Source organism: Rhodanobacter sp. B04, assembly GCF_002001125.1.
Lineage (GTDB): Bacteria > Pseudomonadota > Gammaproteobacteria > Xanthomonadales > Rhodanobacteraceae > Rhodanobacter.
Genome location: NZ_MUNV01000007.1, coordinates 1 through 114,360, shown reverse-complemented (window position 1 = coordinate 114,360; position 114,360 = coordinate 1). Strand labels below are relative to the sequence as shown.

Here is a 114,360-nt window from a genome sequence, read left to right as displayed (position 1 = left end):
CGGCAGCAATGCCGCGCTCACCGACGGCCATGGCCTGGGCCTGGCCATCGTGCAGCGCGTGGTGCACGTGCATGGCGGCGAGATCCATGCGCATAACCGCGAGGGCGGTGGTCTGGAAGTACGACTGCAATTGCCTTTGGCTCCATCAGCCGAGGGAACGTGACTCACCGGCTCGGCACGGGTCGCATGCTTCGCATTCGATGGCTGATTTGCAACACTGCGGGCCTGCCGTGACCGCCACCGGATTTTTCATGCGCTCGTCTTCGCTTGCCGCCGTGGGCCTGGCGCTGTGTGCAGCACTGTTCTTCACGCTGACCTATGTGCTCAATCGCAGCCTGGTGGCCGGCGGCGGCCATTGGGCGTGGGCGGTGATCCTGCGCTACCTGATCACGCTGCCGCTGCTGGCCATGGTGCTGCCAGTGCAGGGCGGGCTTGGCGGGTTGCCGCGCGAACTGCGCCGGCACCCGCGTGTGTGGCTGCTGTGGAGCAGCGTCGGTTTCGTGCTGTTCGGCATTCCGCTGACCTGGGCGGCGAGCAGCGGGCCGTCGTGGCTGATCGCCGGCAGCTTCCAGACCACCGTCTTGGCTGGTCCGCTGCTGGCGCCGCTGATCTATCGCGACGAGCGGCGTCGACTGGCGTGGCGCACGCTGGCGATCGGTGCGCTGATCGTTGCCGGAGTGTTCGCGCTGCAGTGGGGGCATGCGCACGGCCAGCTGCGCGCGAGTGACTGGCTGGCGATCGGCGCGGTGGTGCTGTCGGCGTTTGCCTATCCGCTGGGCAACCGCAAGCTGCTGCTGCACCTGGAGCATGCTCATGGAGAGCAGGGCCAGAGCCACATCAACGCCGTGCAGCGCGTGTTCGGCATGACCTTGTGCAGCTGGCCGCTGTGGCTGCTGTTCGCGGTCATCGCGTGGTGCACGATCGGGCCGCCGACTTTGCGCGAAGCGTTGCTGGCCGGTGGCGTGGCGCTGTCCTCGGGCACCATCGCCACGGTGCTGTTCTTCCGCGCCACCGACATGGTGCGGCGCGAGCCGACCGCGCTGGCCGCGGTCGAGGCGATGCAGGCGGCCGAACTGCTGTTCGCCACCTTGCTCGGCGTGCTGTTTCTCGGCGAGACGCGGCCACATGGCTATGCGCTGTTCGGCGCGCTGGCGATCATCGTCGGCATCGCGCTGTTCGGCTGGGTCAGTGGGCGCGGTGCGGCGGGGAACGATGAGGCGGTGCGCGCGTTGCGCAGCGACCGCAGCGCCTGAAAATCTTCAATTCATTTCAATTGCATTCGTTTCCTTGCGAATTTGGATCAACCAAGCTACATATCGGTTTCGATCACGACTGCAAGAGTTTCCGCCAGCCATGAACAAACGACGATTCCCACGCCTGTCAGCACCTGGCTTGCTGGCGTGCGCGCTGCTGGGCGCAAGCACCGCGCCGTGGGCGCAGCCGCAGACCTTCAGCGCCAACGCGAGCCTGCGCTGGGACGCGGATCGCCATGGCAATCATCGCTACCTCGTGCAGGTCGACAAGCCGGCCGAGGCGGTGCACGTCGTCATCCCCTGGCGTCGCCGCGATGCCCATCCGGAACAGGTGGCAGTCATCGTCACCGCACCCGACGGCAGTGCGGTTGCCAACGTGCTGCGCGGCACGATCGACCAGGCCTCCGGCGAACTGGTGTTCGCGGCGAAGCAGGCCGGCACCTACGCGGTCTACTACCAGCCCTATCTCAGCAACGGCCGCAGCAATTACCCGACCGTGACCTATCTGGCGCCGAAGGACAGCGCCGATCCGGCCTGGGCGCACAAGTTCGCTGCGGCCGCATGGCCGCGCCTGCCGCAGGCGCAGGTGCTGCGCTACGAGGCGGTCGATGCGTTCGACGCCTATACCGAGATGGAGCGCACCGCCACGCCGCAGGAGCGGCAGCAGTTGCTGGCGGCGAATCCGCAGGCATCGTTGCTGCTGTTTCCGGAGACGCGCGCGTATCCGGTGCGCATGTTCGACCGGATTCCCGAGCGCTGGGCCGTGCGTGGCGCCGGCGGCGGGTTCAGCGACAGCGCGTTGCGTGGCGAATACCTGAGCATTCAGGTGGGGCTGTGGGCACCGCACATGGCCGTGAGCGACGTGCATGTGGCGACGGCCGACCTGCACGGTCCGGATGGTGCAGTCATTCCCGCGAGTGCCTTGACCTGCTTCAACCGCGGTGGCGTCGACTACGCCGGCCAGGCGTTCACCACCCGTGTGGATGTGGCGCAGGGGCGCGTGCAGCCGCTGTGGCTGGGGCTGGATATTCCGGTCGATGCGAAGCCGGGCGTGTATCGCGGCGAGCTGACGATCAGTGCCGATGGCGTGCCGGCGCAAAAGCTGCCGCTGGTGATTACGGTGGGCACGGGCCACGCGGTCGCGCATGGCGACGACGATCCGACCAAGCTCACCCGCCTGCGCTGGCTCGACTCGCGACTGGCGCAGGACAATACCTTGGTCAAGCCGTTTACCGCGGTGACGGTACGCGGTGCGCAACTTGGCATCCTGGGTCGCCAGGTGCAGCTGGCCGCCAGCGGCTTGCCGCTGCAGATCGAGAGCCGCTTCGACGAACGCATGACCGGTTTTGCCAAGCAGCCACGCAACCTGCTCGCCGCGCCGATGCAGCTGCTGGTGCAGGACGCCAGCGGCACGCATGCCATGACCGCCCACGGCGTGCCGAACGTGCAGCGCGACGGCCCGGCCAAGGTGCATTGGCAGGTGACCGGCGATGCGGGCCCGTTGCAGAGCGAGATCACCGCCAGCCTCGAAGCGGACGGCACGCTGACCTATGCGATCGCGCTGACCGCGCGCCAGCCGGTGACGTTGGGCGATATCCGCCTGCAGATGCCGCTGCGCAACGACGTGGCCGACTACGAGCTGGGCCTGGGCCGCACCGGCGACCATGCACCGGCGGACTTCAGCTGGAAATGGAACGTCGAGAACAACCAGGACGGCGCATGGATCGGCGCGGTGAATGCCGGGCTGGAATTCCATCTGCGCGATGAAAACTACCTGCGTCCGCTCAATACCAACTTCTATCACCAGCAACCGCTGCGCATGCCCGCCTCGTGGGACAACGGCGGCCAGGGCGGCATCTCCTTCAAGCGCGATGGCGCGCGCTATCTGGTCAGCGCGTTCAGCGGCCCGCGCACGATGGCGGCAGGACAGACCCTGCGCTACGACGTGGTCATGCGCGTCACCCCGTTCAAGACGATCAAGCCGGCCGAGCATTTCGCCGAACGCTACTTCCACAAATACGACGACCTGGACACGATCAAGGCCGACGGCGCGAACGTGGTCAACATCCATCACGCCACGCCGATCAATCCGTGGATCAACTACCCGTTCCTCGAAGCGGATGCGATGCGCGCGTATGTCGCCGCGGCGCATCGGCGTGGCATGGAAGTGAAGATCTACGACACCATCCGCGAACTGTCCGACCGCGCACCGGAACTGCCGGTGCTCGAATCGCTGGGGCACGAGGTGATCAGCGGCGGCAAGGGCGGCGGCTTCTCCTGGCTGCAGGAGCATCTGGACGGCGACTACATCGCCGCCTGGCACGTGCCGGAAAACCGCGACGCGGCGGTGATCGACGCCGGCCAGAGCCGCTGGCACAACTACTATATCGAAGGGCTGGACTGGCTCGCGCGCAACGTCGGCATCGACGGCCTGTACCTCGACGACGTCGCCTACGACCGCACCACCATGAAACGCGTGCGCAAGGTGCTCGAGGCGCATCGGCCGCATCCGCTGATCGACCTGCACTCGGCCAACCAGTTCAACCCGCGCGACGGCCACATCAACAGCGCGCTGCTGTACATGGAGCTGTTCCCGTACATCGATCGGCTGTGGTTCGGCGAGGAGTTCGACTACGAGAAGACCTCGCCTGGCTACTGGCTCACCGAACTCTCCGGCATCCCCTACGGCCTGATGGGCGAGATGCTGCAGAACGACGGCAACCCCTGGCGCGGCATGCTGTTCGGCATGACCAGCCGGCTCGGTTGGTCCAACGGCAGCGACCCGCGCCCGCTGTGGCAGCTGTGGGACAGCTTCGGCATCGAGCAGGCGCAGATGATCGGCTGGTGGGTGCACGACGCGCCGGTGAAAACCGGTCGCGACGACGTGCTGGCGACCAGCTATGTGCGCCACGGCAAGACGCTGATCGCGCTGGCTTCATGGGCGCCGCAGACGACCGCGGTGAAACTGCAGATCGACTGGAAGGCGCTCGGACTCAAGCCCGGCAAGGCAACCTTGCGGGCTCCGGCGGTGGACGGCTTCCAGCCAGCCGCCGAATTCAAGCCGGGCGATGCGATTCCGGTAGAGCCGGGCAAGGGGTGGTTGCTGCTACTGGATTAACCGGTGCTGCAGACAGCGGATGCCCCGGTGGCCTGATGGCATTTCATCCTGACCATGCCGCAGTCGCCAGGGAGCATGCGGCAACAAGTGTGTCGCTCCAGCCAGGCGGCATGGCTAGATCGCCTGCTTGCCGTAGCGGTATTCCGCCAGCAGCCACAGCTTGCGCTGGTTCACGCTGAAGCTGCCGGCGCGGTAGTCGCCGTACTGCAGCTCCAGGCTCAGGCGGGCGTTGATGTTGGCGCGCAGTCCGGCATCGATCTCGTCGCCGTAGCGCGAGCCGCTGCCGGTCACCGGCTGGAAGTCGTGGTAGGTAACCTGCCAGGTCAGCTTGTGCCAGGGCAGGTCGCCGTAGACACCGCCGTAGCGGTCCAGCAGGCCATGCGGGGGGATGCTGAAGACGCCGACCCAGCCATCGAAGCTGTGGCCCGAACCATAGGCGATGTTGAAGGCGGTGTGGCCGTTGCCGCCGAGCGATTCCTCGCCCAGTCGTGCCGATAGCGCGGGCAGGCCATAGCCGAGTTCGAACAGGTGGTAGGGCAGGCTGAAGCGGTTCGGATTGTTGTCGTAGTTGTTCTGGTGCGCCGCCTCCAGCGTCCAGCTCAACCGGGTGGCGCCGTCCTGCAACGGCACGTTGCCGGTCCAGCGCGCGCCTTCGGTGCGCACGGAGTTGCTGGCCAGGGTCAGGTTCTTGATGAAGTAGCCGTACGCGGTCAGGGTGCCCAGCGGCAGCGCCTGGTCCAGGTGCAGCAGCTTGCCGTCGAGCTTCCAGCGGCGCTGGTGGATGTCGGGGAAGTCCGCGCCCACCGTGCGGTTGACCTGGTCGATCCAGTCGACGCCGAGCGTGGTCGTGTTGCCCAGTTTCAGGTAGCCGGTGACGCCGTCGAAGGACTGCGGATTCTGTCGCCAGGCGTTCGCGCTGAAGAAGCGCTTGTCGTCCAGGTTCAGGTATTGCCGCCCCGCGCGGATGCCGAACACATCGTCCGCATAGCCGATCCAGGCGCTGCTCAGTTCGCTCGAGCGCGGGTCGGGTTCGGCCGGATACGGCGTGCGCCGCCCGGTCGTGTCGTTGTATTGCCGGCCGAACAGGGACCACACCTTCGTGCCTTCCGCATACGCGGCAAGGTGCGGCGTCAGTGCCCAGAGATAACCCAGTTGCAGGCGCAGCGTGTGGGCATGGCCGGTATCGGACAGGTTGTCCTGGTGCAGCGTGCTGTCGCGATAGCGCAGTCCGATGTACGGCGTGCTGACATAGGTGTTTGGGCTGTCGTCGGCGTGAACGGCCTGGGACAGCAGCAGGCTTGCAAGGAGGACGTATTTGAGGCCCGTCATGTAAGTCTCGGCGATGGCTTGGTGGGTGCATCCAGTCTGTGCACAGGCCGGTCGCGAGGAAAAATGAGGCGTTTACATATGGATATGCCAGTGAACGGATTTTTTATGGCGGTTATGGAATTAATTCAGACGCCAAGATGTAAAGACGTCCATATGTAAAATCTTTGTACGTGTCTGTTTCGGTCATCGCCCATCGCCAGGGCGGTATCGATGCGGTGCGAACCAGCGCATTCCTGTCGGCGGTCGCAGTTCGCCAGGCCGGACGCGCACGGCGAGCGCTTGGCGTGCCGCGTGACATAAGCAAATCGCTTTTGGCCATTTCGAGGCCGATTCCGCAATGGCTAGGCTGGCCTTCCCGCTAAGTGGCTGGAGATGGCAATGAAGAGATCACGGGTGATGCTGGCCTTGCTTGGCGCGGTGTTCGCGGCGTCGGTCGCCGCCAGGGACGTCACGCTGCTCAACGTGTCCTACGATCCCACGCGCGAGCTGTATCGGGACATCAACACAGCATTTGCCGCGCAGTGGAAAGCGCAGCACGGCGACACCGTGACGATCCAGATGTCGCATGGCGGATCAGGCAAGCAGGCGCGCTCGGTGGTCGACGGGCTGCCTGCCGATATCGTCACGCTTGCCCTGGCCTATGACATCGACGCGGTGGCCGATCACGGGCTGCTTGCCAGGGATTGGCAGCAGCGCCTGCCGGACCATGCATCGCCGTACACCTCCACCATTGTCTTCCTGGTGCGCAAGGGCAATCCGAAAGGCATCAAGGACTGGCCCGACCTGATCAGGCCGGGTGTGCAGGTGATCACGCCCAATCCGAAGACTTCCGGTGGCGCGCGCTGGAATTTCCTCGCCGCCTGGGGCTATGCGCTGAAGCAGCCCGGCGGCAACGAGGCGAAGGCGAGGGCCTACGTGCAGGCGCTCTACCAGCATGTGCCGGTGCTCGATACCGGCGCGCGCGGCGCCACCAACACCTTCGCGCAGCGAGGCGTCGGCGACGTGCTGGTGGCGTGGGAGAGCGAGGCGTTGCTGGCGCAGCAGGAACTCGGCAAGGACACGTTCGACATCGTCGTGCCCTCGGTCAGCATCCTCGCCGAACCGCCGGTCGCGGTGGTGGACAGCAATGTCGACAAGCACGGCAGCCGCGCCGTGGCCGAGGCGTACGTGAAGTTCCTCTACTCGCCGCAGGCGCAAGCCATCGAGGCGAAGAACTTCTACCGGCCACGCCTGCCGGAGGTGTCGGCCAAATATGCCGCGCAGTTCCCGAAGGTCAACACGTTCACCATCCACGATGTGTTCGGCGGCTGGCGCCAGGCCCAGGCGAAATTCTTTGCCGATGGCGCCATCTTCGACCAGATCGGTCCGGGGCACTGAGGCCGTCATGCGCCGGCGCATCCTGCCTGGCTTCGGGCTCAGCCTCGGATATGCGCTGACGTATCTGGGCCTGATCGTGCTGCTGCCGCTGGCGGCACTGGCGTGGAAGGCGTCGGGCATCGGCATCGGCGGCATGCTGCACCTGCTGGGTTCCCCGCGCACCCTGGCCGCACTCAGGCTCAGCTTCGCCGGCGCCCTGCTTGCCGCCGTGATCAATGCCGGTGTCGGCCTGCTGGTGGCATGGGTACTGGTGCGCTACCGCTTTCCCGGGCGTCGCCTGTTCGATGCCCTGGTCGACCTGCCGTTCGCGCTGCCCACGGCGGTTGCCGGCATCGCGCTGACCGCCTTGTACGCACCCAATGGCTGGCTTGGCCGTTGGCTCACGTCGTGCGGCATCCAGATCGCCTATGCACCCCCCGGCGTGATCCTGGCGATGGTTTTCGTGGGCTTTCCGTTCGTGGTGCGCACGCTGCAACCGGTGCTGGCGTCGCTGGATCGCGATGTCGAGGAGGCCGCCGAAAGCCTGGGCGCCAGCCATCTGCAAACCTTCTTCCGGGTGATCCTGCCGGTGCTGGTGCCGACCCTGCTGACCGGATTCGCGCTGGCGCTGGCCAGGGCGGTCGGTGAATACGGTTCGGTGATCTTCATTGCCGGCAACATTCCCATGCGCTCGGAAATCGCGCCGCTGCTGATCGTGGAGAAGCTTGAGGAATTCGACTATGCCGGTGCCGCCGCGCTGGGCATGGCGATGCTGCTGGCCTCGTTCGCCTTGCTGATCCTGATCTCGCGACTGCAGCGCTGGAGCGGGCGCTGGGCGGAGCGTCCGCAATGAGCCGGCTTAACCGTCAACCGCCGTGGCCGCGCCGGATCGGGCGCGGCCTGCTGGGCCTGCTGGCGATCGGCTTCCTGTCGGTCTTCCTGCTGCTGCCGCTGGCGGTGGTGTTCGTCGAGGCGCTGCGGCAGGGCGCGCATGCCTACCTGTCGAGCATCGGCCAGCACGAAGCGCTGGCGGCGATCCGGCTGACCGTGCTGGTGGCGGCGATTTCCGTGCCGTTGAATGTGCTGTTCGGCGTCGCGGCGGCGTGGCTCATGGCGCGCTTCGAGTTTCGCGGCAAGGCGTTGCTGGGCGCCTTCATCGACTTGCCGTTCTCGGTTTCGCCGGTGATCTCCGGCCTGGTCTATGTGCTGCTGTTCGGCGCGCAGGGCTGGTTCGGGCCGTGGCTGGGCGCACACGACATCAAGATCATTTTCGCCGTGCCAGGCCTGGTGCTGGCGACCATCTTCATCACGCTGCCGTTCGTCGCGCGCGAGCTGATCCCGTTGATGCAGTCGCAGGGCAGCGACGAGGAGGAGGCGGCACGGGTGCTGGGTGCCGGCGGCTGGCAGATGTTCTTCCGGGTGACCCTGCCGAACATCCGCTGGGCACTGTTGTATGGCGTGCTGCTGTGCAATGCCCGTGCGATGGGCGAATTCGGTGCGGTGTCGGTCGTCTCCGGGCATATCCGCGGCCTGACCACGACGATGCCGCTGGAAGTGGAAATGCGCTACAACGAATACGACTACGTCGGCGCCTTCGCCGTGGCGACCCTGCTCGCCTTGCTTGCGCTGCTGACCCTGGCGATCAAGACGCTGCTGGAGTGGCGCTACGGCGACGAGATTGCCGCGCATGCCCCAGGGGGGCATTGAGACTGCCCATGAGCTTGCAACTTTCGCATCTGAGTCGCCGCTTCAGCGGCATCCCCGCACTGGACGATGTCAGTCTCGCCATCGCGCCCGGCGAATTTCTCGCGCTGCTCGGATCATCCGGTTCGGGCAAGACCACCTTGCTGCGCATCCTGGCGGGACTGGATTATCCCGATGCCGGGACGGTGCAACTGGACGGCCGCGATTTTCTGGCGGCTGCTGCGCGCGAGCGCAAGGTCGGTCTGGTATTCCAGCACTACGCGCTGTTCCGCCACCTCACCGTGGCGGAGAACGTGGCCTTCGGGCTGCGCGTCCGGTCGCGCAAGTCGCGCCCTTCGAACGCGGCCATCAACGAGCGCGTCGCGCAACTGCTCAAACGGGTGCAACTGGAGGGCTACGGCCGCCGTTATCCGGCGCAGCTGTCCGGCGGCCAGCGCCAGCGGGTGGCGCTGGCGCGCGCGCTGGCGGTGGAGCCGAGCCTGCTGCTGCTGGACGAGCCCTTCGGCGCGCTGGATGCGCAAGTGCGCGTCACCTTGCGCCGCTGGCTGCGCGAGCTGCATGAGGACCTGAAACTGACCACGGTCTTCGTCACGCACGACCAGGAAGAAGCGCTGGAGCTCGCCGACCGCATCGCGGTCATGAACCACGGCCGCATCGAACAGGTCGGCACGCCCGAGGCCATCTACCAGCAGCCGGCGACACCCTTCGTCTGCGAATTCATCGGCAAGATGAACAAGCTTGCCGTGACTAGTGCGGACGGCCGCCTGAGTGTGGGCGACTGGGTGCTGGATGGGCTTCCCGGGAGCGATCGTCACGCCCAGGTGGTGGCCTATGTCCGCCCGGAACATCTGTCGTTGGGCGTGGCCGAAACCCGGCCTGGATGGACGGCCCGGTTGCGGCATGTCTACCTGGCCGGCAGCGTGGCGCACCTGGAGCTGCATGTTCCCTTGCTCGGCCAGACACTGGAGGCCGACGTGGGCGGCGAAGACGTGGCCCGGCTGGGCCTGCAGGTCGGTGCCGAGCTTCGCGTGGCTCCGCGCAGTGCCGTGGTGTTTGCCTTGGGCGAGTCCGAAGGCAGTCGGCCGTTTGAAGCGCGCTGGTTCTGGCAGGCAGCGGATGCTGTGCCGCCGGCACCCAGGGCAACCGGCGTCTCCTCCATCGGCGAGGGTCGTGCACGTGTGGGGCGTTGCTCCTGATCGGCGTCGACCGGGCGCCATGACTGCTGGCACATGTGAGTGCCTCCGGGCTGGCGTATCTCGATCAGGCTGATCGCTTGGCGGTCAGTCCGTTGGCATCGCCATACGGACATGGCGCGGATCGCGATGTGCGGTCCGTGCCGAAGCCGCCGCACAACTCCCGCACGATGAGGACTCCCCATGGCAAACGCGCGCTCGACGACGTGGATGGCGATTCTCTACGGCGGTTTCATCGCCGGCACGATCGACATCGGTGTCGCATCCCTGATCAACGGCATCAGCCCATGGGTGATCCTGCGTGCGATTGCCAGCGGCCTGCTGGGCAAGGCCGCGTTTCAGGGTGGCTTGCCGGTCTCGCTGCTGGGACTGGGTTTGCAATGGGCGATGTCGCTGCTCATCGCCGCGATCTTCGTGTTCGCCGCGCGGCAATGGACCTGGTTGAACCGGCGCTGGGCGACGGCCGGCGTGCTGTACGGCGTGGCGGTGTTCGTGGTGATGGAGTACGTGGTCGTGCCGCTTTCCGCCGCATGGCCGAAAGCGCATTTCACCACGACAGCGTTCGTCGAGAATCTTCTGGCGATGATGTTGTTCGGGCTGATCGTGGCGTTCTTTGCGCGTGGGTACGCCGAATAGCGTAATCATCCGCGTGGTGCGGCGATTACACTGTCCCGATGAACGATATCGAGACGGCCTCGACGATCCACCACGGCACGCCGGCGTTCCGGCGCACCAACCTCGCGCTGTTCGCCGCCGGCTTCGCCACGTTCGGCCTGCTGTACTGCGTGCAGCCGCTGATGCCGCAGTTCAGCCACGACTACGGCGTGACTGCGGCGGTCAGCGCCTTGTCGCTGTCGCTGACCACCGGCGTGCTGGCCTTCGCGATGCTGTTCGCCGGTGCGCTGTCGGATGCGTGGGGGCGCAAGCCGGTGATGGTGGCGTCGCTGCTGTCCTCCGCGCTGCTGGTGCTGGTGACCGCGCTGATGCCGAACTGGCCGGCGCTGCTGCTGGTGCGCACCTTGCTCGGCCTGACCCTGAGCGGCCTGCCGGCGGTGGCGATGACCTACCTGGGCGAGGAGATGCACGCCGACTCGATCGGCCTGGGCATGGGCCTGTACATCAGCGGCAGTGCGGTCGGCGGCATGGGCGGACGATTGATCAGCGGCGTGCTGGCCGATTTTTTCGGATGGCGGATCGGCGTGGGCGTGGTCGGCGCGATCGGCGTGCTGGCCGGGCTGATCTTCTGGCGCGTGCTGCCGCCGTCACGGCATTTCGTGGCACAGCCATTGCGCTGGCGCATCCTGCTGGGGCGCTTCACCGGCATGTTCCGCGACCGTGGCCTGCCGTGGCTGTTCGCCGAAGGCTTCCTGCTGCTCGGCGCGTTCGTCACGGTCTACAACTACCTCGGCTACCGGCTGCTGGCACCGCCGTACAACCTCAGCCAGGCGGCGGTCGGGCTGATCTTCGGCATCTATCTGGTCGGCACCTTCAGCTCGGCATGGATGGGCCATCTGGCCGGCCGGCTCGGGCGGCGCAAGGTGTTGTGGACTGCGTTCGCGCTGATGCTGGTCGGCGTGGCGCTGACGATGATGCAGCCGCTGCTGCTGATCATGCTCGGCATCGTCGCGGTCACCTTCGGTTTCTTCGGTGGCCATTCCATCGTCAGCAGCTGGGTCGGCCGCCGTGCCGGCGCGGCGAAGGCGCAGGCTTCCTCGATGTACCTGTTTTCGTACTACATGGGATCGAGCGTGGCCGGTGCCAGCGGTGGCCTGTTCTATGCCGCGCATGGCTGGAATGGCGTGGCGCTGTTCGTCGGCGCGCTGGTGTCGGCCGGCCTGCTGATTGCATTGCGCCTGTTCACGCTGCCGCCACTGGCAAACGTGGCGACGCCGCCCACGCCGATGAGCAAGGGCGCGATGCCGTGAAGATCGACGCGCTGGATCATCTGGTACTTACCGTTGCCGATGTCGCCGCCACCTGTGCGTTCTACACGCGCGTGCTCGGCATGCAGGAGACCAGTTTCGGCGCCGGCCGCAAGGCGCTGGTGTTCGGCACGCAGAAGATCAACCTGCACGCGTACCGGCACGAGCTGGAGCCGAAGGCCGAACGGCCCACGCCCGGTTCGGGCGACCTGTGCCTGATCACCTCGGTGCCGTTGCACGAAGTGATCGAGCACCTGCGCGCCTGCGACGTGCCGGTGCTCGAAGGACCGGTGCCGCGCACCGGTGCGCGCGGGCCGATCATGTCGGTGTATTTCCGCGACCCCGACCGCAACCTGATCGAGGTCAGCAACTATCCCGACGGGGCGTGACTCAGCGGTCCGCCGGTTTCAGCATGTCCTTCACCGCGTCGTAGTCGCCGTCGTTCGCGGCGGGCGGCAGGCCGAGCAGGTGCGCCATCAGCGGATAGACGTCCACGTTCGGGAATGCCGGAACCTTCGCGTCCACGCGGAACGCCGGGCCGTGCGCCACGAACAGCGCCTGCATCAGTGGGTCGGCATTGTCGTAGCCGTGTTCGCCGATGCTCACGTCGCCCTTGTGACTTGCAAGGTAGTCGGTGGTGGTGATGCGCCAGCCGACATTGGCCAGGCACAGCAGCTGCGGCACGCGCGGATTGCTGCCGTAGTGCAGGCGCGCCGGCACCCGCGTCTTGTCCCAGCACTGCATGTGCGGCTGCGGTTGTTCGAGCTGGTGTTCGATCGCGGCGAAATCGCCGGTGGCCTTCGCGCTGCCGTCCTTCGGGTTGAAGCCGGCCAGGATGCCCATCGCCACGGTCTGTACCTGGTCGAGCGGAATCAGCTTGTCGAGCAGCACGCTGTTCTGCAGCGGGGTGCTGGCCATGCCGTGATCGGCCAGCACGATCAGGTTGATCCTGTCGAACAGGCCGCGTTGCTTGAGGCCCTGGACCAGCCGCGTCATCGCTTCGTCGGTCTCGCGCAGCGCATCGTCCACCTGCGGCGTATCCGGCCCGTATTTGTGGCCGGCATGATCGACCGCGTCGAAATACAGGGTGAGGAAGGTCGGTCGCTGCCCGGCCGGCTGGTCCAGCCACGCCAGCACCTGATCGACCCGCTGATCCGGGGTCACCTTGCCGTCGTAGGGCATCCACTCGTCCGGGTGGCGGCCGTGGATGTCCGCCTCGGCGCCGGGCCAGAACATCGTCGCGGTGCGCAGGCCGTGCGCATCGGCGGTCTCCCAGATCGGCGTGCCTTCGGCCCACCAGCGGCCATCGCTGACGGCCTTGCGGTTGCCCAGCGAAAACTTGCCCAGTTGCGCATCGAACATCGTGTTGTTGACGATGCCGTGGTGATCCGGGTACAGGCCGGTGACGATGGTGTAGTGGTTCGGGAACGTCAGCGACGGGAACGACGGCTGCATCGCAGCGGCCTGCACGCCGGTCTTCGCCAGCATCGCCAGCGTGGGGCTCAGGCCTCGCTCGATGTAGTCGTGGCGGTAGGCGTCGATCGAGATCAGCAGCAGCGGCGCGGGTTGGCCGGCCGTCGACACGGTGGGCGCCGGCGCAACCGGCGGCTGCGTGGCGCAGCCGGCGCCGAATGCCGCCAGCAGGCACAACAGCAGGCGAAACGGGAATTTCATGCGGGGAATCCTACGATGTGAAAACCATCCGCACATGATCGCGCACTGTCATGACCATTACACGTATTGCCACGCATTTTTCCGTTATGCATGCATTGTTGTTCGTCGGCATCGCTGCGCTGCTGCCCCTCGCTGCGGCCTGTGCGCAATCCACCCAGGCACGCGCTGCGCAGTTTCAGCAGACCGTGCAACAGCAGCAGACGCGCGACCAGTTGCAGAAGAGCCAGCAGCAACAGCAGCTGCGCCAGGACGTGTCGGACAATGCCAAGCTGCCGCTGGCCAACAACGCACAGGCGCAGCAGCAGATCCGGCAGGCCGACCGTGCGCAGCAGGATCGCGATCGCGCCACCCAACAGGATCTGCTGAGCCGCCAGCAGAGCGCCGCCGGCCTGCCGCGCGTCGTGCCGCAGCCCCAGCCCCAGCCGGCACCGACCAGCGGCGGTTGACCTGCTGCTTCTGTGGCGCCTGCTTCAATGCTGGGTGGGGCGCAGGGCCAGCCCCAGCAGCACGATCAGGGCCGCGAGATCCAGCCAGGCAAACCAGTCGCCCCAGCGCGAATACAGCGTGTGCGTGTCGCGTAGCGGCAAATCGCCCACCAGCTCGGCATCGTGCTTCTCGCTGGAAGCCTCCGCCAGCACGCGGCCACGGTCGTCGCTCAGCGTGAGGCGACCGGAACGCGCGGCACGCGCGATCGCGAAGCCGCTTTCCACGCCGCGCATGATCGCCATGCGGCTGTGCAGCCAGCCGTCGATGCTGAAATCCCACGCCGGCACCAGCAGCAGTTGCGCATGGCGCGCGGCGTAGGCCTGGCCGATGTCGTGGAAGTCCATGTCCTTGCAGATCGCCAGCCCGGTCCGTGGCGTGCCGTCGAGCAGGGTGTAGCTGTCGCCCGGCATGTACTGCCGCTCGAAGCCGGGGATCAGGTGATGCTTGCTGTAGGTGGCAGGCGAAGCGGCACCGGGCTGGAACGCCATCGCCAGGTTGCGTTCGGCGCGCGGATCGCCCTTGAAGTCGATGCCCGCATCCACGATCAGGTCGCGTTGCCGCGCCAGCCGTGCGAATGCGGGCACGCTGCCGTCGCCGGTGGCGAACGAGGTTTCCGGAATCAGCACGACCTTTGCGCCGCGGTCGGCGAGGCGACCGATCGCATCCACGTAACGCGCTTCCAGCGCCTGCCCATCGGCATCGTGCAGGGCGGGGCGTATCGGTTTCTCCAGCGACACCAGGCCGATGCGCAGCGTCGTCGCGGCCGGCGCCTGCAGCCGCCAGCTGCCGTAGCCGATCGCGGCGGCGACCAGCAACACGGTCATCGCCGCCGCCGACATGCGGCTGCGCGGCGGCGCCGTGGCCACGGTTTGCACGGCGATCGCGGCCGGCAACAGCAGCACCAGGAAACCGATGCCCCAGATGCCGGCGATGGCGGCAACCTGGATCACCGGCAGCGCATCCATCTGCGTGTAGCCGAGGCTGCCGAACGTGCCGTGCGGCGAGGTCAGGCTGTTGATGTATTCGACGGCCACCCACACCGCCGGCAGCGCCAGCGTCGCCGCCAGCGCGTGGCCGCGCAGCGACAGTCGCCGGAACAGCAGCACGCACAAGGCGAACACGAACGCTGGCATGCCGATCGCATACACGATCGTTGCCATGGGCAAACCGATGTACCCATGCAGATAAGTCCACTGATTCAGCCCGCCGAGCGCATACGCGGCAAAGGCTGCCAGCGCCGCCCAGCGGGCACGCACTCGCGGCGCCAGCCACAACACCGGCAACGGCGCCAGCCAGGTCAAGCACCATAGCGGGTGCACGCCGCTGCCGAACCACCAGCCCAGCGCGGCCAGGGCGGTCGCCGCCAGCCACGCCGGCAGCGCAGAACGATCAAGCCTTGATGCCATCGATCAGTCTCCCCAGCGATTCGAAATAGAACGTGCGAAACCGCGTTTCGTCGTCACTGAAGCGGCCGGCGCGGTACAGCGCGACCAGGCCGTGCGCGTGCGCCCACAGCGACATCGCCACGTCCCACGGATCGTCCTGTTTCAGCACACCCAGGCGCATGCCCTCGGCGATCGCATCGGCAACGACGTTGAGGGTGGGCGACTGGCGCGCGCGGAAATCCTCGGGAAAGCGCCGCGCATCGTCACGGCGCACCGAGAATGCGTGGTCGAACAGGTGCGGATGCTCCAGCGCGTAATCCAGATACGGTTCCAGCAGCGCGAGCAGCCGCTTGAGCGTGTCCGGTTGCGTCGCATGCGCTTCCCATGCATGCGCGACGGTGTCGAAGCTGTCGTCGGACAGCCGCTTCAGCAACGCCTCGCGATTCGGAAAGTGCCGGTAGATCGCCATCGGGGTAATGCCGACCGCTTCCGCCACGCGGCGCATGCTTACCGCATCCGCGCCTTCGCGATCGAACAGCTTGTGCGCGGCGCGCAGGATCTTCTCCGGCGTGGTGAGCTTCTTCATGTATACAGTGTATACATTAAATTTTGGGTGCGTCAAATCTTGGGGTCGCTCGCGCCAACCCAACCCGTCATTCCGCTGAAAAGGGGCACTAGAGAGAGTGCAGCGACCTACCGCAGGCCAGCAAACAGATCCCCGCGTGCGACGCGCTCTTCCATCGCCAGCAGGAAACGTTTCGTCGGCAAGCCACCACCGAAGCCGGTGAGGCTGCCGTTGCTGCCGATCACGCGATGGCAGGGCACGATGATCGGCAGCGGATTGCGCCCGTTCGCGGCGCCGACGGCGCGCACGGCGGCGGGTTGGTCGATGCGCCGGGCCAGTTCGCCGTAGCTGATCGTGACGCCATACGGAATCCGTTCGAGTTCTTCCCACACGGCAAGCTGGAACGGCGTGCCGAGTGGATGCAGCGGCAAGTCGAATGCCTGGCGCTCGCCGGCGAAATATTCCTCCAGCTGCACCCGTGCGAAATTCAGCGCCCTGGACGAATGCACCCAGCTTGGCGACGGCACTTTCTGATGACGCCCGGTTTCAAACCACACTTCGCGCAGTCCCTGCACGTCGGCAACCAGGCGCAGCGTGCCGATCGGCGAACGCATCTCGTCATGGTGGATCGTTTCGGTGTTCATGGTTTGCTCCGTGCCGCCGACGCCGCATCGCTTGCGCTGCGCCACAGGTGCATTACCGCGTAGGCGCGCCATGGGCGCCATGCCTCGGCCAGTGCGGTGAGCGCCTTGGTGCTCAGCTCGGGCGCGTCGCCGGCGGCGACGCGGCGCAGGATCAGGTCGGCGGCGGGAAATGCGTCCGGATGGCTCATCGCGCGCATCGCCATGTAATGCGCCGTCCATGCGCCGATGCCGGGCAGCGCGACCCAACGCGCCACGAATTCGTCCAGCGGCTGCTCCGCGCGGAAATCGATGCGGCCGTCCAGCAAGGCCTGGGCGATGCCACGGATCGTGGCGGCACGCGCGGTGGTCACGCCGATTTCGCGCAGGTCCGCTGCGGCCAGTCGTTCGGGCGTGGGGAACAGGCATTCGAGTCCAGGTCGCAGCGGTGTCACCAACGGTTCGCCGTATCGATGCACGATCCGCGTCGCCAGCGTGCGCGCCGCGGCAACGCTGACCTGCTGGCCGAGCACGGCGCGCACCGCGATCTCGAAACCGTCCCATCCGCCGGGCAGGCGCAGGCCGGGGCGCTTGCGCAGCAGCGGCTTCAGCACACCGCCGGCACCGAGTGTGGCGGCGATCGCCTGCGGCTCCGCATCCAGGTCGAATATGCGCCGCAAGCGCGTCACCACCGGCAACAGCTGCGCCGGTTGTGGACAGTGCAGTTCCAGCTTCAGGGCATGCTCCCCGTTCGGCCACGCGCTCAATCGCAGCCAGCCCGGTGCAGCGGCAGCGCCAAACACACGCATGTAACTGTGGTCGTCGACCAGTTCCACGCCCGGCAGCGAACGCGTGCGCAGGAAACCCAGCAACGCCTCGAAATCGTACGGCGGCCGATAGCCGAGCCGTAGTACCAGCGCTTCGCCAACCACGGCACGGGGATGCCGGCGCAGCTCGCGCGGCGGGATGCGGTTCGCCTGCAGGAACGCGGCATTGAACCGGCGCAGGCTGCCGAAACCCGAAGCGAGCGCCACCTCGGTCACCGGCAGCGCGGTCTCGGTCAGCAGCTGCTTCGCGAACAGCAACCGGCGCGTCGTGTGCACGTCGATCGGTGGCGCGCCGAGATGTTCGACGAACAGCCGCCGCAGCTGCCGCGCACCGATGTCGACGCGCGCCGCCAGCTGTTCCAGCGAATGCTCCGCCAGCATGCCGGCATCGATCAGCTTCAACGCCCGCGCCACCACATGCTCGCCGCGCTGCCACACCGCATTGCCGGGTGCGAGTTCCGGCCGGCAGCGCAGGCATGGCCGGAAGCCGGCCGCTTCCGCGGCAGCAGCGCTCGCGTAATAACGGATGTTCGCCGGTTTCGGCGCCGGTGCCGGGCACACCGGGCGGCAATAGATGCGCGTGCTGGTGACCGCCGTGAAGAACAGCCCGTCGAAACGCGCATCGCGGCTCAGGCGGGCCTTTTCGCAGACATGGGTGTCGGGCAGGGTGGCGATGGAAGATTCGGTCATGCGCGCAGGCTAGCACCGGCTGCAGCAGCCGACTCGCCGTTTTCGGACATCAATGCCGCGGCGCAATTCAGCCGGTGCCAGCGCCCGCCGGGCAACGTGCCTGCAGGCCGGCATGAAACGCCGCCACCTCGTTGTCGTTGGCGGGCCTGCCGTCGTCTCCGCCATCGAACGCGACGCGCCACACGCGATCCTCGTCGCGCCGCCATACCGTGGAAAACCGGCCGATCGTGTAACGCGGCTTCGCGTTCGGCGACGGATCCTCGAACAGATACGCGCCGCTGGAATTCGCAACGCGACCGTCGTCCGCGACCGCCACGTGCTGCGGATACCAGCTCAGGCGCACGGTCTTGCCGGCGACGATCGCCGCCCAGTGCTGTCGGATCGCGTCGCGCCCGCGTACCGGCGCGGCCGTATTCGCATCGAAGATCGCGTCGGCCCGCAGGTGGTCTGCAAAGGCCGCCGCATCGTGCCGCTGGACGCTTTGCGCAAACGACAGTTCGCGCTGCCAGACCTCGCATGCGGCCCTGTCCGAAGCCGACGACGGTGCGGCGGCAGAGGCGGCGGACGAGCACGCCAGCCATATCGCGAACCAGGACATGCGTGCCATGCGCCGCTCCTCTCGTCTTCGGAAAAGCCAGCATCCGCTGCACGGCGGTCCGCTGCCAGTGCTGGAAGCCATCACTGCGCCAGTTGCAGTGCCGCCTCCAGCACTTCGTCGCGGCCGGCGCGGATGCCGGCGATCGTCGGCTGCACGGCCACATCCGGCGCGGTGCCGAGCGCGTGATAGCGGCTGACGCCATCGTGATGGGTCACCTTCATGCCGGTAAAGATCACCCGGAAGCCCAGCGGGACTTCGAACGACGTGATGTTTCCATCCACCCCGCGCGTGGTCGCCCCGACGATCGTGCCCAGCCTTTCGTCCTGCACATAGCCCATGACCGCCTCGGCCTGGCTGATCGTGCGGCCGTCGGCGAGGAAGATCGCCCGCGACGAAAAATGCGGCGCGGCCGGCCGGATGTCCCAGCCGAGATCCGTATAGCCGGCGAGCTCGCCAAACGGGCCGATGTAACGCGGAATGTGCATCCACTTCGCGTGCTCGGCATGATCGAGCAGGTGCGCGGGAAGGGTGGTGCTGACCTTGAAATCCTTCGGGTAGCCGCGCACATCGTAGATCACCGTGCGTGCGCTGGCCAGCTGTGCAAGGTTCGCCGTGAACAGCGCGATGTCGGTGCGCGCCAGATCCACGTACCAGACGCCCGGCTTCAGTTCGGCGATCGGTGCCGGTCGCGCCGCCGCCGGTGGCGTCGGCTCGGCATACGCAAGCGTAACCGTGCCGACCGATCCGTCGACGTGCTTGAGGCCGAAGGTATGTGAGTCGGACGGCGGCCCCCACTCGATGCCTTGCAGCGCCTTCCAGGCAAGCGAGGACGGCTGGCCGGAGGCGAGCGCTTCGGCCTGCTCTCTTGCCTGCGGCATGGCCACCCCATCGATCGCGGTGATCACGTCGCCGACCCTGGCCTGACCGGGCACATGCGTGGCCACCACCACCCATTGGTGTTCGACCGGCTCCAGGGCGATCGGCAGGCTGGCCGGCTTTTTCCCCAGCGTGTCGAACACGGTGCCGTGCGCATCCCCGAGCGGCGCGAGCAGGCGCTGCAGCGCACGTTGCTGGGCTGCCCTGGAATCCGCCTTGTCCGCATCGGCCAGCGCCTGCGGCAGCTCGCGATCCCAGTCGAGGCGAATCACGTCCCAGTACGGATAGAAATGGCGGAACACGTTCCAGGCGACCACCATGTCGGCCTCCCGTGCCGCGCCGGATGCGACGGCGGTTTTGGGGTCGGGCATGCCGGCGAGGCGTGCGTTGAGTGCTTGCAGCGCCACGGCGCGGTCCGCCGACGGGAGCGCCTGCGCGTCCGTCAGCGTCAACGCGACGCGCGCCTTCAAACCGGCGCCGAGCGCGAATTCTGCGCTCTTGCCGGCCACGGGCGGTGCGTCGAACAGCATGCGCTCGACCGCGTGGCCATGCTGCTGCACGACCAGGTAACCGGGGTCGGTGCCTGCCTGTTGCCATGAAAGGTTCGTGTCGTCCGTGACGGCGCTGCCGACCAGGGACCAGGCCTGCGATGGCTGCTGCGCCGGACGGAGGTCGGGTATCGCGACCGGCTGCCAGCCGCCGTGTCCGTCGCTCACGTCCAGCCTCAGGTCGCGAAAGGCCGCCGCGGGTTCGGTGGCATCGCCGGCCAGGCTCACGGTGAATCCGAATGCAAGGATCGTTGCGTCGACGCCCACCGGTGCGGTGATGGCATAGTCATGCCACGCCAGGTCATGCACCTGGCTGTCGTCGGTATTCTTGAAAAAGCCTGGCGGCTTGCCGTTCCGGTCGGTACGCAGCCAGAGCCCCAGTCCCGAGGTGGTGGACTGCTTCAACGCCTTGATGCTGCCGCGCAGGCGCACGGTCTTGCCCTGCAGCGGGCGCGCATCCAGCTCGCTGGCGATACCGACGAACCGCCCGGCGGCGCCGCGCGAGGTTCTCTCGCCGGCATACGGAGTGTCCTTCGCCGGAAAGCCGAGGTAGCGCCACGCCACCAGCGGCTGCCTCGCGGCGTCGACCGGCAACGCGGGGAATGTCGCCGTCTCCGGAACGATCTCGATGCCCGGTCCCAGCGGTTCGAACAGCGCGCTCAGTTTGCCCTGCAGGTCGGTGCTGCCATGCGCCTGTTGCGCGTCGGTGACGCCGGCCACGGCGAAACGGTTCCAGTCGATGCCCCTGGCGGCATCGCCCGGGTAGAAATAGCGGACCACGCCGTAAAGCTTCGCGAACGCAGTGACCTGCGCGTGATTTTGGCGGGCGAAGTCGGTCGCCGCGGCAGGACCCGACGATGCGAGCCATGCCAGAAGAGCAGCAACAGCGGTGCGTCCGATTGCGCGCATGGGTTTCACTCCTGTTGAACCGAGGCGGCAAGATAACCCGCGGTGTATCCGCAGCTCCACTGGTTCAGGCGATCGCCTTGTCGGAGCCTTGCTCGACGACGACGCCTTCACCCGCGTCGACGATTCCAGGCACACCGGAAATCCGCTGCCGGGCGATCCTGCAGGCAGGTGGCTCGACGGACATAGGCGCCGGGGCGGTGATACTGTCGCGACACAACGGCCAGGGGAGGCAAACATGGGTTCAGGTCCGCGTTGGTTGCTGATGGTGGCGATCATCTTGCTCGGCATCGGCGAGTGGGCATGGGGTATCTGGTCAGGGATGACGCGCTTGCACCAGGTCAGTGTCGAGCTGGCGAAGCAGCCGGCGCCGGATCCTCTGAAGGAGGTCGGCAAGCACCTGTTTACCCGTGCGGAGACGTACGCGTTTCTCGCCAGGGCGAAGCAGGCCGAGGCGATCAGGGATCCGCTGCAGCGCTGCCTGGCCTATCCCGACCCGCCCGGCAGCCACTGGTCGCATGATGCGGTGGACGCGTATTGCCGCTATCGCTATCAGCCGGTGCTCCCGTTTGCCGACATTGAGCGTCTGATCCGGAGCGGCCATGCCGCGGAAGTCGATCGCCGTCTCGCGGAAGCCTTGCAGGCGCAGATGACCCAGCCCGACGCGCACGGTCGACTCGATCGCACCTTCTATGAGGATTTCGAAAACGGCTCGTTCGATATCCGCCCCACCCTGGATGCGTGGAAGCGCGACTCGCCGAACAGCGCCTTCGCCTATGCCGCCAGCGGCTATGCATACGTGCAGATGGCCGCGGATGCGCGTGGCGGCCAGTACATCGCAGATACGCCGCAGAGCAACATCGACGCGATGGACAAGCTGCTGGCCCAGGCCGATAGCGACCTGCGCCGTGCCATTGAGCTCGATCCACGCATCACGCCGGCATACCGGGCCATGGTCCATGCCGGTGGCCTCAGCCTCGGTCGTGCCTACGGGCTCGATGCCGCCAGGCGCGGGCTCGCCGTGGCGCCTGACAACTTCGGGATCTACAGCATGCGGATGTGGCTGGAGCAGCCCAAGTGGGGCGGTTCGCTGGAAGCCATGCAGCGGCTTGCCGGTCAGTCGAGGATCCACGCCAGGCACAACCCGTTGCTGGTGATGCTGCAATCGAAAGAACCGTTCTACAAGGTCGACAATTGTGCGTGCGACAAGCAGACCGAGCTGGCTGCGTATCCGGCCGCATTCGATCAGCTCGCCAGCAGCAACGATCTGCTCAGTGCCGGCAATGCCGCCGTCGACACCAAGTACCCGCAAGTGTCGGCAATCTATCTGTCGGAAGCGCTGCGCTTCGACCAGGCGCTGGATCGGGCGCGGGTCCAGCGGGTTTACGACCTGCTTGAGTTCGACGAGGCCGCGTGGGCCGTGGACGAGGCCAGCCGGCTGCTTGCCGCGTCGCCGCACGACCAGGAGGCCCTCAATGCCCGCGCCCAGGCTTACGAGGCCGTGGAAGATTACCCGCATGCCGAACAGGATTTTCGCACGCTGATCTCGCTCGACCCGGGCGACATGCAATCCTTGGCACGGCTAGGCAGCCTGTACGTGAATTCGTCGCACGACTGGGACAAGGGCTGGAAGGTTGCCGACCAGCTGATCAAGGCCCAGCCGGAAAATCCGTACGGCTGGATGCTGCGCGCCACTATCCAGCAGAAGCAGCCCCGCGCCGGGATGAACGACACCGTGGACTATCTGGAGGCGCACTTCGGCAACAACCCGGAACTGGCGAAGATGATCACGCGGATGCGTGCGGCAGCGGTCATGCAGACGCACTCGGGCAACCAGGTGCTTGCCGCCAAGGGTCAGCCGCAAGGCTGACGCGGATCAATGGCTCCACGCAGCGGCCGCCGGTATCCGGCGGTTCGCGTGAATGCTCGCGTCCATCTCGACAGCGTCTGCATGGCCCGTGCGCGATGCGCCACCGAAGCGTTTCCGCAAAACCAGCTCGGCGTCACATGAGCGCGCCGTGCAGCAGCCCGCCCACTGCGCCGAGCAGGGCACGGCGGTCGTAGGGCTTGGACAGAAACGTCACGTTTTCGGGGAAGTAGGCGAAGCTGCCGCGCGGGTCGGCCGAGATCAGCATGATCCGGATCTGCCGGTTCATCTGCACGCGCTGGGCCAGCTCGATGCCATCGATGCCGCCGGGCATGTGGATGTCGCTCACCAGCAGGCCGATGGTGGCGTCCTGCAGCAGGATGTTCAGCGCGCGGGTGCCGTTGCTGGTGGTGATGACGTGGTAGCCCTCGGCCTCCAGCACCAGGGCGGTGACCTCGCGGGCGCTGCGGTCGTCCTCGGCCAGCAGGATCGTGTGGTTCTGCGCGTGGGTCATCGGTTTCGGCATGCTCGGCAGAGGGTATCTGGCTCTGACCATGGCCGGTCCGGTGTTAACACGCAGTGAGGTCCGATTGTGTCTATGCTGCGTCTCCTGGCAGGCGGCGACACATGAACGATCTCGAACGCTATCGGCAGCTGATCGGATTCTCCCCGGACGGCGTGCACGAACTCGACGTGCAGGGCCGCATCATCCACATGAACGACAGTGGCTGCGTCGCGCTGTGCATCGCCGACCCGGCCGCGGCCACCGGCCGGCCGCTGGCCGCGTTCTGGCCCGAGCCGGCACGGGCCGCGATCGAGGCGGCGTTGCTCACCGCGCGCTCGGGGCAGTCCGCGCAGTTCACCCAGACGCTGCCGGCGACCGGCGGCGAGGTGTGCTGGTGGCTGGTCAGCGTGCATCCGTATCTGGGGGCCGCCGACCAGGTCGAGGGCATCGCCGTCATCAGCCACGACATCACCGAACGCGTGCGGGCCAAGCAGGCGCTGGATACCGTGATCCTCGGGCTGCACAACCAGCTCAGCCTCAGCGAGTCCGCCGGCGAAACCGGCGTCGCCCGCAACGAGGCGCTGGGCCGGCAACTGGCCCGCGCGCGGCTGGTGCGCAAGCAGGTCAGCGACCGCGAGCACTCGCTGAAGCTGCAACTGGGCCTGGCCAGCGCCGCGCAGGCGGTGGCCGAGCACGCCGCGCAACAGGCGCAGAAGAACGAGGCGATCGGCCAGCTGGTGGCCGGCCTCTCGCATGACTTCTCCAACATGCTGCAGATCGCCATCGTGGCGTTGAGCAGCATCCAGGACGATTCGGCCAACCTCAACGAGACCCAGCGCCGCCTGCTCGGCTACAGCATGGACGGCGTGCACCACGCCGCGCTGCTGTCCAAGCGCCTGCTGGCGTTTGCGCGCGTGCATCGCTATACCGCCGAGCCGGTCGAGCTGGGCGCGATCATCCGCGACATCGAGGGCTTCGCGCGCCACAGCCTGGGCGCCAGCATCGATTTCCGGGTCGAGCCGGCCGCGACCGAACTGCCGACGATGGGCGACAGCCATTCCATCGAACAGGCCTTCATCAACCTGTGCATCAACGCGCGCGACGCCTGCAGCCGGCAGGGCGCGATCCGCGTCCGTCTCGGCGAGCTGGTGGTCGGCGAGGCGCAGGCCAGCACCCTGCGCCCCGCGGGCGACTACGTCACGCTGGCCGTCACCGACAACGGTTGCGGCATGGCCGAGGAAGTGCGCGAGCGCCTGTTCGAGCCGTACTTCACCACCAAGCCCGAAGGCGCCGGCACCGGCCTGGGCCTGGCCCAGGTATACGGCGTGATGCGCCAGGCCGGCGGGTTCGTCGACGTGGAATCCGCGCCGGGCCAGGGCACCACGATGACCCTGGCGTTTCCGCGCCTGCAGCTGCCTGCGGCCTAGCGCGCCGCCGGCCGGTTCGGTCAGTGCGGGTGCTGACCTATACTCGGTGGTCTGACTCACCGGAGCCCTTCGTGATGAACGCCCCCACCCGCATCGACACCGCCCGCACCATCCGCGCGCCGCGCGGCACCGCGCTTTCCTGCAAGAGCTGGCTCAGCGAGGCGCCGTTCCGCATGTTGCAGAACAACCTCGATCCCGAGGTGGCGGAGAACCCGGCCGAGCTGGTGGTGTACGGCGGCATCGGCCGCGCCGCGCGCAACTGGGAATGCTTCGACGCGATCCTGCGCAGCCTGCGCGAGCTGAACGACGACGAGACCCTGCTGGTGCAGTCCGGCAAGCCGGTCGGCGTGTTCCGCACGCATGCCGACGCGCCGCGCGTGCTGATCGCCAACTCCAACCTGGTGCCGCACTGGGCCACCTGGGAGCACTTCAACGAGCTCGACAAGAAAGGCCTGATGATGTACGGCCAGATGACCGCCGGCTCGTGGATCTACATCGGCTCGCAGGGCATCGTGCAGGGCACCTACGAGACCTTCGTCGAGATGGGCCGCCAGCATTACCACGGGAACTTGAAAGGGCGCTGGATCCTCACCGCCGGCCTCGGCGGCATGGGCGGCGCGCAGCCGCTGGCCGCCACGCTGGCCGGCGCGTGCTCGCTCAATATCGAATGCCAGCAGAGGAGCATCGACTTCCGCCTGAAGACCCGCTACGTCGACGAGCAGGCCGCCGACCTCGACGACGCGCTCGCGCGCATCGAGAAATACACGAAAGCCGGCGAAGCGAAATCCATCGCCTTGCTCGGCAATGCGGCCGACATCCTGCCGGAACTGGTCAAGCGCGGCGTGCGTCCCGATGCCGTCACCGACCAGACCAGCGCGCACGATCCGGTCAACGGCTACCTGCCGCAGGGCTGGACGCTGGAGCAGTGGTTCGAGCGCCGCAAGAGCGATCCCGAAGGCACGCGCGATGCCGCCAAGCGCTCCATGCGCACCCACGTCGAGGCGATGCTCGCGTTCCACGCGCAGGGCATTCCCACCTTCGACTACGGCAACAACATCCGCCAGATGGCGAAGGACGAAGGCCTCGCCAACGCGTTCGCGTTCCCCGGCTTCGTGCCGGCCTACGTGCGCCCGCTGTTCTGCCGCGGCATCGGTCCGTTCCGCTGGGTCGCGCTGTCCGGCGATCCGGAAGACATCTACAAGACCGACGCCAAGGTCAAGGAGCTCATCCCGGACGACCCGCACCTGCACAACTGGCTGGACATGGCGAAGGAGCGGATCAGCTTCCAGGGGCTGCCGGCGCGCATTTGCTGGGTCGGGTTGGGGCTGCGCCACAAGCTGGGGCTGGCGTTCAACGAGATGGTGCGCAACGGCGAGTTGAAGGCGCCGGTGGTGATTGGGCGCGATCATCTGGATTCCGGCTCCGTCGCCTCACCGAACCGCGAAACCGAGGCGATGAAGGATGGTAGCGATGCGGTGTCCGACTGGCCGTTGCTCAACGCCATGCTCAACACCGCCGGCGGCGCGACCTGGGTGTCGCTGCATCACGGCGGCGGGGTAGGCATGGGTTACTCGCAGCACTCAGGTGTAGTGATCGTCTGCGACGGTACGCCGGAAGCGGACAAGCGGATTGCACGGGTGCTGTGGAACGATCCGGGTACGGGCGTGATGCGGCATGCGGATGCGGGGTATGAGATTGCGGTGGAGTGTGCGAAGGAGCAGGGGTTGAAGTTGCCGATGGTGTAAGAGGAAAGGGCCACGCTAGATGCGTGGCCTTTTTGTTTGCGTCCAGAACGCTGCCCTGGAAGTTGGTTGGCTGCGCCAGCAGTCAGGTTCGTTCTAATGCGCTGAGCCTGTTGTGTTGCTGTCGCAATCCACGAGACTGACTTGTCGCAAGTTATTGCAGTCTCGTCAATGATGGCGGGGCCTGACGACAGGAGCCGGGTGTATGAGCATCGAGGTCAAGTGCATTAACAAAAGCGACCGTTACGATCCCCATGAGCGGATTCTTCGCATTGGTGGTGTCAACGCGGATGGTCAGCGATGGGGCCTCAGTCAGGCCGAGGCCATCGCAGGAATCGAAAGTGGCAAATGGTCATTTCATGTATCCCGTGGTGGTCGCACGGTGAGCGTTATCGTGGCGATCAGTCGCTTTGGGCACAAATATTTGAAGACGGAGGCGGATGGGGAGCAGCCCGACAATTTGCTCAGCTTGCCAGAGTGCCCTCGCTGATAAATTGGGGCTAAGAGGATCCGAACAGAGCGCCTTCAAGGCGCTTTGTTCGCTGTGTGGCTGCATGGCAGGCCGGCAAGCGTTGGGAGATACCGCGCAGCATGTCAAGTGCGGGACAATGCGCTGATGGCACGCAGGGGGAGGCAGCAAGGCGCGAAGGAGCTAGTCTGCCTCGTGACGATGAGCACCCTGGGCTCGGGTTTTGCCTGAAGCCAATGGCGCAACGATGACGAGGTTCTCAATGCAAGTCAGGGAAAGCACCATCGAGCAGGAGCTGATCGAAAAGCTCAGCGAGCTCAAGTACACCCTGCGTCCGGACATCCGCGACCGCGCGGCGATGGAGCGCAACTTCCGCGAAAAGTTCCAGGCGTTGAACCGGGTCAAGCTGACCGATGCCGAGTTCCAGCGCCTGCTGGAGGAGGTCGTTACCCCAGACGTGTTCAAGGCCGCACACACCTTGCGCCACCGCAACGCCTTCACCCGCGACGACGGCACACCGCTCAACTACACGTTGGTGAACATCAACGACTGGTGCAAGAACGACTTCGAGGTCGCCAGCCAGTTCCGCATCAACACCGACTACAGCTACCACCGCTACGACGTGCTGCTGCTCATCAACGGTGTGCCGGCGGTGCAGATCGAACTGAAGACGCTCGGTATCAATCCACGTCGGGCCATCGAGCAAATCGTCGAATACAAGAACGACCCCGGCAACAGCTATACACGCACACTGCTGTGCTTCATCCAGTTGTTCATCGTCAGCAACCGCGATTTCACGTACTACTTCGCCAACAACAACGCGCGCCACTTCGCGTTCAACGCTGACGAGCGCTTCCTGCCGATCTACCAGTACGCCGCGTCGGACAACACCAAGATCAACGGCATCGACGCCTTTGCCGAGGCGTTCCTGGCCAAGTGCACGCTGGGCCAGATGATCAGCCGCTACATGGTGCTGGTGGCCAGCGAGCAGAAGCTATTGATGATGCGGCCGTACCAGATCTACGCGGTGAAGAACATCGTCGAGTGCATCGAGAAGAACCTCGGCAACGGCTATATCTGGCACACCACCGGCAGCGGCAAGACGCTCACCAGCTTCAAGGCATCCACCCTGCTCAAGGCTAACCCGGCCATCGAAAAGTGCCTGTTCGTGGTGGACCGCAAGGACCTCGATCGCCAGACCCGCGAGGAATTCAACCGCTTCCAGGAAGGCTGCGTCGAGGAGAATACCAACACCGGCGCGCTGGTGCGCCGCATGCTCTCGGACGACGCGGCCGACAAGGTCATCGTCTGCACCATCCAGAAGCTTGGCCTGGCGCTGGACGAAAACAGCAAGCGCAACAAGAGTCGCGAAAAGCGCGGGCTGGCAAGCTACACCGACCAGCTCGAATCGCTACGCGACAAGCGCATCGTCTTCATTTTCGACGAATGCCACCGCTCGCAGTTCGGCGACAACCACCAGGCCATCAAGGAGTTCTTCCCGAAGGCCCAGCTGTTCGGCTTCACCGGCACGCCGATCTTCGAGCAGAACGCAAGCTACAAGCGCATCGAGGGTGACGTGCAGACCCTCAAGACCACCGAAGACCTGTTCCAGCAGTCCCTGCATGAATACACCATCACCCACGCCATCGAAGACAGGAACGTCCTGCGCTTCCATGTGGACTACTACAAACCCGATGGCAAGCACGCGCTTAAAGCTGGCGAAACCCTGGCCAAGCGCGCCGTGGTCGAGGCCATCCTGGCCAAGCACGATGCCGCCACCGGCGGGCGCCGCTTCAACGCCATCCTTGCCACCGCGTCCATCAATGACGCCATCGAGTACTACAAGCTTTTCGAAGTTGCCCAGGCCGAAAAGCAGCAGGCCAATCCGGACTTCGTGCCGCTCAATATCGCCGCAGTGTTCTCCCCGCCGGCCGACGTCAGCGCCGATGTGAAGCAGCTGCAGGAAGACCTGCCGCAGGAACAGGAAGACAACAAGCAAGATCCCGAAGCCAAGAAAAATGCGCTGAAGGCCATCATCGCCGACTACAACGCGCGCTTCGGCACCAACCACCGCATCGAGGAGTTCGACGCCTACTACCAGGACGTGCAGCAGCGCATCAAGGACCAGCAGTTCCCGAACGCCGACCTGCCGATGAAGGGCCGCGAAAAGCTCGACATCGTGATCGTGGTGGACATGCTGCTCACCGGCTTCGACAGCAAGTACCTGATCGGCCAATTCGCGGCCGGCTCGGGCAAGAAGGCGGGCGAGTTCTACACCCCGCAACAGATCTCCAACATTCTCTCGGCCATCGTCACGCTGGACAGCCAGGAGCCGAAAGCTGGGCCGCGCCGAAAGCTGGACAGTGTGTTCGATTTCGCCTGCGGCTCGGGTTCCCTACTGCTCAACGTGCGCCACCGCATGACTGAAGCGGGCGGCAGCATCGGCCGCATCTACGGGCAGGAATCCAACATCACTACGTACAACCTCGCTCGCATGAACATGCTGCTGCACGGAGTGAAGGACACCGAGTTCGAGATCTGGCACGGCGACACCCTGAAGAACGACTGGGACTGGCTGCGCGAAACCAACCCGGCGAAGAAGCCGAAATTCGACGCGGTGGTAGCCAACCCGCCCTTCAGCTACCGCTGGGAGCCAAAGGATGAAGCGAGCCAAGATTCGCGGTTCAAGAATCACGGCGTGGCACCGAAGAGCGCGGCCGACTTCGCCTTCCTGTTGCACGGACTGCATTACCTGAAGGACGACGGTGTCATGGCCATCATCCTTCCGCACGGCGTGCTGTTCCGCGGCGGCAAGGAGGCGGAGATCCGCACGAAGCTGCTCACCGACAGCCACATCGACACAGTGATCGGCTTGCCGCCAAACCTGTTCTATTCCACCGGCATCCCGGTGTGCATCCTGGTGCTGAAGAAGTGCAAGAAGCCGGACGACGTGCTGTTCATCAACGCGGCTGATCACTTCGTCAAGGGCAAGCGGCAGAACCAGCTGACGGATGAACACATCCAGAAGATCGTCAGCACGTACCAGAACCGGAATGAGCAGGAGCGCTACTCCCGACGTGTGGCCATGAAGGAGATCGTTGACAACGACTACAACCTCAACATCTCCCGTTACATCAGTACCGCCGAAGCCGAGAAAGAAATCGATCTCAAAACCGTGCATGCCGATCTGGAAGCGATCGAGTTGAGCATCGACGAGGCGAAGAAGCGACACAACGTTTTTCTCGTGGAGTTGGGGCTGCCTCCGTTGCCTTGAGTTCCAAAAGGGCGGTAGGAAGTGCGTGGGATGGTCATGGCATCCGCCAAAGTACAGCTGTTGACACCACCCAGTCGCGATAGCAGACTTCCATCCCAAGGAGCCTAGAAACTCCCCACAGAGCGGTACCCACCTCCGACAAACCGGTGGGTTTTTTGTGCCTGCTTGCAGGTGCAAGCCGACGTGATACCTGCGTCGGGAGGGCGGCTAATACAACACCCGCAAGGGGAATACGCCCGCCGGCTCTGTGCGGTTTCTAGCCTCCCGACACCCCGTCCGTCGTCATGCCGTGGACGGGCACTTCTATGGAATTAGGAGGCGACCATGTCGACGTTCGATGCGGATGATCTGGAAACGACGGGCTATTTTCTGCCGGAGGACAGCCAGTACCGGCTGACGAAACTACGCGATTACGCTCAATTCTTGTCACGTCTCGCGGAACCGCGGACGGCGGACGAGGAGCTGGATTGGTCGGGTCCCGAAATTCGCGCGAGCGAAGTGGCGATCTGCCTGGAACTGTTGGCGGAGCAGGTAGGGCAGGTGCTGGACGAACTCTCGTATCCCGCCGAGCGTGGCGACAAGGTGGCTGCGCCCGAGGCCAAGGCGGAGGTTGAAGCTGAGCCGAAAGTGTCCGCCTTCACTGAGGTAGCGGCGGACACGGACGACACTGAACCGGAATTGGGCTGGTTGGCGACGAACGAGGCGGGCAAATGCTATGTGTCGGGCGTCACCCTGGACCAGATCGACGAACTGGCCCGGCTGGGCGACATCCTCCGCGCCCATGGCGATGTAGTGGTCGCTACCGATCAGGCGGATTTCGCTGACGTCACGCTGTCGATCATGGGCGATGCCATCATTCGCGACGCAGAGAGACTGCGCGACATCATTCATGACGTCGACAGTGTGCAGCGCCTCGATGGGCGTCGTCGTTCGCATGCAGACGTGAGGGAGGAGGCAGCCTCCTATCTCGCCGTACCGGCATGCGCACCCCTGCGCGGCATATCGCGCCCTTCGGCTCGGCTCACTGTCGTCGGACCGCTCGGCGGTGGTGAAAGGGCAGCGGCGCTGGCATACGTCCAGCCTGCCATCTGAGGCCATTTCGGCTCGACTGGACGCGCCGAGTAGGCGGCGCGCCCGGTCGGCTGAGCAGCAGAAACAGCAGAAGCAAGGGTCAGGTTCGACTTTCCGATAAATCATGGAAATGGTGACACCCTTTGCGGCATGGGATACGGGGCCGGGCTCGATGCACCTACTTGATAGCGTGAATAGTCGCCATCACATGCTCCACGATCTTGTCCATGAACTCCTCCAGCGTCATCTTTATCCCCATTTTTTTCTTGGCCGCTTCCTTTTCCTTGGCTATCTCCTTGCCAACATTGGTGACTAGGTCGAGTAGCCGGTCGAAGGCGAAGGACGGAGATAGCGCGGCGAGGAACTCCTGGGGGGTAGTCATCCAGCGACCCAGGGGCAAGGCGACACCGGACTCCTTCGCCCACTGCGCGAGCTGCCTGAAAGTCATCTGCGGAAGGCCGCGGACGCCATAAAGCTTGACGATGGCTGACTGGGCAACCTTGGTCGCGAACATCTCGCAAAGCTTGCCCGACAACAAGCTGGAGACGAAGCTCGCGCTGGTCTGCAGCACGACATCAGCTACGTCAAACTTCCGCCGCTCGTCAATAAGCACCCCCACGACATTCGTGGCAGTCTGCTCCGCCAGCGTCAGTCCTGCCGAAGCCGCGGCGCCAACGACTACCGAAGCTCCGAGGGCGCCGACGCCGGCGCTGAACACGGCTCCGACTACCATCGTGGTGATGGTTAACGAGGTGACTGCCAGATTGCCGCCATCCGACAAGGCCTCGCGATAGGCCCAGAATTTTTTGTGCACGATGTTGAATGCAAGAACACCATGCTCCAACGCCTTCACTGCCTCCTGGCTGAGTCCGGCATCGTAGGCGTTGCGGGCACGCCCGAGTGCCAGCTGCACGTCGCTCCAATCGGAGTCGGTCGGCTGTTTCACTCGGCCAAGTAGCTCGGAACAGTACGAGGTGAACCAGGAGTCCGCGTTGATGTGCGACTTGAGCATGATGAAGGCGTTCTGCTCGGCGTTGAGAAAATCCTCGACCGTGCGAACCGCCGCAAGAAAACGCACGTTTTCCCAGCGCTGCATCCCGAAGCGGATGGAGATCAGAATGGTGAACTTAAGTGACATGGCGTGCACTCCGTCCAACGGCCAAATCATACTCGCTCTGCACGAGGCCGCCAGAAACTGAAACAGGGCTCGGGTTCTAAGGTTTTCCCGCGTTTCTTTCTTCTGAATCAAGCATCTGGCGCGTGATCGGGTGGAAAAGAGTGCGCGCATGACGCAGTCTTCAAGGTGACTAAGCCAGAAAATGTGGCAGGGACAAATTTGATCGTCTACCAAGTCGCTCGAATTGTCCCTTACACCATTATTCAGCAGCAGATCCCTGCAAACGGGGCATGACCATGCACACTTCCGACACCCTTCGTGACACGACGATTCCTCTTGCCGATGGATCGGGTGCGATTCCAGCAGTTGGCTTCGGTACGTTGATTCCCGATCGTGTCGCTGCCAAACGGGCGATAAAAAACGCCTTGGCGGTGGGCTTTCGGCATCTTGACGGTGCGGAGGCCTATCGCAACGAGGATGTGGTCGGTGATGCGATAAAGGAGGCCATCGCGGAGGGCACGGTTCGACGCGACGACCTGTTCATCACCACCAAGTTGTGGAACAACAACCACCGCCCGGAGCGCGTCATGCCCGCCGTCGAGGCGAGTCTCCGTCGTCTGCAGCTCGACTGTCTGGATTGCTATCTGATCCATACGCCTTTCGCTTTCGAACCTGGCGATGAGCAGTATCCAAAGGATGAACACGGCCGGCCGGCCTATGACACTGGGGTGACTTTGCTGGATACGTGGCGTGCGATGGAGCGCCTGGTCGAGGAGGGCAAGTGCAGGTCCATCGGCCTGTCGGATATCCGCCTGGACCAGGTGCGGGAGGTCGTCGCGAACGCCCGTATCAAGCCGGCAGTCGTGCAGGTCGAATGCCATCCGTATCTGCCCGAGTGGGAGTTGCTCGACTTCTGTTCGACGCATGGCATCGTGCTGCTCGCCTTCGCGCCGCTGGGTCACGGCATGGAGCCGAGGCTGACAGACGATCCGGTACTCAAGGCCATCGCGCAGCGCGTGGGCAAGACGCCTGCGCAGGTCGCGCTCGCCTGGGCCGTCCAGCGCGGCACCGCATTCCTGACGACTTCGACCAGTCCGGAGCACATCCGCGAAAATTTCGATATCGCCGCGCTGCCCGCCGAGGCCATGCAGGAGATCCGGGAAGGTATCGTGACCAGCATCCGTTTGAACGGCGTCGTGGATACCGGCCTGCCGGGGTTCATTCCGCGGTAGGCGGCGACAGAGTCTTCAGGGACAATTTCGGGGGGAGTCGACAATTGGCGATGCCATCGTCCAGAACCTGGGTCAGAATGCACTTCTTTAGGCAGGGGAAACACATCATGTTCTTTGGTTCCGGTGCAAAGGGAATGGCATGGGCAGCGGTCACGCTACTCTTGATAACGGGATGTACAGCCTCGGTTCCCAAACCGTCGGTTAGCCAAGACAGCAACGGTGCAGTGGCGATGCCGGTTCGGGCTGCCACAAGTCCGCATCTTTTCAGCCAACAGGAAATACAGGCTTTCGTCACTGCCGCTCAGAAAGCTGATGCGCATGCCGATCCCCTGCAGCGCTGTCTTGCTTTTCCCGATCCTCCCGGGAGTCACTGGACGCCGGTTGCCGTAAAGGCCTATTGCCAATACCTGTACCAGAGCGTGCCCTCGGTGGAGGAGGTCACTCAACTGATTCAGGGTGGTCACGCCTCGCAGCTCGATCGGCTCATGGCGGAGGCGCTGGTGGCTCAGCGCAGTGATCCGGCAAGTGCAGGCAAGCTCGAAGATATATTCGTGGAAGATTTCAGCGACGTCACGCCAGCCCTTCGCGCCGCGCTCGATGAATGGAAACGCCAATCGCCACAAAGTGCATTTGCCTATGCAGCCAGCGGCTTTGCGTACGAAAGCGCGGCCTACGATGCACGCGGCAAGGATTACGCTGTCAATACGCCTGCCGCAAACTTGATGTCGATGGACAGCCTCCTGAAACTGGCGATTGTCGATCTGCAGAAAGCCGTCCAGCTGAATCCGCAGATCACACCAGCGTACGCTGCCATGATCGAGGCTGCCGGAATATCGTCGAACAAGGTCTTTGGCGAGGATGCAGCCCGGGAAGGCTTGCATGTGGATCCGACCAGCTATCGGATCTATGGAGAGTGGCTTTGGATGTCAGAGCCAAAGTGGCTCGGTTCGCTGTCGGAGATGTCTTCGGTGATTGCCCAGGTGCAGCCACACGTATCGAGCGCCCCCCTGCTGACCGTGTTGTTGAGTGGGCGGAAAGTCTACGAGGCTGACATGCAGGATTGCGACTGCAACAGCGTTGACCAGTTGGCGCAATACCCGGTCGTATTCGATCAGGTCGCCTTGAGCGGTGAGCTCGCTCACGCCGGCTATGCTGCACATGAAAGTCATCATCCGGAACTGGCGGTAGTCTACTTGTCCGAGGCGCTGCGCTTCGATCCCTCGATAAGCAAGGCGCGGCAAGAGCGTGACGCTGACCTCGCCGGGATGATGGCCACGGGCACCCTCAAGGATGGAGCGTTGCCAGACGTCGTTACCCAAACCATCGGCCCACCTGTCGCGCAAGCTCAAACAGTCGGCTATGAGCCGCCCAGCCTGATCAGCATGGGCACTATCGAGTATCCGGAAGAGGCGCGGCAGGCGCTGATCAGCGGCACGGTGGTTACCCTGACCTACGTAGGAAAGGATGGCGTGCCGATCAAATGCATCGTGGAGAGTCAGAGCTTCGTCCAAAACGCACGCGACAAGGCTGGGTACATAGTGCCGCAGAAAGCGGCCTATTCCATCGTGAGGAAAGACGGCAGCAGCGTTGCTCTGGCCGATTTGCTGGACCCGCCTGCGATCAGAGCCATGATGCAGGCGAGGTTCAATCCGGGCAAGCGTGCTGGCGTGGCAATAGTGAGCATCGTTCGCATGCCTGTGGCCTTCAATATTTTCCGAAAGTGACGGGCAGCAAGAAAAAGGTGGCAGGGACAATTTCTGATCGTCTACCAAGTCGCTCCAATTGTCCCTGACACCATTCTTCCTCTGGGGGGATTGGGGGATGCCTAAATGACCGTGTGGAAAAAAGGGACGTGGACGGCCGTTGTGCCGCTGCTGCTCGTTTTGGCCGGCTGCGCGGCGCCGGCTTCGAACAGGGAAATGCCGACCGCCATGCGAAATCGCGCGCAGCAGTCGGTGATGCGACAGGATCTGTTTTCGCCGCCTGTACCGCAGCAGGTCAAGGAGCTGCCCAGGGGAGCGATCTTCACTCGTGAGGAAACGCATGCTTTTCTCGAGCGAGCCCGAAAAGCCGAGTCAATCGCCGCCCCCCTGGGACGTTGCCTCGCGTATCCCGATCCGCCAGGCAGTCATTGGATGCACGACGCGGTGGTCGCCTATTGCCAGTACCGCTTCCAGGCAGTGCCGTCGTTTGCCAGGGTGCAGCAGCTGATCCATGCGGGCAAAGCCGCTGAAGTCGACCGGCTTTTCTCAGGTCTCCTGCAAGCACAACTAACCCGACCGACGGCGCGTGGTCGACTCGATCGCGCGTTCTATCAGGACTTCAACAATGGTTCGGCCGCCATTCGCCCCACGCTGGATGCGTGGAAGCGGAGCTCGCCAAGCAGTGCCTTTGCTTATGCAGCAAGCGGATATGCCTATGTTGCGATGGCGGGCTATGAACGCGGCAATGGTTATATCGAGAACACGCCGCAAGGCAGCGTGAAGGCCATGGATCAACGCCTGCAGCAGGCGGATACCGACCTGCGTCACGCCATTGCGCTCGATCCCCGGTTGACTCCGGTGTACAGCGCGATGATCAAGGCTGGCGGCCTCAGTCTTGGCCGTGACTACGCACTTGACGCCGCCCGGCGTGGGCTGGCGGTAGCGCCGGACAACTCCTCGATCCACGACATGCTGATGTGGGTGGATCAGCCAAAGTGGGGCGGGTCGCTGCTGGCCATGCAACAGGTCACAACCGAAGCTCAGACCCACGCAGCAGAGAATCCGCTTCTTCGGTTGCTGCTCTCTGACGTAATGGTTTATGAAGCCAGCAATTGCGAATGTGAAAAATCGGTCGAGTTGGCCGCCTATCCGGTTGCGTTTGATCACATGGGCAGCAGCGGCAACATGCTGCTTGCGGGCAATGCCGCACACGGAAGCAACCAGGAACTTGAGGCGGTGTATCTGTCTGAGGCGTTGCGCTTCGATCCGGCGATCGAGGATGCCCGGGTCAATCGTATCTACGATCTGATTGAATTTGATGAGTTGGCATGGGCGATTACAGAGGCTACCCGTTTGCTGAAGAGGTCATCGCACAACATGTATGCGTGGAAGGTGCGAGCGGAAGCGTACGAGGCAATGAACGATGCACCGCATGCCGAGGCGGATTTGCGTGCAGCACTCGAAGTGGATCCGGTCGATATGCCGACACTGGTCGAACTGGGCAACCTTTACGTGAATGTGACCCACGAATGGAGCAATGGGTGGGCAATTGCCGACGAGCTGATCAAGCAGCATCCACATAATCCTTACGGCTGGCTTCTGCGTGCCCATATCCAGGAACGACAGCCGCGGGCGGGGCTTCGCGATACCGTCGCTTATTTTGATGCGAACTTCAGCAATGCTCCATCGCTGCAAAAGGACGTGGACGAAATGCGCGCCGTGCTTGATCGACAGAGCCGTTCCGATGGCGAGATACCACTCGTTGAGCCGGTCGCACACCGATAAAGGCTTGGCTCCCACCGGCGGGATCGCGAGAAAAGGAGAAAAACAAAACAGGGTGCAGGTTGAGCTGGCCCGGGTTTGACGGACACCTTTGGACGGGGATAATTCTCCAAGAGGGGATTGCAAAAGGGGCGCAATTGATGAAGGTTAATTCCCGTCCCCTTATCCCATTCTTTATGGCTGAATGATGCCGTTGATATATTCATTTGCGGTCGGGTTGACACGCCCGTGTTCGCCCAGTCGCGAAATGAAGTAGGGGCCGACAGCTTGGGTGTAGCCACGCACGGTTATATTTACAAACCCGGCGTCGCCCATTTCCCTCGAAAACCTTTGCGCAAAGCTTTGTCTTACCGTTGTCCCGCTCCCACTATGGCAGGCGTGAATTCGTATGTGAGCTCTCGATCCTGCTGGCAGTTGATGTTGGATGAAGATAAACACCAGATCTTCAACGCTGCATCTCCCAGGTTCTGCGGTGCCAGTCGTAATCACGTCCGAACCGGGAGCGCCGTGCCCCAGAACGTATATCTTGTCAGTCGCTTCCGTGCACCTCGAAAACGTATCTGACGTGTCCCCCATTTCCCCCAGGTAACAGTACTTGGCCGTCCCCAGCGTAGGGGAAATACCGCGTAATGAAACCCAGGATGGCAAGCTCATTCGAGCTCGCGCACCAAAGCCGACGTAGTGGGTGGCTTGAGTGAATGGATGAAGATATATGTTTGCCATATTGGGCTACCTTCGGATTTGGAAAAGGTGTCGGGTTCCACCCCGTTTCGCGGACTGTTGAGTTGATGCCTTAAAGGCCCGATCCAGTGGGCAAGCGGCCGGGTCTGGGATCGTAGCATTCGTCGGAACAGGGGTGGGTGCCGAAGTCGGTGGGGATGACGCTGGTCTCGTGCGAGATGGATATTCGCACCGGCGGCGCGTATCGCCTCGTGTTCAGCCATCCGGCCTTCGACCAACCGATGGCGTTCTTCGGTACGTACCGCGAAGTGACGCCGCACAAGCGCATCGTCTGGATGAATGAGGAAAGCGACGAGGGCGCCGTGACCACGGTGACGTTCGAAGAGCATGACGGCAGGACGCTGGTCACCTTCCACGAACGCTATCCCACGACAGCGGCCCTGGAGGACGCGCTCGCCGGTTCGGCGGAAGGCCTGCCCGAACAGTTCGCGCAGCTGGATGAGTTGCTCGCAGGCGGATCGTGACCGCCCCGCGGCCACCGGTGTATGGAAGGGGCGGCGAGGAAACACGCGATCGTCGCCGCGCCGGCCAGTTCGACGCCACGTGAGGACGATATGCTCAGACGCGATTTCCTGAAGACTGCCATGGCGACCGCCGTGCTGACCGCGGCTCTTCCCGTTCAAGCCAGGAAGACGCTCGCCATGTCGAACCAGCATTTTGCCGACGTCGATGGCCAGCCTCTCTTTTACAGCGTGCATGGCGCCGGCAAGCCGCTGGTTCTTCTCCACGGTGGCATCGACCCGGACAGCTTCGGGAGCAATCTGGCCGAACTGGCCACGGGCCGGCAGGTGATCGCGCCCCATCTGCAGGCGCATGGGCGCACGCCAGACACGGACAGGCCACTGCGCAGCGAAACGATGGGCGACGACATCGCCGCGCTGATCGGCCATCTGAACCTCGGCAAGGCCGACGTCATGGGCTACTCGCTGGGCGCCAGCGTCGCGCTGCAGACCGCCATCCGCCATCCGGGCGTGGTCGACCGGCTCGTGCTCGTGTCCGCGGCGATGCGGCAGGACGGTTTTTATCCGGAGGTGGTGGCGGCCTTCAAACAGTTGGAGGCCAACGCGGCCACGCTTGGCCCCGGCGTCAAGGCATCGCCATTGGGGAAGGCCTATCCCGATGTCGATTGGACCAACCTCTTCAGGAAGGTCGGTGACCTGACCCAACGCCCCTACGACTGGAGCGCCGAGGTCGCCAAGCTCCACGCACGCACACTGCTGGTTTATGCCGACGCCGACGCCATCCGGCCCGAACACATGGTCGAGTTCTGGAAGGCGTTGGGAGGCGGCCAGCGCGATGCCGGGCTCGATGGCTCGCTGCGGCCCGCAAGCCAGCTCGCCATCGTGCCGAACACCACCCACTACACGCTCCCCGTCGACCCGATGCTGCCGGAGATCGTCAAACGCTTCCTCGGGGCGGCATCGAAGCCCGTGGGTTAGGCGCCCGCAAAGCGCTCACGGAGCCATCAGGGCACAGGAGCGTTGCGTGTTGAGGTTCACGTCCCGAGGCCTGGCAACTGGACCTGTCACCGTTCGACCCACACGCATATCTCACCCCCGACGATGGCGGCTACCCGGAACATCCAGTGGCGCCGGATGAACCACGGGTCCGGAAAACAGGATTTGCTTGTGGCCTGCCCTGAGTTATCCGGGCGACCCGTGGTTTGGGGCGCCCGGATCAGTCGTTACTTTCGCTCACTTGCCTGGGATATAGCTCAAATCCGCGTTTGAACGATCGATGTGCGAAGACGAATGCTGAACCGCGTCGTTGAGCGACTTGCGCAACGCGGCGGTGTCATCCTTGCCGTAGACGCCTTCGACCATCTTCCATAGCGACGGACTGGCGTCGGCGCCGTAGTCCGCCCAGCTCTTTTCCGGCAAGACCACAAGGTAATCCGGGGAGCCCTCGTCGCCACCGTCCACCTTCATCACCCTGAAGTAATAGGGCCACTTCGATTTTTCGGCGGCCGCCGCGATTTTCTTGATCACCGCAATGAACGCTTCGCTGGCGTCATGCCCCGGTTTCAGCGTCTCGTAGATGACGTTGATGAGGGCTGGCGGCGCCTGTTTCTCCCAGCCGGCGGGCATGTGGCTCAGCTCGGGCTGGTCCACCATGAAGACACTGGTCTCGCTCAACAGGTGCGGATTGCTTTGCGTGCGCCAGGTGGTGTCGCACGGCTTGGTCGCCGCGTCCATCGCGTCAAAATCGGCCCAGGTGTACGGCCCGGTGACGGTGGAGTATTTGTAGGTGTCGCCCGTTTCATGCGTGACGGTAGCCTGGTTGTACTTGACGCCATGGTCGCGCAGACACTGGTTGTAGGCCTTCAGGCCGGCCTCATAGGCCTGTTGCTGGGCCGGTGCCACCGTGTCGGTCCAGTCCCGGTTGACGACCGCTTTGTCGGCCTCCGCGGCGAGCGTGCTCGCGGCCGTCGTCAGTGCAAGCGCAGACATCACACAACAAGTCAGGATCTTCATCTGGAATCCCCTCATTTGAATGTTCAAGTTGGCTTACTGTTGCTGCGCCACCCCAACTGGCACAGAAGCGCAACTCTACGCTCACATGGCGCTGAGGCATCACTGGACGCCGCGAAAATTTTTCTCGTGTGCATAAGCCGTGCCCAACGGCAAAACCCGGATCTGAAACCTGCGGGGATAGCTCGACCCGCTCCGCCTTTCGCGTTTTCAGGGCGCCTCCAAGCGGACTTCACCGGCGGGCGTCGTGCGATTGTCATGCGTCGGGTCTGTCGCGGACATCGTCTTGAATTGGAAACCGGCAGTTTCGGCGCTTGTCGTGGTCGCACTCGGGTTCGCCACCTTCGCGGGCCTGGTTCGTGATCGGCTGGACCGGCTGTTGTTCCCCGAGGTGGCCGGCTTCGCCACCGCTGCAATCGTCGCAACCCTATCGCCCGAGCCAACTGCATCGAGCCGCATGCTGGTCCGTGGGTACGGGACAGGTCGGCTCGGCTGTGCAGTGTTCTTCCCGGGGCAGCATGGCGGGGTCGTTACTTGCGAGCGAACTCTGTTCCCTTTGCTCGTGGCACAAGGCGTCCGAGTCTTTGCGGCGTCGTACCCTGGCCAAGATAGTGCCATTCGTGTCGCGGACAATTTTGGAGGGCTATCCGGGCGAGGCATTGCACCTGACGCCAGGGCCGGCCTGTCAAAGAATGCCCGGGATCAGCGCCTTGGAATGCTTGCGGTAGTCGCGGTAGGCCTCGCCGAAGGTCTCGACCATCCAGCGTTCCTCCAGGCGCAGTTTGTACAGGAGGCCGGGCAGCACGATCGCGAACGCGAGCAGGCCGAGCCACTGGTCCATGGCAATCGCGGTGCCGAGGAGGGCTGCCAGCAGGCCGGTATAGATGGGGTGACGCACCCAGCGGTACGGGCCGCTGCGCACCAGCGCATGTTCAGCCTTGACCTGCACCGAGCCGCTCCAGTTCGTGCCGAGGCGGAGACGTGCCCACACCGTAAAGGCCAGGCCTCCGAAGGTCAGCGCCAGGCCGATCCAGTAGAAAGCCGCCCGATAAGGCAAGACCTCCTGCTGCAGCAACGGCCACGGCGTCCAGTCGACCGCAAGCAGTGCCGCCGCGATCGCCAGAGGCAGCATGTGCATGACCCACGACGCCAGGTTTTCGCGGCGCGCGGTGCGTTTGTTGCGGAACGCCGCGGCCAGCCAGATCAACAGCCATAGCGTCCAACACCCTGCGAAAGGATTCATGTCGCGACTCCTGTGCCAAGCCAGCAGCGTTGCGTCTGGATCGAGGGACGGCCAGTGCCGTTCGTCATTTCAAGACAGGGCCAGCTCACTTCGTCCCGTTCGTTGCGTCGGCAGGACTAGGAGAGAAATTCCACCAGCAGCTTGCGCTTGGCCTCGGGCAGGTTGCGGAAGGCGTCGAGAAGGCGCAGTTCGTCGTCGCTGAGGCGCTGGTAGACGGAGGATTTTTCCCCCACCCCCAGGCGGGCATGGCCGCGGCCGGTGGCGAGCCATTCGAAGCTGGTGTTGAAATCCTTCGCCAGTTCGATGATGCGGGCAAGTTCGGGCAGGGCCAGGCCGGCAAGCCATTTGCGGGCGGTTTCACGCGACACGGCGTAGCGGTCTGCGAGGGCGCCGGTTCTTCCGCGTCCTTGCACGAAACGGACACGGTCCAGCGTCTGCTGCAGGCGCTCCGCGAACTCCTCGTAGGGTGCTGTCATCCAGGTTCCTGTGGTTGCATCGTCGCCACGTGCCCACGCCGGGGACGTCGAGTGGATGCAACGCATTGTTGCGCACCCGTCCGCGCATGAATGCAACTTCAAGTTGTTGACTTGGCCAATTTTAAGTTGCACCATGTCGACCATGGATGGCATCGCTGCCGCCGTCGCCAGGCTCGCCGGCTATGCGCGGTTTCCATCCTCCCGACACCCCGTCCGTCATGCCACGGACGGGCACTTCACGGAACAGGAGGCGAACATGTCGACGGTCGATGCGGGTGAGCTGGAAACGACGGGCCATTTCCTGCCGGAGGACAGCCAGCTGCGGCTGAAGCAGCTACGCGAATACGTGGGGTTCCTGACCAACCTCGCGCGGCCGCGCAGGCCGGACGAGGATCAGGAGCGGTATGCGGAGATTCGCCCGGGCGAGGTGGCGATCTGCATGGAGTTGCTGGAGGAGCAGATCGGGCAGGTGCTGGACGAACTCTCCTGGCCGGCCGAGCGTCGCGATCGGACGGCAGCATGCGAGGCCGGTGCGGACGCGGAGGCTTGCACGGAAGGTGCAACACCTCAGATCGCCGAGCCGGTAAGGGATGCGGCTGGCAACCGCTGCCTCTTCGGCGTCAGCCTGGATCAGTTCGACGAGATCAACCTGCTGCTCGACAGCCTGCGGGCCCTTGGCAATGTGGTGACCTGCAGCGATCACGCCGAGCTGTCCGACCTCACGCTGTCGATCATGGGCGATGCCATCGTCCGCGACGTGATGAAGCTGCGCGACATCATCGGCGACGTGAATGCGCAAAGACTGGAGCCACCGCAGGGTACGAAACCCGGCGTGTGCGAAGAGCGGGCCACCTACCTCGCGCTGCCCGCGCATTCGCTCCCAGGCAGCACGTCGCCCATCGTGCGGCAGCTCCCGACCTATCAGTAGCGGGAGACGGGGCAGGAGTCTCGGAGCCCTTTCCTCGCGCAAGACACATTTCCGCTTGGCGACGGAGAGCTTGCAGGCGCCGGCGTGATGCGGCATGCGGATGCGGAGTTATGAGGTGGCTGTGGAGTGAGCGAACCCGCGAATGCCGTATGGTTTGCGGGCGCGGAAAGGAGTCCGTCACGCAGGAATTCATCGAATCATCCGTGTTTGCAAGGTAGGTGTACGACCAGCTCCCGCAGGAGGAGTACGCCGCCATGCAGCGGTACCTGTCCCAACATGTCGATGCGGGTGATCTGATTGCTGTGGCGGCGGCGAAAACGGTGCGCAAAGGGCTGGCGGCTTGAGGCTGTACTCAAGAAAGCGAAGTCATGAAGAACTATGCTCATCGGCATCGCCTCCCGGCAAACCATCCATACCCGCGCATGGGCCATTGCGCGCGTCGACCATCGCTGGTGATCGTGGTGTAACCAAAACGGGGTCCAGGTTCACTTGGTAAAGGCAGGTTGACCTGGCGCGAAAGTCCAGCCTGACCCGCTTACGGCCTGACCCGCTTACGAGGAGGCGCCGGCTGCGGTCCGCATCTGCGCCAGCAGCGCTTCGCCCGACCATGAAGGGCGTACGTCGGCTCGCTCGGCTTGCCGCACGAGTTCGCATAGCCGTTCGTTCACCGGTGCGGTTTGCCCAAGCCGCTGGGCGAGGCGCACGACTTCGCCGTTGATCCAGTCGATTTCCGTGGTACGACCCGCCGCCAGGTCGTCCGACATGGACGAGCGCGCGAGCGGATCGATGGTCAGCATCCGGCGGCCCAGCCGCTCGAACCATGCATCGGGCAGGCCGAGGACATGCGGTATCCAGCTGGCCGGAAGCGGTGTCAGCCTGGCGGGTCGCATGCCGGCGCGCTGCAGAAGCGCCAGCGCTTCTTGCTGCGCCATGCCGAGGCAGGTCCGGTAGGCGCGTTGCGATAGCTCCTCCTTCAAGGGCCGGTTCGCCAGCGCGTTGATGGCATTGTTGAGATTGAGCAGCAGCTTCGCCCACTGCACCGGCAACATGTCGGCGTGCTGGATCAGCGGCAGCCCCGCCTTGCCGAACGCGTCGACGAACGGCTGCATGGCCGGCGCACGCCTGATCTCCAGCGCGCCCGCCGAGCCTTGGTGAAAGGCGCCAGGGCCGCGTTCGACGACATTGAAGGGCACCATCCCCTCCAGCACCGTGTTCTGCGGCAGCGCGGCGCGCAGCACGTCGGCGTTGCCGATGCCGTTCTGGAGGCTGACGACGATCGTGCCGGGACGAAGCACGTTCGCCAGTTCGGCCGCTGCCGTGGCGGTTGCGGTGGACTTGACGGTTACCAGCACGAGATCCGCGCTGGCCGCCATCGCCGGGTCGGTCGATACCTCGATCTGCTGCGGGGGCACATGCCAGCGGCTTTCGTCGTGCCGTGACAGCGTGAGGCCTCGATGGCGCAACTGCTCGGCGACGCGCGCGCGCCCGATGAAACTGACATCGCTACCTCCGGCAAGCAGGCGTCCGCCGACATAGCAGCCAATCGAGCCAGCGCCGTAGATAACGATCTTTGCCATGCAGGTCCTCGGGCGATGTTTGGGTGGCGGAGTCGCTATCGTCGAACGCTCGGCTATGGAATGTCGATTCTGCCCGCTATGGGGATCCGTTGAACCCACGATCCAAAGCGAGCCTTTGTCATCCGCTCGGCTGCCTGCTGGTGAGCACCGCCCATGGAACAGCGAAAGCACGCTGGCCGCGCTTCAACGCGCGACATGGGCGGCGAGGTCCGGCTACCGGGCTATGTGCAGGCCGAGCCGGCGATGCTGTTCACGCTCGGCATGAAAATCGCGCGTCTTTCGATCGGGGCGCTCTCGTCCCTCGCCGCCGGTGCGCTGGTACGTACCATCACGCGATCAAGCGTGGCGCCATGGATCGTCGGATTGGTGATGCTCGCGCTGTTTGTGCCGGACCACATCCACATCTGGAACAAGTTTCCGGTTTGGTACCACCTGACATTCCTTGTCACGCTTGCACCGCTGGTGGCGCTGGGCGCGCGACTGGTGTCGGGTGCCAAAGTCAATCCGGGATAGAGACACGCGAACTTGTCGTTTGGCGCGGGGCGCCAGGGGCCGACCAGCGACCTTCAGTCGGAGGGTCGGCTGGTTGGCGATACGGAGCAAGTCCAACGCACTTGCTGGCAGTGAGCGTGGCCGGAGTGCGGGATCGATCCGCGTACAGGCTCAACTTTCCGGAATGGTTGCGGTGGCGAATGGCGCGATTACCGACCAGCCAAGGCTCGCATAGAGGCTGCGGCCGTCTCCCGTCGCGACCAGAAGCTGCGGGTTTGTGAGAGATTTCCTCGCAGCCCCAAGAGCGACCATCACCGCGATGCCCAATCCCTTTCGCCGGTGATCCTGCGCCGTTTCGATGCGGTCATAAATGAAGACGTCAGCCGCTTCCGCCGCGCATCCGCTTGCGGCCAGATCGCCATCCGGGGCGATGATGCGTGCCCGAGCGACGGGCCCGGTCCGATCGAGCTCCATCCTGTATCCGTGCGGCAAGGGCCTTGTATCCAGGATGGTCGCTGCCGCCATCATGAAATAGTTTTCTGGCTGGATCTCCCAGCGGGCGGGTAGTGCACTTCGCAGCTCTTCGTTGGAGCCGCACAGCTTCAAGAAGTGTCGGGGAGCCGCAATGTCCCGTGCGACCGCGCGCAACCCATCGCATGGCCTTGGAAATACCCAGCGTTTCAGTTCCTTTTCCGAGTGGGTATCCACCCGGATGCCCCCGCGGTCGTGAACAGGGAGCGGGGATCCCCGCGCGACGGAATGTGCTGTTTGCCAGGCGAAAACGAGCGCTGGATCGATGCAGGAGCTGGTCATGGCTGGTCGTGTGGAGTGCTTGGATGGGAGGCATTTTCCGGCGACCGCGTGCACTGTGCCCTTGTTGATTCTCGGTCGCAGCGTCCCGGTGACCCATGACGACCCATGCGTGGCCGCAGTGGCAGAGCGCTGCCACCGTCAGCCATGCCGCGCGGCCTCGATCGCGGCGATGTCGATCTTCGTCATTTCCATCATGGCGTCGAACGCGCGCTTGGCGGCGGCGGGATCAGGATCGCCGATCGCGTCCATCAGCACACGCGGGGTGATCTGCCACGACAGCCCCCACTTGTCCTTGCACCAGCCGCAGGCGCTGGCCTGGCCGCCGTTGCCGACGATCGCGTTTCACAGGCGGTCGGTTTCGGCCTGGTCGTCGGTGGCTACCTGGAACGAGAACGCCTCGCTGTGCCGGAACGTGGGGCCGCCGTTCAATCCCAGGCACGGGATGCCCATGACGGTGAACTCGACCGTCAGCACATCGCCCTGCTTGCCGGCGGGATATTCACCCGGCGCATGATAGACGGCACCCACGGCGCTATCCGGGAACGTCTCGGCGTAGAACGTCGCGGCATCCAGGGCGGCGCCGTCATACCAAAGGCAGATCGTGTTCTTGCTGGCCATGTGGGTTCTCCTGGTTCAGGACGGGCAGGGTGCCTTTCATCTACTTCGGCGAACGAGGGATGCGCAGTTCGACATGCAGACCGAGGGTCTGCCTCCTTTGGTTTGCAAACAAGCCCTAAGGATGGTCTGAATAAGCCTTTGCCCGTCATTCCAGCGAAAGCTGGAATCCGGCGTCTTCAGTGACTTGCAACGGCACTGGATCCGAGCTTTCGCCGGGATGACGAGTTATTCGACCATCCCTAAGCGACATATTGCTGCAGCCCCTCGACCAAGGCATCAAAGGTGGTGCGACAGCGGGGACTGTTGCGCAGGTCCTCATGCATGGTGACCCAGGTCTCGAGTTGCAGCGAAAACTTCCTGGCCAGCACGCGTGCCAGGGAGTCATCCCGCCTGGCGATAGGTACCTGGCAGAAGCCGATGCCGGCACCACCGCGGATCAAGGCCAGCTGCGCGAGATTGTTGTCGGTGCGCAAGGAGAACATGTCGCGGCTGAAGCCATGCACCGACTTTTCGGTCTTGCGGACAAAGGCCGATGGCTGGTCGTAGCCGATGACCGAATGGCTCGCCAGCTCAGCGACGGTGCGCGGCTCGCCATGGCGAGCCAGGTAGTCCTTGCGTGCATGCAAGCCGAGTTCAATCTGTCCGATACGTCGCGCGACCAGCTGCCCCTGATCCGGGCGCATCATGCGCACGGCAATGTCCGCTTCGCGTCGCAACAGGTCATGTATCCGATCGGTCAAGACGAGCTCGACCTTCAGATCGGGATGCCGGTCGCGCAGTCGCGCAATGACAGGCGGCAATACCTCCACGCCGATCACGTCACTGGCCGACACGCGGACCACGCCGCGCACGCCTTCGCCGTGACTGCTGGCAGTGCGTTCCAGCGATGCGGCGGTGCTTTCCATCGCTTCGGCATACGGGCGCAATGCCAACGCGATCTCGGTGGGCATCAGCCCAACTTGCGAGCGCGTGAACAAGGCCACGCCCAGGGCTTGTTCCAGTGCGGCGATGTGCCGTCCTGCCGTGGGCTGTGTGATGCCCAATGCGCGTGCAGCGCCGGACAGCGAGCCTTCCTTGAGTACGCCCAGGAAGGAACGATAGAACTCCCAGCCGATCGTCGTGTTCATGCATAAATGTATAGCAGGTAGCTCATGCTGGGCAATTCCATGGTAACGATCCGCGACCCAGAATTTCCCCACCAACCACGGTGAGGATAAGGTCATGGCGAGCAACAACAACGCTCTGGTTCTGGGCGCCAGCGGTGGCATCGGTGGCGAAGTCGCGCGGCAGCTGCGCGATGCGGGCTGGCAGGTGCGGGCGCTGAAACGGGGTGCGGCCAGGCCGGTCGAGCGCAAGGACGGCATCACCTGGCTGTCCGGGGACGCGATGAACCGGCAGGACGTGCTGGAGGCCGCGCAGGGCTGCGCGGTCATCGTCCACGCGGTCAATCCGCCCGGCTATCGCCAGTGGTCGGAGCTCGTGCTGCCGATGCTGGACAACACCATCGCCGCCGCGATCGCCCAGGGCGCGACGATCGTGTTTCCCGGCACGGTCTACAACTACGGCCCGGATGCCTTGCCGGTATTGACCGAAAACTCGCCGCAACACCCGGTCACCCGCAAGGGCGCCATTCGGGTGGAGATGGAACGGCATTTGCTCGATGCGAGCCGCGGCGGTGCACGCGTGCTGATCGTGCGGGCCGGCGACTTCTTTGGCCCGAAAACCGGCAACAGCTGGTTCTCGCAGGGGCTGGTGAAGCCCACGAAGCCGATCAGGACGGTGAGCTATCCAGGCGGCCGCGGCATCGGCCATCAATGGTCGTATCTGCCGGACGTCGCGCGCACCATGGTCGAGCTGCTGGCGCGCCGCGAGAGGCTGGACGCTTTCGCCAGTTTCCACATGGCCGGTCACTGGGATGCCGATGGAACACAGATGAGCGCGGCGATCCGCCGCGTGATGGGCCGTCACACCGGCAGTGAGCCGCGCGTCGTCGCCTTCCCCTGGTGGCTGCTGACGCTGCTCTCGCCCTTTGTCGCGACCTTTCGGGAAATGCGCGAGATGCGCTACCTGTGGCGCACGCCGGTGCAAATGGACAACGCGAAGTTGTACGCCGTGTTGGGATATGAACCGCATACGCCATGGGATGAAGCGGTCGAAGCCACGTTGCTCGGCATGGGCGGTCTCCCGCACGCCAAGCCCTCGCCTTTGGCCGCCTAGCGGCAGCCCTTCGACAGAACTCCAGCGAGGGGATTCAGCCTGAATGCTTCGTCGGTTTGCAGTCTTCGTTTTGACCGCGGCGCGGAAGTGCGCGCCATCGTGCATCAGGCCGTGCCGATTTCCACCTCCAGCGAAGCTGTGTTGCTGCAGACGGTATTCGTCGCTTCGTTCGGGATCTGTGTCGACATGCTGAAGGCCCGGTGTCCAGCGGCGTTGACGAAAACGGAAGGCATGTATTGGAATGCTTTTCGCAAGATCGCTCGTGTTGCGTCCAGCATCAAAGAAACGCTTGCGCGTTGCCCGATATGGGGCGGCCGGCCTTTCTTGGACAAGCTGCAACAATCGGTATTTACTACGACCGCAATGCTGTCCGCCGCCATGTGCTGTGGCGGCGACTGTTTCGTCCATGGTCAGGAGGCCCGATGAAGTCGGCATGCACCCTATGGCTAGGCAGCCTGGCCTTGGCGAGTCTCGTCGCCTCGGCGCAAACCACGTTGCCCGCGGTCAAGGTCACCGCGCCAGAGTATTCATCGCAGCATGGCGGCTATCTGATCTCCGGCGACTTCAAGGTCGATCCGCGCATGCCTTCGGTGGTGTTCCCCGCGCAGGCGCTGGTGAAGGACGACATCCTCAGCATCGAGCCGATCCATCTGCAGGACGACGAGTATCTGGTGCTGCAGGAGTGTGCCACGGCCGACTGCCACGAGGCTTCGATCGTCCGCTTCTGGAACTCGAACGATATCGGCGGTGACGATACCCGGCGCAATCGGGTCTGGATTACCCACGAGAACAAGTATTTCATCTGGCTCAAGCGCTTGCCGGAAGTCTCCGGCGCGAGCTGTGGCCAAGACTGGCTCAGGTTCGAGCCCGATACGACCAAGTGTGGTGGCCACTTCACCAGCTTCCAGCAGATCAGCCCGCCGCTGGTGCTGATTCCGAATGGCGATCTGGCTGCCTATCATCAGGACGCTGTGCAGAAAGCCGTCGGGGCCGACCCCGTGAAGGTGGCGCAGCAGACGCATGAAGGCTCCACCTATGTGGTGACCTATGAAGGCGGCAGCATGGTGCGCATCCGCCGCATGCATGCGGCACGCGCCAACTAGGAATGTCGTTCGACCAAGCGGATGCAGTCGAGCCACCTCAACTTCCATCTCCTCCCGTCGCCTTCACGAAGTCCACGAACGCCCGCAGCGGCGCAGGCAGGTGGCGGCGGCCGGAGTAGTACAGGTACGGGCCGGTAAAGTTCTGCCACCAGGGCTCGAGCACGGGTTCGAGCGCGCCGCTGTCGAAGTGCGGCTGCAACCACGCTTCGAACAGATGGATGATGCCGAGGCCCTCGACGGCCGCAGCCACCGCCAAATCCACCGCTGCGCCGAGGCGCACCAGCAGTGGGCCGGTGGGATCGACGCGCACGATCTCGCCAGTGCGCTCGAATTCCCAGGTGGGAATGACGCCGCTGGCGAACTGCCCGCGCAGGCAGGCGTGGGCGAGCAGGTCGCGCGGGTGCTGCGGCCGGCCCCGCGCATCGAGATACGCCGGCGCGGCGGCCGTGGCCATGCGCTGTATGCGCGGCCCGATCGGTACGGCGATCATGTCCTGCTCCAGCCGCTCGTCGTAGCGGATGCCGGCGTCGCAACCGGCGGCAAGCACGTCCACGAAGCTGTCTTCGACGACGACATCCAGGCGGATGTCGGGATAGCTTTTCAGGAACGGCGTCACGATCGCCGGCAGCACCAGCCGTGCCGCGGTGGCCGGTACGTTGAGCTTGAGCGTACCGGCCGGCCGGTCGCGGTCGTGGTTGACCACGTCGAGCGCCGCTTCCACTTCGCCCAGCGCGGGGAACAGCCGTTCGGCCAGCCGTGCGCCGGCCTCGGTGGGCGAAACGCTGCGCGTGGTGCGATGGAGCAGCCGTACACCCAGCCGGGTTTCCAGGCGCTGCACGCTCTCGCTCAGTCGCGAGGCCGACATCCCGCTGGCGCGCGCGCCCTCGCGGAAGCCTCCGGCGCGCACCACGGCCAGGAACGCAAACAGATCCCGCAGCTCTGTATCCATTGTTCGAAATTCCGTACGGCCCGTGCCGATTGCATCGGATTATCAGGCAACCGGCATGTGCGTACAGTGCATGCATGACGGCATGCCAGCCGCTTCTTGCCTGGAGAACGACATGAGCAACTTGAAGAAGGCGGGCACGTTTGCCCTGGGTGGTCGCGCGGTGAACCGCATGGGCTACGGCGCCATGCAACTGGCCGGCCCCGGCGTGTTCGGGCCGCCGAGGGACCGCGCCGCCGCGCTGGCGGTGCTGCGCGAGGCGGTGGCGAGCGGCGTGAATCACATCGACACCAGCGACTTCTATGGTCCGCACGTGACCAACCAGTTGATCCGCGAGGCGCTGCACCCGTATCCGGACCAGTTGGTGATCGTCACCAAGGTGGGCGCGACGCGCGGTGCCGACGCCTCGTGGAATCCGGCGCAGAGTCCGGCCGAATTGACGGCGGCAGTGCACGACAACCTGCGCAACCTCGGCGTGGATGCGCTGGACGTGGTGAACCTGCGCGTGATGGGCGACGTGCACGCGCCGGCCGAAGGCTCGATCGAGGCGCAGTTCACCGCGCTGGCGGAACTGCAGCAGCGCGGCCTGATTCGGCACCTGGGCCTGAGCAACGTCACCGCGACGCAGGTGGCCGAGGCGCGCGGCATCGCCGAGGTGGTCTGCGTGCAGAACCATTACAACCTCGCGCACCGCGCGGATGACGCCTTGATCGACGAGCTTGGCCGCCACGGCATCGCCTACGTGCCGTTCTTCCCGCTCGGCGGCTTCACCCCGCTGCAATCGGATACCTTGTCCGACGTGGCGCGCCGGCTGGGCGCCACGCCGATGCAGGTGGCGCTGGCATGGCTGCTGGTGCGCGCGCCCAACATCCTGCTGATCCCGGGTACCTCCTCCGTGGCGCACTTGCGCGAGAATCTGGCGGCCACGACGATCGGCCTCGACAAGGATGCGCTCGCCGGGCTGGCGACGATGGTTGCCTGCGCGTGACAGCGGCGGCTTTGTGCCTTGTAGGCGCCATTCGGGCCAGAACCATCTTCCATGGCCGGCGATGCCTTGGCGCTCTTTGGTTCTGGCCGTCGCGAGTTCACGGACTGGATGGAGGGCGTGAACCTTGCGGTTGTGGTGGCTGCCAGTCTGCCGGCGGATCGAGCGGCCTGCCGGCGTGGGCGAGCATCGCATCGATGCCGTCGACTTCGCGCTCATGCGCCAGCATGGTGGCAATCTCTTTCATTGGCGGCAACGCCGGAGTTCCCGCGATCGCGTTCAGCTGATTCATCCGCCACTGCAGGCGGCGGCGCTGCGCCACGGCATCGGCAAGGTCGCCGGCATCGCGTGCAGTCCATTCATGCAGCCGCAGGCCGATCAGGTTCGCCAGCATGCTGTCGCCATGCTCCATCGAGCTTGCGATATCGCGGCAAGTCTTGCGGCGGCCATCGCCGGCCGCTGAGCCTGGTTTGCAGGCATGCATCAGATCCTGCAATGCCGGCATGGCCAGCGCGGCGACGATGCTCATCGCGCGTATCTGCCGTTGCGCAGCGGGCGTGCCGGCATGGTCTGCCGGATCGCCCGGTGGCGTGGGGACACGATTCAATCCGGCGATGAAGCGTCGTCCGAGGGACACGAAATAGACATTGAAATAGGTGGAGTGCGCCATGTTCGACAGCGCTTCGTCGATGCGCGCCTGATCCGCATGAGTGGAGGCGTCATGCAACGCGGCCATCCACACATCGGCATTGTGGGGATCGATGCCGCGTACGCGGGTTTCCCGCTTCAGCGCGTCGCAACCGGGTTGATTGCTGCAGCGGATCACATCGAGCAGACCGATATCCGCGGCCTGGGGCGCAATGGCGGTGGCGCGATCCAGCAGGCCCAGCGCTTTGCCCGGATCGCCCGGCAGGCTCTGCGCAAGCGCGGCGGCGGTGATCAGGGCGTCGGCGTCCTGCTGCGTGGCGAGCGACTCGATGGCGCCCATTCGCCATGCGGTCGCGGCTGCCGTGGCGTCGGGTTGCGGTCCGGTCTGTCGCGGCATTGTACTGGCGATGGCGAACGAGCCTGTCAGCACGCCGATGGCAAGCGTTGTTCCGCGGACGATCCGTGGGCAGCGCATCGCGTGATCCTCGCATTCTTCGGAAAATGCAGTGTAGCCACAGGTGGGCGGGAGCGACGCATTCCTCCCAACGTTTCGGCATGTGTCAAGTGGATCCGTCGCGACGGCAAGCCACAAAGCTGATCGACGCAGTGCCGGTCAATCCGGAATGTCGACGCCCACCAGCTTGCCGAGCAGCACCAGCGACTCCTGCCAGCCCATGTAGCACAGCTCGACCGGAATCATTTCGGGCAGGCCTTCCTGCACCACCTGCAATTCGGTGCCGCAGGATACGGCACGCAGGGCGATGGTGGTGGTCATTTCGCCGGGCAGGTTGGGGTCTTCGAAGCGGCCGGTGTACTGGATGCGCACGCCCGGCACGAGCTCGCGGTAGGTGCCGCCGAAGCTGTGGCCGTTGCCGGTGGAGAAGTTGGTGAACGACATCCGGTAGCTGCCGCCGACGCGTGCGTCGAGCTGGTGCACCTTGCAGGTGAAGCCGTTCGGCGGCAGCCACTTGGCGATCGCCTCGGCGTCGAGGAAGGCGCGGTAGACCCGCTCGGCCGGGGCGCGCAGCACGCGGTGGAGACGCACGGTGTTGGTGGCCATGATGGTTTCCATTGCAGAGGATCAGCCCTTGTCTTGCAGGGCGTGTGGGTAGAGTGAGAACCAGCTTGCCATGGCTATGCCGGCAGGCTGACCACCGGCACGAAACCGCCGAAGATCATGCGCTTGCCGTCGAACGGGCAGGCGCTCGCGGCCGCCATGCGCGGATCCTTCATGAATTTCTCCATGCCGGCATCATGGGTGGCCTTGTCGGGCCATTCGATCCAGGAGAACACCACGGACTCGTCTTTCTCAGCCTGCACGGCGCGGCGGAAATCGGTGAGCTTGCCATCGGGTACGTTGTCGCCCCAGCACTCCACCACCCGGATGGCGCCGTACTCCATGAAAATGACGTCGAAGGTGCTGGCATGCGCAATGAACTGCTCGCGGTTGGCGTTGGGTACGGCGATCACGAAACCATCGATGTAGGACATGGCAGTCTCCTGGGCGGGAACCGATATGGTCACCTTCCTGCATGTGACGAACGAGTGCACGCAGGATCGACATGGGCCTGAAACTCATTCGGTCGGAGCCGCCCGCAGCAGGTGACTTGATGTATCGGCGCCGGTGAGAACGCGAGGCAGGACGCCCAGGCCAGGCCAGCGACAGGCCACGGCTTCGCCACAAACGTGTGCCAGATTACGGTTGGTTACCCCTTCGACAAGGAAGCGCCCCATGGATCGTTCACGTACTCGTCGCTACACCGTCGCCGCGGCGGTGTTTGCGTTGTCGTTCGCCGGCATGGCGCCGTCAGTGAATGCGCTGGAGGTTTCCGCGACGAAAACGCAGGATGCCCGGCTGCAGCGGACACTTGCTGCGCTGGCGCAACGGGCGCGTCCCGGAACACTGGGTGTCGCCGTACTCGATTTGCAAAGCGGCGTCGAAGCCGGCGTGAATGCCGGCCAGGCCTTTCCGATGATGAGCGTATTCAAGGCACCGGTGGCTGCCGCGGTACTCTCACGAATCGATGCAGGCAAGCTCTCGCTGCAACAGCAGGTGATTGTGACTCGTGCGGACGTGCTGAACGGCTCGGCCGTGCCATCCATCGGGGCACATTTCCGCGGCGAGCGGATGACGTTCACGGTCGAACAGCTGTTGCAGGCCGCGGTCAGCGAAAGCGACAACACCGCCGTGGATGCGTTGCTGAAGCTCGTCGGTGGTCCGCAGGTGGTGACCGCGTTCCTGCGCGCGCACGGTATCGCTGGCATGCGTGTGGATCTGGACGAGGCTGGCGTGGGGCGGATGTTTCAGGATCTGAAGCCCGGGCAGGAGGTGTCAGCGAAGGAATCCGCACAGGCGTCGCTCGAACGCCATCGTCGCGGCTTCAAGGCTTTTCTTGCCGCGCCGACCAATCGAAGTACGCCGGATGCCGCAGTCTCGTTTCTGCGCAAGCTCCAGGGCAACGAACTGCTGACGCCGGCTTCCACGCAGCACCTGCTCGACCTGATGGCCGCACAAACCATTCCCAATCGTCTGAGGGCAGGGGGGCCGCACGGGGTTCGTTTCGCCGACAAGACAGGCACCTCCGATTCGCTGGACGGCAGGACGGCCGCATTCAACGACATCGGCATTTTCACCGGGCCGGATGGCCACACGGTGATCGTTGCGGCCTTCCTGACCGATTCGCCGGCTTCGCAGGCGCAACGTGACGCGTTGTTTGCGGATATCGCCCGCGCGGCCGTGGCTTCATTGCGCCCTTGATGAAAAGAGCCGGGGCGATCTCTTATCTGCTATGGGCGAACCGAAAAGCGACGCCGGCATCGGCAAGGCCGGGTGGGCCGGCTTGGCTGCCTTGTCGTCGGCATCCACAGTCTCTGCGGCGGCGCCAAGGTTTCCTGCGCGTGCTTTCCAATCAATTGGCCAGGTTGAAGCGCACCGGAACCCTCAGCGAGAGACCGAGCCGGGTGTCGAAATGCCAGCCGCGCACGGCTTCCATGGCGGAGCGATCCAGATCAAGGAAGCCGCTGGATTGATAAACGCTGTCGCCGGTAACCGAGCCGTCGGCAGCAAGCTCCACTTGCACGATCACGACGCCCTGATGGTGCTGGCGCATGGCCTGCGCGGGATACTTGGCTGGCATGGCGGCTGCCGAGGCAGGTGGCGATACCAGCGGAGGAGCGCAGCTGATCCTTTCGCTTTCCCGCAGCGATTTCAGGTTGGCCTCATCGGAAGGGCTTTTTACCTTGTTGCTGAGCTGCTGCTGGATCTGCTCCCTGGTCTGCTCGCAACGGAATTGCTGCTGCTGTTGCGGGGACATCTTCATGATGTCGGTGGCGGTGCTGCTTGCAGCCTGAGGAGCCTTTCCATCTTGAGCCGCCGCTCCCTGTCCCAGGCAGACCGCAGAAACGGCAAGAAGAGCAAGCAAAGCCAAACGTCGCATGATTGTGTACTGCCTTTATCGAGTGATATTCGGACGATGCCGTGAGCAAGCCGCCCTCGCGACAACCTTAACTCACGCTCTTCAGGAGGTGCAATTTTTCGATAACGCCGTCACATGTTTCTGCACGGCCTCGGGGGTAATCGTCGATCGTGATGATCAGCCGCTGTTCGCGGGCACGGCCCGGGCCTGCAGCAGCAAGATGAGCATGACAGCGAGCGCGGCAGCCACGGCGGCATAGCCATAGATGGCGTTGAAGCTTCCGCCGCCGGCGATCCAGCCACCGATCGGGCCGGCGATGGCCATGGCCACATCGAGAAACACGGAGAACACGCCGAGCGCGCTGCCGCGGCTATGTTCCGGCACGCGATGGACAGCCTCCACGCCGAGCGCCGGGAACACCAGCGAGAAGCCCAGCCCGGCGACGGCGGCGCCTACGCCTGCCATCCGCGCATCGCTTGCCAGCCAAAGCGTCACCAACCCGATCGCCTCGATGGCGAGCGAGGCCATCGCCACCCGGTAGCCGCCCAGCCAGTTGATGGTGCGACCGAACACGAAGCGTACGCCGACAAACATCACGCCGAACACGCTCAGCGTCAGCGCAGCGCCGTTCCAGTCATGCTCGGCGTAGAGCAGGGTGATGAAGGTGGCAATGCAGCCGAAGCCGATCGAGCCCAGCGCAAGCCCGATGCCGTAAGGCACCACGCGGGCGGCAACGGTACGGAAGGGCGAACGTTCACCGCCGGCCACCGTGGTAGCGCGCTTGAGCCGCGCCAGCGGCAGTGCTGCAAGCATCAAGATCAGGCTGGCCACGCCGATGGCCGCGAAGCCGAAGCGGTGCTGGATCATCACGCCGAGCGGTGCCCCGGCAGCAAGTGCGCCGTAGGTGGCCACGCCGTTCCACGAAATCACCCGTGCCGTGTGCCGATGTCCGACCTGGCCCATGCCCCAGGCGATGGAACCGGTGCCGACGCAGCTTTCGGCGCACCCCAGCGCCAGGCGTGCGGCCAGGATCAGGCCGAGGCTGAGCACGGGCTGGCCGGGGGCCAGCGCACCCAGCCACAGCAATGCGCCACTGACGGCAGACATCGTCAACCCGGTCAGCACGGTGCGCTTGGGGCCCAGGGTGTCGGCCATGCGTCCGGCATGTGGGCGGCTGATCAGCGTTGCCACGTACTGCACGCTGATGGCCAAGCCGGCCAGCATCGCACTGAAGCCGAGGTTGCCGTGCACAAAGCCCGGCAACACCGCCAGCGAGAGGCCGATGGTCAGGTAAGTGGCGAAGGTGAAGGCGACAGTGCTGAGTATCGGCAGCATCACCCCGCGGCGGGGGTCTTCCGCCGGGACGGGAACGCAGGAGGCATCGGTCATGGACAAATCGGGGGAGTGGAACAACGGGCAGTCTCGTGTGGGGACGCACGAGCACGCCTATTCTAAGCCTGCATGACGCGTTGCAGCATGGGTGGTGCATGAAAGTTTTTTCATGCGGAAATGAAATCAAGACCGGCGGGCTGGGTCCGGCGGGCGAACGGCGCTTCGCGCCCTCTGGGACTCGAGGGCGCGGCGGATTTCATGGACGGCAGGTCAGGATGTTTTGCGGCGATCTCGCGCGCAGGATTCAATGCACGGTTGCGGCCACGTCGTTCACCAGGTGGACCAGGCCCCGCATGTCGAAATTGGGCGGATCGACGGTGGAGCCCAGGCGCACGATGACCAGGCGTTTGGACGGCACGATGACAATGCGCTGTCCGTTCAGCCCTGAGGCGAAGTACGCATCGCCCGGCATGCCGGCAATGATGTGGCTGCCGTCGGACGAGGTGCCGGTATTCGTCCAGAAGCCGGAGCCGTAGATGCTGTGCAGGGTCTGCCGGCTGACATAGGCGCTCCATCCCTCGGGCAGGATGCGCCGTCCGCCGGCCATGCCATCGTCCAGATACAGCTGGCCGAAGCGCGCCCAGTCGCGTGCCGATGCATAGATGCGGGTGGAACCGACCAGGGTTTGTGCGCCATCGAATTCCATCAGCACATGGCGCATGCCGAGCGGGTCGAACAATTCCCGATGCGCGAAGCGGATCAGGCCGGGTGCGCCACCGCCGATCGTGTCGCGCAGGATGCCCGCGAGGATCAGCGTATTGCCGCTGGTGTACTCCCATTGCTGTCCGGGCGGGATCCTGGGCGAAGCGTGCGCGGCGTACGCGGCCATGTCCTTCTTCAGGAACAGCATGGTGGATACCGGGTCGAAACCGCTGTCGTCCTCGGCGAGGGCCAGCCCCGAGACCATCCGCGACAATTGATCCAGGGTGATCCGATGGCGAGGATCGCCGGGCGACTGCCAGCCCGGTACCGCTGCGGGCATGTCCATGCTGAGCCTGCCTTGTTGCACCAGGATGCCGAACAGGGCGTTCACCACCGACTTGCTGACCGAATACCCGAGTTGCGGGGTGTCTGGATCGAACCCGTCGGCATAGCGTTCGGCGATGATCCTGCCGTCATGCATCACCACGATGGCATGCACGTTGCGCCGCGGGCCATCGGCAGGCTCCGCAAAAGCGCGCCCCAGCGCGTTGACGATGGCGGGATCCTCGCTGGTGACTGGCGCATCGGGTGCTGTCGCGGGTGTTGCCATTTCCTGCGCCGCCCGCAGGGTGGCGGCATCCGGCGCAAGCAGCGGCAGCGCACAGCCATAAGCCGGGTAGTAGGTCACCGTGCTGGCGAAGTGGCCCAGCCATTGGGCAGTCACCTTGCGGCCGGCTCTGTCGATGTCATGGTGCAACCGTGGCAATAGGATGCGCATGCCTTTCAGTGGTGCAATGCTTTCGGCAAAAACCCGTTCGGGTGCCAGTCCGTCGACAAACACCCCGACGCATAGCGTCTGCGCGACATTGGCCGTGGCGACCCGGATGGCCCGATCCGGCCGTCTCCACAGGTAGAAGATGGACACTGCAAGCAGCAGTGCGGACAGGATGGAGAGTACGACCCGGGCGATTGTTTTCATGCGCGTCGTTTTGCGGTGATCCACGCAGGAGTTTGGCACGTCTGGCCACGCTGCTGTCTTATTTCAGGAGCCGGGCGTCGGCTTGTTTTGGAAATCCGTCGAGCCCCGGGCATACTGGAAAAAACAAATCCCGAGGGGGGTGGATCGTGTCTTCCGTCATTCCGCAGCCGGTAGTCGCCAAGCTTACGAGTGCCGCCATTTTTCTCGTGGTGACCGTGGATTCCGACCCTCGACATGAAGAGACGGTGCGGGCACTTTGTGGCGATCTGGCTTCTCTCTTGCGCGGGGTGGGTTTTCGCGACCCCGATGGCCGCCTGACCTGCGTCATGGGTTTCGGGTCGGATGCGTGGGATCGACTTTTCGGGAAGCCGAGGCCTGGCGGTTTGCATCCGTTCCGCGAGATCGAGGGACGGCACCGTGCCGTCTCCACGCCGGGGGACATGCTCTTCCATATCCGCGCCATGCGCATGGACCTGTGCTTCGAGCTGGCGGCGCAGATCCTGTCCCGCCTCGGCGACGCCGTGGCAACGGCGGACGAAGTGCATGGCTTCAAATACTTCGACGCGCGCGATCTGCTCGGCTTTGTCGACGGAACCGAGAATCCCGTGGACCAGGATGCCATCGACGCGGCGATCATCGGCGACGAGGACCCCACCTTCGCTGGCGGAAGCTACGTCATCGTGCAGAAGTATCTGCACGACCTGAAGGCGTGGAACACGGTGCCCGTCGAGCAGCAGGAAAACATCATCGGCAGGGCGAAACTCTCGGATATCGAACAGGCCGATGCCGCGAAAGCCCCCTACGCGCACAATGTCCTGACCAACATCGAGAAGGATGGCAAGCAGCTGCAGATCGTGCGCGACAACATGCCGTTCGGCGACGCCAGCAAGGGCGAGTTCGGCACCTATTTCATCGGCTATGCGCGATCCCCGGACCGGATCGAGCAGATGCTCGACAACATGTTCGTCGGCAATCCGCCGGGCAACTACGATCGCCTGCTGGACTTCAGCAAGGCTGTCACCGGCACGCTGTTTTTCGTCCCGTCGGCGACGTTCCTGGACGATGTCTAGGTCCGCAAAACCACAAAGCTGACAGCGTCTTTGAACCAATCACTGGCCGGCGCTGGCCGAGTCGCAGGGTGCAAGCAGAGTTTTTGGCTGGCTGCCTCAACCTTGGCCAAGCAGAAGCACGCTTATCAGTATCCCGAGCACAATGAGGCCGCCGAACAGCAACGCCATCTTGCGGCCGATATGGGTATCGGTTGTGGCAGGGACGCCGCCAGGCATAAGGATCAGTACTTTCGGATCGCCCGATCCCAAGCGCCGATGCATTTCCTCGGTGTCCGTGGGCATGGGAAAAGCCAGGCCTTCATCTGTACGGCGTGTGATGAACAGCAAATCGCCGGCCTTGGCGACCAAGCTGCGTGCAGGGATGTTCCAGCCGGCTATCCCTCCTCTCGCGGAGAATACGATTCGGTGAACCGGCCGACCTTGCTCGGGCCGAAGTTCGTCAGGTGCCCAGAGCATGGTCGCCAGCAGGTCGGCTGGACCAAGCTGCAAGCTCTCGTCGCTCAGGTCACGATGCAGTTCGTCGAGCAGCGAACTGCCGCCCGGGTCGTTCGGTCGAGCATGCACGAACCGCTCTGCGCGACCCTCGACACGCCAGCACAGCGCGATGGGCTTGAGGTCGCCATCGAACATCGCCGCCACCGACACCAGCAGGTCGCGAGCCATGCCGAGGTTCAGGACATCCGGCTTGTCGATCCAGTCGTCCGGAAATTCGATGCCGCGATAGATCTCGGCGACCACGCGCGATGCGACGATGGGCATTTCCATATGCGACTCCCCTGGCATGTGAACCGCGTGGGCTGTCGGTCGCCCCGATGTTGGATTGTCTCAAACGTGCATGGCGGCCGGCATCTGTTTTCAATCAGGGCAGCAGATTCAGGTGGCATGCCGACGGCCTGAAGTATTCGTCTGGCGGTACCCCGGCAGCCATCGGCCATGGCAGCTCGCTTGCCGCAGTTCCTGGACCGTGGGAGTACGATGCCGCTTCCTTGCGCACGTGGAGAGCGACATGCCTCGATCGAGTGACGAGAAGCTGCGTACCTGGGCGACGCGCTGTATCAGCAATGAGCCGGGATCGTGCGATGCCATGTCGCGCCGGCTTCAGGAGACGGTTGTCCGCCTGTATCCCGATGCCATTCCAGTGGCCTCCTTGAAGACGGTCATGATCAAGGGCTGCCACCAGGACCACAAGGCCGTAAGTCTCAGGTGGTCCGATGAAGAAAGTCCGGTGATGGTGGATTCCACCATCGGCCAGTTCTACAAGCCCGGGCGTGACGATGAGAAGCCGCAGATATTTATCGGCAGCTACGCCGAATGGACGGCCGAACTAAGCCGGTTGCACAACGGCGCCACGGTCGAGAAGTATGTGGGGGACGACCGTGCGAGCAGCATCTGGGCCACTCTTGAGGAGGGGCGTGGCGACAGCGCCCTGAAGAAAGAGCAGCTTCGGCACTCCGGCCGGGTCAACAAGGAAACCCACGAGGCCAAGGTCCTTGCTGGCTGCGGTGGCTGCACGCTGCTTTAGCGGGTCAAAGGTCGAAGCTGAAAAGCGGCGCCAGGTTCACTCTCCAGTTTCGGACTGCGGATTCCGTGCATTGGTGCATCGGAAAAGGTGCGAGAGAGGAATAATTTATCCAAGGGGAAATCCCCGGCCCTGCCGGGGGAATACCTGTTCCGGACGCGCTCTTTCATGCAGCGGGTACTGCAGCCTCGATGCTAGTGGGACGCGGGAGTGGCGGATGAGGTTGAGCTTGCCGGTGCAGCAGGCTTCGGTTTATGCGTCATTTTGTGCTTCCTGGTATCGCCGTTGCGGTACATCTCGTCGGCGATCTGCTTCTGATCGCTGGACAGCACGGCATACAAGTCGCTCATGGCGGCCGACAGCTTCTGCATGTTTTCCGCATGGAGCTGGGTGAGCGCGGCATACGACTTCATCGCCTCGTCGGCGTTCATCGACGGGAGTTTCTGTGCGCGGTCGCGGAAGGCGTCGGCGGCCTTCTTGGCGTTGTCACGCATCGTTTGCGCAAAGGCATCCCATGCCTTCGACTGCTGATCGGTGATCTTCAGCTGGGCATGCAGGTCGCTGATGCGTTGTTCCACGGCATCGGCGCGCTTCTGCGCATGATGCGTGGCTGCCGATGCCTTGGCTGGCGCATCTGAAGCCGTGGCGGCCTGCTGCGCCCACACGGGGGCGGTCAGTGTGGCGAGTGCGAGCATGGCGGGCACGGCAAGGTGGCGAATGACGTTTTTCATGGTTGGATGCTCCGATTCACAGGGTCGAGTCGATGGCCGCCCGATACGGGCGCGTCGTGGCATTCAATCTTGATAGGGATCCTGATTGGGGAGCGGCGGAGGTGGGTTGTTGTTATCGTAGTAAACGACGCCCGGTGGCGGTGGCGGCGGCGCCGTGGTGTAAACCACCGCAGGCGGCGGTCGCTGCACCGAATTCGCAATCACCGTGCCGGCCACCAGCCCCAGCAAGGCGCCGGCGATCAGGTTGCCGCCACCATCGCCGCGATCGCGATAGCCATGCCCGCGATACTGGGGAGCCGGCCGTCCGTGGTATCCATCGTGTCGATAATATTGCGCGTGAGCGGGTAGGGCGGATGCCGTTACGGCACCGGCAAAAAACGCCACGGCGATCTGGCGGTACAAGTGGGTTCGGGAAAGGCGAGTCATGAACGCATCCTCCTCACGGTGTCACGGTGGTCGCACGGCATGGGCCAATATCGAATGCCTGCGGGGGCATGAATCAGTGCGGCGAAAGCAGGCCATGGCAACAGGATCAGGCATGCCACTGTGATCGCCCGCAGCGCACTCTATGCCCAGTCGCGTGAAGCGATGCTCAAGGGATCCGTGGTGGAAGATCGGGGTTCGTCCCCCAGGCCGTGCCCGAGGGCGATCGACGGGGCGTATCCGACGCCACTTCAGGCTGCTTCGTCTTGCCATGAATGCCATCGAATTCATATGCTTGCTGCGTCACGGCTGTTGCGTGGGCACAGCCTCCGCGGCTTTTCGCGATAAACTCACCGCTTACGCACAGGCTTGGCGCCCGCCATCTTCACCATGGCTTTGCCTTGCCGCTCGCCGTCATGGCGGGAGGCGAGCTGTGCCGGCTGCATTCGCCAGAGCTACCGGTGCATGGGTTCGAAGACACGGTTGGTCTTTTCGAGCCGGTAGTAATTTTCGACGGTGGCCTTGTCGTCGGCAAAAGGCTTCAGGTAGGGCGGTGGAATGTTGCCTTCCGGATAGACGCCAGCCGCGTCGGTGGCATAGAACTCATTGCCGATGGCCGCGAAGCCGATGCGGCGGCGGTTGTCCTCGAACAGCGACGTACCAAGAAAGCTGTTGTCCGCACGGCGTATGCCAAGCAACTGCAGCAAGGTCGGTGCGAGGTCGACCGAGGTTCTGCCGTTGGCATCGTAGGTGGCTGGCAGCCGATGAAACGGGTCGTAGATCAGCAGGGGGATCTGGTCGACAAAGTAAGGCTGGGAGTCGTTGCCGGCCGCTTGCCTGTACGCGGGGTCGGGATAAGTGGCGTGATCGGCAGTGAAGACCAGGATGGTGTTCTTCGCGTATTCGCTGGCAAAGAAATAATCCAGGAATGTCCCTATCGCGTGATCGTAATTGTGCAGCTTGTTCAATGAAGGGTTGCTGCCGTCGCCGTACTTCAGGCCAAACGCAACAACGTCGAGAAAGGCGTGTGTGCCGAAGTTGTATGCCCCGGCGAAGAATGGCTGGTTGGTGCCGGAAAGCGCATGCCGCTGCAACAGCAGGTTCAGTGCGTGGAACAGCTCGCCGTCGCTGAGCGCACCTTCCACCGCATACATCGGATTGCCTGGCGCAATGTCCCGGCTGACATCGTCGAAGGAGAACACCTTGTCGAAGCCCAGCATGCGCAGCATCGTGTTGAGCTCGACCGTGTCGTGATGGGGCGACAGGAAGCTGGCGCGGTAGCCAAGGTCCCTGAGAATCATCGGTACCGAGCGATAGCTGATGCCGACCATCGAGGAGCGCTGGCTCGCGCTTTCCCAGGCATCCGTGTCCCCGCCACCGCCTGCCCATGGGTAACCGGAGACGAGTTGTCCTTGTATTCCCCGGTAAGTGGCGGCGGTGTGGTTGTAGTAGTGGGTCACGCGCATCGAGCGAGCGGCCAGGCGATCGATATTGGGTGTCAGGCCGGGGTATCGACCACCGTATGCACCGATCAGGCGGGCGGAGGTACCCTCGGTGAAGATGACGATGACGTTCTTGATCGGGGCGTCATTACCTGTCGAGGCGAATGGCAGCGGTGCCGAGTAGACCATGCGCTTCTCGAGAGGAAAGGTTGCAGCGTGGCCCGCGCTGTCGGCTTGCAGCGAAGACGGCAGCACGAGATTCGACCACAGCACTTTGCCGTAGTTGCTGGCGAGGCTGCCGATGGGAGCCTGGCGATAGCCGGCTTCGAGCAGGCTGGTGCTGCCCTGCCAGGGAACAAGGCAGGCCTGGGCCAGCAGCAGCGCCAGGGCCACGCGCAGCAGCCATCTTCCGCCCTGCTGCCGGTGTAACGAAGCGCCTGGCCGCAGGCGTGGATCCTTTCGCGCACGCAGGCAGGCGATCGCATGGATCAGCCACCAGACAGCAGCGATCAGCAGCACCAGATAGAGGGATCGCTGCGCGACGATACGGCTTTCAGTACGGTTTTCGATAGCCAGGACGGTGATGAAATTTCCCGAAATGACCAACGCATAGATCTGCACGGCGTAAATGGCGCTGACGATGGCAGCGGTCGACAGGATCAGTGCGGTGACAACGCGGCCACGCCAGCGTCGGTCCAGCCATTCCGTGAAGCTGTAGAAAAGACCGAGCTCGACCAGCGGTGCGAGCAGGCGCGTCAGCGACTGTCCGATCGAATCACCGTGTATGCCAACCAGGCCATACAGTGCGACGAGATAGGCGAGGTAGAGGCCTGTTGCAAAGACAAACCTGTGCCCGGACGCGATGTATCGGTCGGCGACGGTCTGCCCGGTATTCCAATGCATCCATGTTCTCCTGGTCTGGTTCTCACTCGTGCCGACTCGTGCCCGGCGTTCCGGGCATGCCTATCATCGCTGGCGGCGAAATGTTTTTCTTAAGCCCAGCAGCGGATCTCGAAAAACCATCGCCATGCCTGCTTTCGCGGAGATGGCGAGCAAAGGCTTGGTTTTCGCGGCTTCCTGCCGTTTTCGTGTTCCCGTCGCGCATGGACTTTTTGCAAGCAAGGCGCATGCCTGCATGCCGACACTGTAGCCATGTGCCAACACCAGAATCCAGGAGTGAAAACGCGGGGATATCCTGGCCGGCGACTCGGCGAAGCCTGCGATAACCCCCAGATGGAAAGTGGACGCCACCTTGGGATGACGCGGGTTACACTGTCGCCGGGCATGTCCAGGCGGCATGTCAGGGGGATCCACGATAACCGGACTGACGAACCTCGATGCGCGCTTCGGCGGTATGGATGCGACGCGGCAGTCCGCTCAATGATTCTTCGCTAAGGGGTCTTTCTCCCATGGCCGATCACAAAACCTTCCCGAAAGTGCCGACGAATCCCGTCGACTGGAATGATCCGACGCTGGTGTCGCTGCTCAACAAGACCGGCGAGTGGCATCTCGACAACCGCCTTGCATATCCGCCGAAAGACATCCAGATCCAGTTCGGCTGGGGCGGTGGCACCGTCAAGCCGGCCGTGCTGGTATGGCAGGGAGAGGAGGCCATGGTCATCGCGACAAGCTTCCCGATCGAGCACGGCGAGCATGTGCGCGTGAACAAATACCTGGAGGACGACTTCGGAACCCAGTGGGGCGAGGTGGTCGAGAGCCGGGCCGGGCACCGTGCCGATGACAAGACCCACGGTACCCATGTTCACTGGCTGCACATGCGCTGATCGGAAGTAATTCTGTCGCCGCCGACATGACGCGATGGAAAAGCGCTGCTGCCGGGTGCGGGGCAATGGCACCAGCTGTCGCGAGATCGATACGGCGAGCGTTCTCCGATTGTTTGGCGAACGGGAGCTGGTGAATCCGGCACGGGTGGCCGATGCCGAGGCGTCCGGCGCGGCGCCTGGCGAAGCCCGGCGCAGTCGGCCACACGGAGTGGCGCATTTTCCTGCGTCCAAATCGACACTTGTATCGTGGTCCGACACACGGCAGGCTGGACGTCATGCCACGGCGTGGGGGAGTTCGCCGTGGCCGGCCTGATGTCGTTACCGCGGATGCCGTGGAGGTTCAGCTCATTCCTGTCCCGACGAACCACCGCGAACTTGCCGCTGGCATCGATTACTTCTTTGCCGTGCTGCCGGATGATCAGGCCCGTGCAGGGATTGCCGGCATCGGTGAGCGTTTCTGCAAGTCGCACCGGGTGAGCGGCACATGGGTCGGCGCCGACAGCTTCCATCTGACACTTTGTCCGAGGGGCAGGACCGAGCGGATGCTGCCGTCGCTGGAGGATGCGCTGTTGGCGGCTGCCGCCACGGTGCACGGCAGCGCCTTCGAGATCACGCTGGATTCGGCCATGCGTTTCAGCGCGAGGGATGGCCGCTTTCCGTTCGTCCTGTGTGCGGACGGTGCCAGTACCGAGTCGGCCTTGAAGTTGCGCCAGGCCATTGCCGAGGCACAGCGTCGCACTGGACTGGCGGTGACGGGTGTCTCCAGCTACCTGCCACATGTGACATTGCTGCAAGGCCATGCGGTGGATGCGATCGAGGAATCCATTGCACCGATTCGCTGGACCGTGCGCGAATTTGTGCTGGTTCGCAGCTTCTTCGGTCAATCCCGGCAGGAGGTGGTCGAGCGCTGGCCGCTGGAGCCTGCGGTTGCCAAGCCTCCCGAGTTCTTTGATCTTTCGGAGTTGCCGGATCTGGCCGAGCTGCCGGAAGATGAGTGATTCGTTCGCCCGATTGGCTCAGCTGCTGCTTGCTGGAATGGCTTGGCCGGCGAGGCCCGTGAGCCAGCGGTGGAATGCCGCGGCCGGCAACGCCGGGCTCACCAGGTAGCCCTGGATCGCGTTGCAGCCCAGTCCGGCGAGCGCAGTGCGTTGATCTTCGGTTTCGACCCCCTCGGCGATCACAAACAGCTCCAGGTGATGTGCGATGGTGATCATGGCCTCGATGAAGCGGTCGTGTGAGCCGGGATGCAGCCCCTCGATGAACGTGCGATCGATCTTGAGTTCGCGCACGGGGAGTTTTTTCAGGCTTTCCAGCGAGGTGTAGCCGGAGCCGAAATCGTCCAGCGAGAACTGGAACCCGGCGGCTTCCAGCGCGCGGATCTTGCTGGCGGCGTCGTCCAGATCATGCAGGAAGGCGTTCTCGGTGATCTCCAGCGTGATGCGCCGCGGATCGGCCCGCGTCGATGCCACGGTTTCCTGTAGCGTGCGCACGAAATCCTGGCTGAACAATTGCCAGGGGCTGACGTTGATCGAGATGCGTGCCCGGGCATGGGCCGCCGGCCATGTCTCCAGCTCAAGGCAGGCCCGCCGCAGGACCTCGCGACCGATGCGGTGGATCAGGCCGGTTTCCTCGGCGATCGGGATGAACTCGTCCGGTTCGATCAGGCCATGCTCCGGGTGCTGCCAGCGCAGCAATGCTTCGGCGCCGATGAAGCGGGCCTGCATGTCGAGCTGAGGTTGCTAGTGCACGTCGAACTCGCCACGGTCGAGGGCGAGCCGCAGGCCTTTTTCCAGCAGCAGGCGCCGATCGGCCTGTGCCTGCATCCCGCTCTCGAAGATCACGGCGGTATGGCGTCCGGCGGCCTTGGCCCGATACAGCGCCATGTCGACCTGGCGCAGCACGCTGTCGACGTCCCGCGCCGTGCCGGGGAGCGGTGCGATGCCGGCGCTTACGCCGACCACGAGATCATGGTTGCCGATGCGCAGCGGCGCCGTGAGCCGCGCGGTGATGTCCCGCGCGATGCGCAGGGCGGCCTGCGCGGGTGATTCGTCGGTGCCGGTCAGCGAAGTGAGATGCAGCGCAAACTCGTCGCCTCCCAGGCGGGCGATGCAGGCGCTCGCTGGTGCCGTTGCGCTGATGCGTGCGGCAACGCCTTTCAGCAGTTCGTCGCCCACGTCATGGCCGAGTGCCTCGTTGATGATCTTGAAGTGATCGAGGTCGAACAGGATCAGTGCACCGTCGTCCGGTTCGGTCGAGGCCAGTGCGGCCTGCAGGCGCTCGTGCATGTAGTGGCGGTTCGGCAGGCCGGTCAGGTGGTCATGGTAGGCAAGGTGGCGCAGGTCTGCTTCGACGCCTTCCCGGCGCTGGGTTTCGCTGCGAAGTTCGTCGAGGCTGACCGCCAGCGCCTGGTTGCGCCGCTGCAGTTCGCGCCGGAGTACGCCACTCATCAGCAGTACCAGCGCAAGGAACGCCAGCGAATCGAAGGTCAGCCCACGGCCACCGTGGTAGTTGACCACTTCGGCGTGAACCGATGCCGTAGCCTGCACAACCAGGTAGAGCGTGAGCGACCAGACACGGGCGCCGCGGCCACGCCGCCACAGCACGACGCAGCAGCACACGGCCCACAGGAAGCAGGCGTCCACCGCCGTGTAGTAGATGCCGGTGAGGTACGGCGATTCGGTGCCGGAAAAATCGTGCACGCTCTCGCCCCAGGGCAGCACAAGCGGCGGCCGCATGGTGAGATCGGTATATAGCAAGCTGTACGGCGAGCTAAGGTTGATCACCAGCAGCGGCGCAAAGATCAGGGCGGCAACGGTCACCCAGCGCCGCCAGTGGACGAGCCCGGTATACAGGCTGAAGAACCAGATGCCGGTCGGGTAGATCAGGCAACCGAAACTGATCTCGGCGCGTGCCAAGGCGGCGGCCGTCGATACGGACTCCGCCTGGTAAAAGGATGCGGCCAATGCGAGATAGACCGAAACCAGCAGACTGAGGCAACCGAATGCCAGGTACACCCGATCCTGCCCCCGTGCAGATCGGGCAAACGTAGCCTGGATGCCGGCGAAGAGACAGATCCCGCAGGCAATCAGCAAGCTGGATATATACAGAGTCAAGCGATCACCGCTGGATTCCCCCTGCAGCCGCCGTCCTGCGACCGCTGCCGACCATGTTACCCCTCTGCTCACGCGGTTGTGAGCACGGGCTCGTTGATAGGCACGAGCGTCGCGTTTTCCGAGCATGCAGCTGGCCTCGCATAGAAGACGGCGCGTGGGGTGGCATTCATCGTTCCGTGGGGACGAAAATCCTTGCGAACAGGCACTTCCTGAGGCTCATCTCCTTGCGCGTATGGGCGGGTATAGTCGGGTATGCGGGTCTCCGGATCTTGGTATCACTCCCGATCGCCCAGCCAGCAGGAAGCGACTCGTTGCATGCTTTCAGGGGCCTCGCCGCGAAGCGAATGAATGTTGTCGGTCTCTTGGGGATATCCAGTTTGAAAACTGATGCGCGTGGCATGGCGCCACAGCAGGAGCAACCATGATGAAGATGCTTGTCTACGCGGCAGCGATACTCCTCCTGCCGATCGGTGCAGCCCATGCCATCAGCCCGCCGCCCCTGCATGAAGGGCTTTGGCAAACCCACACTCAGAGTATCGAGAGTCCCGGTGGCGATAAGACCGAGATGGCGTCGGAGATCTGCCGCAACCATGCGGTGGATCAACACGCGGAATCCCTGGCGAATAACCTCAAGGGCTGCACCAAGGTCAGCGAAAATGTCGAGGGCAACACGTACACCTCGGAGATGCGCTGCGTCGTTGGCAACACGGTTGTCGATAGCAAGGGCGTGGTGACCGTCCAGGGCGATACCTCAGCCCATTCCGAGACGCATATCACCTACACGCCTGCCCTGGGCGGCAAGACCGGAGGCGTGATGATCCAGGATTCGAAGTATGTCGGCAGCTGTCCGGCGGATATGCAGCCTGGAGATGTCAAGCTTGCAAACGGAAGAATCGTGCATCGAGGCGGGCATTGAGCGGGCTCGGCGTATCGCGCAATGAGGCCGTCTGCAGCCTGTGGAAGTGGCGGTCCTTGACTAGTGCATAAAAAAAGCGGGCCGGATTGTTCCGGCCCGCTGCGTATCGTCGATCGGTTTTTATGCGGGCGGCTCAGTGCTTGTCCGGATGCTCGCCTCGGTTGCCACCACCGCTGCGAACGGGTTGCGCGTGTGGCTGGGCCTGCGGGCGTGGCTGCTGGTATGCAGGGCGGTAGTTCGCCGTGGCCGGCCGCATGGAACCTTGCCCTTGATGGTTGGGTGCATTGCGTGCAGGGGCCGCGTAAGCGTTCGTGCGGTTGTACGGCGCTGGGCGCTGGCCGTTGTTGTTTCGCGGCACATTGCCGGCCGAGCGCTGGGCGTTGTAGCTGGCCTGCGAAACGGTGCGGCTGTTCACCGTGTTTGCGCGCTGGGAAGGTGCATAGCCCGTCCGGGCGGTTCTGGCCGCAGCCGCGCTCATGGCCGGGCTCATCGTTCCACGTGCCCTGACCACGCCGTTGCCGTTGAAGGCACCCGCTCGCGGTGTGGCGGCAATCGGCGGCGCGCCATGGTTTACGGAGGCTCGCAGCGAGCGATTTTCGCTGGCCATGCGGATCTGCTGTTGCTGCGCGGCCAGCGGCTGCATGTGCCGATCACGCGCAGCCATCTGCTCCTGTGGCGATGGCCGCGCCATCAGGCCGCCCCTGCCGCCGTTGTAGCTGACGCGGCTGATCGTGGTGTTGTAGGTGACGTTGCGGTTGTAGTTGAACCGGCCATGGTCCCAGTAGCCGCCGCGGTAGCCAACGCCCTCGTAGCCATAGCCGTAGTTGATGCCGCCATAGAACCCCACGCGCGGTCCCCAGTAACCGCGATTAAAGACATAGAAGCCGTTGCTCCAGCCCCAATACCCCGGTGTCCACAGGGCACCCACATAGGGAGCCAGCACCCAGGTACCCGGTACCCAGAAATAGCCGCCATCGCCGTAGGCCCAGTAGCCAGGTGTCCAGATGTAGCCGGCACCGGGCATCACGGGTTGCGCATAGATCGGCAGGGGCGGTGGCGCAATGCTGACCGAGACGAACACGCCGGCGAAAGACGAGAACGAGATCGCCATGAAACAGGCGGCGACCAGCCATGTCGCCAGTCGGCGCAGCCGCGGCGTTCGCGGCATCGAGCGGTTGGTATTCATGAACAGTTTCATGGGGGACACCCCTGCAGGTTGACGGTACAGGGACACAATAACGGGCCAGCCGTGATCCGGAGGACGATACGCGCACGCTTGCCAAAAGCCGTTCATACGGGAGTCGACAAGGTGTACGCCGAGTAACTTGTCCAGTGAGGTGCGAGCATGGCCCGGGTGCGATGGCATGGGGCCGCCCCAGGGTTGGCGGAGTCACGGGTGCCGGCGTGTCGGCGCGGCACGTGACGTCATGTTTCGTTACCGGTCAGCCCCTGGATTGCCTGCAGGCTGGCCTGGCATGTCGCTCATGATCAGCCGGTTGCCACCGTGCTTCTTCGCTGCGTACATGGCGTCGTCGGCCAATCGCATCAGCTGCTTGTTGTCGTCGCCATGTTCGGGATAGACGGCAATGCCGATGCTGGTCGAGATATGCAGGCTGTGATCGGGCAGTTCAAACGGCTGGTTGAGGGCTTTGCGGATCTTTTCGGCGACGATGCAGGCGTGCTCCGGCTGGTCGATGTTGTCGAGCAGCACCACGAACTCGTCACCGCCCATGCGGGCCACCGTGTCCACTTCACGCACGCAATGTCTGAGGCGGTGCGATACCTCGCGCAGCAGCAGGTCGCCGACGTCGTGGCCGAAGCTGTCGTTGATCAGCTTGAATTTGTCCAGGTCGACGTAGAGCACCGACAGCCGGCTGCTGTCGCGCCGCGCCCTGGCCAGTGCGGTGCGCAGGCGGTCATGGAACAGCATGCGGTTGGGCAGGGCGGTCAACTGGTCGTGCAGGGCGACGTATTGCAGCCAGGTCTGGGTCTGCTTGCGCTCGATCGCCGCGGCGACCTGGGTGGAGACCAACTGCAGCAATACCTTGTCCTGCTCGGTATAGCGCACCTCGCCGGAATAGCTTTGCACCGCGAGCGCGCCGATGATGCCCTGCTGGGTGCTGAGCGGCACGCCGAGCCAGTGCAGCGCTCCGCGGCCGTCGACCGGATTGGCGTGTTCCGGCGGTGCCACTGGCATGTCGGGAGTGAGCAGCAATGCCTGGCCGGTGCGGATCACTTCCGCGCTGAGGGTGCCGGAGTCGAGCTTCTGCGCGGACGGGGCACTGCCGTGTTCGTCGACGAAATAGGGAAAACTCAGTTCGTCCTTCTTCTCGTCGTAAAGCGCCACGAAGAAATTGCGTGCCGGCAGCAGCTTGCCGATGATCAGATGGATGTTCCGGAACAGCGCCAGCAGATCCGCGGCCGAATGGGCGGCCTCGGAAATGGCGTGCAGCGCGACCTGCATCGATTCGGCGCGCTTGAGTTCGGTGATGTCGCGCGCCACGGCAATGCGCATGCCGTCCGCCTCCGACCAGCGGGTCGACCACATGATGTGGATCACCCGGCCGTCCTTGCGCACGTAGCGGTTCTGGAAATGCGGCTTGGGCTGGCCGGCCATGATCTCGCGGGCGGTCTGCAGGGTGCGCTCGCGATCGTCGGGATGAACCAACTCGATCATCGGCTTGCCGATGATCTCCTGCGGCGTGTAGCCGAAGATGCGCTCGAACGCGGCACTGACAAAGACATAGCGGCCTTCGACATCGACCACGCAGATCGCGTCGAGCAGGAGGTCCATGACATTCGCGAGCGGAGCGCTGGTGTTAGGTTCCATGGGTGAGCGGTTGGTTCATTGGCGTCCATGTAAGGGCAGCGCCGGGTCACACGGCAACGATCGACTCGAAGCCTACCCCGAATCCACATGGATAAGGCCGGCGTGCGTCGATGGCTTGCATGATGTCCGGGCGCTGGTTGCTGCACTTGTGTGACAGGGATCGCGCGTTTTCGTGCGTGGATGGCCGGATCAATGCCGGGCTGATGGTCGATGGGCTGCCGATGGCTGGGATAACATCGCTATAAATGAGACTTATTATCATTGGCATCCAATGATAACTCCGGTAAAGTCTGCCGGGCTTCCATCGATACGCAGGTCCTATGTCTTCGGCACATCGCTTCCTCAAGATTTCCCGCAGTGTTCACCTCTATCTCGGCGTGTTTACGGCGCCGATGCTGTTGTTCTTCGCAATCACCGGTGGCCTGCAGACTTTCAGCCTGCACGAAACCACCCGCGGCAGCAGCTACACGCCACCGGCGTGGCTGGCAAGCATGGGGCAACTGCACAAGAAGCAGACCACGGTGATGCCGGTGAGGCGTGCGCGCCCGGCGGAAACAAGCATGCCAGCGACGAATGCCGATCCGGCCGGTGCCATGCCGCTGCCGCCGGCAAACACCCCGGCGGATGCACGCGCTGCGCCATCACCCGGTCAGGGAATCGCCGGCGTGGATGCGCGGCCCAAGAAAAACCTGCTGCCCATGAAAATCTTCTTCGTCGTGGTATCGCTGGGTCTGCTGCTCTCCACCCTGACCGGGATTTACATGGCCTATCGCTACAGCCGCAAGCCACGGCTGATCAGTTCGGTGCTGGTCGCCGGCATTGTCGTGCCACTGCTGCTTCTGCTGTTCTGAACACCCGGGCCTCTGGCCGCTAGTGGAAGCGGCAACCGTTGCGGTCGCCGCTTCGCTTTCGTGGTGTTGCGTGTCAGACGACAGTCAACGTCACGTCGATGTTGTTGCGGGTGGCGTTGGAATAGGGACACACGATGTGCGCCTTCTGTACCAGTGCCTCGGCCTCGGCGCGCGCCATGCCCGGGATCGAGATGTTCAGTTCGACCTCGATGCCGAAGCCGGTCGGAATCGGGCCGATGCCGACCTGGCCAGTCACCTGGGTGTCCGCCGGCAGCTGCAGCTTCTGCTGGCCAGCCACGAACTTCATCGCGCCCAGGAAGCAGGCCGAGTAGCCGGCCGCAAACAGCTGTTCCGGGTTGGTGCCTGCGCTGCCGGCGCCGCCAAGTTCTTTGGGGGTGGCCAGCTTGATGTCGAGGATGCCGTCGGATGAGGTGGCGCGACCATCGCGACCGCCGGTGGCGGTGGCCTTGGCGCGATACAGGACTTTTTCGATGGACATGGGGATGTCTCCTTTGGGCGGTTGGGTTGTATGAAAAATAGTCAGCTATTGAATAGCGAGCTATGTATTTGGGCAAATGAGACGAACAGGATCAGCTCCCGTCGACAAGCCTGGTGCGCAGGCTCTCCAGTTCACCTTTCAGGTGCTTCAACTCCTCTGGCGTGCATTGCGTGGCACAGAGCACCGACTCCTGCACCTTGCCGGCTTTCGCCTGCAAGGCCTTGCCGCGCGCGGTCAGCGAGATGACCACATGCCGCTCATCTTCACGCGAGCGCGACCGCGCCACCAGTCCCGACGTTTCCAGGCGCTTGAGCAGCGGGGTCAGCGTGGCCGAATCCAGGAACAGCCGTGTACCGATTTCCGACACGCTCAGGCTTGCGTCCTCCCACAGCACCATCATCACCAGGTATTGCGGGTAGGTGAGGTCCAGCGGCTTCAGCAGCTTGCGATATACCTTGTTCATTGCCAGGCCGGCCGAATACAGCGCAAAGCACACCTGCACATCCAGCCTGGGTGCGCCGGTCGGAGCCATCGGGGGAGAAGTGCGTCTGGATTTCATGGGACGCATAATACATAGTGCACTATTTGATTGCAAGCTATATTTCAGCGGCACGGTGGCGCTGGCGAGCGACGACCCGCGTGGCGTCCAAAGGGCGCGGCATGAGGTAGCGTATGGGCTTGATTGCCAGATCGACCGAATCCCGAGGCAATGGACGAACAGTTTGCCGTTGAAAAGCGCCTCGCCGTGCTGGCTAGCGAAAAACGGGTTGTTCGAGGTTCCCTGGGTAATCACCCCACTTTTAACTGACTTCAAAAGTGGAGCTAGGCAGCAAGCGCCAATTTCTGCATCGGGGTGATGCCACCGAGCGCCATATTCGGGCGCTCGTGGTTGTACGTCCATAGCCAACGCGTGGCCATGTCCTGCACTTGGTTGATTGAGTCGAATAGGGTTCGCGCCAGCCAGGCATAACGTACGGTTCGGTTATAGCGCTCAACATAGGCGTTCTGCTGCGGTTTGCCCGGCTGGATGTGCTCGATCCGGATTCCCTGTTGCTCAGCCCACGTGAGTAGCGCGCCGCTGATGTATTCCGGACCATTGTAGCAGCGGATCGCCCGTGGCTTGCCGCGCCATTCGATGATCTGCTCCAGCGACCGGATCACCCGTGCGCTGGGCAACGACAGGTCGACCTCGATCCCCAGTCCTTCGCGGTTGAAGTCGTCCAGGACGTTGAACAGCCGGAAGCTACGTCCGTCGCTGAGCTGGTCGTGCATGAAGTCCATCGACCAGACCTGGTTGATGGACTCGGGCACCGCCAGTGGCTCGGGCCGCTCGCGCACCAGCCGCTTCTTCGGTTTGATCCGCAGGTTCAATTCGAGCTCCCTGTAAATCCGATAAACCCGTTTGTGGTTCCAGCCGAAGCCCTTGACGTTGCGCAGGTGCAGAAAGCACAGGCCAAAGCCCCAGTCGCGATAGGTCGTGGTCAACCGGACCAGCCAGTCCGCGATCTGCGCGTTCTCCTTGCTCGCCTTGGCTTGGTAGCGATAGCCGGTTTCGCTTAGTGCGAAGGTTTGGCAGGCGTGCCGAATACTCGCGCGCCCACTCTTCACCACCCATCGGGCCATCTCCCGGCGTTGAGATGGCCTCACCATTTTTTTGCCATCGCCTCCTTCAGCAGCTCCGCGCTGAGCTGGGCGTCGGCGTACATCTTCTTCAGGCGCCGGTTCTCGTCCTGCAGCTCCTTGAGCTGGGACATCAGCGAGGCGTCCATACCGCCGAACTTGCTACGCCACTTGTAGAACGTGGCCGAGCTGATGCCGTGCTCGCGGCATAGCTCTGGCACCAGGGTGCCGGCCTCGGCCTGCTTGAGCACGGCAATGATCTGGCTGTCGGTGAAACGGGATTTCTTCATGGAACCTCCTCGGCAAAGATTACGAGAAAATTCCACTTCTGGCGTCAGCCAATCTGTGGGGGGATTACCCCTGCTGCGAGGCGTGCCCATGAATCGTCGTTTGCAAACCCTTTCGCGCCTGGGCGCCGTCGTGCTGCTTGCATTCACCGGTGCGAATGCAACAGCGAAGGAACGCTACACACCGGCCGAGCGTGAAGTACTGGGCGTGGTCGACGCCTTGTTCAACGCGATGGCGAAACACGATGTGGGCGCGTCGCGCAAGCTCATCCTGTCCGGTGCAGGATTCATGGCGGTAAACCCCGACGGTACGGCGCAGATGAAGCGTGACACCGATTACCTGGATTCGCTGGCGCAGCACAAGGAGGCCTTCCACGAACGCATCTGGAACCCGAAGGTGCTGGTGCAAGGCGGCATCGCGCAGGTATGGGCGCCGTATGACTTCCATCGCGACGGCAAATTCTCCCATTGCGGGATCGACAGCTTCAGCCTGGTTCGGAGCGGCAAGGACTGGCAGGTGGCGAGTGTCAGCTATACCGTGCAGAAACTGGGCTGTGCACCGAGTCCGCTGGACAAGTCAAGGTAGCGATCATCGGCGCGGACGTTGCCCAGATGCGGACTCAATCATCTTCGCCATCCTCATCCGCACCGGCTTTCCAGTATCCCTTGGCTTTCATCCAGTCCTTCGGTATGCCACGTTCCTGGCCGAGCCAAAGGCGCATGTTGCGGGCACGGCGCGATTCGGTCGCGATCCAGTAGAAGGTGTCGCCGGCGGGTATGCGCAGTTCGCGCAACGCCTGTTCCAGCAAGTCGCTGCTGTCGCCGGCAGCGGCGTTGCGTTCCAGCCAGGTGACCTTGGCATGCGCGCGTGAGCGCCAGGATTGGCGATCGTCCGCATGTGGAATTTCCGCCAGTACCTCGACGCGGGTGCCTGCGGGCATTTCTTCGAGCCGGCGGCCGATCGCGGGCAGGGCGGTTTCGTCGCCGATCAGCACATACGCGTCGAAATCGTCGGCGATGATGCTGGAGCCACGTGGTCCGCCTGCGCCGATCCGTTGACCCGGCGTGGCCTGTGCCGCCCAGTTCGAAGCGGGACCCTCGCCATGCAGTACGAAGTCTACGGTCAGTTCGTTGAGTTCGCTTTCGTAGTAGCGCGGCGTGTAGTCGCGCATCGGCGAGTATTCGCGGCCCGGTGGGTAGGTCGGGCCGTTCGGCCCCATCACCGGCGTAACGATTTCGCCGCGGCTGTTCGGGAAAAAGAGTTTCACGTGGTCGTCGGGCGCAGCAGTGGCAAAGCCGTGCAGGTCGCTGCCGCCGAAGACGACACGCTGCATGTGCGGGGTCAGGCGTTCGACGCGCAGTACGTCCAGGTTGCGGAACACTACGGTGTGTCGAACCATCTGGTGGGCATGGGATGTCATCGGCATGGTTTCCGGGAAATGGTCAGGTGCCGGCTACGGGCGCTGCGTGATCCGCGCATGGAGCGGAATGCGCGCGTTGGCGATGGCTGTTCTGCAGGCAGTCATGCCGTGCTGCCAAGCGAATCGGCAGCTGGGACGTGGTCATGTCATGCAACGGCCTGCGGCCGGGCCGGTCGCTTCAGTCACGGTGTTCGGCGGTGGCGATGGCCGTGGCGGCGCGCTCCAGTATCTCGGCCACGCGCTGCGCCTCGGCCTTGCTCCATTCGCTGCCGCGCATCAGCAGCGCATGCTTGAGTGCGTGCATCGCCTTGCGCACGTTCATGGGGGCCGCCATTTTCGCGGCCATCCTGGCGCTGTGCTCGGTGCGGGCAGTGACCGCCTCGACCGCGTCGCGGTTCTCGTCCAGATAGGCACGACCCGCAGCCGTGATCGCGTACAGCTTGCGACCGCCCTGTTCGTTGGTGACCTCGGCGTGGCCGAGTTCTTCCAGCATGGTCAGGGTGGGATAGATCGCGCCGGGGCTTGGCGAGTACTGGCCGTGGAACATGTCCTCGATGATGCGGATCAGTTCGTAGCCGTGGCGTGGTTGCTGCTCGATCAATGCCAGCAGCAGCAGCTTCAGATCGCCGTGACCGAACATGCGGCCACCGCCGCCGCGCCGCCCGCCGCCGCGCATTTCGTTCCAGTCGGCAAAGAAATCGCCGCCGCCGTGGCGGCCGCCGAACGGGCCGCGTCCGGCATGGTGTTCGTGATGCCCGCGATGGCCAAGGTCTTCGCCGTTGCCGAACGCGTGACCGCGATGATGGTGATGGAATGCGTTGAACAGGATCTGGCGCATGCGCATGACGTAATCCGATATATCGTAGAGGTAGCTTGAAGATATATCGTAAGCATATCGAAATCAATACATGACCTAGCCAGGCAGGCCACTTGGAAGCGGGCAGGAAATGAGCGCATGGCGCCAAGGCGGCCAGCAACAGGCGCCGCCGCCGCTCGCGGTCGCAGGCATGCTGCTGCGGCCACGCCATCCGGGAACGCTGTCCAGGCTAGTTGTTGTCGCCGCTCAACATCGAGCCCACGATGCCGCCCAGCAGGCCGCCGCCGACGCCAGCGGACGCCGCCTGGCCGCCGCCACGTGGCATGTATTCGGCGAGCTGGTGGGCCAGCCGCGAGATGGGCAAGGTCTGCAGCCACACTGTGCCAGGGCCGGTGAGCGCGGCCAGGAAGATGCCATCACCGCCAAAGATCGCGTTCTTGATGCCTGGAACCGTGGTGATCTGGAACCCGACGGAAGCCTGGAACGCACCGACATGGCCGGGGTGAACCCGCAAGGTCTCGCCAGGCGCCAGATTCTTCTGGATGAGTTCGCCGGAAAGCTCCAGCCACGCCGTACCCGAACCGCCGATCTTCTGCAGCAGGAAACCGTCGCCGCCGAAGATGCCGGCGCCCAGCGACTGCTGGAACCCGACGCCAATGGTGACCTGTGGGGTGGCACAGAGGAAACCGTGGCGGTGCACCATATATTCGCTGTTGGGCGCCACCGGTACCGGCACGATGTGCCCAGGCACCTTGGTGGCAAAGGCCACCTCGCCCGGGAATTGCACGGCGCGGTACTCCGTCATGAAGAAACTGCCGCCACCGACGACCCGCTTGAACATGCCGAACAGGCCGCCGCCACCGCCCATCTGGGTATGCGTGGTCATCTGGACGGAGGCGGTCATCCACGAAAGTTCGCCGCTTTCTGCAAACACGCTCTCGTTGGGGTCAAGCTGCACTTCGAGCACGGGCATGGTCGTGCCCTGGATACGAGTCTGCATGGCGGATCCTCCTGGTGGTGGGCAGTGCACCCGCCCGGACATGGGCCGTCCGGGCAGGCAACGAATTCTTGGATGAGGAATCCGTGGATCTTACGCTTCCGGATGCGGGTCGGTGGTTCCGAATTCGATGGCGGCGCGGAACCGCGATCCTCGCGAAAGCCGCTTGGCGCCAGGGTCGGCATGCCCTTGCAACAAAGCTGCCATCGGGTCCGTGGCATCACGCCCCTGGCTGCTCCGGGTTGATTGCACTGGCCGGCGACGGCGGCCAGACCGGCGGCCCCGATTGCCAGCACGGGCTCCAGCTACGTATGCTGCATCACGTTGCCGGGGTGAATTCGACGAAGTTTGAGGCTGCAGCCGTTGGCACGCAGCAGGGGGCTTGACGGCTGCGGGGAGCAGCGACGCAAGCAGATATTTCCCCGCGGTACCCGGGTTTGGTGGTTGCGTGATCTTTCAGGGTTGCGTCGATGCGGGGCGTGCACCGCGTATCGTCACAGCGCTTCGTTATGAACAGGCCACTGGGGGTTGCATGAAGCAGGAACGTGGTTCGATTTCGCTGCGTACGCTGGTTGGCGTTGCGACGATATGTGTGGGTCTGATGGTGCTGATCGTGCGTCACAGCACGGCGCAAGGGGGCGCGGCCGACCAGCTGACTGCGCAGACGGTGGCCGGACCGGCGATCGAAACCTCCGCGCCACCGGTTGCCGACGCGGCTGCAACGCCGGCGGTGGCAGTCGACACGCATGCTCTTGAGGCTGCCAGGCAGGCGCGACGCGCCCACGATGCCGCGCAGATTGCGCCGCTGCTCGACCAGTGGTCGGTTGCCGACAACAAGGCCTTGGCAACGCCACCGGAAGGCCTGCAATCGCGGATCGAGGAGCTGCAGGAGATCCGCCAGCGCTTTGCCCAGCTGCCGGTGACCGAGGCATGTGCGGTACGGGCCCAGCATGTCGACGGCGATGCGATGGATGCGCACATCACCTACTTCATCGCGGTCATGGATCATTGGCCGACCGTGCCGGAACGTCGCCAGAAGGCCGAGCAGGCGGAAAGCGCAGCCAAGGCCGCCAGCGCGGGTTGCAACGTCTAGGGTACGGCGCTGACCGGTTACGCGTATTGCATTTTCACCGTCATGCCACCGTCGACCACAAAGTGCTGCCCGGTGACGAAGCCGGATTGATGTGAGAGCAGATAGACGGCCAGTGCGCCGATATCCTGAGGCATGCCGACGCGGCCGACAGGGTGCTGTGTCTGGTCCCGTCGGCCAAGTCCGGGGGCGCGGCGCATGCCGGGTTTGCGCCAGGCATCGGTGGCGATCCAGCCGGGCAGGATCGCATTGACCCGCACGTGTGGCCCCGCACTGATCGCCATGGCATGGGTAAGTGCCAGCAATCCGCCCTTGCTGGCCGCATACGCTTCACTGCCGGGTTCGGATTGCAGCGCGCGGGTGGAGGCGATATTGACGATCGCGCCATCTGCACCGGCCAGGGCTGGCAATGCCTGCCGGCTGCACAGGAAGGCGCCGGTGAGATTGCTGGCCAGGTAACGGTTCCAGCTGGCGAGCGAGAGGCCGGCCGGATCGCCACTGTGCGGATCGGCGATGCCTGCATTGTTCACCAGCCCATCGATGCGACCGTAACGTTTGAGTGCGGCGTCGACCCAGCGCCGAACACTCGCTTCGCGCGAAACGTCCAGGCGCAGGAATGCGGCGCGGTGCGCCACGCCCCATTCGGCAAGGCACGCGCGCCCGGCTTCTGCATCGAGATCGCCGATCATCACCGTGCCACCGGCGCCCAGTGCCGCCTGTGCGATGCCGCGCCCGATGCCTTGTGCGCCGCCGGTGATCAGCACCACGCGATCGCGCAACGGTTGGGCGTCATGCTCGGTGATGGCGGGGGTGCTGGTCATGCGGGCGAACCTTGGGGTGGCGAGGCGCTGTGTCGCCTTGCTGGTTGCAGTCGTGCCGGCTGGTGACGAAGTCGGTCGACGTTACCGTAGCATCGGATGATGCGGCAACAAACACGGTGAATTCAGCGTGTGTCGCTGCCGGTTCGTAGCTCGTATTCGGTGAGCTTGCCGCGCAGAAAGGTGGCCGAATCGATGCTGTGGCCGTCGTGGAAGCGGATGCTGTATTTGATGCCGGACATCGACGAGCCGGTTGCGCAATAGATGATGAAGTCTTTCGCGGTCTTCACGCGGCTGCCGTAATAGCGGAGTTTCAGACGCATGTGGTCGGCGGCGTGTGCCGCATCGTAGGCGATGCCGTTGCGGATGAATGTCGCATCCTTCAGGTTTGCCACGGCATCGATGAGATAGGCGATCTTCTGCTGCTCGACATCCTGCTGGCCGAACGCCGGCGCCGCCAGCAGGGCGAACAGCATCCACGTCGCGATCAACCTGTTCATGCCTTCACTCCGGAGCGGGCGGCCATGCGCCGAAAGAGGGTGTTGCTTGGTGGTCGCGGGCTGCAGGTGGTCGGGTCCACGGCCCTGGCGGGTGGCCGGCGCCGGTCAAAGCATGCCCTCGATCGGCATGAGCTTGAGCATGTCCACTTCGAGCCGGCGCTTCATGCTCGCCTCGGGGTCGTGGTGGTAAATCACCGGCTTGCCATCGTCGCTGGCCTGCCATTGCATCTGTGCGCCAGGCGCCGTCAGCACGACGTGGTAAGCCGAGGCCGGCAGGATCGCGGTGTCGAAAAACTGCGTCACCGCCTCTGCCAGTTGCGGACAATCGACAATGATGCCCATTTCGGTGTTGAGCAGTTTCGAGCGCTGGTCCATGTTCATCGAGCCGATGAATACCAGCTCGTGGTCCACCACGATCGCCTTGGCATGCAGGCTGACGCCGGAGGAGGCGCCCTTCGCGGTTGCCGGCTGCTCCACGCCGGTGGCGGGGCGCAGTTCGTAAAGTTGCACGCCACCTTCGAGCAGGGTGCGTCGATAGCGCGAATATCCCGCATGCACGGCGGCTTCATCGGTGGAGGCAAGCGAGTTGGTCAGCACCTTCACCGCGATCCCGTGCGTGACGAGGCCGGTGAGGTACTGCGTGCCGCTGTCGCCGGGAACGAAGTAGGGCGAGATCAGCAACACGTCCTGCTGTGCCTGGTCGATCATCGACTTGATCTGCGGGCCGATCCGCAGTGAACGCTCGTCCCTGGCGTCGGCGGCATCGATCTTTGCCGGCTGGTCGGCGACCAGGGTGGCGGAGCCCCAGAACCACGCGCCGGGGCGGTCGGCGGACGGACCGTTCGGCAGCTGATCCAGTGTCGCCTGGGCATAGTCCGACTGCGCGAACGCGCGTGCGTCGTGTGCCAAGTCCACCCGCAATTTTGCGAGGTTGTAGTGGCTGGCGTGCTTGCCGTGAAAGGCGGTTACCGGAATGGCGGCATCGCAGTTCCAGTATTCGTCGAACGCGCGCGAGGCATCCTTTACCACCGGCCCGATCGCGATCAGATCGAGGTCGCGGAAATTGGTGTCGTTGCCGGCGTCGAAATAGGCGTCGCCGATATTGCGGCCACCGATGATCGCCACGTTGCCGTCCACGATGAACGATTTGTTGTGCATGCGGCGGTTGAGCCGGTGCGCATCGAGCAGGAATTGCGTGGTCTTGGACAGCATCGACGGATCGCGCGTATGGAACGGGTTGAACAGGCGAACCTTGATGTTCGGATGCGCATTGAGCGCATTGAGCATGTCGATCTCGTCGTGCACATTGATGTCGTCGAGCAGCAGGCGTATGCGCACGCCCCGATCCGCCGCCGCCAGCAGGTGCTGCGCGACCAGTCGGCCGGTCGCGTCGTTGTCGAAGATGTAGTACTGCAGATCGATGGAATGCCGGGCGTGGTCGGCCAGCGCAACGCGGCTCATCAGCGCGTTGTTGCTGAGCGTGAGCAAGCGAAAGCCGGACTGGTCGGGATGCTGGCCCACCACGGCGTGGATATAGCGTCCGCTTGGCGTGCCGGTGGCCGGTGGCAAGGCCTTCGAAGGCCGCTTGACGAAGTCGCTGCGCATCGACGAACACGCGCCGAGCAGCAGCACGACGATCGCCAGTACAGTCATGATGCCGGTATGTCGCCGCACATGTCTCATTCACCTACCCCGCTCGAACCGTAGTCCAGACCTGCCGTCGTGTGCCGCGTACATCGGTCGAAGGATGTGCATGCGCCAAACGCTGGCCCGTCGGCTGGATACGGATACGGGCGTGAAGACAATGTGTGCCCGATGATGTGAACGTGGTGCGAGATGCAATCCCGTTCGATGTAAGTGCAACATCCGGGCTTGTGCGTGATGACCGCATCACATGGCTGAACGCCAGCCCCAGCACAACAAGCTTCCAACAGCATGGTCACGGGCTGTCGACCGGATGGCTTCTAGCCTGGGCCTGTCTGCAATGCCGCAGGCCTTATCTCCCGGAGAGCAACTCATGGATCGCAATCGCGTCGAAGGTACCAAGCACGAGGTCAAGGGCACGGTCAAGGAAATAGTCGGCAAGGTAACCGGCAACAAGGCGAAGGAAGTCGCCGGCAAGCTGGAAAAGAACGTCGGCAAGATCCAGAAGGAAGTGGGCAAGGCGGCTGACGAACAGCGCGACGCGAACAAGCACCGGCATTGAGCGAGCGTTAGTCGTTGCAAGGATCGGGTGGGCGCGCTGCTCCGGCGGCGCGCCCGTCTGCTTGTCCGGATGGCGGGTTTGTCATGCGCCGGAAACCGTCGACGGGCTGGCTCTGCACAAGCGCCCGGCATACCATCGACGCTCCCCTCGCCGCGATCTCCAAGGACACTGCGTGCAGCCGATCATCTCTGTCAGGCAACTCAGCAAGAGCTACGCCTCCGGGTTCCAGGCGCTCAAGCAGATCAATCTGGATATCCAGCAAGGCGAGATATTCGCGTTGCTGGGCCCGAACGGGGCTGGCAAGACCAGCTTGATCAGCATCATCTGCGGCATCGTCAACCCGAGCGAGGGCAGCGTGCTGGCCGATGGTCACGACGTGGTGCGCGACTACCGCGCGGCGCGCGCGAAGATCGGCCTGGTGCCGCAGGAACTGACCACCGATGCGTTCGAGACAGTATGGAATACGGTCAGCTTCAGCCGCGGGCTGTTCGGCAAGTCACCCAACCCGGCGCACATCCAGAAGGTGCTGAAGGAACTGTCGCTGTGGAACAAGAAGGACAGCAAGATCCTCACCCTGTCCGGCGGCATGAAACGCCGCGTGATGATCGCCAAGGCACTCTCGCACGAGCCGCAGATCCTGTTCCTGGACGAACCTACCGCGGGCGTCGACGTGGAACTGCGGCGCGACATGTGGACGATGGTGCGTGCGCTGCGCGCCACCGGCGTCACCATCATCCTGACCACGCATTACATCGAGGAGGCCGAGGAAATGGCCGACCGCATCGGGGTGATCCACAAGGGCGAGCTGATCCTGGTCGAGGACAAGGCAGAACTGATGAACAAACTCGGCAGGAAGCAACTGACCCTGCTTCTGCAGACGCCGCTGGCCGGCATCCCGGCGGCTCTGTCCGATTGCCCGCTGGAGCTGTCGGCCGACGGCAAGGCGCTGGTCTACACCTTCGATGCGCAGGGCGAGCACACCGGCATCGACGTGCTGTTGCGCCGGCTCGGCGAAGCCGGTATCGACTTCAAGGATCTGCAGACCCGGCAGAGTTCGCTGGAGGACATCTTCGTCAGCCTGGTGAGGGATCGCGCATGAACATCCACGCCATCCGTGCGATCTACCGCTTCGAGATGTCGCGCACCCGGCGCACGCTGCTGCAGAGTGTGGTGTCCCCGGTCATCTCCACCTCGCTGTATTTCGTGGTGTTCGGCGCCGCGATCGGCTCGCGCATGACCGCGATCAACGGAGTCAGCTACGGCGCCTTCATCGTGCCGGGTTTGATCATGCTGTCGCTGCTGACGCAGAGCATCTCCAATGCGTCGTTCGGCATCTACTTTCCGAAGTTCGTCGGCACGATCTACGAGATCCTGTCGGCGCCGGTGTCCTCGACCGAGATCGTCGCCGGTTATGTCGGCGCGGCGGCGAGCAAGTCGATCATCCTTGGCCTGATCATCCTGGCCACCGCGCGGCTGTTCGTCTCGTTCCATATAGAGCATCCGCTGTGGATGCTGGCCTTCCTGGTGCTTACTGCGCTGACCTTCAGCCTGTTTGGTTTCATCATCGGCATCTGGGCGGACAACTTCGAGAAGCTGCAGCTGGTGCCGCTGCTGGTGGTGACGCCGCTGACCTTCCTCGGCGGCAGCTTCTACTCGATCCACATGCTGCCGCCGTTCTGGCAGAAGGTCACCCTGTTCAATCCGGTGGTGTACCTGATCAGCGGCTTTCGCTGGAGCTTCTACGGTGCCTCCGACGTCGGCGTGGAGATCAGCATGGGCATGACCCTGGTGTTTCTCGGGCTTTGCCTGGCCATCGTGTGGTGGATCTTCCGCACGGGCTATCGCTTGAAGGCCTGAATCGTGGCCGCTTACTGCGGTCCGGTCGGAACGCCGTCGGCCATCACGTCACCGCGCCGATAGCTCAGCAGCCGGCCACGGAACGGCGCGATGTCGCGTGCATCGAAACGGCTGCGCAGTTCGACGACCGTATAGCCCTGTCCGGCGAGTGCGCGGGAAAACGGGGCGCTGTTGCCGCGGCCGGGATCGGTGATCAACACCTCGGCATCGGGCAGGGCATGGCGCAGCACGATCGCTGCCAGCAGGCCGGCGTGCCCGCTCTCGTACAGGATGTCGCTGCCGATGATCAGGTCGAAACGCCCCAGCGTTGCATCGGGCACCTCCCAGCGCAGGTCGCGGTAGGTGATGGCCAGCAGCCGGTTTTGCGCAGTGTTGTGACGCAGGAACGATGCCGCCAGCGGATGGTGGTCGCTGGCGGTGATGTCGGCCTTGCGCTGCTGCAGCACCAGGCTGGACAGGCCCAGTCCGCAGCCAAGCTCGAGAATGCGCTTGCCAACGATATCGTGCGTGCACATCGCCTCGGCCAGCACGCGGCCGGCTGGCCACACCTGGCCGAACAGACTCCATTGCGCGGACGAGATGCCGATGCGGTCGGCGTGCAGATGCGGGTCGGCAAACTGCTGCAGGTCGCTCAGTGCGCGGATGCGATAGTCGCGGCCGCCAAGGCAGACCGTGAGTTCGCGAGTGGCATAGCCCGGCATGGGCGCTCCCGTGTGGGCTTCGACCGGATAACCGGCATGAGGCGAAGGATGGGAGTGCGGTGACGATGATCGTCAGGGCGCCGAGAGCAGCATGAGCATGGCCATCGTACGCCATGGCCGCTTTGGCGTGGTGCGTGCCTTGCGCCGGTCATGCGCGGGATGAACGAATCGGATGCGAGCAAGTCAAAGCCGATACTGAATCGTCGGGCGGAACAGATCGTGAGCAAAGACACGTCCCCGGGAAGCTGGATCGGCGCCGTGATCGTGGTGCTGGCTGTCGTCGCGGCGGGTGCGTACCTGGCACGCAAGGCGGTGCATCCCGGTGCGCAGGAGTCGGCAGACGTGCCTTCCATCCCTGCATCGGCGCCTGCGCCGGCCCGCGCGGCGACATCATCCATCCGGTATCCGATTGCACCGACAGGCGCCCCTGCTGGCGCATCGACCGCACCCTTGCCGGCACTGGACGACAGCGATGCCAGCGTGGTGGCGGCGCTCGCGGCGCTGGCCGGCAGCGGCGACTTGCGCTCGTTGCTGCTGCCGCAGCAGGTCGTCACGCGCATCGTGGCGACCATCGACGCCTTGCCGCGGCATGCACTGGGCACGTTGATGCTGCCGCTGCGCACGCCCAGGGGCGCGTTGGCCACGGCGGAGGTCGATGGCCAGGCCGTGATCAGCGGGCAGAACAGCTTGCGCTATGCACCGTACATGCAGATCGTGGACGGAATCGATCCGCAGGCGCTGGTTGCCTGGTACGTGCATGCCTATCCGCTGTTCCAGCAGGCATATCGGCAACTGGGGTATCCGCAGGGTTACTTCAACGACCGGCTGATCGTGGTGATCGACGACCTGCTGGCCGCGCCCGAGCTGGACCATCCGGCGGCGCTGATACAGTCCGGGCCGTTCTACGTGTATGCCGATCCGTCGCTGGAATCGCTGTCCGCCGGGCAGCGATTGCTGTTTCGCGTGGGCCCCGCCAACGAGGCGAAGATCAAGGCGAAACTGCGCGTGATCCGTGCGCTGCTGACGGCCCAGGCGCCGCCTGCCGTACCGGTATCCGCGGATACGGCGGAATAAACGCCTTCACGAAAACCGCAGGGTGGGGTTACGACAACTCGTCCCATCTCCAACGACATACTCGGGTCATGGCGGCGGCACCCATGCGACATGGCTGGCCATCGACTCACGGGGAATGACGCAATGGGGTCGCTGTTCAACCCGCTGGACGTGCTACATAGCATCCATGGCCATTCGACAAACCCTGCCCGAAACCCACCAGCCCGACCTTCTCGGCGGCATCGCCTCCACCGAAGTACACCGGCTGTTCTTCGCGCTGCTGCCCGACGCCACCACCCGCGAGCGACTGGCGGCCGTCGTCGCCGCGCTCAGGGCCGCACGCCCCAGTCTGCGCGCACGCTGGATCCACCCGGACCGCTATCACGCCACCCTGCATTACCTGGGTGATCACGCTGCGCTGCGGCCAGGCCTGTTCGATGGCGTGGTGGCCGCGGCCGAGAATGTGCGTGCGATACCGTTCACCTGGACACTGGATAGCGCCACCAGCTTCCGTGGTCGCGAACCGCCGTGCGTGCTGCAGGGCATGGAGACTTGCGCGCCGCTGCAGCAACTGTGGCAGGCGCTGGGAAAAACGCTGGCACTGGCGGTGCAAGGCGTGCGGCTCGAACGCAACTTTACCCCGCATGTCACGCTGGCCTACAGCCGGGGCACGATGCTGCCGGAGCTGGTCGTCGAGCCCGTGACGTGGCCGGTGACGGAGTTTGCGCTGATCCATCACGTGGTCGGGCAAGGCGCCTATCAGATACTCGGACGCTGGCCACTGATGGCCAGCCAGCCGTAGACAGCGGGGCAGGCAATGCTTGCCCCGGTCTTGCTTTCCCGGATACCTTCATCGAAGCGATGCCATGTGGGGCGCGGGCGCAATACCGTAAAGCCGCGAGGCAGGGGAATTCATCACGCTGACTCGATGACCCGGATGGTTTTCCGGTCAACGACACGCACGTGCGGCGAGACACTTCGACTACAGATCAGCGACGAGCAAGCAAACGAATGAATGCAGCAAGTTCCACCGGCAGCCTGGTCTGCGTCGGCCTCGGCATGACGCTGGGCTCCCACCTTGGCCCGTTGGCGCGCAGCCATATCGAACAGTCCGACGTGGTATTTGCGGGGCTTTCCGACGGTATCGTGGAGTTGTGGTTGCAGAGGATGCATCCGGACGTGCGCAGCCTGCAGCCTTACTACCACGAAGGTACGTCGCGCTTGCAGACTTATCGACAGATGGTGGAAGCCATCCTCACCGAGGTGCGCGCGGGCAAGAAGGTATGCGGGGTGTTCTACGGCCATCCCGGTGTGTTCGCCTGGGCGCCGCACAAGTCGATCGAGGTGGCCCGCAGCGAGGGCTATCCGGCGCACATGGAGCCGGGCATTTCTGCCGAGGATTGCCTGTATGCGGATCTCGGCATCGACCCAGGTCGCTTCGGCTGCCAGCACTACGAGGCAAGCCAGCTGCTGTTCTATCAACGCCGCATCGACCCGACCGCCTATCTGGTGCTATGGCAGGTAGGCCTGGTCGGCGATCAGTCGCTGGCACGCTTCTCCACCGGCGCGGCCTACCGCCAGCTGCTGGTCGAGGTGCTGGCACGCGACTATCCGCTGGAACATGAGCTGATCATCTATCGCACGGCGACGCTGCCGATCCAGCAGGCACGGATCGAACAGGTGGCGCTGGGCGCGCTGCCGCAGGCGGATATCGGCATGGCCGATACTGTGGTGGTCCCGCCAGCGCGAGCTATGCGGGTGGACCACGAGATGAGGGCGAGGCTGGATGTGCTGGACCGCGCGATGGCGGATGCCGTCCGCGAGGTCGGATAACACATCTGACGAAGAGTTTGGGTAGGCTGCCACTGCAGACGCGATAAAGACAACGTGCTTTCCCGCCTTTGTGGGGTTGCGAAGGGGCGAAAACCAGTGTGGGAGAATCGGCCAGGCTACCGGTTCGACAGGGGCATCGAGTTGTTTTGCAAACATTCCGGATCGCTGTGCGGAGCATGCGGTCTGGTCTCGACAACCGACATAAGGGAATCATCAAATGTTCGACGTCATCGATTTTCTTGAAAGTGTCGGCCAGGACGCACAGTGGCGTCATGCCGACACAGAGGCGCTGGCGGCCGCATTGGCAGGAGCGCAGATTGATCCGGAGTTGCAGTTGGCGATCCTTGCCAGGGATGAGCATGGGTTGCAGGCGTTGCTGGGACAGGATCCTTTCTGCTGCTTGATCAACCCTGCCAAGCCAGACGAGGAACAGGAGGAGTGTGACGGCAGCTGCAAGGAAGGTGAGGAGGAGAAAGACAAGGAGAAGGACAAAAGAAGGGATGGAGATTAAAAACCAGGTTTCACGACTTGCCGTTCCTGCGCCTGCGACTGCCGGTTAGTTCATGAATCAGGCAGGTAGATACAGATCGGTGTTCCCATGCTGCGCGCTCCTGCTTTTGTTGGTTGCAGGCGCCGTTGCTGCAGCTGTGCCTGTATCTGACGATGCTGCACAGTTGCTAAGACAAGCTGAAAGCGCTCAGCCCTCCAATCACGCCGAGTTCAACGAACTCATGGGTCGACTTGATCAAATCGCGATGGGGCTCTCTCCGCAGCAAAAGCTGCATCAGCGTTACCTCATGGCCCGGCAGGTTGCCTTTGCGGGCAACTACGACGCTGCCCTGCCGTCGTTGAAAGCGATCGCCGATCAAACTGTGGACCCCGTTCTGGCGTTTCGCGCCAGTGCCACTGTGATTGACCTTATGGTGGCCGAATCCCGGTATGAGGAAGCCTTTGCCGGGCTTAATCCGTTGCTGGATCAGTTGCCCGCAGTGAAGGAAAGCGATGTCCGCATGCAGGGGCTCGGTGTCGCGGCGCAGTTGTACAACGAGGCAGGCCAATACGATGTGTCCAGTCGTTATGCCGATCAAATAATCAAGGAAAGCACTGACGCCAAAAGTGCATGCAGAGGCTGGTTCTACAAATCCGATGCGCTGTTTGAACGTGGCGGAGCGCAGTTGTCCGCCGACCAGCTCCGCGATGGCACGGTGGCATGCGGAAAGGCTGGAGATACACTTTTTTCTCTCAGCTTTCAGTACTTGCTGGCGGGTTTCGACATGCGACAGGGGCGCCCTGAGTCGGCTATCCATGTGCTGCAAGCGAGCTACCCCAAGGTGCTACGTGCAGGCTTTCCACCGCAAATTTCGGAGTTCGAGTCCACCCTGGCCAAGGCTTACTGGAAGGATGGCGATCTTGCCTCCGCGACGAAATTTGCCAACAACGCCTTGGCTACCAATGCCAACAGGCCATACTCGGAGTCGACGGCCAACGCATATCAAGTGCTTTACGAAGTCGACAAGAAGGCGGGCGACAGCAGTGCTGCCCTGGCAAATCTTGAAAAGTACGTCGCTGCCCACGATGGCTACGTGAGTCGAGTCAGTGCGAAGGCGCTCGCCTATCAAATCGTCAAGCAACAGGTGCTGGCGAAAAAGCTGCAGATCGACACGCTGAACAAGCAGAACCAGATACTTACGCTGCAGCAGAAACTCAACAAAAAAGCCGTGGAAGCCAGCCGGTTGTATATCGTCCTGCTGATGATGGTGCTGGCAACGATTGCCTTGTGGACTTACCGGATCAAGCGCTCGCAACTGCGCTTCATGAAGCTGGCGCGGCGCGATGGCCTTACCGGCATCTTCAACCGGCAGCATTTCGTCAACGAGGCCGAGCTGCTGTTGCAGTACTGCCGGAAATCATCGCGCGACGCCTGTCTGGTGCTGATCGACCTGGACCATTTCAAGGCTGTCAACGACACCCACGGCCATGCGGTGGGCGATCGCGTGCTGCAGCGTGCCGTCGAGGCCTGCAAGACCTGCCTGCGTTCGACCGACATTTTCGGTCGCCTGGGTGGCGAGGAGTTCGGCATCCTGCTGCCTGAATGTACGTTGGAGCAGGTCATCGTCCGCGCCGAGCAGATCCGCGTGGCGATTGCCAGCGCAGCTACCGGCGAGAATGCTCCCGGCATCCCCATCTCGGCCAGCTTTGGCGCCTCCAGTGTGGTGCATTCCGGCTATGAATTGCGCCAGCTGATGATCCATGCCGACGCAGCGCTATACCGGGCCAAGGGCGAAGGCCGCAATCGGGTCAGTGTGGTCGACCACCCGGGATTTGGTGATTCGGTGCCTCGCGATGCCACTCTGGGCGGCGATGCGCATGTGCTGCAAGATGCTTCGATGTTCAGATCCGGCGATGGGCAAGCAAACGCGTGAAGGTACAAGCGCCGCCCGCAGCTTGGTCTGCATAGGCGTGTGCATGACGCTGGAATTCCATCTGGGCACAGCCGGTGCGCAGCCATAGCATGAGGTGATCGTCTATCGCACGGCAATGCTGCCGGTTCAGTCGCCACGGACCCGAGGATCGTGCTTGGTGCGCTGCCGCATGTGGAGGTCGGCATGGCATGCGCGCCGAGATGGCCCCCGGCCTGAAGATACGCATGTGCATGACTGCGCAGAATCAGGCCTTGACCACCGGAATTTGAAGGACATGGACATTATTGCGACTTCGGCATTCGAGTTTGAAACGCGGCGGATGCGCCTACGCTTGCTGAATAGCAATGACGAGGCCTTGTTCTGCAGTCTCTACACCGACCCTTCGGTTATGCGATTCATAGGGCCGTTGCTGTCTGCAAGGCAGGCGGCAAGCAGATTTCAATGGATCGTCGCAGGAATGCGGCAGTTGCCGGCCAGCTGGCTTTATCTGGTGATGTCGGAAAAGGAATCGGGCCAGTCTCTGGGTATCTGTGGTGTGCCACAATTCAGCGCGAGTGCCACGAGATTCGAAGTTGGCTTAGTATTGACCAGCGGGGCACGTTCAAGGGGATACGCGCGCGAGGGGTTGGCGGCGCTGATGGAACGGCTTTTTTCATTGTCATCAGTCGACGAGATACAGGCAAAATTTTTTGCGGAAAATCAGGCGGCGAGGCAGTTGGTCGTTGCCTTGGGGTTCCGTGATTGCACTGATGCATCGATGGAGCCAGAGCATTTGCGGGAACGCACATGGTCGATTCATCGAGCATCGTGATGTGTCATCAAAAGTAACCGCCAGGGGAATTACGATGTCGAATGTGATCGATTTTCTTGAAAAGATGGGACAGGATGCGCAGTTGCGTCATGCGTCAGCGGGAGAGGTGGAGCTCGCTCTGGCACATGCGCAGCTTGATCCTGAGTTGCAGATGGCGATCCTCGCCAAGGATCAACAGCAACTGGAAGCAATTCTGGGGAAAGAACCCATGTGCTGCCTGCTTTTTCCAGTCAAGGAAGGTGAAGAAGACAGCGAGGAAGCTCCGTCGAAGGACGACGATGAAGTTACCTTGCAGTCCTCTTTCTACGCCTTGGCATCGGTAGGCTAGACGATGTTTCCGCGCAGCAAGCGGTTTCGGCTTTTTTTCGCTGGCTGCGCGCTGCTCTCGACCCTGCTTGCAGGCACGGTCAGCGCGACCGTGCCTGCAGCGGACAGCCAGATGCAATTGCTCAAACAGGCTGACAGTCTCAAGACATCGAACCATGCGGAGTTCATCGCTCTTCTGCAACGTCTGAGCGACGGCGAGAAAAATTTGTCGCCCCAGGAACGCTTGTATCTGGGTTATCTGAACGCCTGGCAGTTCGCCTATCGAGGTGAATATGCCGCTGCGATTCCGTTGTTGGACACGGTTATAAGTCAATCCACCGATGCCACTTTGAGGTTCCGAGCCAACCTCACTGCGGTGAATATCCTGAGCAACGGCAATCATTACGAGGAAGCTTTTGCACGGTTGCGCCAGTTGCTTGACCAGTTGCCGCAAATAACCGAAAAGGATGCCCGCATACAGACTCTCGGTATCGCGGCACAGCTTTATATCGGCGCGGAGCAATACGACCTGGGCACGAGCTACGCCGACCAAATCCTCAAGGAAGACCCGTCCGATGCAAGTGTCTGCAAGGGCATGACACTGAAGATCCATGCCCTCTACGGCAGCGGAAAAATGACGGACGCCGACAAGGAGTTTCGTGATAGCGCCGACGTGTGCGTCAGGGCGAACGAGCCGATCTTTGCGAGCGCTATTTATTCTTACGTGGCAAGCGCCGAAGTCCGGCAAGGTCAGTTCGACGCTGCGATTGATCTGTTAGACAAGAACTACGCTGCTCTGGAACGTACCCATTACCAGCCGCTGATTGCCCAGTTCAACGCACTTCTGGCTCAGGCATATTGGGGAAAGGGAGACATCACGTCGGCAGAAAAATTTGCCACGGATGCCTTGGCCAATAGCATCAAGGGCGGATATACAGAAGCACTTACCATTGCCTATGACCAGCTTTATCTGGTGGCGAAGAAACAGGGTGACATGGTCAGTGCATTGGCCTATCACGAGAAATACATGGCTGCCGACAAGGGTTACTTGACCGTCATCAGCGCCAAGGCATTGGCCTATCAGGTCGTCAGCCAGCAGGTGTTGGCCAAGAAGCTGCAGATCGACACCTTGAGCAAACAGAACCAGATCCTCATGCTGCAAAAAGAGCTGAGCCGAAAAGCAGCGGAAGCCAGTCGGCTGTATATCATTCTGCTTCTGATCGCGCTGGCCTCGATTGGCATGTGGACTTATCGAATCAAGCGCTCGCAGCTGCGCTTCATGAAGCTGGCGCGGCGCGATGGCCTCACCGGCATCTTCAACCGGCAGCATTTCGTCAGCGAGGCCGAGTTGCAGCTGCAGTATTGCCGCAAGTCATCGCGCGACGCCTGCCTGGTGTTGATTGATCTGGATCATTTCAAGGCGGTCAACGACAACCACGGTCACGCGGTTGGCGATCGCGTGTTGAAGCGTGCTGTCGAGACCTGCCAGACGCACCTGCGTTCGACCGACATCTTCGGCCGCCTCGGTGGTGAGGAGTTCGGCATTCTGTTGCCCGAGTGCACGCTGGAACAGGCGCTTGGCCGGGCCGAGCAGATCCGCAAGGCTATCGCGATGGCAGCCCCTGGCGACGAGGCCCCTGGCGTTCCGGTGTCCGCCAGCTTCGGCATTGCCAGCGTGACCCACTCCGGCTACGAACTGCGCCAGCTGCTGATTCATGCCGACGAGGCGCTGTACCAGGCCAAGCGTGAGGGTCGTAATCGGGTCAGCGTCAGCGTCAGCGACACGCAGGAAGCGTGCGCGCAGACGGGCTGATTTGCCTAAGCAGTCAGTGTCAGTTGTCTGATGGTTTCATGTCTTGCTGGGTGGTTTGGGATACGGGATGCCATCCCTGTGTGTATAGCCCGCCTGCGGATCCCAATGCAGGTCGATATCGGGGTAGCTGCAGCTGTCGTTCTCGCTGCGCGAGCCGATCTCCAGATAGACGGCGGTTTCCGTGCCACGGTTGATCAGGTGATGACCGTCAGCCACGGCCTTGGGAAACGCCGCACAGTCGTTCGCACGCAGCGTCTGTTGGCCAGCCTCGGTGACCAGGATCAGTTCGCCCGACAGCACGTAGACGAATTCATCTTCGTGGGTGTGCCAATGTCGCTGGCTCGACCATGCACCTGGCGGCAGTCGCGTGAGGTTGACGCCGAAATCGCTCAACCCTCCCGCATCGCCAAGCGACAGCTTGCTGCGTGCACCCGCGTTGGCAGCGAATGGTGCCGGGTAGCCTGAGCCGATGCGCTCGGAAACGGTAGTGATATCGATACGGGGCATGTGGTCGCTCGTCCTGGTGAATGAGGTTACGTGTCGGGTCGGTTACAGATGCCGTCGCACGCTGCCGGCAGCAAGTGCTTCGGCCTGGCCGGCTTCGGCGATTACCACGCTGTTGCGGCCACGCTGCTTGGCGCTATACAGCGCGGCATCGGCGCGGCCGAACAATTCGTCGGGCTGGTAGCCGTTGTCGGGATCGGCCTGGGCCAATCCGAGGCTCAGTGTCAGGCCGGGGATCGGTGGCTGCGCTTCGGCCGCGCGGGTGGCGACGGCCACGCGCAGCTTTTCGGCCAGTACGGCGGTGGTCAGCACGTTCTGGCCAGAGCAGGCGATCATGAATTCGTCGCCGCCGAAGCGACCGAACAGGTCGTCACTGACCAGATGCTCGCGCACCACGCCGGCCACCAGATTGAGTGCGGCATCGCCGAGCAGATGGCCGTAACGGTCGTTGATCGTCTTGAAATGATCGAGGTCAAACACGATCAGGGTCAGCGGCTGGTTGTACTTGGCGAGATGGTCGATGCGCTCGCGCAGCTCCGCGGCAAATGCCTGCCGGTTGAGCGTGCCGGTGAGCGGGTCGTGCATCGATAGTTGCTGCAGTTGTCGTGATTTCTGCTGCAGGTGGGTATGCGCGGATTTAAGGTAGCGCTGCTGGCGCGAGAGGCGCTCGGTTTCCTGCGCCAGTTGCCTGCCGCGCCGCATCGATGCCCGCCACGCGAGCAGTACAAAGGCGAGCGCCAGCAACAGCAACCAGGGCAGCAGGTTGGCATGGGGCGATGGACTCGGCGCGTCGGCTGTTGCGGCGACCGGGTGATCGGCTGTCGCCGCGATGTCCTGCGGTTGGGGCGGCCTGCCGGGTGACGCCGCATTCGCGCCGGCTTCGGCGCGTACCGGCACGGTTGGCGGTGCGGCAGCGACAACCGGCATCGCCGTGACGCCGGCATCGCCGGTGGTGCTCGCGGCATTGGCCACTTCGGTGGGAGGCGCCGAAGACGCGGGCAGCACCGCCACTGGCGCGGGTAGCGGCGGTATCTCGCGTGGTGAACGGGGTGGAGGCGGCATGCCACCGGGTGGAGGGAACGGCATGCCAGGCGGCGGTGGTGCGCCGGGTGGCGGCCGTGTTCCGGCGGCTTCGCTCGCCGGCGGCGGTCCATAGCCCGGCGGTGGTTGCGCATGGGCAAGTCCCAGCCACGCCAGCGCCAGCATTTGAGCAAGAAGGTAGGTTGCAGAACGGGTCGACGACACGCGAGACCTGCACGGGAGCCGGAGTGTGTGCAATCTATCGAAAAGCGGTGACGCGGTCATCGAAGGTCAGGCCGATGCATGGCAGGCGCGGCAACAGCAAGTTCGTGCGTTGCCGCTTGCGCGGGAGATTCGTGGACAGCAGCGGATCGTCGCGCTAAAACGGTGGCTTGTCCCCGGGTACTGGAGTCCTCCGATGCGTGCCATGACCACTGTTCTCCTGCTCGCCCTGGGCACGGGTGCCAGTTCGCTGATGGCGGCGACGCCGCCTGCTGCGGCGAAACCCCATGTTCCCGATGTCGTGCTGGCGCCACAGATCAATGCCGCGGACTTCGCGCAGTTCGACAAGACCCTCAGCTCGGATGATTTTGGCGGGCGCAAGCCCGGCACGGTGGGCGCGCAGCGCGTCACCGACTGGCTGGTCGAGCAGTTCGAGCGGATGGGTCTGCAGCCGGGCAACCAGGGCTCCTGGTTCCAGGAGGTGCCGGCCGATTCCACCCAGTTGCTGGATACCGCCAAGGTCACGCTGGATGTCGCGAGCCGTGGCCAGCAGGTGAAGCTGGCGTATCACACCGACATGATCGCCGAGACGCTGCAGGCGAAGGCCCGGGTCGACCTGAAGAGTTCGCCGATCGTGTTCCTGGGTTACGGCATCGATGCACCGAACTGGCACTGGAACGACTACCAGGGCGTCGACGTGAAAGGCAAGACGGTGATCGTGCTGGTCAACGACCCAGGCTTCGCCAGCGGTGATCCGGCATTGTTCAACGGTCGCGCGATGACCTACTACGGCCGCTGGACCTACAAATATGCGGAGGCGGCGCTACAAGGCGCGGCGGCCTGTTTCATCGTGCATACCAGCGATGCCGCGGCGGGTTACCCATTCAGCGTGCTGCAGAACAGCGGCAACGGACCGCAGTTGAGCCTGCCCGCCAGCGTCGATCCGGCCCCCCGCCTGCCGGTGGCCGGCTGGCTGACCCGTGATGCCGCCACGCGCCTGTTCAACGCCGCCGGCCTCGACTTCGACCAGCTGGAGAAGGCCGCGGCGAAGCCGGGCTTCAAGCCGGTGCCATTCGATGCCACCGCTTCGCTGAGCCTGCACAGCAAGATCGGCCATTTCCAGTCGAAGAATGTGGTGGCCATGATCGAAGGCAGCTACAAACCCGACGAAGTGGTGATCTACACGGCGCACTGGGATCACCTGGGCACCGATCCTGCGCGCAAGGGGCACCAGGTTTTCAGCGGTGCGATCGATAACGGCACCGGCCTGAGCATGTTGCTGGAGATCGCCGATGCCTTCGCGCACCAGTCGGAGCCACCCAGGCGCACGGTGCTGTTCTTCATGCCGACGATGGAGGAATCCGGTCTGCTCGGCTCGCAGTACTACGCGGCCAGGCCGCTGTTTCCGCTGGATCGCACGGTGGCCGACATCGCGGTCGATGCGCTGCCGATCATTGGCCGTGCCCGCGACATGACCGTGATCGGCAAGGGCCAGTCCGAGCTGGAGGATCTGCTGGCCGGCGAACTGAAGAAGCAGGGGCGGGTGATCTCGCCTGAGACCACGCCGGAGAACGGCTTCTACTTCCGCTCCGATCATTTCAGCTTCGCCCGTGCCGGCGTGCCGGCGATGCTGGCCAGTTCCGGCCTCGACCTGCTCAATGGCGGCCGGGCCGCCGGGCAGAAAGCAGCCGACGACTACACGGCGCACCGTTATCACACGCCCAACGACGTGTTCAATCCGGATTGGGATTATTCCGGCATCCTCGAGGATACGCAGGCGCTGTACGAGCTGGGACAGTACCTCAGCCAGCCCGGTGTCTGGCCGCAGTGGTATGCCGACAGCCCGTTCCGCGCCAAGCGCCAGGCGATGATGAATCCGCCGGCCAAGGCGGACGCGAACACGGCGAAATAAGCGCAGAAAACTGGTCGACGCTCGCTGGTGGCGGCAGCCACCAGCTCAGCGCGAGCGGGGTTGCCCAAGCCGGCTCAGCAAGGTGAGGCAGGCCTCGTCGATGACGCGCTGCTGCATCGCCTTGTCCGGCGCAGGTTGCCAGGCGATCACCGAGTGCCAGTAAGTGCGCGATTTCAGCATCGCCACGAACAGGTCGGCGATCGCACGTGGATCGAGCTTGCCCAGCTCACCGGCCTTGCCCGCTTCACTGAACCAGCGAAACAGGCCGTTCTCCTTTTCGCCGAATTGCGCCATCAGCTGCTGGCTGCGCTCTTCCGAGCGCATGCATTCGACCATCAGGACGCGGCTCAGCCGCACGAAGTCGGGGTCGCAGATCAGCGCCATTTCCTGTTCGGCGATCTCGCGCAGCTGCTCGGCGAAATCCCGCTGGCTGTCGTAATGCAGCTTGCCAAGCGGATCGACCCGCTCGATCAGCAGCGCCAGCACGGCCTCGAACACCGCGTCCTTGGACGGGAAGTGCTTGTACAGCGTGCGCTTGGAAACTTCGGCGCGGCTGGCGATGGATTCCATGCTGGCGCCGGCCAGCCCTTGTTCGGCGAGCTCGGCGATGCCGGCGTCGAGCATGGCGGTGCGCTTGTTGAGGCTGCGGTTCAAGGCGGCTCCTGAAAAGTATACGGAGTAGTTTACTTTCTGCGCGAGGCGACATAAAGTATACGAAATCGTTTACTTCGTGACGGAGTTTCCCGGGATGGCCATCAGTCTTCTCATCCTTGCCGTGCTTGGCCTCGCGCTTGCGGCGTGGCGCGCGATGGCGCGCCGCGCACCTGCGGACGCGGGTTACGCCGGTTCCACGGCCTGGCGCGCCGGCCGCTTCCGCAATGTGGCCGACACCCGCGCCGGCAGCCTGCGCGCGGTGATGCGCGAGTTCTGGGCGAATCGCGGCATCCGGCGCAAGCCGCGCAGCCCGTTGCCGGTGACGCCGGTGCGTGCGCAGGTGCTGAACGGCCCGGCTGCCCAGGCGCTGCAGGTGACCTGGCTCGGCCACTCCACCACCTTGATCGAGATCGACGGCCTGCGTCTGCTCACCGACCCGGTGCTGAGCCAGCGTGCCTCGCCGCTGCCGTTCGCCGGGCCCAAGCGTTTCACGCCGCCGGCGCTGACCGTGGCGCAGTTGCCGTGGATCGACGCGGTGCTGCTGTCGCACGATCACTTCGATCACCTGGATCGCGACACCATTCGCGCGCTGGCGAACAAGGTCAGCCGTTTCTACACGCCGCTGGGCGTGGGCCGGCGTCTGATCGCCTGGGGCGTCGATGCCGAACGCGTGATCGAACTGGACTGGTGGCAGGAAGCAACGTTCGGCCCGCTTACCTTCGCCGCCACGCCGGCGCAGCACTTCTCCGGTCGCGGCCTGCGCGATGGCAACTCGACGCTGTGGGCCTCGTGGACCGTGCTGGGCACGCGTGAACGGCTTTTTTTCAGCGGCGATACCGGCATGCATGCCGGCTTCGCCGAGATCGGCGAGCGCTATGGGCCGTTCGACCTCACCCTGATCGAATGCGGCGCGTACAACGAGCTGTGGCCGGACGTGCACATGCAGCCGGAACAATCGATCGCTGCACATCAGCTGGTGCGTGGCCGCACGATGATGCCGGTGCATTGGGGCACGTTCGATCTGGCCATGCATCGCTGGGACGAGCCGGCCGAGCGCGCCCGTGCGCTGGCTGCCGAGCAGGGCGTGCAGTTGGTGCAGCCGCGCCCGGGCGAAACCGTGCGGCCGGATTCAACGCTGCAGGCACCATGGTGGCGCGCGTTCGAAGCCGAGGCCGCCTTCGTCGATCGTTCGGCTCACACGACGCAGGAGCACGGCGCGTAAGCGCGGCGCATTCCTTCCCGGCACGGCAAGCTTGCCGATCCATGGATTTCCCGCGATGCCTCGAGGGGGCTGCGAATGATTTCCTCAAGACCTCATCCGGCACCAGCAAAGCTCATTCCGGCCTGCGCCGGAATGAGGTGGAGAGCTTGAGGGAATGTAGAAGTGGCTCAGTGTTGTGAGTTAGGGGAGGTCGGCTCACGGCTTGGCCGGCGGCGTATCCAGCCGGTCGTAGTTGACGATCGCGTTGAACACCAGCGGGTAGCTGCCGATGGTTTCGCCGCGCCAGATCGGGTTGCTGGAAAACAGCAGGACGTGGCCCTTGCCGTAGCGGGCATTCACCACCGCGGCGCGTTCGGCCATCTCGTCGCCACCGTCGAGCAGGCCGGCGACCAGCAGGTGGCCGGCGTCGGCGTAGCGCAGGATCACTTGCGGCTGCTGGTCGGCGGGAATCACCCACGGGTTGTTGCGCACCTGCTCGGCATTCAGCGGCAGCGCCTGCCATGGCTTGACGTCCGGCAGCGCCGGCGGCTCGGCCGGAGCGCGCCCTTCGGGCATGTCGGTATCGTGCGGGCCGCCGCGTCCGGTCGGACGCTGGAAGTCCTTCGCGTTGGGTATGCCGTTGTCGCCGATGACCTGGTTTGACACCGTGAACGATTGCCCCAGCGCGCTGTACAGCGCCAGGTCGTCGCTGGTGTAACCCGCAGCGATCGGGCTCTTGCGGTCGACGAAGTTCGCCTGCAGCACGCTGCCGACGACTTTCAGGCTGTGCGTGGGCGTGACGAACACGCCCGGCGCCATGCCGGTGTCGATCGCGAATTTCGCGGTGTCCTCGGAGGTGATCAGCAGGCCGCCGGCACGCACGAACTGCTTGAGGTTGGCGAGGCCGCTGGCACCCAGGCCGGGGCGGATGTCGTCGGTGGAATCGATGTGGCCGATGTTGGGCGTCAACCTGGTGGTCTTCCACGGCATCGGGTTGCCCCACATCGGCAGGCCATCGATGATCTGTTGTGCGCTGACGCCGCCGATCGGGCCGAACAGGATCACGTCGTACTTGGCGCGCAGGTCGCCGGCCTTCGCCACGTCCTGGGTGCTGATGTAGCTGTACGGCACATGCAGCTTGTCCAGCGCCATGCGCCACCAGCCTTCGGTCTGCGTATCCAGCCAGGTGTGCATCAGCGCGATGCGCGGCAGCTTGCCGCCGGCCATGTCGATCGCAGCCAGGCCTTGAGGCACGTCCACGGGCTGGCTGACCAGAGCCATCGGCGCCTTGAGGATCGCGTTGTCGGTGACGCGCACCACCTGCACGTCGAACAGGTCGCCCATCGACCAGGCGGTGTCGTCGTACGGATGCTGCTGCGGGTCCTTCGGCGACCAGTACTGGCGATCGAGCAGGGTGTCGGCGATGCGCGAATACGGCTGGTCCATGCGCACCACGTAGCTGCCGGCGGCAAAGGTACGCGAGACCGGCTTGCCGGCCTTGCCGTCGTCGCCCTTCGGCGCAGGCAGGGTCACCGTGACCGGCGCGGAGAGGCGGCTGACCTCGGCATGCTGCAACTGCATGATGCGCAGCAGCTGCGCCTGCGAGCCGGTGCGCCTGTCGTCGGCAGGGAACACATAAGCCGCCGGACCGGCTTCCTGCGGTTTCTCGATCGAGCGCTTGCTCTTCAGGTAGAAATTCTTCAGGAACAGCTGGCTGTTGTCGGAGAAATAATTCAGCGCGGTGAGCAGGCCGGTCTGCTCGTAGTTGTTGTTGTCGCGTTGCGACCACACGACTTCGGGCAGTGGCGGGTTCGGCTTGTACCAGGTGCGCTGGTAGTCGGCCGGGTCGAGGATGCGCTTGACCGTGTCGGCGCCGTCGTTGCCGAACGTCTCGTACAGCCGGCTGATGCCGTTGTGCATCGCGGCGATGAACATCAGATAGCCCGGGCTCCAGGTATCGAAGTCGCCGTGGGTGAACACGCCGGGCATGCCGAACCTGGTCAGCTGCTGCACGTTGTCCCAGCCCAGCTGCTGCCATTCGCCGGTGAGGATCGGGTCGATCCATGCGTTGTACGGGCCGTCGCCCACCGTGTTGTCGTACAGGAACGGCACCGACTCGTGTAGGTCGTGCAGCACCTGCGCATGCCAGCCGATATACGTATCGGCCACGTTGCGGGTGAGGTTAAGCGTCATCGCCATCGCGTCGCGGTTGTTGTCGTGCGCGACGTAATGGCCCCAGTACATCAGCGGCGGATAGTTCTCGCCCGGGTGCGCCAGATGCCAGTTGTAGCGATCCACCTGGCGGTCGCGGCCGTCCACTTCGACCACCGGCGTGATCAGGGTGATCACATGCGAGCGGATGTGCTGGATGTACGGCGCGTTGTCCACCGCAAGGCGATACGCCAGCTCCATCAGCGCGGTCGGTGCGCCGGTCTCGGTGGAGTGGATGGTGCCGGTGATGTAGTAGACCGGCGTGGACTGCGCGATCAGCTGGTCGGCGGTGGCGTCGTCCATGTTGATGCTGCGCGGGTCGCCCAGCTTGGCCAGGCGCGCCTTGTTCGCGTCGAGGTCGGCCAGCAGGCTCTCGTCGGCGATCGCCACCGCGATCATCTCGCGGCCTTCCTCGCTCTTGCCGATCGAGAACACCTTCACCCGCGGGCTGGCCGCGGCCAAGGCACGGAAGTAGCGGTACACGTCGGCCGAGTAGGGCAGGTAGTTCGGTGCGCCGGAGATATGGCCGAGCACCTTCTCCGGCGTAGGCACGCTGGCCGAGGCGGGCAGGTAGTCGGTCAGCGGCGAGTTGAACGAGGGATCGGTGGTGAACTTCAGGATCTGGTCGGTATAGGCCTGATCGATCGGCTGCGCCGGATCGCGTGCATACGACGCTGGGCCGACTGGCGCCGTCGCCGCAATGATGCCGGCGCTACCGAACGCGAGCAGAGTGAACAGTGAAAGTCGGATGGACACGCGCATGATGTGGATTCCCCTCGGGCCGCAGGCAGCGGATCGTTGCACTGTGCCAGAACAGGAGTGGCTGCGCGTAGCCCATCAGTTGGGTAGGGTGCGGGCAGGCTGGCTCGGGCCGCCCGCATGCCGCGATGCAGGCGGGGACTACTTCGTCACGCCGGGGCCGATGTATGTACCGATGAACTGCACCATTTTCGTGTACAGCTCGGTCAGGTTGGCCTCGTCATAGAAGCCGTGCGCTTCATTGGGCTTGTCCATCCATTCATGCGCGATGTTGCGCTTCAGCAAGGCCATGTGCAGATTGCTTCCCTGTATCGGCGGCACGCGACTGTCCTTGCCACCGACCACGAGCATCACTTTGGCCTTGAGTCGATCGAGCTGGTTGATCGGCGAGCGCCGCCCCAATGCGTCCGGGTCAGTGCCCAGGACCCGCTTGAGATAGTTCTTGCCAGAGGTGGACTGCGGAATGTCGCCACGCCGGTACATCAGGGCCAGGTCGTAGACGCCGACGTAACCGATGGCGCATTTGTACAGGTCGGGTTCCTTCACTGCGCCTTCGAGCGCCGCATAGCCGCCGTAACTGCCGCCGAAGATGCAGATGCGCTGCGGATCGGCCGTGCCTTGCGCGATAGCCCAGCGGGTCGCGTCGGTGACGTCGTCCTGCATCTTGCCGCCCCATTCGCCCCAGCCGGCGCGAATGAAATCGTAGCCATAGCCACCGGATCCACGGTAATTCACCTGCAGCACGGTGTAGCCATGCGTGGCGAATGCCTGCACATAGGGATCGTAATCCCAGTCGTCGCGTACGCCATACGGGCCGCCGTGCACGAAGACCACCATCGGCAGGTGCCTGGCGTTCTCCCGGCCAGGCGGGAAGCTGATATAGCCTTGTATCTTCATGCCGTCGCGTGCGGCGAACTCGAATGGCTGTTTGCGCGCCATCCGTTGCGGATCAATCCATGGCGCAACTGCCAGCAACGGAGTGAGTTTGTTGGCATGGCGGTCGTACAGATAATACGTGCCCGGATCGGCATCGGCCTGGACCAGCACCACGGCAAGACTCCCGTCACGGGTGCCGGAGACGAAGCGCACGCTTTCGCCGGGGAACTGCTTCATCAACAGGACCAGGGCCTTTGCATCGTCCGAGGTGCCGTCGAACAATACCGCGGCCGGGCGATCCTGCGCGAAACTCACGCCGATGGGTTCGGCATCGGTCATTCCGTAAAGCAAGCCGTCAGCCTCGACTTTCGGATTGCTCCAGACGGTTTGCCAGACATCTTTCACCGGATCCCAACTGGATACATTCGATCCGGCACCGGCCTGGGTACAGTTGAAATAGGCAACGCTGTCGTCGCTCTTGAACATCCACGGAATGCAGCGTTCCGCTTCGGCTTTGGCCATTTCCTGCCAGCCTTCGCCATCGATCGGGTGCAGGTAGACCTTGGCATTGCCGTTGACATCTTCGCCATAGGCAAAGCGAATGCGCCCATGATGATCAGCGACAAATTCCATGTCGCGCCCAGGCGCTGCAATGATCTTGTGCCAGGTGAAGCCTCCGCGGAGGCCGACACTGTAAGCGACCGACAGGGCGCCTTCGGTGCCGGCGGCGCTCCATGAACTCAGCGAAAGCAGTACATGGTTTGGATCATCCGGAAGCGAAGTGATGAATTCGGCGCTTCCTTCCGAGCCGTTGCGGTAGCCGTAGAGCAATTCCGGCCCGCCACCGTCCGCGTTGATCCCGAACAGCTCGCCGGTGGCCAGCGGCGAGTCGTAGCCGCCCATGCGTATGCCGACGGTGTACACCACGCGTTTCGGCGATGCCCACCAGAAATCGACGATCTCGTCCTTGTCACGCGGCTGGACGACGTGTCCCTTCATGTCGGCCAGATGGATCAGCGCCAGTACGGATCGGCCCTTCACCACGGCGATGGCGGCGAGATACTGTCCGTCCGGGGAAATCTTGACGCTCTCGTATTGCACATGCCGCGCCAGATCCGCAAACGGAACCGGCTGCGCATGCAGCGCGGTGGCGCAGAGCAAGAGCAGCAGTGCAAGGATCCTTCGCCGCAAATCCATTGTTCGATTTCTCCATGTCGCAGATGGTGGCGGCGCGCGGGCCGCCTTTATGTCGTTCAACGTGTCCGCCATGCCGGCACAGGCACGGACGGCACGGGTGCCCTTGCAACGGTCGCTCGGGAGATGGCCGCCTGAAGCCGGATGCGGACCCGCCCATGTATGCGGCGGGCCCGGTTTGCGTAGTTTCGATATGCGATCCCGGTCGTTTTTACTTCGTCACGCCGGGACCGATGTTCGCATCGAGGAACTGCACCAGCTGGGTGTACAGCTCGGTGTTGTTGGCTTCGTCGTAGAAGCCATGCTGTTCGTTGGGCTTGTACAGCCATCCGTGCGCGATGTGCCGATTCGCGAGCGCCTGATGCAGGCTGAGCCCCTGGATTGACGGCACGCGCTCGTCCTTGCCACCGACAACCAGCATCACCTGCGCCTTGAGGGAGTCCAGCTGGTTGATCGGCGAATGCTTGCTCAGCACATCCATGTCATCGCCAAGCTGCCGGTGCAGGTAATCCTTGCCGAAGCTGGATTGCGGAATGTCGCCGCGGTGGTACATCAATGGCAGGTCGTAGACGCCGGCATAGCCGATCGCGCACTTGTACAGATCCGGCTCCTTCACCGCGCCTTCGAGTGCGGCATAGCCGCCGTAGCTTGCGCCGAAGATGCAGATGCGCTGCGGGTTGGCGATGCCCTGCGTCACTGCCCAATGAGTGGCATCGGTGACGTCATCCTGCATCTTGCCGCCCCATTCGCGCCAGCCTGCATGCTCATAGTCATAGCCGTAGCCGCCGGAGCCGCGGTAGTTCACCTGCAGCACCGCATAGCCACGGGTTGCCATGACCTGCACCAGCGTGTCGTAACTCCAAGTGTCGCGGATGCCGAATGGGCCGCCGTGCACGAAGACCACCATCGGCAGTTGCTTCGCGTTTTCGTGGCCAGGCGGATAACTCACGTAGCCATGCAGCTTCATGCCGTCGCGTGCGGTGAAATCGAACGGCTGCATCTGCGCCATCTGTTCCGGATTGATCCACGACCGTCGTGCGAGCAGGGGCGTGATCTTCCTCGCCTTGGCGTCATACAGCAGGAAGGTGCCAGGGTCGGCATCAGCCCTCACCAGGACCACGCTCAAACTGCCGTCGCGCGTACCCGAGACGAAGCGGACGCTCTCGCCCGGGAACTGTTTCATCAGAGCCAGCAAGGCCTGTGCATCGGCCGACTGGCCGTCGAACAGCGCCGTGCCGGTGCGGCCATCCATGAAGTCCACGCCGATGATGCTGTCGTCGGCCAAGCCTTGCAGCAGGCCTGCAGGTTCGACCGTCGGATTGCCCCACACCGGAGTCAGCGATTGCTTGGCGGGGTCCCATTGGCAGACGCCGAATCCGGCGGGAGCCTTGCAGGTGAAATAGACGGTACTGTCATCGCGGCTGAATGCGATCGGCCATGAGCGGTCCCTGCTCAGTTCCGGCAGTGGCTGCCAGCCGTCACCGTCGATCGGATGCAGGTAGACCTTGACGTTGCCGTCATTGTCCACGCCCGCGGCGAAGCGGATCCGGCCCTGGTGATCGGCGACGAAGTGAGCGCCGCGCATGGGCGCAACGATGATCTGCGCCTTGTTGCCGTCGCGGACATCCATGCGAAAAGCCGTCGGCAGGCCACGCTCGAAGCCCGCGCCGGCCCATGAGCTGACAGCCACCAGCACATGGTTGGGATCATCGGGAATCGTGGCGATGACATCCGCGCTGCCATATTCGGCAGCAGCGTGCTGGATATGCGAACCGGTGCTCATGCCGGTCTTGCGGAATCCGTACAGCGTTTCCGCGTCACTGCCATCGGCATTGACCGCGAACAGTTCGCCGGTCAGCAGCGGCTCGTCGTAACCACCGACGCGGGTGCCCACCGAATACAGCACTCGCGTGGCTGACGCCCACACGAAACCGGTGACGTCGTCTTCCTCGCGTGGCTGAACCACGTTGCCCTTCTTGTCGGACAGGCGGATCAGCGCCAGCACGGTCTGTCCCTTCACCACCGCGGTCGCCGCCAGATACTGCCCGTCCGGGGAAATCTGGACGTCCTTGTATTGCGGGTGTTTCGCCAGGTCGGCGAACGAAACCGGCTGGGCGTACAGCACGGCGGTGAACAGCAAAAGCAAAGCAGCAACGATCCAGCGTCGCACATCCATCATCAGATTCCCCTGTCGTGATAGGCGCAGCCGCACCTCATGCGCGGCTGCATCCCTGCGCTTATATATAGCAGCAGGGGGGCGGCGCGCGCGAGTTTTTCGGTGCCGCGAATCCGCCGGAATACGGCCGAAAAGCGCCAGCAAATGCGCGCCGAAAAGCGCAATAACTTGCAGGTTGAGAAAGTGAAATCGCGTTGCTATTTTCAAAACAGCCGAATGCAATGTTCGGACAGGGGATACAGGGATGACAGTCGATATGCATGGATGCCGCACGGCCTCCATTCGGTTTTTTTCAACGCGTGATTGCGGCGCAAAAGCGTTTCGCGCCCACCGTCCGGTCCGGCTTCCACAGCTGCCTGCCATGGTCATGCCCGGCCATCTGCCGCGGCCGTGCATGCGGCGATCCGCCAAGGCCTGCCATCGCTCGATCACGGCCCATGCCCGCGCCCGGAGGGCATCATGACTATGCGCCACGCGATGTGGATGGGACTGCTGGCGTTGGCTTCCATGGCCGCCCATGCCCAGTCGTCCAGTGCCGTCGAACCGTACGAGGAATACGGCAAGCACCTGCGCGCCGCCCAGGAAGTGACGCCGCTCACCTCGAACATGTTCGGCGACCAGGTCAGCCTCTACAACGGCGCGACCGAGTTCGACGTGACCGACATCGATCTCCCCGGCAACAGCAGCCTGCCCGTGCGCTTCGCTCGCCGGCTCGAGGTCGACGATCGGCGCCAGCCCACCGGCAATCTCGGCGGCCTCGGCGAGTGGGATATCGAGGTTCCCTACATCGACGGCGTCTTCGCCGCCGAGAACGGCTGGGAGGTGCAGAACAACGCCGGTCAGGGTGGCGTGTACTCGCGCTGCAGCGTGGTCACGCCGCCGTATACCGTCATCGCCAGCCTCAACAACATCCAGGAACCTGCGTCTCAGATCTGGGACGGCAACCAGCTGCACATCCCCGGCGAAACCAGCGAGGAGTTGCTGCAGAACACCGAGACCAAGCTGCCCGACAACCGCACCACGTATCCCTGGATCACCAAGAGTTTCTATCACGCGACGTGCGCGTCGAGTACGGCCAACGGCTACCCCGGCGAGTCGTTCATCGTGGTGTCGCCCAGCGGGGTTCGCTACACCTTCAACTGGGTGGTGGTGAATCCGGACTCCGTACTCCAGTACCAGGCGCCGGCGCCCTCGGGCACGGGCACCATCAATGCGGATGCCAACCGCTCGCGGATTTTCATGTTGGCCACCGAAGTGGACGACCGCTTCGGCAACTGGGTCAAATACACCTACAACAGCGCCAATCAATTGACCGCGATCACGGCCAACGACGGCCGTGAAATCGACATCGCCTGGTCAGGCGGCTTGGTGCAATCGGCTACCGCCGGAACGAGAACCTGGACCTACGGCTATACCGCGGGCGGTTCGTTGAGCAGCGTGACCCGGCCGGATGGATCGCAGTGGACGTATGCCATCGTGTCCGGCTCGCTCAAGACCACCAAGAACCCGGATAACGATAAAAATCCCCCTTCCTACCATTGCCAGATCGATGCGCTGCCCAACACCGGCAGCTTTGTCTATGCCATCGGCGCCCCGTCCGGCGCGCAGGGTACGTTCAGCTTTACCTACCAGCGCAGCATCCGCACCAACGTGCCGCAGGATTGCACGGATGCGAATCCGGACACGATGTATCCGAATGTCTACGACTTCTTCGACAACTTCGCGCTCGTCTCCAAGCAGATCACCGGCGCGGGCCTGACCACGCAGAACTGGGGATATAACTACGGGAACAACGGAGGCGTTGGCTATGTCACGGCCACCGTCCCGTTCCCGTTCCCGACCGAAACCTACATTCCCCAGTCAGCCTCGTGTTGCGAGCCGCCCAAGGTCGTGACGGTGGCCAGTCCCGGTGACATCACCAAGTACTCCTTCGGCATCAACTACGGTGTCGATGAAGGGCGCCTGCTGCAGACCGAGACCGACTCGCTGTCCGGGCAGGTGGTCAAGACGGTGACCAACACCTATCTCGCCGACAGCCAGATCGCCAGCCAGGCATTTCCCGACAACGTCGGCCTGTCGGCCCAGCCCATCTACAAGAATCCGCTGGTCGGGCGCATTCGCCCGGTGGTCACCACGACGACCGTGCAGGACGGCGACACGTATACCCGGCAGACCAATGCCTTCGACGTCTTCGCCCAGGCGACGGACGTGGTGCGCTCGAACAACATCGCAGGCCAGGCCTCCATCGAGGAACAGACCAGCTACCTCAACGACACCAGCCTCTGGGTGCTGGGCCTGCCGCAGTAGGTGACCAACGTCGCCACCGGCGAAGTGGAGCAATACAACACCTATACCCCGGGTACCGACACCCTGCAGACGCACGCGCGCTTCGGCGAAACGCTGCTTACTTACACCTACAACAGCGCCGGCCAGCTGGCCAGCTTCATCGACGGCGACAACAACACCACGGCGTTGGGCAACTACTACCGCGGCATTCCGCAGCTGATCAGTTACCCGGACAACACCAGCCAGTCGGCGGCGGTCGACGATTACGGCGAGATCACCTCGGTCACCGACCAGGCCGGCCACACCACGTCGTATACCTACAACGCCGTGGGCTGGCCCAGCCAGATCAGCTATCCCAGCGGCGATGAAGTGGCGTGGTATCCCACCAACTACGCCTTTGCCTACGTGACTACGGCAGAGCAGGGCATCGCCGGCGGCCATTGGCGGCGCACCGTCACCACCGGCAACGACACCGAGGTCACCTATTTCGATGCGATGCTGCACCCGCTGCTCAGCGACTCCTCGATCGCCGGCACGGCCGGTTCGGACATCACCACCGCCAACAGCTACGACTGGCGCGGCCTGACCACGTTTGCGTCCTACCCGGTCAGCGGCGCACCGGCGCTGTCGGCGGTGACCACCGGCACGCACAAGACCTACGACACCCTGGGGCGGCTGACCCAGAGTCAGCAGGATTCCGAGCTGGGCACGTTGACCAGCAGCACCGCCTACCTGTCCGGGGCCAGCGTGCAGGTGACCGATCCCAACAACAACGTCACCACCACCTCTTACCAGGTGTTCGATACCCCGTCGTACAACGCACCGATCAAGGTGCAGGCGCCGGCCGGCGTGACCCAGACGATCGCGCGCGACCTTTACGGCAACCCGACCGCGATCACCCAGTCCGGCCTGTACAACGGCACCGAGAACGACAGCGTCAGCAAGACCCTGACCTACGACAGCTACCACCGGCTGTGCCGCACCACCGAACCGGAAAGCGGCGACTCGGTGATGGCCTACGACGGTGCCAACAACCTGCAGTGGAGCGCGAACGGTCTGAGCATCACCGGCACGGGCTGCGGGCAGTCGCAGGTCGCCGCGGCGGTCGAAACCGTTTTCGCCTACGACCCGACCAACCGGGTGAAAACCGTCACCCCACCCAGCGGCACCCAGAGCACGCAGTACATCTATGACGCGGTGGGCAACCTGCAGTGGGCGACGTCCGGCGCCACGGTCTGGAACGGCACCTACAACGACCGCAACATGCTGACCGGCGAGTCGTTGAACGTGGTCGGCCAGCCCGCGCTGGCGCTGGGTTATGCCCACGATGCCAATGGCAACCTCAGCCTGATCCGCTACCCGAACGGCGAGAACGTCAGCTATGCGCCGGATGCGCGTGGCCGCCCCACCCAGGTCGGCAGTTATGCCAGCCAGGTCGGATATTTCCCGAATGGCGCGGTGGCTTCGTTCACCTACGGCAATGGCGCCGGTTACGTCGCCCAGCAGAACGCCCGGCAACTGCTGAGCAACTTCTCGTATGGCGCGGGCAGCACGCTGAACGTCAGCGAGGACATGGTCTACGACAACGACGGCAACATCACCAACGTCAACGACCTGACCGGTGGCCAGCGCAGCAAGCAGTTCCAGTACGACGGCCTCAACCGCCTGACCAGTGCGGTGGCGCCTTCGTTATGGGGCACCGAGTCGTACACCTACGACCCGCTCAACAACCTGCGCACGCGGCTGTCCGCGGGCCAGACCTCGGTCTACAACTACGACGCCACCAACCGCCTGCTCACCATCACGCGCGCCGGCAGCACGATCGACAGCTTCGGCTACGACACCCGCGGCAACGAAACCCTCAAGAACGGCGTCACGCTGCAGTTCGACCAGAAGGACCAGCTGACCCAGATCGTCGGCTCGGACAGCTACGGTTACGACGCGAGCGGCCGGCGGGTGCAGAAGAATCCGGCCAATGGCGGCGCACCCACCGACTACTTCTACGACCACGGCGGCCAGCTGATGTACCAGTACGCGGCGGGCACCGCCACGGCCACCAACTTCATCTACCTGGGCAGCAAGCTGATCGCGCGCAACAGCTCGCTGCAACTGGTCGCGCCGGGCGCGTTCACGTTCAACAGCAATCCCAGCAACGGCAGCTACACGGTGAGCTGGGGCGCGGTACCGGCGGCGACGTCGTACACCTTGCAGGAGAGTGCCAACGGCGGGGCGTGGACCACGGTCTATACCGGCAGTGCCCCCAGCGCCGCGTTGAGCGGCCGGGCCGGCGGCAGCTATGCGTATCAGGTGCAGGGTTGCGCGGGATCGACCTGTGGCGGCTGGACGGGGTCGGCCACCCTGGGCGTCTGGCCGGCGGCGCCGACCAACCCGGCGGGGCCGGGCGGGCTGACGTATGCCCCCTTCACGGTCACGTGGACAGCTTCGCCCGGAGTCGCCACCTATACCGTGCAACAGAGCTTCAACGGGGGCGCATGGACCACGCTCGCCAGCGGCATCACCACGCCTTCCTACAGTGTGACAAGCGCGAAGGGCGGCACCTACACCTATCAGGTCGCCGCCAGCAATGCCTACGGCAGCAGCGGCTGGACAGCCTCCGCGCCGGTGTCGGTGACGCAGGTGCCGGCGACGCCCACGAACTTCGCCATGAGCACCACCAATGGCGTCACGTCGATGACCTGGAACGCGATGCCGTGGGCCACCAGCTACAACTTCACGGCGCTCGGCAAGAACGGCCATCTGGGCACGTACACCTACGTCGTGGCCACCAACAGCTACAACTTTCCCTCGGGCAGTTACACCGCCCAGCAGCTGACGGCCTGCAGCATCGCCGGCTGCAGCGCCCCGCTGCAGATCAGTGGCCAATTCACGGTGGGCGGTGGGGCAGCCCAAACGAGTGCCGTGATGACGAAGCCCACGCGGGTGCTGGGGGCAGACACGGGCTCGGGGAGCGGATGCAACGCCAGTACCTGCTCGGTCACGCTGGGAGGCAACCCATGAGCCCGTTCATGAGCAGGGTGCGCCGCCGGCTGCTGGAGGCGATGGGCGGGCTGATGGTGCTGATGGCCACGGCCGCTCATGCGGGCTCGGTGACTTACGTGTACACCGATCCGCAGGGCACGCCGCTGGCGGAGGCCGATGCCAGTGGCAACATCACGGCGACGTACGACTACGCGCCGTATGGGAGCCAGGCGCTCGGGTCACCGCCGAACGGGCCGGGGTATACGGGGCATGTGAATGATCCGGATACGGGGTTGGTGTATATGCAGGCGCGGTATTACGATCCGAGCGTGGGGCGGTTTGTCAGTACCGACCCGGTGGAGCCCAGCGCGGGCAATCCGTTCAACTTCAATCGGTTTGCTTATGCGAATAACAGTCCGATTGATAATATGGATCCGGATGGGCGTTTCTCATCATGTGGAGGATCTTATTGCACCTATCGAGGCTCAAGCTTGGGCTCAAGCTCGGCATGTGAACAAACTTGCGTGAATCCTAATTCGAGCAAAAGGAGGTCGGGAGGTAAGCCGAAAAACAAGAATACCCTAAGCCAGAAAGGGTTGGAGTTCATTGAAAAGCATGAGGGTTATCGTGACAAGACGTATAAAGATACTGCAGGAAATCCTACAATAGGTTATGGTCATTTAATTAAGAGCGGTGAGGATTTTAGTAAGGGAACGACGAAAACGAAGGCTGGTGATCTACTCTCTCAAGATACGGGGACAGCTGTAAACATAGTGAACAGTAAAGTCACAGTGAAATTATCTCAGACCCAATCAGATGCTTTGGTGGATTTTACATATAATGAAGGTTCTGGAAATTTCGGAAAATCGGCTCTCTTAAAAAAACATCAATACAGGTAGCAGCGTTACGAAGGAAAATTTTACAGATTGGAATCAGGCTGGGGGAAAGGTTGACAAAGGACTGACGACCCGTCGAACTGACGAATACAACCTTTACTCCAGCGGAACCTATGGCGAGCCTTGAAAACGGTGATTTACACGCCTAGTTAATTATTTGAATGAGTGTAAAGAACGATTCAGGAGAAAATTTAATGAAATATTTGATGTTTATTTTTTTAATAGCCATGGTTCCAGTACACGCTCAAGATCAAACGGCACAATATCGTGCGTGTAACGAGAAGGCTAGTACCCAGGCAGAGCTGAACATTTGTGCCAGCGAAGAAGCGGCGCGCACCGACAATGAATTAAATAAGATTTACGGCAAACTGCTTTTGCAGGCCGCAAATCAAGATGGCGCAGTTGTGAAAATAAGATTTGCTGAACGAGCTTGGGTCACCTATCGGGACGCATACATAGATGCGATGTATCCCGCAGATGATAAGCACGCTGAATATGGCTCCATGTACTCTATGGAAGTGGATCTTTTACGCTCGAAAATTACGCAGCGACAAATACTTGCGTTAAGAGAATTGCTACAACAATTTGGGGCATAGGAATTAAAGGGGGCGTGGCTAATTAATTTCGTCGGCCACGTTGGCTGACCATGCCGGTGTACTGCATTTAATTGGCCACGTCGCCTTTGTTCACGCTGCAGTTCGACCAGAAGGACCAGCTGACCCAGATCGTCGGCTCGGACAGCTACGGTTACGACGCGAGCGGCCGGCGGGTGCAGAAGAATCCGGCCAATGGCGGCGCACCCACCGACTACTT

General features: G+C 63.6%; 100 protein-coding genes and 3 pseudogenes (1 of these 103 only partly in view). 54 read left to right on the top strand and 49 right to left on the bottom strand.

The annotated features are described in order from the left end of the window. From B0E46_RS05230 to B0E46_RS05220, 3 genes are all read left to right on the top strand, one after another. Window positions 1–163 carry the 3' portion of a HAMP domain-containing sensor histidine kinase gene (locus B0E46_RS05230; protein ID WP_077554727.1) on the top strand. It extends 1,208 nt beyond the left edge of the window, so only the last 163 of its 1,371 coding nucleotides appear in the window; its start codon lies off the left edge, out of view; its stop codon occupies window positions 161–163. An 88-nt stretch (window positions 164–251) separates the two neighbouring features. Beyond that, window positions 252–1,253, top strand: coding sequence for a multidrug resistance efflux transporter family protein (locus tag B0E46_RS05225; protein WP_077554979.1), 1,002 nt, complete (start codon window positions 252–254; stop codon window positions 1,251–1,253). Window positions 1,254–1,353: 100 nt separating this feature from the next. Beyond that, complete coding sequence (locus B0E46_RS05220; protein WP_139350434.1) at window positions 1,354–4,371, top strand: glycoside hydrolase domain-containing protein; 3,018 nt, start codon at window positions 1,354–1,356, stop codon at window positions 4,369–4,371. A gap of 114 nt (window positions 4,372–4,485) precedes the next feature. Here B0E46_RS05220 and B0E46_RS05215 read toward each other — a convergent pair whose 3' ends face one another. After that, window positions 4,486–5,700: an alginate export family protein gene (locus B0E46_RS05215; RefSeq protein WP_077554725.1), complete on the bottom strand. Its 1,215-nt coding sequence runs from the start codon at window positions 5,698–5,700 to the stop codon at window positions 4,486–4,488. Window positions 5,701–6,078: 378 nt separating this feature from the next. Here B0E46_RS05215 and B0E46_RS05210 point away from each other — a divergent pair, with 378 nt between their 5' ends. The 7 genes and pseudogenes from B0E46_RS05210 to B0E46_RS05180 all read left to right on the top strand — a co-directional run bounded on the left by B0E46_RS05210 (window position 6,079) and on the right by B0E46_RS05180 (window position 12,264). Then, window positions 6,079–7,077, top strand: a complete 999-nt coding sequence (locus tag B0E46_RS05210) for a sulfate ABC transporter substrate-binding protein (RefSeq protein WP_077554724.1) — start codon at window positions 6,079–6,081, stop codon at window positions 7,075–7,077. 7 nt (window positions 7,078–7,084) lie between these two features. Then, on the top strand, window positions 7,085–7,909 hold the full coding sequence (cysT, locus tag B0E46_RS05205; protein WP_139350433.1) for a sulfate ABC transporter permease subunit CysT: 825 nt from the start codon (window positions 7,085–7,087) through the stop codon (window positions 7,907–7,909). Continuing rightward, window positions 7,906–8,763, top strand: a complete 858-nt coding sequence (gene cysW, locus B0E46_RS05200; protein WP_077554722.1) for a sulfate ABC transporter permease subunit CysW — start codon at window positions 7,906–7,908, stop codon at window positions 8,761–8,763. Before cysT ends, cysW begins: the two co-directional genes overlap by 4 nt. A gap of 8 nt (window positions 8,764–8,771) precedes the next feature. Then, a pseudogene (locus B0E46_RS05195) lies at window positions 8,772–9,800 on the top strand (TOBE-like domain-containing protein); the annotation flags it as partial. Window positions 9,801–10,136: 336 nt separating this feature from the next. Next, window positions 10,137–10,589 (top strand): hypothetical protein, encoded by a 453-nt coding sequence (locus B0E46_RS05190; RefSeq protein ID WP_077554720.1) that lies wholly within the window; start codon window positions 10,137–10,139, stop codon window positions 10,587–10,589. Window positions 10,590–10,627: 38 nt separating this feature from the next. Next, the gene (locus tag B0E46_RS05185) at window positions 10,628–11,878 is read left to right on the top strand and encodes an MFS transporter (protein ID WP_077554719.1); all 1,251 of its coding nucleotides are present in this window, start codon (window positions 10,628–10,630) and stop codon (window positions 11,876–11,878) included. Further along, window positions 11,875–12,264: a VOC family protein gene (locus B0E46_RS05180; protein WP_077554718.1), complete on the top strand. Its 390-nt coding sequence runs from the start codon at window positions 11,875–11,877 to the stop codon at window positions 12,262–12,264. The genes B0E46_RS05185 and B0E46_RS05180 overlap by 4 nt, the downstream gene beginning before the upstream one ends. Window position 12,265: 1 nt before the next feature. Here the strand turns inward: B0E46_RS05180 and B0E46_RS05175 are convergent, their stop codons facing one another. Then, window positions 12,266–13,549, bottom strand: a complete 1,284-nt coding sequence (locus B0E46_RS05175; RefSeq protein ID WP_077554717.1) for an ectonucleotide pyrophosphatase/phosphodiesterase — start codon at window positions 13,547–13,549, stop codon at window positions 12,266–12,268. A gap of 50 nt (window positions 13,550–13,599) precedes the next feature. On the opposite strand from B0E46_RS05175, the gene B0E46_RS05170 reads away from it, so the two are divergent. Next, window positions 13,600–13,995, top strand: coding sequence for a hypothetical protein (locus tag B0E46_RS05170; RefSeq protein WP_077554716.1), 396 nt, complete (start codon window positions 13,600–13,602; stop codon window positions 13,993–13,995). 24 nt (window positions 13,996–14,019) lie between these two features. Here B0E46_RS05170 and B0E46_RS05165 read toward each other — a convergent pair whose 3' ends face one another. The 6 genes from B0E46_RS05165 to B0E46_RS05140 all read right to left on the bottom strand — a co-directional run bounded on the left by B0E46_RS05165 (window position 14,020) and on the right by B0E46_RS05140 (window position 21,053). Beyond that, window positions 14,020–15,441, bottom strand: a complete 1,422-nt coding sequence (locus tag B0E46_RS05165) for a nitrilase-related carbon-nitrogen hydrolase (RefSeq protein WP_077554715.1) — start codon at window positions 15,439–15,441, stop codon at window positions 14,020–14,022. Beyond that, a complete protein-coding gene (locus tag B0E46_RS05160) occupies window positions 15,425–16,006 on the bottom strand; it encodes a TetR/AcrR family transcriptional regulator (RefSeq protein ID WP_077554714.1) in 582 nt (193 codons plus the stop codon). Before B0E46_RS05160 ends, B0E46_RS05165 begins: the two co-directional genes overlap by 17 nt. A 107-nt stretch (window positions 16,007–16,113) precedes the next feature. Beyond that, window positions 16,114–16,629: a methylated-DNA--[protein]-cysteine S-methyltransferase gene (locus B0E46_RS05155; protein ID WP_077554978.1), complete on the bottom strand. Its 516-nt coding sequence runs from the start codon at window positions 16,627–16,629 to the stop codon at window positions 16,114–16,116. After that, a complete protein-coding gene (locus B0E46_RS05150) occupies window positions 16,626–18,122 on the bottom strand; it encodes a DNA-3-methyladenine glycosylase 2 (protein ID WP_077554713.1) in 1,497 nt (498 codons plus the stop codon). Before B0E46_RS05150 ends, B0E46_RS05155 begins: the two co-directional genes overlap by 4 nt. A 67-nt stretch (window positions 18,123–18,189) precedes the next feature. Continuing rightward, on the bottom strand, window positions 18,190–18,729 hold the full coding sequence (locus tag B0E46_RS05145) for a nuclear transport factor 2 family protein (protein ID WP_077554712.1): 540 nt from the start codon (window positions 18,727–18,729) through the stop codon (window positions 18,190–18,192). Between the two features lie 71 nt (window positions 18,730–18,800). Continuing rightward, complete coding sequence (locus B0E46_RS05140; protein ID WP_168171136.1) at window positions 18,801–21,053, bottom strand: S41 family peptidase; 2,253 nt, start codon at window positions 21,051–21,053, stop codon at window positions 18,801–18,803. 235 nt (window positions 21,054–21,288) lie between these two features. Here B0E46_RS05140 and B0E46_RS05135 point away from each other — a divergent pair, with 235 nt between their 5' ends. Then, the gene (locus B0E46_RS05135; RefSeq protein WP_077554977.1) at window positions 21,289–22,920 is read left to right on the top strand and encodes a DUF4034 domain-containing protein; all 1,632 of its coding nucleotides are present in this window, start codon (window positions 21,289–21,291) and stop codon (window positions 22,918–22,920) included. A 133-nt stretch (window positions 22,921–23,053) separates the two neighbouring features. Here the strand turns inward: B0E46_RS05135 and B0E46_RS05130 are convergent, their stop codons facing one another. Next, window positions 23,054–23,431 carry a response regulator gene (locus B0E46_RS05130; RefSeq protein WP_077554710.1) on the bottom strand — a complete coding sequence of 126 codons (378 nt, stop codon included), beginning with the start codon at window positions 23,429–23,431 and terminating at the stop codon, window positions 23,054–23,056. Between the two features lie 113 nt (window positions 23,432–23,544). Here B0E46_RS05130 and B0E46_RS05125 point away from each other — a divergent pair, with 113 nt between their 5' ends. The 5 genes from B0E46_RS05125 to B0E46_RS05105 all read left to right on the top strand — a co-directional run bounded on the left by B0E46_RS05125 (window position 23,545) and on the right by B0E46_RS05105 (window position 31,426). Then, window positions 23,545–24,849: a PAS domain-containing sensor histidine kinase gene (locus B0E46_RS05125; protein ID WP_077554709.1), complete on the top strand. Its 1,305-nt coding sequence runs from the start codon at window positions 23,545–23,547 to the stop codon at window positions 24,847–24,849. A 74-nt stretch (window positions 24,850–24,923) separates the two neighbouring features. Next, window positions 24,924–26,594 (top strand): urocanate hydratase, encoded by a 1,671-nt coding sequence (gene hutU / locus B0E46_RS05120; RefSeq protein WP_077554708.1) that lies wholly within the window; start codon window positions 24,924–24,926, stop codon window positions 26,592–26,594. Between the two features lie 202 nt (window positions 26,595–26,796). Beyond that, window positions 26,797–27,081 (top strand): DUF3892 domain-containing protein, encoded by a 285-nt coding sequence (locus B0E46_RS05115; RefSeq protein WP_077554707.1) that lies wholly within the window; start codon window positions 26,797–26,799, stop codon window positions 27,079–27,081. A 241-nt stretch (window positions 27,082–27,322) separates the two neighbouring features. Further along, entirely contained in the window at window positions 27,323–30,334 is a 3,012-nt protein-coding gene (locus B0E46_RS05110; protein WP_139350432.1) for a type I restriction-modification system subunit M, read from the top strand. Between the two features lie 324 nt (window positions 30,335–30,658). Next, window positions 30,659–31,426, top strand: a complete 768-nt coding sequence (locus B0E46_RS05105; RefSeq protein ID WP_077554705.1) for a hypothetical protein — start codon at window positions 30,659–30,661, stop codon at window positions 31,424–31,426. Between the two features lie 157 nt (window positions 31,427–31,583). On the opposite strand, the gene B0E46_RS05100 is transcribed toward B0E46_RS05105, so the two are convergent. Next, window positions 31,584–32,543, bottom strand: a complete 960-nt coding sequence (locus tag B0E46_RS05100) for a hypothetical protein (RefSeq protein ID WP_139350431.1) — start codon at window positions 32,541–32,543, stop codon at window positions 31,584–31,586. 269 nt (window positions 32,544–32,812) lie between these two features. Here B0E46_RS05100 and B0E46_RS05095 point away from each other — a divergent pair, with 269 nt between their 5' ends. From B0E46_RS05095 to B0E46_RS05075, 5 genes are all read left to right on the top strand, one after another. Continuing rightward, entirely contained in the window at window positions 32,813–33,754 is a 942-nt protein-coding gene (locus B0E46_RS05095) for an aldo/keto reductase (RefSeq protein ID WP_254425051.1), read from the top strand. A gap of 107 nt (window positions 33,755–33,861) precedes the next feature. Further along, window positions 33,862–35,478, top strand: a complete 1,617-nt coding sequence (locus B0E46_RS05090; RefSeq protein WP_168171135.1) for a DUF4034 domain-containing protein — start codon at window positions 33,862–33,864, stop codon at window positions 35,476–35,478. Between the two features lie 105 nt (window positions 35,479–35,583). Continuing rightward, a complete protein-coding gene (locus B0E46_RS05085) occupies window positions 35,584–37,242 on the top strand; it encodes a hypothetical protein (RefSeq protein ID WP_139350429.1) in 1,659 nt (552 codons plus the stop codon). Between the two features lie 857 nt (window positions 37,243–38,099). Continuing rightward, entirely contained in the window at window positions 38,100–38,444 is a 345-nt protein-coding gene (locus B0E46_RS05080) for an SRPBCC domain-containing protein (protein WP_256364038.1), read from the top strand. Between the two features lie 120 nt (window positions 38,445–38,564). After that, window positions 38,565–39,419 carry an alpha/beta hydrolase gene (locus tag B0E46_RS05075; protein ID WP_168171134.1) on the top strand — a complete coding sequence of 285 codons (855 nt, stop codon included), beginning with the start codon at window positions 38,565–38,567 and terminating at the stop codon, window positions 39,417–39,419. Window positions 39,420–39,674: 255 nt separating this feature from the next. Here the strand turns inward: B0E46_RS05075 and B0E46_RS05070 are convergent, their stop codons facing one another. From B0E46_RS05070 to B0E46_RS05060, 3 genes are all read right to left on the bottom strand, one after another. Beyond that, the gene (locus tag B0E46_RS05070; RefSeq protein ID WP_077554700.1) at window positions 39,675–40,454 is read right to left on the bottom strand and encodes a hypothetical protein; all 780 of its coding nucleotides are present in this window, start codon (window positions 40,452–40,454) and stop codon (window positions 39,675–39,677) included. 682 nt (window positions 40,455–41,136) lie between these two features. Beyond that, window positions 41,137–41,694 carry an isoprenylcysteine carboxylmethyltransferase family protein gene (locus B0E46_RS05065; protein WP_077554699.1) on the bottom strand — a complete coding sequence of 186 codons (558 nt, stop codon included), beginning with the start codon at window positions 41,692–41,694 and terminating at the stop codon, window positions 41,137–41,139. Between the two features lie 116 nt (window positions 41,695–41,810). Further along, the gene (locus B0E46_RS05060; protein WP_077554698.1) at window positions 41,811–42,170 is read right to left on the bottom strand and encodes a helix-turn-helix transcriptional regulator; all 360 of its coding nucleotides are present in this window, start codon (window positions 42,168–42,170) and stop codon (window positions 41,811–41,813) included. A gap of 142 nt (window positions 42,171–42,312) precedes the next feature. Here B0E46_RS05060 and B0E46_RS05055 point away from each other — a divergent pair, with 142 nt between their 5' ends. Next, window positions 42,313–43,098: a hypothetical protein gene (locus tag B0E46_RS05055; RefSeq protein ID WP_254425050.1), complete on the top strand. Its 786-nt coding sequence runs from the start codon at window positions 42,313–42,315 to the stop codon at window positions 43,096–43,098. Between the two features lie 551 nt (window positions 43,099–43,649). Here B0E46_RS05055 and B0E46_RS05050 read toward each other — a convergent pair. Continuing rightward, window positions 43,650–44,846: a 2-dehydropantoate 2-reductase gene (locus B0E46_RS05050; protein WP_254425049.1), complete on the bottom strand. Its 1,197-nt coding sequence runs from the start codon at window positions 44,844–44,846 to the stop codon at window positions 43,650–43,652. On the opposite strand from B0E46_RS05050, the gene B0E46_RS05045 reads away from it, so the two are divergent. Continuing rightward, window positions 44,829–45,188 (top strand): hypothetical protein, encoded by a 360-nt coding sequence (locus B0E46_RS05045; RefSeq protein WP_139350428.1) that lies wholly within the window; start codon window positions 44,829–44,831, stop codon window positions 45,186–45,188. The two genes, B0E46_RS05050 and B0E46_RS05045, sit on opposite strands and share 18 nt — an antisense overlap. Before the next feature lie 150 nt (window positions 45,189–45,338). On the opposite strand, the gene B0E46_RS05040 is transcribed toward B0E46_RS05045, so the two are convergent. The 3 genes and pseudogenes from B0E46_RS05040 to B0E46_RS05030 all read right to left on the bottom strand — a co-directional run bounded on the left by B0E46_RS05040 (window position 45,339) and on the right by B0E46_RS05030 (window position 47,725). Further along, complete coding sequence (locus tag B0E46_RS05040; protein ID WP_077554695.1) at window positions 45,339–45,980, bottom strand: hypothetical protein; 642 nt, start codon at window positions 45,978–45,980, stop codon at window positions 45,339–45,341. A 138-nt stretch (window positions 45,981–46,118) separates the two neighbouring features. Continuing rightward, a pseudogene (locus tag B0E46_RS05035) lies at window positions 46,119–46,598 on the bottom strand (VOC family protein). 239 nt (window positions 46,599–46,837) lie between these two features. Further along, window positions 46,838–47,725 (bottom strand): LysR family transcriptional regulator, encoded by an 888-nt coding sequence (locus tag B0E46_RS05030; RefSeq protein WP_077554694.1) that lies wholly within the window; start codon window positions 47,723–47,725, stop codon window positions 46,838–46,840. 94 nt (window positions 47,726–47,819) lie between these two features. Here B0E46_RS05030 and B0E46_RS05025 point away from each other — a divergent pair, with 94 nt between their 5' ends. The 3 genes from B0E46_RS05025 to B0E46_RS05015 all read left to right on the top strand — a co-directional run bounded on the left by B0E46_RS05025 (window position 47,820) and on the right by B0E46_RS05015 (window position 49,918). After that, window positions 47,820–48,815: an SDR family oxidoreductase gene (locus B0E46_RS05025; RefSeq protein WP_077554693.1), complete on the top strand. Its 996-nt coding sequence runs from the start codon at window positions 47,820–47,822 to the stop codon at window positions 48,813–48,815. Window positions 48,816–48,902: 87 nt separating this feature from the next. After that, entirely contained in the window at window positions 48,903–49,241 is a 339-nt protein-coding gene (locus B0E46_RS05020) for a hypothetical protein (protein WP_077554692.1), read from the top strand. Further along, window positions 49,238–49,918, top strand: coding sequence for a hypothetical protein (locus B0E46_RS05015; protein WP_077554691.1), 681 nt, complete (start codon window positions 49,238–49,240; stop codon window positions 49,916–49,918). The genes B0E46_RS05020 and B0E46_RS05015 overlap by 4 nt, the downstream gene beginning before the upstream one ends. A 37-nt stretch (window positions 49,919–49,955) precedes the next feature. On the opposite strand, the gene B0E46_RS05010 is transcribed toward B0E46_RS05015, so the two are convergent. Then, window positions 49,956–50,846, bottom strand: coding sequence for a LysR family transcriptional regulator (locus B0E46_RS05010; protein WP_217316322.1), 891 nt, complete (start codon window positions 50,844–50,846; stop codon window positions 49,956–49,958). Between the two features lie 133 nt (window positions 50,847–50,979). Here B0E46_RS05010 and B0E46_RS05005 point away from each other — a divergent pair, with 133 nt between their 5' ends. After that, the gene (locus B0E46_RS05005; protein WP_077554689.1) at window positions 50,980–51,852 is read left to right on the top strand and encodes an aldo/keto reductase family oxidoreductase; all 873 of its coding nucleotides are present in this window, start codon (window positions 50,980–50,982) and stop codon (window positions 51,850–51,852) included. Window positions 51,853–51,949: 97 nt separating this feature from the next. Here the strand turns inward: B0E46_RS05005 and B0E46_RS05000 are convergent, their stop codons facing one another. From B0E46_RS05000 to B0E46_RS04990, 3 genes are all read right to left on the bottom strand, one after another. After that, the gene (locus B0E46_RS05000; RefSeq protein ID WP_077554688.1) at window positions 51,950–52,837 is read right to left on the bottom strand and encodes a hypothetical protein; all 888 of its coding nucleotides are present in this window, start codon (window positions 52,835–52,837) and stop codon (window positions 51,950–51,952) included. A 273-nt stretch (window positions 52,838–53,110) separates the two neighbouring features. Next, a complete protein-coding gene (locus B0E46_RS04995) occupies window positions 53,111–53,557 on the bottom strand; it encodes an SRPBCC family protein (protein ID WP_077554973.1) in 447 nt (148 codons plus the stop codon). A gap of 74 nt (window positions 53,558–53,631) precedes the next feature. Further along, window positions 53,632–53,988 (bottom strand): DUF1428 domain-containing protein, encoded by a 357-nt coding sequence (locus B0E46_RS04990; protein WP_077554687.1) that lies wholly within the window; start codon window positions 53,986–53,988, stop codon window positions 53,632–53,634. Between the two features lie 241 nt (window positions 53,989–54,229). Here B0E46_RS04990 and bla point away from each other — a divergent pair, with 241 nt between their 5' ends. Then, window positions 54,230–55,255, top strand: coding sequence for a class A beta-lactamase (gene bla, locus B0E46_RS04985; protein ID WP_077554686.1), 1,026 nt, complete (start codon window positions 54,230–54,232; stop codon window positions 55,253–55,255). 151 nt (window positions 55,256–55,406) lie between these two features. Here bla and B0E46_RS04980 read toward each other — a convergent pair whose 3' ends face one another. The 3 genes from B0E46_RS04980 to B0E46_RS04970 all read right to left on the bottom strand — a co-directional run bounded on the left by B0E46_RS04980 (window position 55,407) and on the right by B0E46_RS04970 (window position 58,926). Then, complete coding sequence (locus tag B0E46_RS04980) at window positions 55,407–55,934, bottom strand: energy transducer TonB (protein WP_077554685.1); 528 nt, start codon at window positions 55,932–55,934, stop codon at window positions 55,407–55,409. Between the two features lie 156 nt (window positions 55,935–56,090). Further along, window positions 56,091–57,302 carry an MFS transporter gene (locus B0E46_RS04975; RefSeq protein ID WP_217316318.1) on the bottom strand — a complete coding sequence of 404 codons (1,212 nt, stop codon included), beginning with the start codon at window positions 57,300–57,302 and terminating at the stop codon, window positions 56,091–56,093. 247 nt (window positions 57,303–57,549) lie between these two features. After that, entirely contained in the window at window positions 57,550–58,926 is a 1,377-nt protein-coding gene (locus B0E46_RS04970; protein WP_077554683.1) for a serine hydrolase, read from the bottom strand. Window positions 58,927–58,958: 32 nt separating this feature from the next. Between B0E46_RS04970 and B0E46_RS04965 the strand changes: the two genes are divergently transcribed. After that, on the top strand, window positions 58,959–59,996 hold the full coding sequence (locus tag B0E46_RS04965; RefSeq protein ID WP_254425048.1) for a Dyp-type peroxidase: 1,038 nt from the start codon (window positions 58,959–58,961) through the stop codon (window positions 59,994–59,996). A 96-nt stretch (window positions 59,997–60,092) separates the two neighbouring features. Here the strand turns inward: B0E46_RS04965 and B0E46_RS04960 are convergent, their stop codons facing one another. Further along, window positions 60,093–60,761 carry a hypothetical protein gene (locus tag B0E46_RS04960; RefSeq protein ID WP_077554681.1) on the bottom strand — a complete coding sequence of 223 codons (669 nt, stop codon included), beginning with the start codon at window positions 60,759–60,761 and terminating at the stop codon, window positions 60,093–60,095. Between the two features lie 241 nt (window positions 60,762–61,002). Between B0E46_RS04960 and B0E46_RS04955 the strand changes: the two genes are divergently transcribed. Then, window positions 61,003–61,518, top strand: coding sequence for a hypothetical protein (locus B0E46_RS04955; protein WP_139350427.1), 516 nt, complete (start codon window positions 61,003–61,005; stop codon window positions 61,516–61,518). 191 nt (window positions 61,519–61,709) lie between these two features. Here the strand turns inward: B0E46_RS04955 and B0E46_RS04950 are convergent, their stop codons facing one another. The 4 genes from B0E46_RS04950 to B0E46_RS17240 all read right to left on the bottom strand — a co-directional run bounded on the left by B0E46_RS04950 (window position 61,710) and on the right by B0E46_RS17240 (window position 65,410). Beyond that, window positions 61,710–62,246 carry a Spy/CpxP family protein refolding chaperone gene (locus B0E46_RS04950; RefSeq protein ID WP_077554679.1) on the bottom strand — a complete coding sequence of 179 codons (537 nt, stop codon included), beginning with the start codon at window positions 62,244–62,246 and terminating at the stop codon, window positions 61,710–61,712. 63 nt (window positions 62,247–62,309) lie between these two features. Then, entirely contained in the window at window positions 62,310–62,672 is a 363-nt protein-coding gene (locus B0E46_RS04945; protein WP_077554678.1) for a hypothetical protein, read from the bottom strand. Between the two features lie 452 nt (window positions 62,673–63,124). Beyond that, window positions 63,125–65,014, bottom strand: a complete 1,890-nt coding sequence (locus B0E46_RS04940; protein WP_077554677.1) for an LTA synthase family protein — start codon at window positions 65,012–65,014, stop codon at window positions 63,125–63,127. 63 nt (window positions 65,015–65,077) lie between these two features. Then, window positions 65,078–65,410, bottom strand: a complete 333-nt coding sequence (locus B0E46_RS17240) for a hypothetical protein (RefSeq protein WP_139350426.1) — start codon at window positions 65,408–65,410, stop codon at window positions 65,078–65,080. 38 nt (window positions 65,411–65,448) lie between these two features. Here B0E46_RS17240 and B0E46_RS04935 point away from each other — a divergent pair, with 38 nt between their 5' ends. After that, window positions 65,449–65,895, top strand: coding sequence for a hypothetical protein (locus B0E46_RS04935; protein WP_139350425.1), 447 nt, complete (start codon window positions 65,449–65,451; stop codon window positions 65,893–65,895). A gap of 332 nt (window positions 65,896–66,227) precedes the next feature. After that, a complete protein-coding gene (locus tag B0E46_RS04930; protein ID WP_077554675.1) occupies window positions 66,228–66,893 on the top strand; it encodes a 2'-5' RNA ligase family protein in 666 nt (221 codons plus the stop codon). Between the two features lie 18 nt (window positions 66,894–66,911). On the opposite strand, the pseudogene B0E46_RS04925 reads toward B0E46_RS04930, so the two are convergent. Then, window positions 66,912–67,622: pseudogene (locus B0E46_RS04925) on the bottom strand (EAL domain-containing protein); the annotation flags it as partial. Window positions 67,623–67,634: 12 nt separating this feature from the next. Next, window positions 67,635–69,008 (bottom strand): GGDEF domain-containing protein, encoded by a 1,374-nt coding sequence (locus B0E46_RS04920; RefSeq protein WP_168171133.1) that lies wholly within the window; start codon window positions 69,006–69,008, stop codon window positions 67,635–67,637. Window positions 69,009–69,429: 421 nt separating this feature from the next. Here B0E46_RS04920 and B0E46_RS04910 point away from each other — a divergent pair, with 421 nt between their 5' ends. Beyond that, window positions 69,430–69,924: a DUF3617 family protein gene (locus tag B0E46_RS04910; protein ID WP_077554671.1), complete on the top strand. Its 495-nt coding sequence runs from the start codon at window positions 69,430–69,432 to the stop codon at window positions 69,922–69,924. Between the two features lie 133 nt (window positions 69,925–70,057). Here the strand turns inward: B0E46_RS04910 and B0E46_RS04905 are convergent, their stop codons facing one another. Then, complete coding sequence (locus tag B0E46_RS04905; RefSeq protein ID WP_077554670.1) at window positions 70,058–71,122, bottom strand: YXWGXW repeat-containing protein; 1,065 nt, start codon at window positions 71,120–71,122, stop codon at window positions 70,058–70,060. Window positions 71,123–71,359: 237 nt separating this feature from the next. Next, window positions 71,360–72,718 (bottom strand): GGDEF domain-containing protein, encoded by a 1,359-nt coding sequence (locus B0E46_RS04900; protein WP_217316317.1) that lies wholly within the window; start codon window positions 72,716–72,718, stop codon window positions 71,360–71,362. A 356-nt stretch (window positions 72,719–73,074) separates the two neighbouring features. Between B0E46_RS04900 and B0E46_RS04895 the strand changes: the two genes are divergently transcribed. Continuing rightward, complete coding sequence (locus B0E46_RS04895) at window positions 73,075–73,605, top strand: hypothetical protein (RefSeq protein ID WP_077554668.1); 531 nt, start codon at window positions 73,075–73,077, stop codon at window positions 73,603–73,605. Between the two features lie 73 nt (window positions 73,606–73,678). Here the strand turns inward: B0E46_RS04895 and B0E46_RS04890 are convergent, their stop codons facing one another. The 3 genes from B0E46_RS04890 to B0E46_RS04880 all read right to left on the bottom strand — a co-directional run bounded on the left by B0E46_RS04890 (window position 73,679) and on the right by B0E46_RS04880 (window position 76,014). Next, window positions 73,679–74,104 carry an organic hydroperoxide resistance protein gene (locus tag B0E46_RS04890; RefSeq protein ID WP_077554667.1) on the bottom strand — a complete coding sequence of 142 codons (426 nt, stop codon included), beginning with the start codon at window positions 74,102–74,104 and terminating at the stop codon, window positions 73,679–73,681. A 91-nt stretch (window positions 74,105–74,195) separates the two neighbouring features. Beyond that, window positions 74,196–74,636, bottom strand: a complete 441-nt coding sequence (locus tag B0E46_RS04885) for a MarR family transcriptional regulator (RefSeq protein ID WP_254425047.1) — start codon at window positions 74,634–74,636, stop codon at window positions 74,196–74,198. Between the two features lie 290 nt (window positions 74,637–74,926). Next, window positions 74,927–76,014 (bottom strand): IS3 family transposase gene (locus B0E46_RS04880; protein ID WP_254425046.1). Its coding sequence is split into 2 segments (ribosomal slippage): window positions 74,927–75,762 and window positions 75,762–76,014, totalling 1,089 coding nucleotides; the frame shifts between segments, so codons are not numbered across the junction. Window positions 76,015–76,102: 88 nt separating this feature from the next. On the opposite strand from B0E46_RS04880, the gene B0E46_RS04870 reads away from it, so the two are divergent. Next, window positions 76,103–76,597: a hypothetical protein gene (locus B0E46_RS04870; RefSeq protein ID WP_077554663.1), complete on the top strand. Its 495-nt coding sequence runs from the start codon at window positions 76,103–76,105 to the stop codon at window positions 76,595–76,597. A gap of 34 nt (window positions 76,598–76,631) precedes the next feature. On the opposite strand, the gene B0E46_RS04865 is transcribed toward B0E46_RS04870, so the two are convergent. From B0E46_RS04865 to B0E46_RS04855, 3 genes are all read right to left on the bottom strand, one after another. Continuing rightward, window positions 76,632–77,432, bottom strand: coding sequence for a siderophore-interacting protein (locus tag B0E46_RS04865; protein ID WP_077554662.1), 801 nt, complete (start codon window positions 77,430–77,432; stop codon window positions 76,632–76,634). Between the two features lie 178 nt (window positions 77,433–77,610). Then, on the bottom strand, window positions 77,611–78,276 hold the full coding sequence (locus B0E46_RS04860; protein WP_077554661.1) for a PadR family transcriptional regulator: 666 nt from the start codon (window positions 78,274–78,276) through the stop codon (window positions 77,611–77,613). 202 nt (window positions 78,277–78,478) lie between these two features. After that, window positions 78,479–79,249, bottom strand: coding sequence for a TIGR00266 family protein (locus B0E46_RS04855; protein WP_077554660.1), 771 nt, complete (start codon window positions 79,247–79,249; stop codon window positions 78,479–78,481). 529 nt (window positions 79,250–79,778) lie between these two features. On the opposite strand from B0E46_RS04855, the gene B0E46_RS04850 reads away from it, so the two are divergent. Further along, window positions 79,779–80,339, top strand: a complete 561-nt coding sequence (locus B0E46_RS04850; RefSeq protein WP_077554659.1) for a hypothetical protein — start codon at window positions 79,779–79,781, stop codon at window positions 80,337–80,339. A gap of 17 nt (window positions 80,340–80,356) precedes the next feature. Here B0E46_RS04850 and B0E46_RS04845 read toward each other — a convergent pair whose 3' ends face one another. The 3 genes from B0E46_RS04845 to B0E46_RS04835 form a co-directional block, all read right to left on the bottom strand. Beyond that, on the bottom strand, window positions 80,357–81,157 hold the full coding sequence (locus B0E46_RS04845; protein ID WP_077554658.1) for an SDR family oxidoreductase: 801 nt from the start codon (window positions 81,155–81,157) through the stop codon (window positions 80,357–80,359). Between the two features lie 122 nt (window positions 81,158–81,279). Then, window positions 81,280–81,654 (bottom strand): DUF5329 family protein, encoded by a 375-nt coding sequence (locus tag B0E46_RS04840; RefSeq protein ID WP_077554657.1) that lies wholly within the window; start codon window positions 81,652–81,654, stop codon window positions 81,280–81,282. Window positions 81,655–81,759: 105 nt separating this feature from the next. After that, window positions 81,760–83,307, bottom strand: a complete 1,548-nt coding sequence (locus tag B0E46_RS04835; protein ID WP_077554656.1) for a phospholipase D family protein — start codon at window positions 83,305–83,307, stop codon at window positions 81,760–81,762. 364 nt (window positions 83,308–83,671) lie between these two features. Between B0E46_RS04835 and B0E46_RS04830 the strand changes: the two genes are divergently transcribed. From B0E46_RS04830 to B0E46_RS04820, 3 genes are all read left to right on the top strand, one after another. Next, window positions 83,672–83,860, top strand: a complete 189-nt coding sequence (locus B0E46_RS04830; RefSeq protein WP_077554655.1) for a CsbD family protein — start codon at window positions 83,672–83,674, stop codon at window positions 83,858–83,860. A gap of 172 nt (window positions 83,861–84,032) precedes the next feature. Next, the gene (locus B0E46_RS04825; protein WP_077554653.1) at window positions 84,033–84,959 is read left to right on the top strand and encodes an ABC transporter ATP-binding protein; all 927 of its coding nucleotides are present in this window, start codon (window positions 84,033–84,035) and stop codon (window positions 84,957–84,959) included. After that, on the top strand, window positions 84,956–85,717 hold the full coding sequence (locus tag B0E46_RS04820) for an ABC transporter permease (protein ID WP_077554651.1): 762 nt from the start codon (window positions 84,956–84,958) through the stop codon (window positions 85,715–85,717). The genes B0E46_RS04825 and B0E46_RS04820 overlap by 4 nt, the downstream gene beginning before the upstream one ends. Window positions 85,718–85,728: 11 nt before the next feature. Here B0E46_RS04820 and B0E46_RS04815 read toward each other — a convergent pair whose 3' ends face one another. Next, window positions 85,729–86,418 carry a methyltransferase gene (locus tag B0E46_RS04815; RefSeq protein WP_077554649.1) on the bottom strand — a complete coding sequence of 230 codons (690 nt, stop codon included), beginning with the start codon at window positions 86,416–86,418 and terminating at the stop codon, window positions 85,729–85,731. Between the two features lie 219 nt (window positions 86,419–86,637). On the opposite strand from B0E46_RS04815, the gene B0E46_RS04810 reads away from it, so the two are divergent. The 8 genes from B0E46_RS04810 to B0E46_RS04775 all read left to right on the top strand — a co-directional run bounded on the left by B0E46_RS04810 (window position 86,638) and on the right by B0E46_RS04775 (window position 94,657). Beyond that, on the top strand, window positions 86,638–87,492 hold the full coding sequence (locus B0E46_RS04810; protein ID WP_077554972.1) for a DUF3014 domain-containing protein: 855 nt from the start codon (window positions 86,638–86,640) through the stop codon (window positions 87,490–87,492). 166 nt (window positions 87,493–87,658) lie between these two features. Further along, window positions 87,659–88,273: an RNA 2',3'-cyclic phosphodiesterase gene (thpR, locus tag B0E46_RS04805; protein ID WP_077554647.1), complete on the top strand. Its 615-nt coding sequence runs from the start codon at window positions 87,659–87,661 to the stop codon at window positions 88,271–88,273. Between the two features lie 209 nt (window positions 88,274–88,482). Further along, window positions 88,483–89,304, top strand: a complete 822-nt coding sequence (locus tag B0E46_RS04800; protein ID WP_077554645.1) for an SAM-dependent methyltransferase — start codon at window positions 88,483–88,485, stop codon at window positions 89,302–89,304. Window positions 89,305–89,521: 217 nt separating this feature from the next. Further along, window positions 89,522–89,815, top strand: coding sequence for a hypothetical protein (locus tag B0E46_RS04795; protein ID WP_077554643.1), 294 nt, complete (start codon window positions 89,522–89,524; stop codon window positions 89,813–89,815). A 52-nt stretch (window positions 89,816–89,867) separates the two neighbouring features. Then, window positions 89,868–91,727: a GGDEF domain-containing protein gene (locus B0E46_RS04790; RefSeq protein ID WP_077554642.1), complete on the top strand. Its 1,860-nt coding sequence runs from the start codon at window positions 89,868–89,870 to the stop codon at window positions 91,725–91,727. Window positions 91,728–92,001: 274 nt separating this feature from the next. Further along, window positions 92,002–92,538, top strand: a complete 537-nt coding sequence (locus B0E46_RS04785; protein WP_168171132.1) for a GNAT family N-acetyltransferase — start codon at window positions 92,002–92,004, stop codon at window positions 92,536–92,538. Window positions 92,539–92,572: 34 nt separating this feature from the next. Further along, entirely contained in the window at window positions 92,573–92,866 is a 294-nt protein-coding gene (locus B0E46_RS04780; protein ID WP_077554638.1) for a hypothetical protein, read from the top strand. Between the two features lie 3 nt (window positions 92,867–92,869). Continuing rightward, on the top strand, window positions 92,870–94,657 hold the full coding sequence (locus B0E46_RS04775; protein WP_254425045.1) for a GGDEF domain-containing protein: 1,788 nt from the start codon (window positions 92,870–92,872) through the stop codon (window positions 94,655–94,657). Window positions 94,658–94,693: 36 nt separating this feature from the next. On the opposite strand, the gene B0E46_RS04770 is transcribed toward B0E46_RS04775, so the two are convergent. Both B0E46_RS04770 and B0E46_RS04765 read right to left on the bottom strand, forming a co-directional pair. Next, complete coding sequence (locus tag B0E46_RS04770; protein WP_077554636.1) at window positions 94,694–95,164, bottom strand: cupin domain-containing protein; 471 nt, start codon at window positions 95,162–95,164, stop codon at window positions 94,694–94,696. A 42-nt stretch (window positions 95,165–95,206) separates the two neighbouring features. Then, window positions 95,207–96,223: a GGDEF domain-containing protein gene (locus B0E46_RS04765; RefSeq protein WP_139350422.1), complete on the bottom strand. Its 1,017-nt coding sequence runs from the start codon at window positions 96,221–96,223 to the stop codon at window positions 95,207–95,209. A 385-nt stretch (window positions 96,224–96,608) separates the two neighbouring features. Between B0E46_RS04765 and B0E46_RS04760 the strand changes: the two genes are divergently transcribed. Further along, window positions 96,609–98,315, top strand: coding sequence for a M28 family metallopeptidase (locus B0E46_RS04760; protein ID WP_254425044.1), 1,707 nt, complete (start codon window positions 96,609–96,611; stop codon window positions 98,313–98,315). 45 nt (window positions 98,316–98,360) lie between these two features. Here the strand turns inward: B0E46_RS04760 and B0E46_RS04755 are convergent, their stop codons facing one another. Further along, window positions 98,361–98,969, bottom strand: coding sequence for a TetR/AcrR family transcriptional regulator (locus tag B0E46_RS04755; RefSeq protein ID WP_077554630.1), 609 nt, complete (start codon window positions 98,967–98,969; stop codon window positions 98,361–98,363). Window positions 98,970–99,063: 94 nt separating this feature from the next. Here B0E46_RS04755 and B0E46_RS04750 point away from each other — a divergent pair, with 94 nt between their 5' ends. Next, window positions 99,064–100,191 (top strand): MBL fold metallo-hydrolase, encoded by a 1,128-nt coding sequence (locus tag B0E46_RS04750; RefSeq protein ID WP_139350421.1) that lies wholly within the window; start codon window positions 99,064–99,066, stop codon window positions 100,189–100,191. Between the two features lie 195 nt (window positions 100,192–100,386). Here B0E46_RS04750 and B0E46_RS04745 read toward each other — a convergent pair whose 3' ends face one another. From B0E46_RS04745 to B0E46_RS04735, 3 genes are all read right to left on the bottom strand, one after another. Beyond that, complete coding sequence (locus B0E46_RS04745) at window positions 100,387–103,143, bottom strand: M14 family zinc carboxypeptidase (RefSeq protein WP_077554629.1); 2,757 nt, start codon at window positions 103,141–103,143, stop codon at window positions 100,387–100,389. Between the two features lie 138 nt (window positions 103,144–103,281). Beyond that, window positions 103,282–105,213 (bottom strand): alpha/beta fold hydrolase, encoded by a 1,932-nt coding sequence (locus B0E46_RS04740; RefSeq protein WP_077554627.1) that lies wholly within the window; start codon window positions 105,211–105,213, stop codon window positions 103,282–103,284. 208 nt (window positions 105,214–105,421) lie between these two features. After that, on the bottom strand, window positions 105,422–107,386 hold the full coding sequence (locus B0E46_RS04735) for an alpha/beta fold hydrolase (RefSeq protein WP_254425043.1): 1,965 nt from the start codon (window positions 107,384–107,386) through the stop codon (window positions 105,422–105,424). Window positions 107,387–107,845: 459 nt separating this feature from the next. Here B0E46_RS04735 and B0E46_RS04730 point away from each other — a divergent pair, with 459 nt between their 5' ends. From B0E46_RS04730 to B0E46_RS04715, 4 genes are all read left to right on the top strand, one after another. Further along, window positions 107,846–109,693 carry an RHS repeat protein gene (locus B0E46_RS04730; protein ID WP_139350420.1) on the top strand — a complete coding sequence of 616 codons (1,848 nt, stop codon included), beginning with the start codon at window positions 107,846–107,848 and terminating at the stop codon, window positions 109,691–109,693. Beyond that, entirely contained in the window at window positions 109,694–112,690 is a 2,997-nt protein-coding gene (locus tag B0E46_RS04725) for a hypothetical protein (protein ID WP_077554622.1), read from the top strand. Further along, complete coding sequence (locus tag B0E46_RS17675; RefSeq protein ID WP_168171131.1) at window positions 112,687–113,550, top strand: RHS repeat-associated core domain-containing protein; 864 nt, start codon at window positions 112,687–112,689, stop codon at window positions 113,548–113,550. The genes B0E46_RS04725 and B0E46_RS17675 overlap by 4 nt, the downstream gene beginning before the upstream one ends. Before the next feature lie 191 nt (window positions 113,551–113,741). Next, window positions 113,742–114,143 carry a lysozyme inhibitor LprI family protein gene (locus B0E46_RS04715; RefSeq protein ID WP_168171130.1) on the top strand — a complete coding sequence of 134 codons (402 nt, stop codon included), beginning with the start codon at window positions 113,742–113,744 and terminating at the stop codon, window positions 114,141–114,143. Window positions 114,144–114,360: the final 217 nt, after the last annotated feature.

Coding starts and splice junctions, on each gene's coding strand:
- B0E46_RS05225 (WP_077554979.1), top strand. CDS start 252: ATGCGCTCGTCTTCGCTTGCCGCCGTGGGCCTGGCGCTGTGTGCAGCA.
- B0E46_RS05220 (WP_139350434.1), top strand. CDS start 1,354: ATGAACAAACGACGATTCCCACGCCTGTCAGCACCTGGCTTGCTGGCG.
- B0E46_RS05215 (WP_077554725.1), bottom strand. CDS start 5,700: ATGACGGGCCTCAAATACGTCCTCCTTGCAAGCCTGCTGCTGTCCCAG.
- B0E46_RS05210 (WP_077554724.1), top strand. CDS start 6,079: ATGAAGAGATCACGGGTGATGCTGGCCTTGCTTGGCGCGGTGTTCGCG.
- cysT (WP_139350433.1), top strand. CDS start 7,085: ATGCGCCGGCGCATCCTGCCTGGCTTCGGGCTCAGCCTCGGATATGCG.
- cysW (WP_077554722.1), top strand. CDS start 7,906: ATGAGCCGGCTTAACCGTCAACCGCCGTGGCCGCGCCGGATCGGGCGC.
- B0E46_RS05190 (WP_077554720.1), top strand. CDS start 10,137: ATGGCAAACGCGCGCTCGACGACGTGGATGGCGATTCTCTACGGCGGT.
- B0E46_RS05185 (WP_077554719.1), top strand. CDS start 10,628: ATGAACGATATCGAGACGGCCTCGACGATCCACCACGGCACGCCGGCG.
- B0E46_RS05175 (WP_077554717.1), bottom strand. CDS start 13,549: ATGAAATTCCCGTTTCGCCTGCTGTTGTGCCTGCTGGCGGCATTCGGC.
- B0E46_RS05170 (WP_077554716.1), top strand. CDS start 13,600: ATGACCATTACACGTATTGCCACGCATTTTTCCGTTATGCATGCATTG.
- B0E46_RS05165 (WP_077554715.1), bottom strand. CDS start 15,441: ATGGCATCAAGGCTTGATCGTTCTGCGCTGCCGGCGTGGCTGGCGGCG.
- B0E46_RS05160 (WP_077554714.1), bottom strand. CDS start 16,006: ATGAAGAAGCTCACCACGCCGGAGAAGATCCTGCGCGCCGCGCACAAG.
- B0E46_RS05155 (WP_077554978.1), bottom strand. CDS start 16,629: ATGAACACCGAAACGATCCACCATGACGAGATGCGTTCGCCGATCGGC.
- B0E46_RS05150 (WP_077554713.1), bottom strand. CDS start 18,122: ATGACCGAATCTTCCATCGCCACCCTGCCCGACACCCATGTCTGCGAA.
- B0E46_RS05145 (WP_077554712.1), bottom strand. CDS start 18,729: ATGGCACGCATGTCCTGGTTCGCGATATGGCTGGCGTGCTCGTCCGCC.
- B0E46_RS05140 (WP_168171136.1), bottom strand. CDS start 21,053: ATGCGCGCAATCGGACGCACCGCTGTTGCTGCTCTTCTGGCATGGCTC.
- B0E46_RS05135 (WP_077554977.1), top strand. CDS start 21,289: ATGGGTTCAGGTCCGCGTTGGTTGCTGATGGTGGCGATCATCTTGCTC.
- B0E46_RS05130 (WP_077554710.1), bottom strand. CDS start 23,431: ATGACCCACGCGCAGAACCACACGATCCTGCTGGCCGAGGACGACCGC.
- B0E46_RS05125 (WP_077554709.1), top strand. CDS start 23,545: ATGAACGATCTCGAACGCTATCGGCAGCTGATCGGATTCTCCCCGGAC.
- hutU (WP_077554708.1), top strand. CDS start 24,924: ATGAACGCCCCCACCCGCATCGACACCGCCCGCACCATCCGCGCGCCG.
- B0E46_RS05115 (WP_077554707.1), top strand. CDS start 26,797: ATGAGCATCGAGGTCAAGTGCATTAACAAAAGCGACCGTTACGATCCC.
- B0E46_RS05110 (WP_139350432.1), top strand. CDS start 27,323: ATGCAAGTCAGGGAAAGCACCATCGAGCAGGAGCTGATCGAAAAGCTC.
- B0E46_RS05105 (WP_077554705.1), top strand. CDS start 30,659: ATGTCGACGTTCGATGCGGATGATCTGGAAACGACGGGCTATTTTCTG.
- B0E46_RS05100 (WP_139350431.1), bottom strand. CDS start 32,543: ATGTCACTTAAGTTCACCATTCTGATCTCCATCCGCTTCGGGATGCAG.
- B0E46_RS05095 (WP_254425051.1), top strand. CDS start 32,813: ATGACCATGCACACTTCCGACACCCTTCGTGACACGACGATTCCTCTT.
- B0E46_RS05090 (WP_168171135.1), top strand. CDS start 33,862: ATGTTCTTTGGTTCCGGTGCAAAGGGAATGGCATGGGCAGCGGTCACG.
- B0E46_RS05085 (WP_139350429.1), top strand. CDS start 35,584: ATGACCGTGTGGAAAAAAGGGACGTGGACGGCCGTTGTGCCGCTGCTG.
- B0E46_RS05075 (WP_168171134.1), top strand. CDS start 38,565: ATGGCGACCGCCGTGCTGACCGCGGCTCTTCCCGTTCAAGCCAGGAAG.
- B0E46_RS05070 (WP_077554700.1), bottom strand. CDS start 40,454: ATGAAGATCCTGACTTGTTGTGTGATGTCTGCGCTTGCACTGACGACG.
- B0E46_RS05065 (WP_077554699.1), bottom strand. CDS start 41,694: ATGAATCCTTTCGCAGGGTGTTGGACGCTATGGCTGTTGATCTGGCTG.
- B0E46_RS05060 (WP_077554698.1), bottom strand. CDS start 42,170: ATGACAGCACCCTACGAGGAGTTCGCGGAGCGCCTGCAGCAGACGCTG.
- B0E46_RS05055 (WP_254425050.1), top strand. CDS start 42,313: ATGGATGGCATCGCTGCCGCCGTCGCCAGGCTCGCCGGCTATGCGCGG.
- B0E46_RS05045 (WP_139350428.1), top strand. CDS start 44,829: ATGGAACAGCGAAAGCACGCTGGCCGCGCTTCAACGCGCGACATGGGC.
- B0E46_RS05040 (WP_077554695.1), bottom strand. CDS start 45,980: ATGACCAGCTCCTGCATCGATCCAGCGCTCGTTTTCGCCTGGCAAACA.
- B0E46_RS05030 (WP_077554694.1), bottom strand. CDS start 47,725: ATGAACACGACGATCGGCTGGGAGTTCTATCGTTCCTTCCTGGGCGTA.
- B0E46_RS05025 (WP_077554693.1), top strand. CDS start 47,820: ATGGCGAGCAACAACAACGCTCTGGTTCTGGGCGCCAGCGGTGGCATC.
- B0E46_RS05015 (WP_077554691.1), top strand. CDS start 49,238: ATGAAGTCGGCATGCACCCTATGGCTAGGCAGCCTGGCCTTGGCGAGT.
- B0E46_RS05005 (WP_077554689.1), top strand. CDS start 50,980: ATGAGCAACTTGAAGAAGGCGGGCACGTTTGCCCTGGGTGGTCGCGCG.
- B0E46_RS05000 (WP_077554688.1), bottom strand. CDS start 52,837: ATGGGCGCCATCGAGTCGCTCGCCACGCAGCAGGACGCCGACGCCCTG.
- B0E46_RS04995 (WP_077554973.1), bottom strand. CDS start 53,557: ATGGCCACCAACACCGTGCGTCTCCACCGCGTGCTGCGCGCCCCGGCC.
- B0E46_RS04990 (WP_077554687.1), bottom strand. CDS start 53,988: ATGTCCTACATCGATGGTTTCGTGATCGCCGTACCCAACGCCAACCGC.
- bla (WP_077554686.1), top strand. CDS start 54,230: ATGGATCGTTCACGTACTCGTCGCTACACCGTCGCCGCGGCGGTGTTT.
- B0E46_RS04980 (WP_077554685.1), bottom strand. CDS start 55,934: ATGCGACGTTTGGCTTTGCTTGCTCTTCTTGCCGTTTCTGCGGTCTGC.
- B0E46_RS04975 (WP_217316318.1), bottom strand. CDS start 57,302: ATGACCGATGCCTCCTGCGTTCCCGTCCCGGCGGAAGACCCCCGCCGC.
- B0E46_RS04970 (WP_077554683.1), bottom strand. CDS start 58,926: ATGAAAACAATCGCCCGGGTCGTACTCTCCATCCTGTCCGCACTGCTG.
- B0E46_RS04960 (WP_077554681.1), bottom strand. CDS start 60,761: ATGGAAATGCCCATCGTCGCATCGCGCGTGGTCGCCGAGATCTATCGC.
- B0E46_RS04955 (WP_139350427.1), top strand. CDS start 61,003: ATGCCTCGATCGAGTGACGAGAAGCTGCGTACCTGGGCGACGCGCTGT.
- B0E46_RS04950 (WP_077554679.1), bottom strand. CDS start 62,246: ATGAAAAACGTCATTCGCCACCTTGCCGTGCCCGCCATGCTCGCACTC.
- B0E46_RS04945 (WP_077554678.1), bottom strand. CDS start 62,672: ATGACTCGCCTTTCCCGAACCCACTTGTACCGCCAGATCGCCGTGGCG.
- B0E46_RS04940 (WP_077554677.1), bottom strand. CDS start 65,014: ATGCATTGGAATACCGGGCAGACCGTCGCCGACCGATACATCGCGTCC.
- B0E46_RS17240 (WP_139350426.1), bottom strand. CDS start 65,410: ATGCCGCCTGGACATGCCCGGCGACAGTGTAACCCGCGTCATCCCAAG.
- B0E46_RS04935 (WP_139350425.1), top strand. CDS start 65,449: ATGCGCGCTTCGGCGGTATGGATGCGACGCGGCAGTCCGCTCAATGAT.
- B0E46_RS04910 (WP_077554671.1), top strand. CDS start 69,430: ATGATGAAGATGCTTGTCTACGCGGCAGCGATACTCCTCCTGCCGATC.
- B0E46_RS04905 (WP_077554670.1), bottom strand. CDS start 71,122: ATGAAACTGTTCATGAATACCAACCGCTCGATGCCGCGAACGCCGCGG.
- B0E46_RS04900 (WP_217316317.1), bottom strand. CDS start 72,718: ATGGACCTCCTGCTCGACGCGATCTGCGTGGTCGATGTCGAAGGCCGC.
- B0E46_RS04895 (WP_077554668.1), top strand. CDS start 73,075: ATGTCTTCGGCACATCGCTTCCTCAAGATTTCCCGCAGTGTTCACCTC.
- B0E46_RS04890 (WP_077554667.1), bottom strand. CDS start 74,104: ATGTCCATCGAAAAAGTCCTGTATCGCGCCAAGGCCACCGCCACCGGC.
- B0E46_RS04885 (WP_254425047.1), bottom strand. CDS start 74,636: ATGGCTCCGACCGGCGCACCCAGGCTGGATGTGCAGGTGTGCTTTGCG.
- B0E46_RS04870 (WP_077554663.1), top strand. CDS start 76,103: ATGAATCGTCGTTTGCAAACCCTTTCGCGCCTGGGCGCCGTCGTGCTG.
- B0E46_RS04865 (WP_077554662.1), bottom strand. CDS start 77,432: ATGACATCCCATGCCCACCAGATGGTTCGACACACCGTAGTGTTCCGC.
- B0E46_RS04860 (WP_077554661.1), bottom strand. CDS start 78,276: ATGCGCATGCGCCAGATCCTGTTCAACGCATTCCATCACCATCATCGC.
- B0E46_RS04855 (WP_077554660.1), bottom strand. CDS start 79,249: ATGCAGACTCGTATCCAGGGCACGACCATGCCCGTGCTCGAAGTGCAG.
- B0E46_RS04850 (WP_077554659.1), top strand. CDS start 79,779: ATGAAGCAGGAACGTGGTTCGATTTCGCTGCGTACGCTGGTTGGCGTT.
- B0E46_RS04845 (WP_077554658.1), bottom strand. CDS start 81,157: ATGACCAGCACCCCCGCCATCACCGAGCATGACGCCCAACCGTTGCGC.
- B0E46_RS04840 (WP_077554657.1), bottom strand. CDS start 81,654: ATGAACAGGTTGATCGCGACGTGGATGCTGTTCGCCCTGCTGGCGGCG.
- B0E46_RS04835 (WP_077554656.1), bottom strand. CDS start 83,307: ATGACTGTACTGGCGATCGTCGTGCTGCTGCTCGGCGCGTGTTCGTCG.
- B0E46_RS04830 (WP_077554655.1), top strand. CDS start 83,672: ATGGATCGCAATCGCGTCGAAGGTACCAAGCACGAGGTCAAGGGCACG.
- B0E46_RS04820 (WP_077554651.1), top strand. CDS start 84,956: ATGAACATCCACGCCATCCGTGCGATCTACCGCTTCGAGATGTCGCGC.
- B0E46_RS04815 (WP_077554649.1), bottom strand. CDS start 86,418: ATGCCGGGCTATGCCACTCGCGAACTCACGGTCTGCCTTGGCGGCCGC.
- thpR (WP_077554647.1), top strand. CDS start 87,659: ATGGCCATTCGACAAACCCTGCCCGAAACCCACCAGCCCGACCTTCTC.
- B0E46_RS04800 (WP_077554645.1), top strand. CDS start 88,483: ATGAATGCAGCAAGTTCCACCGGCAGCCTGGTCTGCGTCGGCCTCGGC.
- B0E46_RS04795 (WP_077554643.1), top strand. CDS start 89,522: ATGTTCGACGTCATCGATTTTCTTGAAAGTGTCGGCCAGGACGCACAG.
- B0E46_RS04790 (WP_077554642.1), top strand. CDS start 89,868: ATGAATCAGGCAGGTAGATACAGATCGGTGTTCCCATGCTGCGCGCTC.
- B0E46_RS04785 (WP_168171132.1), top strand. CDS start 92,002: ATGGACATTATTGCGACTTCGGCATTCGAGTTTGAAACGCGGCGGATG.
- B0E46_RS04780 (WP_077554638.1), top strand. CDS start 92,573: ATGTCGAATGTGATCGATTTTCTTGAAAAGATGGGACAGGATGCGCAG.
- B0E46_RS04775 (WP_254425045.1), top strand. CDS start 92,870: ATGTTTCCGCGCAGCAAGCGGTTTCGGCTTTTTTTCGCTGGCTGCGCG.
- B0E46_RS04770 (WP_077554636.1), bottom strand. CDS start 95,164: ATGCCCCGTATCGATATCACTACCGTTTCCGAGCGCATCGGCTCAGGC.
- B0E46_RS04765 (WP_139350422.1), bottom strand. CDS start 96,223: ATGCCGCCTCCACCCCGTTCACCACGCGAGATACCGCCGCTACCCGCG.
- B0E46_RS04760 (WP_254425044.1), top strand. CDS start 96,609: ATGACCACTGTTCTCCTGCTCGCCCTGGGCACGGGTGCCAGTTCGCTG.
- B0E46_RS04750 (WP_139350421.1), top strand. CDS start 99,064: ATGGCCATCAGTCTTCTCATCCTTGCCGTGCTTGGCCTCGCGCTTGCG.
- B0E46_RS04745 (WP_077554629.1), bottom strand. CDS start 103,143: ATGCGCGTGTCCATCCGACTTTCACTGTTCACTCTGCTCGCGTTCGGT.
- B0E46_RS04740 (WP_077554627.1), bottom strand. CDS start 105,213: ATGGATTTGCGGCGAAGGATCCTTGCACTGCTGCTCTTGCTCTGCGCC.
- B0E46_RS04735 (WP_254425043.1), bottom strand. CDS start 107,386: ATGGATGTGCGACGCTGGATCGTTGCTGCTTTGCTTTTGCTGTTCACC.
- B0E46_RS04730 (WP_139350420.1), top strand. CDS start 107,846: ATGACTATGCGCCACGCGATGTGGATGGGACTGCTGGCGTTGGCTTCC.
- B0E46_RS17675 (WP_168171131.1), top strand. CDS start 112,687: ATGAGCCCGTTCATGAGCAGGGTGCGCCGCCGGCTGCTGGAGGCGATG.
- B0E46_RS04715 (WP_168171130.1), top strand. CDS start 113,742: ATGAAATATTTGATGTTTATTTTTTTAATAGCCATGGTTCCAGTACAC.